Source organism: Amycolatopsis sp. NPDC004747, assembly GCF_053601335.1.
This window is the reverse complement of the sequence record NZ_JBSGBQ010000012.1, coordinates 56,064-167,583: the sequence shown is the minus strand read 5'-3', so window position 1 is coordinate 167,583 and position 111,520 is coordinate 56,064. Positions and strand designations below refer to the sequence as shown.

The following is a 111,520-nucleotide window of genomic DNA, read 5'->3' as shown; positions in this document are numbered from 1 at the left end:
CCGGTTTCCCGACGGCCAGCTGTTCGTGAACCTGCGCGGCCACGCGCCCGGCTCGCCGCTTTCGGCCTTCGGCGCCCTCGCGCAGTTCCTGCGGGCCTTGGGCGTTCCGCCCGACCGGCTGCCGCTGGACGTCGACGAAGCCGCCGCGCTGTACCGCAGCATGCTCGCCGAGAGCCGGGTGCTCATCGTGCTGGACGACGCACGGGGACCCGACCAGGTGCGTCCGCTGCTGCCCGGCAACCCCGGCTGCACCGTGGTGATCACCAGCCGCAACCGGCTCGGCGGGCTGGTCGCCAAGGACGGCGCGCGGCGGCTCGCCCTCGACGTCCTCGACCCGCGGACCGCCGTCGAACTGCTGAGCAGGCTCCTCGGCGCGCAGCGCGTGGCCCGGGAACCGGAAGCCGCGGCCGACCTCGCCCGGCTGTGCACCCACCTGCCGCTGGCGCTGCGGATCTCCGCCGCCAACCTCGCGAACCACCCGCTCCGGCCGATCGCCGAGCACGCCGGCGAACTGCGGGCCGGGAACCGGCTGGACGCGCTGCAGATCGACGGGGACCGGGAGGCAGCCGTCCGGACCGCCTTCGAACTGTCCTACGCCGCACTCGAACCCGGCGCGCGGCTGGCGTTCCGCCGGATCGGGCTGATCCCCGGGCCGGACTTCACCGCGGCGTCCGTTGCCGTGCTCCTGCCCGGCTCGGCCGAGGTGGCCACCCACGCGCTCGAGACGCTGTCGGCCGCGCACCTGGTCGAAACCGCGGGCGCCGGCCGGTACCGGTGCCACGACCTGCTCAAGCTGTTCGCCGCCGAACTGGCCCGGACCGACGAGGACCACGCGGCCGCGCTGGACCGGCTGATCGCGGCCGCGCTGGAAGCCACCGGGTCGGCGGCGGCCGTGCTCTACCCGCACATGCTCCGGCTGCCCGGCTGCGGGCCCGGGCGCGAGGTCTTCACCGGCCACGGCGACGCGCTGGCCTGGCTGGACGGCGAACGGGCGGGTCTCGTCGCCCTGATCGAGCACACCGCGAGCCACGGCCCGCGGCGCGTGGCGTGGCAGCTGGCGGACACGCTGCGCGGCTACTTCTGGCTGCGCCGGTGCGCCGGCGACTGGCTGGCCGCCGCCCGCGCCGCGCTGGCCGCCGCGCGCGCGGACGAAGACCAGCGGGCCCAGGCCGCGGCCCGGCTCAGCCTCGCCGACGTGCACTGGAGCGTCGGGCAGCACGCCGACGCGATGGCGAACTACGCGCGGGCACTCGAACACGCCCGGCGCGCCGGGTGGGCCGACGGGCAGGGGACCATCCTGGGCAACCTGGCCAGCGTCCACCTCGAACGGGGTGAACTCGCGCTGACCCGCGAGAACTACACCAGCGCGCTGGAGCTGCACCAGGAGAAGGGGCGCCGCGCGGTGACCTTGAGCAACCTGGGCAACCTCGACTGGGAGCAAGGCGCGCTGGCCGAGGCGCAGGCCCACCTCGCCGAGGCCCTCGACCTGCACGAATCACCGGTCGCCAAGGCCAACACGCTGGTCAACCTGGGCGGTGTCCGGCACGACCTGGGGCTGCCGGACCAGGCACTGGCCGACCTGACCGAAGCGCTGGCACTGGCCAGGGAGATCGGCGACGAGGCGGACGTGGCGAACGCGCTGGTCGGTATCGCGGCCGTGCTGCGTGAGGCCGGAAGACCGGCCGACGCCCGCGAGCGCGGCCGCGAGGCGGTCGAGCTGGCGCGGCGGATCGGCGGCCGCCGGATCGAGGCGAGCGCGCTGAACGTCCTCGGCTCGATCAGCCACCGGCTCGCCCGGCACACCGAAGCGGTCGAACACCACGAGCACGCGCTCGAACTGAGCGGCACGACCGGCGACCGCCGCGCCGAAGTCGAAGCGCTGACCGGACTCGCGGACGCGATGCTGGCCCTCGGCCGCCCGGAGGTCGCCGCCGGCCACGCCGCACGCGCGGTTTCCCGCGCCGAGGAGGCGGGATACCGGCTGATGGCCGGATACGCCGAAGCCGTGCTCGCCGACGTCCACCGGCTCCGCGGCGACGCGGCTTCGGCCGCCGCGCACGCCGGCCGCGCGGCCGAAGCCTTCGCCTCCACCGGCGGCCGGCTGTGGTTGTCCCGGATCCGTCAGGAAGCCCCGCGCCCGTGATGGGTCGGCGTGGGCGACCCGACCGGCACCGGCCCCGAACCCGCCGACGACGTGACCGTCCCGGACACAACGGCGTTCCCCGCGACGAAGGCGAGCACCGCGACCGCGGCGACCAGCACCCGCCTGGCCGTCGCTTTGCCGAACTTCATGACGTACCTCCCGTTGGTCGATGAACGAAGCCCAGCATCGCCGTCCGGGATTGAGGAAACATTGAACCGCAGCCGGTCCCGGTCGCCCCGGGACCGAACCGGCCGGCGGGGGTTTCCGCCGCGCGCGCCGCTACGGCCGCGGGACGCGTTCGGGGTGGTCGGTGATGATGCCGTCGACGCCGAGCCGGGTGGCGCGCTCGATCTCCCGCGGGTCGTTGACCGTCCAGGCGTAGACCCGGATCGCCGCCTCCTGCAGCGCGGTGACCTGCTCGGCGCGGATCGATTCGAACCCGAGACCCACGCAGCGGGCACGGGCCGCGCGCGCCATCCCGATCGGGTCGATCGGCGCCGCTTCGACGAGCGCGATCGTCTCCAGGCCCGGGTGCCCGGTGGCGGCTTCGCGGACGACGTCGTGGTGGAACGAGGCGATCGCGCACTGCTCGTCCGGGAGGCTCTCCGAGATGGTCTTGAGCGTGGCTTCGACGGTTCCCGGCACCAGAACCTCGGCCATCAGCCGGACTTCGGTGCCGCGCAGGAGCTCGCACACCTCGGCCAGCAGCGGGACCGGTTCGCCGCCGACCCGGACGTGCGCGCGGAGGTCCTCGTAGTCGAGGTCCCAGAGGTAACCCGTTTGGCCGGTGACGCGGTCGAGGAGCTTGTCGTGGAACACGACGAGCCGGCCGTCGCGCGTGGGCTGGACGTCGATCTCGACCATGTCGATGCCGAGCCCGATGGCCTTCTCCACCGACACCAGGGTGTTCTCGGGTGCGTGCCCGGCAGCCCCGCGATGACCGATGACCAGCATTCCCGTCCTTTCAGGATGAGCACAGCGGGGTGCCGTGCTTCCAGAGGTGTTCGAACCACGAGCGGTACACCCGGAACAGGTGGGCGGTCATGGGGTCGGTGTGCTTGCCGTCCAGGTAAAGGTAACCGAACTCGCCGCCGTGGAGCTTGCCCTGCGCGAACTCGGTGAAGCCGAGGTACAGGTGCCGGTCGTCGACCAGGAAGCCGTGGAGCACCGGAGGCAGGTCGTAGGACCTGATTTCGATGGAAATGTTGCTGCGCTGGAGGAAACCGGCGTTCTCGGCGACCTGGTTGCCGATCTTCTCCACGACCGCGGCGGCGGTTCCGGTGTGGATCGAGCTGCCGCCGTCGACGATCGGGCGGATGTGCTCGGAATTGCCGTTGATCAGCATGCCGCGGTAGTCGAGGTTCTGCAGGTTCTTCTGGAAGATCAGCCGGTAGAGCAGGAAGGTCTGCACCACTTCCAGATCCAGGCCGAGGTTGAGCACTTCCGTCCGCTCCGCCGGCGCCACGTCCGTCGCGATCAGCCGCTGGAGGTGCTCGAGGACCTCGTGCACCCCGGTGAGGACGACCGACGCCGGTCGCGACGCGGAAGCGGGTTCCGCGGTGTGGCGGCGCAGCAGTTCGCCGACGATCGCCGCACCGGGCAGGTGCTCGACGATCAGGCCGGTCAGCTGCTCGTTGCCGGCGTCGACGGCCGCCTGCAGCGGAGTGCGGCCGTTGAGACGGGCGTCGGCGCGAACGCCGGCACGCAGCAGCAACCGGACGGCTTTCCGGTCGTCGTCGGCGACGCATCGGGCCAGCGACGCGTCGGACACCTCGACGCCGAGCCGGCGGAGCGCGGACCGGGCACGGGCCCGCTTCGAAAAGATCCAGACGACGACCCCGCTGGCGGCCAGGAGGAGGGTGATCGCGGCACCGAGGACGTCGGTCCAGCTGCCCGCGTCGAGCGCCGAGACACTCGCCAGGGTGGGGAACAACACGCGAAATGTCCCTCCCTGCGCGAGTGGATCGGCCGCCGAGCTTAGCAGGAGGACCCGCCCCGGTCGCCGCATTCGCGCCGGTCACCCCTTTGTCATGCAGATGTAGCTCGTTCGGGCGTAGTGCTCCGGTGAATCGGCGAGAAAGCCGCCGGATCGATTTCGGATGCTCTGCGGGTACTCGTCGGTGCTGCGGCGGACCGGCCGAACTACTATGGAACGTAGTTGGCCGGTGTACCTTGCGGCTACCCTACCCCCCTAGGGTATAAAGGAGGCATGAGCGAACAGACCTACACCGTGGCCGGCATGACCTGCGAGCACTGCGTGCGTTCGGTCACCGAGGAGATCGGCGGGATCGACGGCGTCACCGGCGTCGTCGTGGACCTGCCCACCGGGAAGGTGACCGTGCGCAGCAGCACGGAGCTCGACGTCGCGGACGTGCGCGGCGCCGTCAAGGAAGCCGGCTACGAGCTGACCGCCTGAGCCGCGGCAGCTCCTCCCCTGCGAGGACAGGCACATGAACACAGCAGCGAAGCTTTCCGCCTACGGTGCGGCGCTCGTCCTGGTCGCCGGTGGCGCCTGGGCGAGCGGCACCGCTGTCGGTCCCCTCTCCAGCGCGGCTGGGGTGCCCGGTGGCGAGGACACCGGGCACGGGGACACCCACGGCGGCACCGTCGCGGAGGCCGCGAAGACCGATGAGCCCGGCGGGCTCGCGTCGTCCAGGGGCGGCTACACCCTCACGCCCACCAGCACGACGCTCATCCCCGGGACGCAGACGCCGTTCACCTTCCGCATCACCGGCCCGGACGGCCACCCGGTGACCCGCTTCGACGTCGAGCACGAGAAGCGGCTGCACCTGATCGTCGTCCGGCGGGACACCACCGGCTTCCGGCACGTGCACCCGGAACTCGCCGCCGACGGCACGTGGAGCGTGCCGCTGCCGGTCTCGGACGCGGGCAGCTACCGGGCTTTCGCCGACTTCAAACCGACCGGCGCGGAAGCGATGACGCTGGGCGTGGACCTGGTCGTGCCGGGCGAGTTCCGGCCGGTGGACCCCGCCCCGGCGAAGACGTCCATTGTGGACGGCTATCGGGTTCGGCTCGACGGCGATCTGCTGCCCGGCAGCATGTCGAAGGTGACCGTGACGGTCACCGAGGACGGCCGGCCGGTCACCGACCTGCAGCCCTACCTCGGCGCGTACGGCCACCTGGTGGCGTTGCGCGGCGGTGACCTCGGCTACCTGCACGTCCACCCCGACGGTGAGCCCGGCGACGGCAAGACCCCCGCGGGTCCCGCGGTGACGTTCCACGTCGAGGTCCCTTCGGCGGGCACCTACCGGCTGTTCCTGGACTTCCGGCACGCCGGGGTCGTCCGCACGGCCGAGTTCACCGTCGGCACGCGAGAGAGGGCGGGGGCATGAGCACCGAGGCGGCCACGGGCGAGGTCGAGCTGGCGATCACGGGGATGACGTGCGCGTCGTGCGCGATGCGGATCGAGCGGAAGCTGAACAAGCTGGACGGCGTCACCGCGACGGTCAACTACGCCACGGAGAAGGCGAAGGTCGTCTATTCCGGCGATGTCGAGCCGCAGCGGCTGGTCGAGCAGGTCGAGGCCGCGGGCTACGGCGCCACGCTGCCCACCCCGAAGCCCGAAACGCCCGAGACGGCGGAGGACGACCCGACCCGGGCGTTGCGGCAGCGGCTGATCGTGTCGGCGCTGCTGTCGCTGCCGGTGGTGCTGCTGGCGATGGTGCCGGCGCTGCAGTTCACGTACTGGCAGTGGATCTCGCTGACGCTCGCCGCACCGGTCCTGGTGTGGGGTGCGTGGCCGTTCCACCGCGCCGCGTGGGCGAACCTGCGCCACGGCGCGGCGACGATGGACACGCTGATCTCACTCGGCACGCTGGCGGCGTTCCTGTGGTCGCTGTACGCGCTGCTGTTCGGCACCGCGGGCGTGCCGGGGATGAAGCACCCGTTCGAGCTGACCATCGAGCGGATGGCCGGCGACGGCAACATCTACCTCGAGGTCGCCGCGGGTGTCACGACGTTCATCCTGGCCGGCCGCTACTTCGAGGCCCGCTCCAAGCGCCGTGCCGGCGCCGCGCTGCGGGCGCTGCTCGAGCTGGGTGCGAAGGACGTCGCCGTGGTGCGGAACGGCCGCGAGGAGCGGATTCCGGTCGAGGCGCTGCAGGTGGGGGACCGGTTCGTCGTGCGGCCGGGGGAAAAGATCGCCACCGACGGCGTGATCGAGGACGGCGGCTCGGCGGTCGACGCGAGCATGCTCACCGGGGAAAGCGTGCCGGTCGAGGTCGGCCCGGGTGACCCGGTGGCCGGCGCGACCGTCAACGCGGGTGGCCGGCTGGTCGTGCGGGCGACCCGGATCGGGTCGGACACGCAGCTCGCGCAGATGGCGAAGCTGGTCGAGGACGCGCAGACCGGGAAAGCGCAGGTCCAGCGGCTGGCCGACCGGGTGTCGGCGGTGTTCGTCCCGATCGTGATCGCGCTGGCGGTGGGCACGCTGGCGTTCTGGCTCGGGGCGGGTGGCACGGCGTCGGCGGCGTTCACCGCGGCGGTGGCGGTGCTGATCATCGCCTGCCCCTGCGCGCTCGGGCTGGCCACGCCGACCGCGTTGCTGGTCGGCACCGGGCGGGGCGCGCAGCTGGGCGTCCTGATCAAGGGCCCGGAGGTGCTGGAGTCGACCCGCCGGGTGGACACCGTGGTGCTGGACAAGACCGGCACGGTCACCACCGGCCGGATGGCGCTGGTCGAGGTGCACCCCGCGGACGGGGTCGAGGCGGGCGAGGTGCTGCGGCTGGCCGGGGCGCTGGAAAACGCTTCCGAGCACCCGATCGCCCAGGCGATCGCCGGCGGCGCCCGGGACGAGGTCGGCGACCTGCCCGACGTCGAGGACTTCACGAACGTCGAAGGGCTCGGTGTCCAGGGCGTCGTGGACGGCGTGGCGGTGCTCGTCGGCCGGACGGCGTTGCTGGCGGAGTGGAGCCTGTCCCTGCCCGCCGAGCTGGCCTCGGCCAAGGCCGAAGCCGAGCAGCTCGGCCGGACGGCGGTCGCGGTCGGCTGGGACGGGCGGGCCCGCGCGGTCCTGGTCGTGGCGGACACGGTGAAGCCGACGTCCGCGGAGGCGATCGCGCAGCTGCGGGCGCTCGGGCTGACCCCGGTGCTGCTGACCGGGGACAACGAGGCCGTGGCGAAGGCGGTGGCCGCCGAGGTCGGGATCGAGCGGGTGGTCGCCGAGGTGCTGCCGAAGGACAAGGTCGACGTCGTCCGGCGGCTGCAGGACGAGGGCAAGGTCGTGGCGATGGTCGGCGACGGCGTCAACGACGCGGCCGCGCTGGCTCAGGCCGACCTTGGGCTGGCGATGGGGACCGGCACGGACGTGGCGATCGAGGCCGCGGACCTGACCCTGGTGCGCGGCGACCTGCGGGCGGCGGTGGACGCGATCCGGCTGTCGCGGCGGACGTTGCGGACGATCAAGGGCAACCTGTTCTGGGCGTTCGCCTACAACGTCGCGGCGTTGCCGCTGGCCGCGGCGGGCCTGCTGAACCCGATGATCGCGGGGGCGGCGATGGCGTTCAGCTCGGTGTTCGTGGTCAGCAACAGCCTCCGCCTGCGCGGCTTCCGCGCGGCGAACTGACCGGCCCCCGTGAGGGCCGTCCGGCGGGCGGCCCTCACGGGCAGGAGACCAGGCCGGCGCCGGCCATCAGGACCACCGCGACGGCCGGCGGCGCCACGAGGGCCACCAGCCCGCCGATGACCGCTTTCGTGCCGGCGGTGAGCCGGTGCCCGGCGTCGCCGGCGGCGAGCCGCTGCAGCCGGATCGCGGTGTCGCCGCCCGCCATCGCCAGCGCCCGCCGGGGGCCGTCGCCCGCGCGGATGGCCAGCAGCGCCGAACGCAGCGGTTCGCGGCCGCACTGCGCGGCCGCCGTCCGGTCGGCCGCCAGCTCGACCAGGAGGCGGACCGCGCCGGGGAGTTCCCGCATCAGCGGGACGAACCCCAGCGTCCGGCCCAGGACCTCGGCGCAGGCGGTGAGCACGTGGTGGTGCCCGCGGACGTGCGCGCGCTCGTGCGCGAGGACGGCCTGCAGTTCGCGGTCGGACAACCGCCCGGCCAGGCCCTCGCTGGCGACGATCAGGGCCCGGCGGCCGCCGAGGCTGTAGGCGACCGGCTCGTCGTGCGGCAGCCACAGCGTCGGGATCGGCCGCCCGTCGGCCGAGCCGGACAGCCGCAGCGCGGCGAGGTGACGGCGGTGCAGGACGTTGCGCCGCCGCCGACGTCCCGCCCAGGCCAGTGCCAGCCGGCCGGCGACAGCCACCGCGACGACGGCCGCCCCGCCGCCGACGATCGGGTCGAGCTCGGGCAGCCCGTCGTGACCGACCGCCGACCAGCAGTCGTGCAGCACGGCCATGATCGCCGCGGCGGGCCCGTGCCCGGGCAGGGCCAGCAGCAGAACACCGCCGGCGGTGCCGGCGACGAGCCCGGCCGCGGTCAGCAGCCACCAGGCGAGCGCGGTGCCGGGGCTCACCAGGGCGGAGAACCTGCCCAGCGGCCGCGGTGACCACCAGCCGACCACCAGGACCCCGAGCAGGAGCGCCGCGGCGGTGATCACCGCTTGCGCGGCTTCCGGCGCAACGCCTTGCGGAGGAAGTCCGACTCCTCCTCCGACGCCGACCGCACGAAGTGCAGCAGCACCGACTCTCGGTCGCCACCGGAGTCGAGCAGCTCCCGCAGCGTCTGCGCGGTGGCCTCCTCGCGGGAGGTGACCGCGGTGTAGCGGTAGGCGCGGTTCTCCATCTCGCGGACGACCCAGCCCTTGCGGTGCAGGTTGTCCAGCACCGTCATCACCGTGGTGTAGGCCAGGTCGCGGTGCCGGTTGAGCTCGTCGAGCACCTCGCGGACCCGCATCGGTTCCGTCGCGCTCCAGAGCACGTCCATGACCGACGCCTCGAGCTCACCCAACTTCAGCATGGCACCTCCGCGCAGAAGGATACTTCGCCGCCGGGATCACCCGACGATGCGCCGGGCGCCCAGCAGGTGGCCGTCACCGCGCTGGGGACGCACGTCGACCAGCTGCCCTTCGGTGGGGGCGTCGACCATCTTGCCGTCGCCGACGTACATCGCGACGTGGTGGATCGCACCCGCGTTGCCGGTCCCGTCGTCGTAGAACAACAGGTCGCCCGGGACGAGCTGGGTGAGCGGCACGGCTTTGCCCGCGGTGAACTGCCGGCGGCTGGTGCGCGGGATGGTGATGCCGGCCTGCTGGTACGCCCAGGACGTCAACCCGGAGCAGTCGAACTCGTCCGGCCCGGTGGCGCCCCATTCGTACTCCGAGCCGCGCTTGGACAGCGCGGCCTGCAGCGCGTCGTTCGCCGCTCCGGGCGGGCCGAGGTAGGAGCCGTTGTCCTGGACCGTGCCGAGCCTCCTGCGGTCGGCCGACGGCAGTTTGCCCAGCGCCGTGCGCACTTCGGCGATCTGTCCGTGCAAGTTCTCCTGGCGCTTGCGGACCTCCTCCAGCGCCGCGGCCGCGTCGTCGGCGGCCAGCTGGGCCGTCTTCTGCGCGTTCGCCGCGGCCGTCTTCGCGTTCTCGGCCCGGTGCACGGCATCGCGCAGGCCGCCGAGCACGACGGTCTTCTGATCGGCCAGCATCGACAACGCCGACGCGCGGTCGAGGAACTCCTGGCGGTTGCCGCTGTCCAGCAGCATCGCGGCGTCGTTGAGCTGCCCGCCGTCGAGCGCGGCCAGCGCGATGGTGCCGACCTGCGGGCGGAACCGCGCGATGGCCGCCTGTGCCCGGCCGAGGTCGTCGGCGGCCCCGGTCACGTCCGCGTTCGCCCGGTCGCGGTCGGCCTGCCGAGCCTTCAGCTGGTCCTGCGCGCTCAGCAGGTCTTCGTCGGCCTTGGCGGCTTGCGCGCCCAGCTCCTGGTAGCGCTGCATCGGGTCCTGGCCGGGCGGCGGTGCCGGCTGCGCGCTCGCGGGGAGCGTTCCCCAGCCGATGAACAGCAGCGCGGTGGTGGCGACGAGCGGGTGTCGCCGGGATCGCCGGTGCGGTGTCACGGGTGCTGACTCTCCTGTCGCGGGGGATCCGGTCCACTAACGTGCTTAGTACTATCCGGATAGTTGTCAGCATGCTGTGAAGGTCCGTGAGGGACACCCCGGGTTCACCCGGGGTGTCCCTCACCTGTCCGGAATCAGCTTTGCGAGAGCAGCCCCTGCATTTCGGTGATCTCCGCCTGCTGGGCGTCGATGATCTTCTGGGCCAGTGCCTTGGCGTCGGCGTTGCCGCCCTTGGTGAGCTCGGTCTTGGCCATGTCGATCGCGCCCTGGTGGTGCTCGATCATCATGCCGAGCCACATCTTGTCGAACGCGGCGCCCTTGGCCTGCCCGAGCTTCTGCACGTCGGCGTCGGACATCATGCCGGGCATCGAACCGTGGTCCATGCCCGGCATCGACGAGGCCGCGGGAGCGCCCCAGGCGGTCAGCCAGCCCTGCATCTGCCGGATCTCCGGGTCCTGGGCCTGCTCGATCCGGCTCGCCAGGTCGACGACCTTGGGGTTGGTGCTGCGGGAGGGCACCAGCTTCGCCATGTCGAGAGCCTGGCTGTGGTGCGGAACCATCTGCTGGGCGAACGCGACGTCGTCGGCGTTGTGCCCGGCTGCCTCCCGGTTCGGGGCCGGCGCGGACGAGCTCGAGCTCATCCCCGGCATGGACGGCTGGTCGCTGCTGCTGCACGCGCTCAGGACGAGCGCGGAGACGACGGCAATGCCGCCGACGAGCAGGTTTTTGGGCATGACGAATCCTTCTCTGTGAGTTTGCTGCCGGAAAACCGTGAGGACCGAGAGAAACGCGGCCGGTCAGGTCCGCAGAACGCAGAGAGAAGTGAGGATCAGCCGCCCGCGTCTGTCGGGTGGCCGCTCGGGATACAGGGAGCCACGAGGACCCGCCGGGGCGGCGAACTCCGCCGCCCGCAACCGGCCGAGTGCCGCGAGCGCAAGGAAGAGCGCCACCACGGCCGAGACGACGGCCAAGCAGAGGTGGAGGAGGTTGTGGCCACCGCCGTCCGGCATGCCGGGGTGCTGCTCGCCGAAGCCTGCATCGACGACGGCCGTCTCGGCCATCGGCGCAGCCGCCATCACGGAGGCGCCCTCGGGATTCATCGCCATGCTGACGTGGTGCATGGCGACAACGCACAGCGCGAGCGCGCACAGCAGGAGAATCCGCTGCACCTTGCCGAGCCGGGGCGCTGCCATGCCCCTACGGTACTCAACGCTCGCCGATCGCGGGGAAGCGGGCGGCCTTGGTACTAAGCGGAGTAGTCGACGTCGTAGTGACTGCCCTGAAAAGGTTTACGGTCGGACCACGCGCCTGGCGATCTGCGCGTCCAGCGGGCTCATGTCCTCGCTCACCGGCTCCGACGGCGGCCACCAGCGGAAGTCCAGCACTTCGTCGTTGACGGTCAGCCGGGGCATGTCCTCGAGGCGAACCCGGTACACGGCCAGGAGTTCCCGACGCTGCGGCTTCGTGAGATCGAACTCGGCCATGACGGCGAACGACAGGTCCACGTCGTGGATGCCGGTCTCCTCGGTCAACTCCCGCACTGCGGTCTCGCGCGGGCTCTCGCCCGTCTCCCGGATCCCTCCCGGCAGCTCCCACTGCCTCCGCCGGCTGTCGAACACCATCAGGACGGCTTCCGTGTGGACGGCGACGACCAGCGACGCCGGCACGGCCAGACGTCCCAGCTCCGCTTCCGCCACGAAACGAAAGCCGACCAAGGCGTTGCCGGCACGGTCACGGATCGGGAGTTCAGCCATGGCTTCCCACTTGCTTGAGATCGGAACGCCCTCGGTCCAAGGGCACACGGCGTCGACGGCGGTCGAGGTAGGCGGTTCTCGGCGTCAAGGCCCCATGCCCGCGAACAGAGCCCGGAACACGCGGTCGACGTAGTCGTGGGTCACGGGCTCCTGGGTGATCAGGAACTTGAAGTACAGCGGACCCGACAGGATCGCCATGCCCAGGTCGAGGTCGAAGCCGGGGGAGAGCTGACCCTGCTCCTGGGCCTCCCTGAGCCGGGCGGTGGTCCGTTCCGTCTGCGGGCGGATGAAGCGCTCGTTGAGGGCGGCGGCGACCGCGGGATCGTGCTGCGCCTCGCCCACCAAGGCCTGGTAGAGCGGGCCCCACGGCGGGGTGCCCAGCAGGTCGACCACCGCCTGGGTCTGCCGGCGCAGGTCGGACAGGACGTCGCCGGTGCCGGGGTAGTCCAGGACGGGCTCGTTCCGCGTCAGGAGCGAATCGAGGAACAACAGGCCCTTCGAGGGCCAGCGGCGGTAGACCGTGTGCTTGCCGACGCCGGCGCGGGCCGCCACCCCCTCGATGCTCAGCTTGGCGTAGCCGATCTCCTGGGCGAGGTCCAGCGTGGCCCGCATGATCGTTTCGGTCCGCTCCTCGGCACGGCTCATGGCCACCACTCTAATGGAACGGCACGTGCCGTGTTGACTTCCGGCGCGCGCTCGGCCACGCTGACCCATAACGGCACGAACCGTGCCGTGCCGTATTGAGGGAAAGTGTGTGACTGTGAACTGGTTCACATGTGGTCACAGCCGAGCGGAAGGCGGTGTCTGGTGGGCATGACGAACACGGAACAGACCACGGTGCTGATCACCGGAGGCAACAAGGGACTCGGTCTCGAGGCGGCCCGCAGGCTCGGCGAGCTGGGCTGGACGGTCTTCCTCGGCTCGCGCGACGAAGGTCGCGGACAGGCGGCGGTCGAGAAGCTGGCCGCCGGTGGCGCGAAAGCGGTCCTCGTCCCGCTGGACGTGACCTCGGACGAGTCGGTCGCCGACGCCGTACGGCTGGTCGGAAAGCACACCGACCGGCTGGACGTGCTGATCAACAACGCCGGCGCGCCGGGCGGGGCCGTCCACCCCGCGGAGGCCACGGCCGAGGAGATCCACTCCGTCTACGACACCAACGTGTACGGGCCGGTCCGGGTCACGCACGCGTTCCTGCCCCTGCTGCAGGCGGCCGACCAGCCGCGGGTGGTGATGGTGTCCAGCGGCGTCGGTTCCTTCGCCGTCGTGACCGACCCGGACCAGACCGCTTCGAAGCTGCACGAGCTCGCCTACAGCTCGTCCAAGGCGGCACTGAACATGCTCACCGTCCGGTACGCCCAGGCGTTCCCGGACATCAAGTTCAACGCCGTCACGCCCGGCGAGGTGGCCAACCGCAAGTTCGCCGCCACGGACATGAACAACCACATGGGCCAGCTGACGGTCACCGAGGGCACCGACCCGTTCATCAAGCTCGCGACGCTCGACGCCGACGGACCGACCGGAACCTTCGTCGACCGCCTCGGCCCGGTGGCCTGGTAACCACTTCCACTGAGGAGAAGGACATGAGCAGCAAGGTTTGGTTCGTCACCGGTTCTTCCCGCGGCCTCGGCCGCGAGTTCGTCGAGGCCGCCCTGTCCCGCGGGGACAAGGTGGCCGCGACCGCCCGAACGGCCGGCAGCCTGGAGGACCTGGTCACCAAGTACGGCGACGCGGTGCTCCCGCTCGAAATGGACGTGGTCGACAAGGCCGCGGTCTTTGAGAGCGTGCAGCGGGCCAAGGAACACTTCGGCCGGTTGGACGTCGTCGTGAACAACGCCGGTTACGCCCAGGTCGGCGCGATCGAGGAGCTGACCGAGCGGGAGATGCGGGACCAGCTGGAGACCAACCTGTTCGGCGCGCTGTGGGTCATCCAGGCGGCGCTGCCCCACCTGCGCGAGCAGGGCGCGGGGCACATCGTCCAGCTGTCCTCGGCGGCCGGGCTCATCGCGGTGCCGCTGGGTGGGGCGTACCACGTCTCCAAGTGGGCGGTGGAAGCCCTGAACGAGGCCCTCGCCGGTGAGGTTGCCGGCTTCGGCATCAAGGTGACCATCATCGAGCCCGCCGGTTTCGCCACCAGGGACGGCAAGAACCCGAACCCGCTCGACAACGGTCACCTGGCCAAGCTGAACCCGGTGTACGACGACGTCCGCGAGCGCCTGGCCGGCTTCACGAACAAGCAGCCATCCGGCGACCCGGCCGCCGCGGCCCAGACGCTCCTCAGGATCGTCGACATGGCCGAGCCGCCGCTTCGAGTCCTTTTCGGACAGGGGTTCTACCCGCTGATCCAGCAGGCCTACGCCGACCGCCTCAAGACCTGGGCCGACGGGCAGGACCTTTCGGTGGCGGCGCACGGCAACCTCGACCAGGACGCTCCGGTGAGTTCCCGGCGGTAACCAGGTCGGCTCTGCCTCACCAGGCGAGTGGGGTGTGGTCTTCGAAGGCCGCACCGGCGGGGCCTTCGGCGGGGAGGGTGGCCGGGCGGAGGGCGACCGCCGCGCCGGCCGGGAACACGACGATGCCGGCGATTTCCTCGGGTACGCCCGGGCTCAGGTGGCCGGTTCGGTCTTCCCGCGGAGGCCTTTCGCGACGTGCTGCAACCAGATCACGTTCGCGGCGAGATCGGCCGTCTCCACACCGGCGGGGAGAGCCGGGGCGGTCCGCCGCCCCGGCGCGCCCGCACGGTGCCTGCGCAGTCCGGCGCGGAGCATGGCACCTTCGGCGTACGCGGCCCTGACGTCCGTGCGACGGCGCCGGTGCCGCGGGTCGGCGAGCACCCGGTCGTAGTCGGCGACGTCGCAGTGGCCGAGCAGCGCCCGGCGCGCGTCCCAGATCTGCACCACCCGCAGGTGCAGCCGCAACGGCAGGTCATGGGGGTGCGGCGACCACTTGTCGTCCCACCAGGTCTCGACCGCGGATCCGAATCGGCGCGCGAGCCGGGACGGCCCCAGCGGCATCCGGACGTGCGGGCAGGCGGCGGTGAGCTCCGACCAGAGCGGGTGGAGCCGGCGGAAGGCCCGGTGCAGGCGCCACCACCGCAGGGCCGCGGCCAGTCGCGGGCCCCAGCCGGGCACCGTGACACCGATCAGGACGAACGGCAGGGCCGCGGCGATGAGCCACCCGGTGACGGCGCCTTCCTTGACCGGGATCCGGTCGCCCGTGACCGCCATGACGATGAACGTCGTGCGCACGGCGCAGTACACGCCGGCCAGGGCGTAGCCGATCGTGCCGATGACCAGTCCCCGGCGGATCCACGGCTCGTCGACCAGCCGCGACCATCGCCAGGACATGGTGCCGGCGCCGGTCACCGCCACCGCGACGTAAGCCGTGAACAGCGTGAGGTAGCAGGCGCTGACCGGGCTGTTCGCGTAGTCCGCCACGAGACCGGCGTAGAAGTCCTCCGGCGGCGCACCGATCGCCGCCGTCAGTGCCGGCGCGAGCACGGCGAGCAGCGCCAAGCCGTGCCGCTTGACGTGCCGGATCGCCGCGTTGCGCTCGTTCGCCATGAACACGTAGGCGCTGTAGCCGAGGTAGGCGGCCGTCATCGCGGTCACGTGCTGGGCGATCGAGATCCAGCGCAGCCTGGCGGGGATCGGCACCAGCAGGTGGAGTCCGTAGACGAGCAGGCCCAGGCAGAGGCTGACGGCAAAGATCTGGCTGCCGAGCCAGGCGGCCCGCAGCGCGAGGTTTTCCGGCCGGCGGAGCACGGACCGCAGCAGGTACATCGAGCAGGCGGTGGCGATGGCCGCGGCGATGACGGTGGGATCGCCGAGGGCCGCGGGGTCGAAGCCGGTCACGATCCCGGCCGCCGGTTCATGAGCGCGGCTTCGAACCGGGCGTTCGCCTCCGCGACGGCCTTCGAGCGGTGCGGCGCCGGAACCATGCTGCGCGCGGCGCCGGCCCGCAGCCACATCAGGGCCGCGGCGATCTCGGCGACCTTCTCCTCCACGCCCGCATACCCGTCCCGGCGCGCGAACCGCTGCGCCGTCTCGACCACGCCGGGGTCGAGCTCGGTCAGCTCGTCGCCGGTGAGATCGGTCAGCGACGTGCCGTGGTGGCCGAACAGCACGTGAGCGGCTTCGTGCATGATCACGTGCTCCTGCTGCAGCGGCGGCAGCGTCTCGTCGAACACGATCACGAGGTCGCCGGCCCGCTCGATGACGAGCCCGCCCGCGCCGTCGCGGGGCAGCGCCGCCGGGTACAGCGAGATCCGCTTGCCCCGGCGCGCGGAGATCTGCTCGAGCAGCCGGTCCAGGTCGAACGGCGGGTCCCAGACGAGTTCGTCGAGCACCTCGTCGACGAGGCGGCGCAGCGTGGCCAGGTCGGTCTCGCCCGAGAGCAGCGGGTCGCTCACTCCTCCGCCTCGGCGGCGCCCAGCTGCTCGATGAGGCGGGCGACGGTGAGGAGGCTGTCCGGGGAGAGGCTGCCGAGCCGCGCGTTGATGCCCGTCACCCCATTGCGCTCCGCCGCTTCCCGGAGCCGGCGTGCCGCGGTCAGCGAGTCGAGCTCCTCGTCCGCCACCGCGGCGCGTTCGTCGTCGAGGAAGTAGCTCACCTTGACGCCGAAGAACCGCGCGAGCGCTTCCAGCGTCTCGATCTTGGGGTTCTGCTCCTGGCCGGTGCGCAGCTTCCAGACGGTGGTGCGCGACTTGCCGATGTGCTCGCCGATCACCTGGTCGGCAACGGAATCCGGGCCGTCTCGCGCTGACTTCTTCGCGATCAGGGTGGTCAAGGCGTCCGCGAGCGTGCGGTGGTGCCTCTCCGCTTCGGCCATGTGACTCCCATCGTGTTCAGTAAACTTTACTTGACAATGCCGACCGGTCGCCCGCTATTGTCGGACCTCGCCGGACGAGGTCGCACACTGGTGCCCGATCCGCCCGGCGCACGGGGGGATCCAGGGGGTGCTGTCGGTCGTCCGCGCGAGCGAACACCCGGCAGCGATCCTGGAGCCTGGGGCCCGAGGTGAGACCGGAGGCCGCCGGACACGGGGGAGCGCGTCCGGGCTATGAGGTGCACCCCTCGTTCCAGCAGGCAGTTCCTGCGATTTCCGCTCGGCGACGCTGCCGGGCGGTTCGTGCACGGGCGCGGGCCACCGCTGCCCACCGAATCCGGGGGAGTAACTTGCGAAAACCACGTACCTGGTTCACTGCGGCCGTTGCGGCGTCACTGACCGTCGCGGCCGGCCTCGCGCCCCAGCCCGCGCTGGCCGAGGACGACTGCTCGGCGGGCAAGGTCCTCAACATCGTCGCGCACCACGACGACGATCTGCTGTTCCTGAGCCCGGACCTGATCCACGACATCCAAGAGGGAAAGTGCGTCCAGACCCTCTTCCTGATCGCCTCGAACTACCCGGGGAATCCACCGAGGCCGATCAGCGACACCGAATACATGCAAGAGCGGGAGCGGGGCGTGCGCGACGCGTACGCCACGGCCGCCGGCGAGGATCCCGGCAGCTGGACGTCGCAGCACTACCAAGCCGACCAGAAGGAAGCGACCCAGTGGACGCTCAACGAGCGCGTGTCCATTGTGGAGCTGCGAATCCCCGACAACTCGACCCCGCCGGGCAACAGCCTGTGGTGGCTGTACGCGCTGGACCAGCCGGTCACCACTGTGGACAACGAAGAGAACGGACCGCAGACCTTCACCCGCAGGGAGCTCGGCGACTTCCTCCGCAGGATCGTGGCGAACTTCCGGCCGGACGAGATCCACGCAGGCGACCCGCTTGCCGATCACCGCACGACGGGCTACCACGAAGACCACATGGCGACAGCTCGCCTGGTCCGGTGGTCGCTGGAGGACTGGGCGGGCGCCCCGCCGATCCGTTACTACCGCGACTACTCGATCGTCGACGAGCCGTCGAACCTGCCGCAGCAGGACATCGACGCCAAGATCGACGTGTTCACGGCGTTCGTCCGGCACGACTGGGACATCTGCAAATCAGGCGGTGAATGTCCGCCCGAGGAGTGGGAAAACACCCTGTACCCGAACTCCATGAGCCGGCAGTACCAGGTCGACCAGAACTGGCGCGAAGGCTACATCGAGCCGTTGCCGGAGCCCTACGGCGACAACGGCCGGGAGGATCTCCCGTACATCCGCGGCCACTACAAGATCGTGAACGTGGCGACCGGCGGCGAGCTGGCGGTGTACAACGCCTCGCTGGACAACGGCGCCCGGCTGACCACGTGGAGGCCGACCGGCACGCCCAACCAAACGTTCGAACTGCGGGCCCACCAAGGCGGCTGGGAGATCTCCCCGTTGCACTCCAAGGACCCCGGCACGGACCGCTGGAAGTGCCTCGACGTGCCGGGCCACAGCACGGACTCCGGGATGGAGGTCGACCAGTTCGACTGCGGTGGCTGGGGCCGGAACCCGGACGAAGGTCCGCGGGATTACTTCCACCAGACACTGCGGATCATCAAGCAGCCTGCCGGCGACTACGAGCTCGTCTTCAGGCACTCCGACCTGCGGCTGACCGCGCCGCCGAATGACGGTGGCACGGTGATCCAGGCATCCTGGCAGGCGAACGACAACTACCAGAAATGGATCCTCGTGAAGGCCTGACGGTTGCCGCGCACCCCGCGCAGGGATTGTTCACCTGCGCGGGGTGTTCGCCAGGCCGACGAGCCGGGCTTTCGGGTTCGGTATCTCGCTGTCGTCGTGCGCGAACATTGGATCGGCGCCCCGGTGGACAGTGTTCTCGATCGTGGTCGCGGCTTGCCCGCCACTGGCTGTCGAGTTTCCTCACCTCGCCGTTTCGTCCGGCGTCATGGCCGGGCTGGAGGAACGATGGCCACCGGGCAGGTCGCGTGCTGGATCATGGCCTGGCTGGTGGAACCCAGCAGCAGGCCACGGAAGCCACCGCGGCCGCGGGTTCCGACCACCGCGAGTTGCGCGGTGCGCGCGTGCTCGAGCAAGGTGGGTGCCGGCCTGTCCATCGCGACGTCCGGTTGCACCGTCACTTCGGGATATCGTGTCCGGAACGGAGAAAGCCGCTCGTCCAGCAGCTTCAGGTGTTCCTTGCGGATCGCCTTCCAGCCCGTCGCGAGGGTGGACTGCCAGCCGATGGGGATCGCCTGATCTGTCCAGGTGTGCACGGCCACGAGCGGGACTCCGCGGGCGTCGGCGGCTTGGAAGGCGAACGGGATGGCCGCCTCGCCGGCCGGAGAGCCGTCGATACCGACCACGATCGGGCCGTCCTGCCGCGGTGGGGTCCGGGGACCATCGCTGCGGACGACGACGAGGGGACCGTGTCCGTGGGCGGCCACCTGCACCGCGACCGAGCCGGCGAGCAGGCCGGTGAACCCGCCCAGGCCCCGTGAGCCGAGCACGACGAGGTCGACGAAGGCGGATCGGCCGATCAGGTGTTCGGCGGCCCAGCCGTTGGTGAGTTCGGTGCTCACCTTCACCGCTGGTGCCGCTTCGGTCGCCGTCTCCTTGGCCGCGGCGAGCCGGCGCAACCCTTCTTCGGCCACCACCGACTTGTAGCCACCGAACGCGGCCGCGTAGGGCGCGGCGATCGGAACCAGCGCGCACACGTGCACGATCACCAGCGGCCGGTGCCGCAGCACGGCTTCCCGCGCGGCCCACCGCACGGCCTCGGTGGCCGACGCCGAGCCATCCACGCCCACCACGATCGGCCGGGTTTCGGTCGGTTCCGCCATCGCGTCACTCCTCGGCCTGCTCAGGTGGTCGTCCGCACCATGCTGGCTGCGGTGCCGCCCCGGTGGGGAGAGACGAAAGGCCCTGGGCGGAGTGCTCTGATGCCCTATCTCGCGCGGTGGCGCCGGGGTCGGATGGGAGAAACGAGTGGCCCGCCGCGGGAGGACTTCGGTGATCGAGAACGACGCGACCTCACGGATGCACTGGTTGCGAAGGAGGGCGGAACCGGCGCTGGTGGTCGTCACCGTCGGTGCGTTGCTCGCCGGTGGTGTCGGCCGGCTGGCCGGTGCCGGCGGGTTCGCCGACGTGTGCTGGGTGACCGGGACGGTGGTGGCCGTGGTGCCCGCGGTGTGGTGGGTGGTCGCGGCGCTGCGGCAGAAGCGGGCCGGGGTGGACCTGATCGCGGTCCTGGCGCTGGGCGGCACGCTGGTGGTGCACGAGTACCTGGCCGGGGCGTTGATCGCGGTCATGCTCGCGACCGGACGCGCCCTGGACGCCGCGGCCGAGCGGCGCGCGTCGCACGACCTGCGGGCCCTGCTCGAGCACGCGCCCCGGTCGGCACGACTGCGGCGCGGTGACGCGGTGTCGGTGGTGCCCTTGTCCGAAGTCGCGGTCGGTGACGTGCTGGTGGTCGGTCCCGGCGAGGTCGTCCCGGCCGACGGGCTGCTCGAGGGCGCCGCGGTGCTGGACGAGTCGGTGCTCACCGGCGAGCCGATGCAGGTGGAGCGCACCGCGGGCGACCCGGTGCGCAGCGGTGTGGTCAACGCCGGGCCGGCGTTCGAGCTGCGGGCCACCGCGACCGCCGAGGACAGCACCTACGCGGGCATCGTGCGGCTCGCGCGTGAGGCCGGTGCGGAGAGCGCGCCGGTGGTGCGGCTGGCCGACCGCTACGCCGCCTGGTTCCTGCCGCTGTCGCTGGTCCTGGCGGGGCTGGCGTGGGCGTTCAGCGGCTCCCTGGAACGCGCGGTCGCCGTGCTGGTGGTGGCCACGCCGTGCCCGTTGCTGCTGGCCGCGCCGGTCGCGATCGTTTCGGGCCTGTCGCGCTCGTCCCGGCTCGGGGTGATCATCCGTGGCGGCGGTGCGCTGGAAACGCTCGGCCGGGCGCGGACGCTGGTGCTGGACAAGACCGGGACGCTCACCGCCGGCCAACCGGCGGTCGTGGAGATCGCCGCGGCACCGGGGTGGGAAGCCGCCGAGGTGCTGCGGCTGGCCGCGTCGGCGGAGCAGCTGTCGCCGCACGTGCTGGCCGAGGCGATCGCCGCCGAAGCCCGTGCTCGTGGCCTGTCCCTGTCACTGCCTCGTGACGTCGTGGAGGAACCGGGCCGGGGTGTCACCGCCACGGTCGACGGCCGCCACGTCCAGGTCGGCAAACCGGCTCAGCCGGCGGACCGGGCGTGGGCGACCGCGGTACGCGGCCGCGCCGGTCTCGACGGGGCCGCCCTCGCGTGGCTGGCCGTCGACGGCGAGCTCACCGGGGCCGTGCTGCTGCGGGACCCGCTGCGCCGCGACGCCCCGCGTACCCTGCGGCGGCTGCGCGCGGCCGGGCTGCGGCGGCTGGTGATGCTCACCGGCGACCGCCGGGAACCGGCCGAGGAAATCGGCACTGTGCTGGGCCTGGACGCGGTGTGCGCGGACCAGACGCCCGCGGACAAGGTCGCCGCCGTCCGCGGTGAACGCGAACGGGACGTCACGGTGATGGTCGGTGACGGGGTCAACGACGCCCCGGGGCTGGCCGCCGCCGACGTCGGCGTGGCCATGGGCGCCCGGGGCTCCACCGCGTCGTCGGAGGCCGCGGACGTCGTGCTGACCACCGACCGGCTGGACCGGCTCGCCGACGCCATGGACATCGCCCGCCGCGCGCGCCGGATCGCGGTGCAGAGTGCCGCGACCGGCATGGTGCTTTCCCTGGTCGCCATGGCCGTCGCGGCCGTGGGCTGGTTGCCGCCGGCGGCCGGGGCGTTGCTGCAGGAGGGCATCGACGTCGCGGTCATCCTCAACGCGCTGCGGGCGTTGCGGGGCACACCCGCCGGCGGTATCGCGCTGGCACCGGCCACGGAGCAGCTGCTGCACCGGTTCGCCGCCGAACACGACGAGCTGCGCGGCAGCCTGCCGATGGTGCGCGACGCGGCGAACCTGCTGGCCGAAACCGGCGCGACCCCGGCCGCGCTGGCCGAACTCGAGCGCGTCCACACCTTCCTGGTCGAGCGGCTGCTGCCGCACGAGCGGGCCGAGGAAACCCAGCTCTACCCGGCACTGGCCACGCCGCTGGGCAGCGACGAAGCCACCGCCACGATGAGCCGGGCGCACGCCGAGATCGAACGGCTCACCCGCCGCCTGACCCACCACCTCCGGCTCGCCGAAGCCGGCGGCCGGATCGACCCCGCACAGGTCGACGACCTGCTGTCGGGCCTCTACGGGCTCTACTCCGTGCTCAGCCTGCACTTCGTCCAGGAAGAGGAGAACTACTTCGCGCTGGCCTCGGACACCGAACCCACCGGAGCACGATCATGACGCGGCACGAGGTGTCGTTCCCGGTCGCCGGGGCACGGTGTGCCGCGGACCTGTACTGGCCCGGAACTGCCGCGCGTCCGGTGCCGTGCGCAGCCCGCGGCAGGTGATCGACGTCCGTGAGCAGCGCGAGGAACTACCGCGCCGCCGTGGCCTACGCCCGCACCCTGCCCCGGGATCGATCCGGAGCGGATCGCGCTCTGGGGCACCTCTCTCGGCGGCGGCCATGTGCTCGCCGACGACCCGGCCATCGCCGCGGTGGTGGCCCAGACACCGGTCATCGACGGGTGGCGGCGCGGCCGCACCCTCGCCCGGCGGCTCGACCGCGACGTCCCGGCGCAGACCCTGCGGTTCACGGTGGCGGCCGGACGGGACCTCGCCCGCTGGTGGCGCGGCGAACCCCCGTCCTTCGTCCCGGTCGTCGACGAACCCGGCCGGGTCGCGGCGTTCGTCGAACCGCGCGCCCGAGAAGTGTTCATGGCGCTCGGCGGCGAGGCCACCGGCTGGCGCAACGCCATCGCGCCGCGGCGCCGCGACACCGGCCGGAACTCCGTCCGACCGATGAGTGCGCCGCTTTGGCGGGCGCGGTGCCTGCGTTGCACGCCCCGACGAGCCGGACGACGCTGCGGCGGGCAATTGACTTACTGGCCCGGTACCGGGCGCTGCCCGCCGAACTGTGCCGACGAGCGCCGGCGGGCGGCTTCCGCTGCGGGGCGGCGGAGTGTGGTGGCGGTGGAAGCAGCGGATCGCTCCGGCGGCCGTGGCGGCGGACATGACGAGGAGCTGGATTCGCTGCGGAAGTCCCGGCCACCCGAACGGGTAGGCCGCGACGCACGCCAGGCCGGCAACGGCCCAGATCGTGAACAGCACACGGACCAGCCGCCGGTCGCCCTGGCTGCCGTACCGGCCGGCGAGCCGCAAGGTCGCGAACGCGATGACGACCACCGCGAGCTGCGTCACGACACTGGACCCCAGATGCACCAGGTGCTGCCACGACACTTGCCCGGTGAACTCGAGACGTTCGCACACCGGATCCACAGTGGACACGCAGTCCGGGACGAACACCGCATCGAGCACCGTGCCGGCTCCGAACACGACGAGGCTCCGGCGCAGCGCGACCGCACAGCGAGCCGGCGGCAGCCGCCGCCGCAGCAGGTAGGCGGCCGCCACGTAGGCGGCTCCGGCGATCAGGTCTCCGGCACGGAACAGCTGCTGGTAAGGCTGGAAAACCGGATAGTGCTCACTGACGAAGCTGCGGACCGGATCCAGGCCGGTCGGCAGGACGAATTCCAGCAGCCACAGCGCGTACGCGCCGCCGGCGACCAGCAACAATCCGGCCGCCCCCGGTCGAGCCCGGTAGGACCCGCGCATGCGAACCCCTCCCTGTACCGAGCCCAGCATGCGGTGAACCGGACGTCGCGGGACAGAGGAGTCCGGCACCGCCCCGGTGCCGGAAGTCGCCATTTCGACGCCACAAGTCCTCTATCCCGTCCGGGTCCGGCCACTCATGCAACCTCGGGTACGGGACGTCGGTGGTGATCTACTACTCGTTCCTGCCGGAGATCGCCACGGCCGACGAGCGGGACGGCGTGTCCACCCGCGGCTGGGCCTTCGGCTACCTGGGCGGCGGGCTCGCACCGGCGCTGCAGCTGGCCGTGTACGTCTTCCACGACTCACTCGGGCTGAGCACAGCCAATTCGGCGCAGATCGCGTTCGCCGCGTCCGGGCGGACGCTCAACAGTTCCCGTCGGTGCGCTGGGTCAAGACCTACGACCCGGCCGGTCACACCGAACGCCCGGACGGTGCCGTGGACTCCATTCCCGAATGCCTCGAGCCCTGAGGGGGACTCGCGCGCGAACGTCCCGCCGCCGGCTCAACCGGGCCTTGGCCAAACGAGCTTGGCTCAGCCCGCTCGCGGTCACCGTGTTCGGCGGTGTCGATCCGCCGAGGCGTGGGGATCGCGTCCGCCGGGATCTGCGTGACGGCGAGGTCATCCGGCGATGGGCGGAGTCGGTGCCGGCCCGGGTGCGGGCTGACCGTCCACCGCCCGATCCCGCCTGACACCGCCCACCGGGCGCCCACGATCGGCCGGCGACGGCTCGGCCACTGGCTCCCTGAGGTCCGCGCCTGCTGAACTCGGCACGGCAGCTGCGCGTTCGACGTTCCGCTTGACTGTCGCCAGCATCCTCGCCTGCATGATCCAGACGACCAAGGGAGCGAACCAGAAGGCGACGGCTCCGAACCACCGCGGGCGGAAGACCTCGTAACCGCCGATGACCAGGCGCGTGCGCCCGCCGGGCAACTCGTTCAGCAAGAAGCCCCAGAGTCCTTCGGTGTAGGCCGCCGGCCGCGGCTGCGTCGGATCGAGCCGGCGGCCTCGCAGATCACTCGACCCGTGCAGTCCCAGGAACCGGTTCGGTTCGAGCGCCGCGACGTCCCAGGCGTCCACCGGGCCATGGCGGCGTGTCCAGTACTTCACGGTGTCGCCGAGGCCGAGGTCCTGCCACTCGGGATGGACTTCCCGGGCACTCGGGCGGCCGGCATTGTCGAGCCGGTCCCAGGAGTACCAGCCGCCGCGGTCCCCGCCCAGCTGGACGAGCCACGGCCACACCGCGTCCGGCGGGGCTTCGATCGTGACGGCCATCGTCGCTCCCCGTTTCCCGCCCGGGACCAGGCCGGCACCGGGATACGGTTCGGCGACCTCCGCATCGGTCGCACCCCAGCGCATCAGCCGAGGCCGCACCCAGGCCGCGTACACCACAGCTGCCGTGGACACCAGACCTGCCACACCCGTGAACTTGCCTGCGACTGTCATACGACAAGCTTCGGAATCAGCTCACGCACGGCGCAAGGGACCAACGTCACCGCCGGCGAGGACATCGTCGGCGGTGCCGGCTCCGGGTTCCGTGGCGCGGGTCAGTTCGGTTCGTTGGCGACCTTGACCCCGCCGAAGACGGCGGTGGCGTTGACCTTCAGCAGCGGCGCGTCCGGTGCGAGCGAGCCGTCGCCGGTGGTCTTGTCTTCGTAGCCGCCGAGGATGGGCAGGCCGCCGAGCTCGACCCGCCAGTCCTTCGGTACCAGCACGTCGACCCCGCCGAAGAGGGCGAAGGCGTCGACGGTGGCTTGGTCGTCGATGTGGGCCTGGCGCAGGTCGAGGGTGGAGCCGCCGAAGATGGCCGAGACGTCGGCGTGCTTGAGGTGCGCTGAACGGTCGACTGCCTTGGCGCCGCCGAACACGACCATCGATTCGCCGCGCGGTGACGCAGGCCGGCGCCGGAGCCCGGCGAGTACCGCGATGCCGATGACGAGCAGCATGGCGGGCCAGAACAGGTCCTTGTCGGTCCACTGCAGCTGCCCGGCCAGCAGCGCGATGCCGACGACGGTGATGACGGCCGGGACGAACGTCAGCCGCCGCTGCGACCAGAGCACGGCCAGGCCGAACCCGATGATGGCGACCGGCCACCACCGTCCGGCAGTGACCTCGAAGCCGGCGACCCCGGCGGCGTCGAGGATCCCGAACACCCCGAGTACCAGCAGAACGAGCCCGATCCAGCTCCTTACCAGTTTCATCGTGACCTCCTTGCACCCCCTGGGTCACCGTGGCGCACGGCACTGCCGGACCGTAGGGAAAAAGGCCCCTGGTTCACAGGACTTGCGGCAGGGATCGCCGGGCGGGGTGATCCACTGCGGACACGTGATCCCCGTCGGGCGTGGCGTCCTCCGAGATCATCCGCCGTCAGTGCCCGGTCCGGATAGGTCGGCCGGGTTGGCCGGCCCCCGTGGCCGGTGCGAAGTCGCTGTCACCGGGCCCTAATCGTCATCGTCGAGGACGGTCTTCGGCGGGTACACCCAGGTGATGCCCAGCGAGCCCAGGCCGCGATCGACGAGGTCCCGGCGGATCTGGTGGGCCGTGCAGCCGCCGTAGACGAGGTGGGTCAGGCGCCTCGTGCGCGGGTCCGTGATCAGGCTGAGCACGCCGTCACCGAAGGCGTGGTGGTCAACCTCTTCACCGGGGAGGGCGTATTCCGCCTCGATCGCCGCTTCGTAGCCACTGCGCCCGTTTTCGCCGAGCATCGCGTACAGCTCGTCGTCGATGGCCTTCACCTGCGGCGGGTGATCGAGGTGATGGGTGATCAACGTGCTCTGTCGCCAGCTGCCATCGCCGCGTGCTGTCACCTTCGTGCCCCCGTCCCGTTCGTCGAACTCCGGACCGCAACCTTCCCTCGCGAGGACGCCGGCGGAACAGGGACTTTCGTGGTGACCGCTGAAGGCCGAAGGCTCTTTCCCGCACGCGAGCCGAGTGCTGATGGACCGATCCTCCCGGTTTCCACGGCGTTTGTGCCCTTCGGGTGGCGGACCTCGAGACCGTCGGCGAGCCGCGAACGGGATGGTGGTGGACGGCCCGGCCGCCGGAAACGATGGTGGCGGCGGGTGGCGGGGAGGGGGCGACCCGGGCCGTCACCACCGTTCCGTGCGAGGGAGCCCGCTGCCGGGGGGAGGGGGGCCGCTGGCGGCTCCCTCGGTCTTGATGGTCCTCGCCTCGGCCGGCTTGCCGTAGGGGGTGAAGTCCCTGTCGGGGAAGCACAAAGTCAGTTCGAAAGCGCTAGATCAGCACCCGTTCGCGGTCACGGGCGATCGAGACCGGGATGCCGGGTTGCACTGTGCGGAGGCGCGATGCCAGCTCTTCGGCGCTTTCGGGTTCGCCGTGCACGAGGTGGATCGTTCCGGGCGGTTCGCCGGCGCAGGCCCAGCGGACCAGCTCGTCGGCGTCGGCGTGGGCGCTGAAGGCGTCGATCTGCGCCACCTCGGCGCGGACCGGCACGTACCGGCCGTGGATCTTGATCTCCCGAGCGCCGTTGGCGAGGTTGCGGGCGCGGGTGCCGGCCGCGGCGTAGCCGACGATGAGGACGGTGTGGCGGTCGTCGGGCAGCATGTGTTCGAGGTGGTGCAGGACCCGGCCGCCGGTGGCCATGCCGGAGGCCGAGAGGATGATCGAGGGCATCACCGGGTCGTTGACCCGCATGGAGTCTTCGGTGGTGCGCAGCTCGACGAGGTGGCCGGGGTCGAGCGGGTCGCCGGCGCCGAGGTCGGTGCGGATCTCCGGCCACCGCTCGTTCATGGCGGTGCGGTAGACGCGGAGCGCGGCGAGCGCCATCGGGCTGTCGACGAAGATCGGCAGCTCGGGGATCGCGCGGCGGTCGGTCAGCTTCTTGAGCGCGGCCAGGACGACTTCGGTGCGGTCGACGGCGAAGGCGGGGATCAGGACGCTGCCGCCGCGGGCGGTGGTCCGGCGGATCACTTCGGCGAACGTCGCGAGCGCGGAGGCGTCGTCGTGGGTCCGTCCGCCGTAGGTGGATTCCAGCACGAGGGCGTCGCACGCGGGCCGGGGCTGGGGCGGCCGGAGAACGCCGTGGGCGGGCCGGCCGAGGTCGCCGCTGAAGACGATGCCGCGCCCGTCGGCGGCGCGCAGGTGAGCCCACGCGGAGCCGAGGATGTGCCCGGCGCGGCCGAACTCGAGCCGGACGCCCGGCCCCACGGTGGTGACTTCCCCGAACCTGATCGGCTTCAGCAGCCGGATCGCCTTCGCGGCGTCGTTCTCGTCGTACAGCGGCAACGCGGGGCGGTGCTTCGACCAGCCGTAGGTGTTCGCGTGCGCGGCCTCGGCCGTCATGAGGTGGGCGCTGTCCCGGAGCACGATCGGCACCAGCCCGGCCGAGCCGTGCGTGACGTACACCGGGCCGTGCCAGCCGGACCTGACCAGGACCGGCAGGTAGCCACAGTGATCGAGGTGGGCGTGGGTGATGACGACGGCGTCGACGTTCGCGAGCTCGTGGGGCATCGGGGCCCAGTTGCGGCGGCGGAGCTTCGCCAGGCCCTGGAACAGCCCGCAGTCGACGAGCACCCGGGCGTCGCCGGCCTCGACGAGGTACTTGCTGCCGGTGACGGTCCCGGCGCCGCCGAAGAAGGTGAGTGCGGGCTGCGGCATCGAGGACCTCCGGTGGCCTCAGTGGTCGTGCGCGGCGGCCAGGCTGGCGCGGCAGGCGCGGACGAGCTGGCGGGTGGCGTGGGTGGCCGGTGTCTCACCACAGGAGGGACAGTGCACCGAGACGTCGCCGGCCAGCTGGTCGATCGCGACGTTCAGGGCGCACTCGCAGGTGCGGCACCAGCGGGTGCCGGTGATGACGACGACGTGCAGCGGAGAGGCGACGCAGTCGTGCAGCCAGCGGCGGTGGGTGCGGCAGGTGATGCGCTCCAGTGGGTTGAGGCCGTCTTCTTCGGACTGGTCTTCGCCGGTGAGCGCGATGGCGAGGCGCTGGTCGCCGATGTCGGCGTAGCGGGGGTCGACGAAGTCGGCGGGCCGCAGGGTGAGCCGGTCGCGGCGGTTGCGGAGCAGGGACGTCGGCTCGGCAGTGACTGCCGGAGCGAATCCGCGAGAGGAGTGGCTGTCCATGGCGTGCCTCACTTTCGTCAGGATCCAGGCTCCCCCGGTCAGGGCCGGGTGACGAGGGCCCGACCGCCCCGGTTCCGTGGGACCGGAGGCCCTGGTTTCGATGGGGCGAAGGCCCGGGCCGGTGAGGACTTTCGGCCGTCACGAGGGGGTGCGCACCAGGTACGCACCACGACCGAGGTGGCGTGCCGGGCGTTCGCCTCGGCAACCGCTCAGGCGTTTCGCAGGGTGATCGTCGCCAGGGAGTACTCGCGGACGACCGCCTCGAGCTCGGCAGGGTCCGGGTCCCGGTGGGCCGGCAGGGTCAGGCCGAAGCGACGCTGCGCGTCCGTGCGGCCGAGCTGCGCGATCGCCTTGCTCAGCTGGCCGGCCACTGTGGACGGTTCCTCCTCGAGTTCGGCGTGCATCTGCTGGGTGAACCCCCGGTGGGTGACTGTCACTTCGGTGGAGTCCCGCAGGTTGGCTCGCCACCCGTGCTGGGTGACGATCAGCAGGGCGTCGTCGAGGTCGGCGAAACCGACCGGGATGTCGTAGTGCCGCCCGGTGCGCCGGCCCGTGAGGTGCAGGATCAGCACGTTCGCGTCGAGCAGGCGGTGCAGGCGCGAGCCTGCGATCGCTCGCACCAGGGAATTCATGGCGGTGATCAGCCGTTGTGGTGGGATCCGCCGGGTGATGGTGTCGCTCATCGCCGTTCTCCTTGCGTTCGCCGGGTTGTCAGTCGTGGCAGCGGCCGAACGGCGTCGGTCCGGCCGTTCCGCCTGGGCCGGTGGAAGTGACGCCGAGTGGCTCAGAAGTGGTTCGTCATCGGAGCCGAGGCGGACGAGGCGGTGGCGGGGGTGGCCGTGCGGTCCAGGAGGACCGCGATCACAAGCGCCCCGGCGACCACGAGGACGCCGCCGGCGTGGCGAGCACGGCCCGCCTCCTCCGGCGGTTGCGGATCACGTCAGTGCGCCCGGCCGATCGAGAGCTTCAGGTAACGGGTGATGCCGAACCGGCACCACGCCTGGGCGTACTTCGGTGCGACCTGGGTGAACGCCGCGTCGGCGTCGACGACCCGCGGGTCGGTGACCTGGTAGGTGACACCCCGGGACCGCAAGGTGGCCGTTCCCGCGGCGAGGACGTTGCGCAGCCAGTCGACCTCGGTGCCGTAGGGCAGCGGCACGATGAAGCCGCCGTCCGGGGTACGGCCCGCGACCACCGGCGTGGTGTACCGGCGACCCGAGCGGCGCCCGACGTGCTCGAGAGCCGAGGCGTACCAGTGCTTGCGCCCGGCCGGCAGCAGCATCACCGGGTTGAGGACGTGTTTGTTGAACTGCCTGACGGTGTCTTTCGCCGAGCGGTGCCGGTTCGCCGTCCGTGCAGGCTCCGTTGTGGACACGGTGTGCTCCCTTCCCGAACCTTGGCCGGACTTCCCGATTACATCCCCGCGGGACTCGGGCGGCCAGGGGAAAAGGTCTCGCGAGCAGGGGCAGGAGGACCTCGGACCGAAGGACGGCGCCCACCGCGTGCCGGCTCCCGGTGGACTGGTCGCCTCCGCGAGTGGCCTCGGCAGTCGGCCGTGGCCCCTGCCTCAAGGCCGGGACGTTCAGGTCCCGGCCGGCTCCCGTGCCAGCAGGGCGAGGACCTCGGTGTCGTCGATCCGGTCGAAGTCGGTGTACCAGTCGCCGACGGGGCTCTTGCGTCGCAATGGGACCGGGCAGAGGGTCTGGGCGACGCCGGTGGCGAGCGAACGCAGGACATCGAGGGGCGCGACCGGCACGGCGAGGACGATCCGGCCGGCCCCTCTGGCCCGCAGCACCCGGATCGCCGCACGCGCGGTGGCGCCGGTCGTGATGCCTTCGTCGACCAGGACGACGGTCCGCCCGGCAACCTGCAGGGGTGGGCCGTCCGGGTGGTAGCGGGCGGTTCGCCGGGCGAGTTCGGCCTTCGCCGAGCGGGCGACCCGGCCGAACTCGGCCGGCGTGACCTTGAGCGCCCGGATGGTGGCCGGGTTGCTCACGACGACGTCCGGCTCGCCGATCGCGCCGATGACGAGGTGCGGGCGCCGAGGCGCGATGAGCTTGTGCACCAGCAGCGCGTCCAGCGGGGCGTGCAGCGCGTCGGCGACCTCGCGGGCGACGGCGACGCCGCCGTGGGGCAGGCCGAGGACGACCGGGTCGTGTCCGCGCAGGTGGTGCAACCGCGCCGCCAGGGTCTGGCCGGCTTCCCGCCGGTTCCGGAACCGCATCCTTCGCCTCCCGCAGTCGGCCGTCCCAGCACCTTGTCCGGTCGGCGACCGGGCCGAGCAGGGCTGGAAGTCACGGCCTCGGTGGCACAAAGTCCTCCATGCGCTTCCGGAGTCGTCAGCGGCTCGGGCAGCACATCGGAAGCCACTCCGACGTCGTCGCGCTGAACGTGATGGCAGGTTCGCGGTGGGGAACCGCGGCGGTCGGGATGGGACGGGGACTTTCGGCTCTCGCGGCGATGGGGCGCCGGGCGGATCGCGGGTGGGCGACGAAGTCGAGGGGATGGCGCCATGGCAGTCCGGAAACCGTTGGGATCCAGGGATCGCTGCTCGTCTCGATCGCCCTCGCTGGCGTGTTCGCCGGCCTCCGTGCGCTGCCGCCGGGGATCCCGGCCGATCGGCTGGTGCTGCTCGGCGCCGGCGGCGCGGTCATGCTGGCCGGGCCGGCCGGCCTGCGGCGGATCGACGCGTGAGCGAAAGGCGCCTTCAGCTCCCTGGCGGTGACTTCCGGCCCTGTCCCGTCCGGGGATCGCCGGGGTCGGCTGGGGTGGTGAACCGGATCGATGTCGACCGCGCGAGTCCCACCGACCGCGCCTTCCTCGCGATGGGCACCGGCGACGGCGGGCCGGTGCAGTTCGGTGTCCTCCTGCTGCTCGGCCGGGCGGCCGGGCTCGACCTGGCCCGGGTGCGGCAGCTCATCGGCGAACGCGTCCCGGCCGTCCCGCGCCTGCGTCGCCGGCTGGTGCCGGCACCGCGGGGCGGTGGCGGCCCGATCTGGGCCGACGACCCGGGGTTCGACGTCCGCCGGCACGTCCGGCCGGCGGTGTGCGCGCCGCCGGGGGATCGGCAAGCGGTGCTCGACACCGTGCTCTCGCTGGTTTCGGTGCCGCTGTCCCGGGATGCCCCGCCGTGGTCGGCGACTTTCCTCACCGGGCTGGCCGGCGGGGAAGCGGCGCTGGTCGTCGTGCTCGACCACGTGCTCGCGGACGGGGTCGGCGGCCTCGCCGTCCTGGCCCGGCTGGTCGACGGCGGAGCCGAGGCGGGCGCGGTCCCGTTCCCCCGCTCGTGGCCGGGTGCGGCGGCGCTGCGCCGGGACGCCCTGGCCGGCCGGCTGCGGTCGGTGCGCCGGATCGGGCCGGCCGTGCGTGCCCTCGTCGCGTCGACCGCGGCTGCCGGCGGCCTGCACCCGCCGCGCGCCGCCCCCTGTTCGCTGCTCGGGCCGGCGGGCTCCCGCCGCCGGCTCGCGGTCGTCCGGGCCGAACTCGCGCCGCTGCGGGCTGCCGCCCACCGGCACGGGGCCTCGGTGAACGACGCCGTCCTGGTCGCCGTGGCCGGGGCCCTGCACCGGCTGCTGCGGGCGCGCCACGAAGACGTCCGGACGTTCGCGATCGGCGTGCCGGTGTCCGGCCGGGCGGCGGCGGATGCCTCGCACCTCGGCAACGCGGTCAGCCCGCTGCTGGTCACCGTCCCGGGTACCGGCGACGTGGCCGGGCGGCTCGCCCTCGTCGCGGCCCGGGTCCGCGCCTCGAAAGCGGCCGCGACCGGGCCGCCGCCGATCGCCGTGCTGGGGGCGCTGTTCCGGCCGCTGGCCGCGCTCGGCTTCTACCGGTGGTACCTGGACCACCAGCGCCGGATGCACACACTCGTCAGCCACGTGCGCGGCCCGGCCGGGCCGGTGACGTTCGGCGGTGTCCCGGTCACCGAAGCCGTTCCGCTCAGCGTCGGGGCGAGCGGGAACATGACGGTGCTCTTCGAAGCGCTCTCCTACGCCGGGAGCCTGGTGATCTCGGTGCTCGCCGACGCCGCCCGGTGTCCCGACCTCGGCGTGCTCGCCGACGGCTTGGCGGCGGAGCTGGCGCTGGTGGGCCGGGAATCCCGGTGAGGCATGGTCTTTCGGCTCCGGCGCACGAGCACGACGGTGAGCTGGCCGGCGCGGCCTGGGAGGTCGACCTGACGTCTCCGGAGGCCCGGCCCGATCCCGGGACGTGGTGCACCGAAGTCGTCCAGCCGTACCGGATCCAGTGAGCCGTCCGCGCCCGGCAGCGGACGGCGGGCGCGGGGAGGCGGCTGCTCGGGGGGAAGAACGTGGAAACACCGGCACACCGCGACAGCCGGCGCCTCCCGCCGCCGGACACCGAGCTCGTCCGGCGGGCGACGGCCGGTGACCCGGCGGCGGCCAAAGCCTTGTTCCGCCTGCTGCGGCCGATCGTGCTCGGTTACTGCCGCCGGCGGCTCCGCGAAACCGTGGCGACCGAGGTGGAGGACTGTGCCAGGACGTCATGGTCGCCGTGCCGGCGGCCTTGCCGGGCTACGCGTTCGGACCCGAGAAGTTCCTCCCCTGGGTCTTCGGCATCGCGGCGCACAAGGTCGCGGACTGCTACCGCGCGCGGAACAACAGCCGGGAGCAGCTCGTGCCCTCGGCGAACACCTCGGCCCGCCGGAGTGGCGGCCCGGTGACCGTGCAGCGCCCGCAACTCGCCGGGTGGTCGGAACACCGAGGGGCGGCGGCCGGTGAACGACGTCCGGGTCCGGCGAGTTCGCTCCGCGGCCACTATTCTCGTTTTCCGGAATTCTCCGGGGGAGTTCTCCTCCGTTCGGTGGCTTCGCCTGCCGTGTGGGAACTGTCAACCTTGGCGGGTCGTTCCGGGCTCCTCCGCCCCCGGCTCGGGGTGACGCATTCAGGGAAGCGTTGGCGGCGGCCGGCCCCCCGGGTCGCCGCCGACGCCCTGGTCCGAATTGGACGGTGCAGGCGATGGACGTACCCGAGATCGTGCTCTGCGAGCAGTGCCGGCACCCGATCTCCCCGGAGGACGGCCACGTGGTGCGGCAGGTCCGCGACGAGGCGCACCCCTTGCTCGCCGTGTTGCACAGCTACTCGCACGCCGACGGCGACCCGGCCTGCCGGGCCGCCCGGCCGTCCCGGGTCAGGGTGGAGCGGGAAACGCGGGCTTTCCCGCCCGTCGTCGACGCGCCGCCGGAGGACAAGCCGCCGGACGGGTGACTCCGCTTTCCGGCCGGTGGCCACGTCGCTCAAGGAGCCGGCCTCTACGGCGCGGAACGACATCGCCTCGGGTGCCCGGGCACCTGCCGGTGCCGGGCGCATCCCGGCACCGGCAGCGCCGGCGAAGCGTGGGTTCAGTTCCGGTTTCCGTGCGGCCGGGTGAGATCGGCGAAGGAGCCGATGACGGCGGGGCGCTGCTCGACGATCGCCAGGGCGTAGGTGAGCACGAGGTGCGCGGTGCGCGCCTGCTGTGCCTCCGCCTCGTCCACCCGGCTGCGGCCCAGGACCAGGTTCGCTTCGCGGCGCAGCCAGCGGTTGCGTTCGCGGCGGAGGAGCGCGACCTCCGGCTGTGGGGCGGCGGGTTCGGGGAACAGGGTGTCCGGCATCGGTGAATCTCCTCGAAAACGACGTGCTGTGGCCAGGTTAACGGGGAAGACGTTGATTCGCTGCCCGGTGCTTCAATGGAATTTCTCCGATTCATGGTATCTCGGCGTTGATTTCGCCCGGTGGTTTACCGGAGTCGGAAAGTGTCCGGCCGGCTCCCTGCTCTTCCTGCGAGGCAACCGAAGCCGGGGCGGGGTGGTGCCATGACTCTCGGCTCTGGTCTATTTCGGGAGCGGAGAATCTCCGCGGCGTTCGGCTGCCCGGTTCCGGTTTTCTTCCGGTCGGCGTGGCGGGTACGGGGCGTGGCGGGCGCTGCCTTATCTTGGCGCGAACGATGAGGAAGATCGGCTGTGTGGCGCGGCAAGAGTGGCGCGACGACGCACGAGCATCACGAGCCTAGATGAGCTAATATCTAGTTTAACTAGATATTTCGATGGTGATCTCGTGGGCGGTGGGTTATGGAACGTCTGGCTGAGCAGTTGAGAGCCGTGATCGTGGCCACCGACGAATACCGGCGCGCCATGGCGTCCGCCTTCGGGGTCGGCGTGCACGAAGCGGCGGTGCTGGGCGAATTGCTGCACGAGGGGCCGCTGCCCCCGTCGGCGCTGGTGAAGCGGCTGGGCATCGCATCGGCGAGCGTGACCGCGCTGCTCGACCGCCTCGAAGTGGCCGGCTACACCCGGCGCGAGCGGCACCCGACCGACCGGCGCAGTGTCCTGGTCGTCCTGACCCCCGGCGGCAGGGCAGCCATCGAAGCCGGCTTTGCGCTGTTCACGGCGGACGTCTACCAGTCGGTTGCCCAGTCGGAACCCGCTCACGTCCGGGAGTTCACCGTGGTGCTCGCCAAGGTCGCCCGTGCGCTACGGGAACGCGCCTCCCAGCCTGGCGCGATCACCGAAGCGCTCACCGAGCGGACCAGGTCCGCCGGGAAGGAGGACCGGTCGGCCGAGCCGGCCGGGTAGCCGGGTTCGCCGGCCACCCGGAAAACCCGGTACTCCGCCGGCCACGCGGCCGCGAAGAGCGCCGCGACGCGACGGCCGGCGGGTGGAGTCCGAGTCCGGTGGTGAGCGCGGCCAGGTCCTACGCCACACCACTGCGGTACAACCGGCTGCGCGGCATCGGCTCGGCGGTCGCTGCGGCGGATCCGGGGGTGGTGTCCATGGGGTGTTTCACTTCCGTTGGGGTCCGGAGCCGGTTGGGTGGGGGGTGCGTACCAGGTAGACCGGGCAGGCTGCGTTGTGCAGGAGTGCTTGGCTGGTGGAGCCCAGCAGCAGGTCGGGGAAGCCGCCGCGGCCGCGGTTGCCGAGCACGATGAGCTGGGCGTTTGCGCTGCGCTCGATCAGCTCGCGGCGTGGGTGGCCGCGGACGACGATCTGCTCGACGGTGAGGTTGCCGGTGTCGTGTTCGCCGGTGAGTTCGCTGAGCAGCTGTTGGCCGGCCGCTGTGGCGGCTTGCGGGTTCAGGTGTGGTTCGGTCTCCGGGCGTGGCTCGTCTGCCGGTGCGTGCACCACGATCAGGTGGGTTTTCCGTGCCTGTGCTTCGGCTACGGCTGCCGCGAGGATGCGGGCGCTGGGCTGGCTGCCGTCGATCCCGGCGATGACCGGCTGGTGCGCGGCCTCGGGGTCGTCCCAGGAGTCGCCGCGGACCACTACCACGTCGCAGGCGGCGTGTGCGCTGACGGCTGAGGCGGTCGAGCCGGCGAGCAGGCCGGTCAGGCGGCCGCGGCCGCCGGAGCCGAGGACGATCAGTGCTGCGGTCTGTGATGCTTCGATGAGGGCGGGTGCGGCGCGGTCGGGATCCAGTCGGGTGGTCACCGTCGGCGCGCCCTGTGCTGCGGCGATTTCCTGTGCCGCCCGCAGGTACCGGTGCCCGTGGGCGCGGAGGGTGTTTTTCAGCTCTTCTGGTGGTGGGACGACTCCGCCGGCGAGCAGTGCCGGGAAGTCGAGGGCGTGCACGATTTCCAGCGGGACATCGTGCAGCCGGGCGGTGCGGGCTGCCCAGCGGACGGCGTCGAGCGCCTCGCCTGATCCGTCGGTTCCGGTGACGATCGGTTGGTGCGGCGTGTTCATCGGTGGCTCCCGGTCCGGCTGTCGTGCGCCGACGTTACGGCGGCGGCCGCGCCGTCCGCTGCGGCCGGAAGTCCTCCGGCGAGGGGACTTCCGGAGGCCGTCGCCGCAGCCTCTTTCCGCAGCACGGCGAGCACGACGGTGCCATCGACCGTCTCGCGCTCCTGCAGCTGCCCGGCGAGCGCGTCGAGGGCGGTCCGGTGCCGCTGCAGCAGGCCGGCCGCCCGGTCTTGGGCCGCGCGCACCAGCCGGGCGATCTCCTCGTCGACCGCTCGCTGGGTCTGTTCCGAATACGGCCGGCCCAGCAGCTCCGGCTGCCCCTCGGCCGCGCTGTAGCCGATCGGGCCCAGTTCCGGTGACATCCCGAACTCGGTCACCATCTTCGCCGCCAGCGCGGTCGCGCCGGCGAGGTCGTTGGCCGCTCCGGTCGAGGTCTCGCCGAACACCACCAGCTCGGCCGCGCGGCCGCCCAGGCGGACCGCGAGCAGGTCCGTGAGGTGGCTTTCGCGGTAGAGGTGCCGCTCGGCCTCGGGCAGCTGCTCGGTCGCGCCCAGCGCCATGCCGGCCGGCAGGATCGTCACCTTCGCCACCGGGTCGGCGTGCTCGCACAGCGCCGCCACCAGCGCGTGCCCGGACTCGTGCACCGCCACCGAGTGCCGCTCCTCGGGCAGCAGGGCGTTGGAGCTGTCGCGCCGGCCCAGCAGCACCCGGTCGCGGGCGGCCGCGAGGTCGGCGGCGGTCAGCACCGTGCGGTCGTCCCGGACGGCGTTGATCGCCGCCTCGTTGACGAGGTTGGCGAGGTCGGCGCCGGAGAAGCCCGGGGTGCCCCGCGCGACGATGCCGAGGTCGACGTCCGGGTCGAGGTGCTTGCCGTCGATGTGCGTGGCCAGGATGGCCGCGCGCTCGGCCTGGTTCGGCAGCGGCACGGTCACCTGCCGGTCGAACCGGCCGGGCCGCAGCAGCGCCGCGTCGAGGGTCTCGGGCCGGTTGGTGGCCGCGAGCACGACGACGCCGCCGCTCTGGTCGAAGCCGTCCATTTCGGCCAGCAGCTGGTTGAGCGTCTGTTCCCGTTCGTCGTGCCCGCCGAGACCGCCGCCGGTGCCGCGCCGGCCGCCGACGGCGTCGATCTCGTCGATGAAGATGATCGACGGTGCCCGCGTCCGGGCTTCTTCGAACAGGTCCCGCACCCGGGAGGCGCCGACCCCGACGAACATCTCGACGAACGCCGAGCCGGTGATCGACAGGAACGGCACGCTGGCCTCCCCGGCGACCGCGCGGGCGAAGAGCGTCTTCCCGGTGCCGGGCGGCCCGACCATGATGACGCCGCGGGGCCCCTTCGCTCCGGCGGCGGCGTAGCGCGCCGGGTCGCGCAGGAAGTCGATGATCTCGCCGATCTCCTGCTTGACCCCCTCGTACCCGGCGATGTCGGCGAACCGGGTGGTCGGGCGCTGCGCTTCGATGATCTTGGCCTTCGCGCGGCCGAACCCGGTCGCGCCGAGGCCGCCGCCGGCGGACTTCTGCGCCCGCATCCCGGCCCAGACGAGGAACCCGAGCAGCAGGAAGAACGGCAGGTAGCCGAGCAGCCCCGACAGCAGCGAACCACTGGCTTTGGTGGCGGTGATCGCGACGTTCTTTTCGCGCAGCTTGGCTTCCAGCTGTCCCGGTTCGAGTGCCGTGGGGATGCGGCTGGTGAACGCCGCGCCGCCACGCCGCTTCCCGTCGACCGCGCCCTGGTCGTCGACCGTCACCGACTCGACGTGCCCGGCGTCCACTTCGGACAGGAACTCGGTGTAGGTCATCGACGGTGCGGCAGGCGTCAGGAAGGCCGGCACCACGAGCGCGCCGAGGATCAGCAGGCCGAAGGCGGTGAGCAGCCAGCTGCCGGCTCGTGAGCGCTGCGGCGGCTCCGGTTTCGGTGCTGGCGTCGGCGGCGGACCGGACCGGGCCGTTCGGGACATGGGAGGCGCTCCTGGGGGTCTCGGGGTGATCCCACTTTCGCGGCCGCGCCGGTCGTGAAGAAGGGCCTAACGTCCCCGGCCCGAAGGACCAGGGCAGGTCGCGCGGTTGCGGCCGGGTGGCGCATCCTGGCCCGGGAGTCCCCGCGACCCGAGGAGGACGGATGACCCTGCCGACGACCATGGCCGCCTGGCGCGTGACCAGGCCCGGCCCGATGCCCTCCGGTCCCCTCGAGCGGTCCCGCGTTCCGGTGCCGCGGCCCGCCGCCGGCGAGCTGCTGGTGCGGGTGCGGGTGTGCGGGGTGTGCCGGACGGACCTGCACGTCGCCGAGGGTGACCTGCCGGTGCACCGGCAGGGCGTGACGCCGGGGCACGAGGTCGTCGGCGAGGTCGTGGCGCTCGGGCCGGACGCCACGGGCTTTGCGCCCGGGGACCGGGTGGGGATCGCGTGGCTGCGCGGGACGTGCGGTACCTGCCGGTACTGCCTGCGCGGCCGGGAGAACCTGTGTCCGGAGTCGCGGTACACCGGCTGGGACGCCGATGGCGGATATGCGGAGTTCGCGGTCGTTCCGGCGGCGTACGCCCTGCCGCTGCCCGGCGGCTACACAGACGACGAACTGGCGCCGCTGCTGTGTGCCGGCCTGATCGGCTACCACGCCCTCGCCCGCGCCGAGGTGCCCGAGAACGGCCGCCTCGGCATCTACGGCTTCGGCGGCAGCGCGCACCTGACCGCCCAGGTGGCGATCGCCCGCGGCGCCACCGTGCACGTCATGACGCGCAGTGCCGACGCGCGCAAGCTGGCGCTGGAGCTGGGGGCGGCGTCAGCCGGGGAAGCCGCCGACCCACCGCCGGAGCCACTCGACTCGGCGATCCTGTTCGCGCCCGCGGGCGAGCTGGTGCCGCCCGCGCTGGCCGCGCTCGACCGCGGCGGCACGCTGGCCATCGCGGGCATCCACCTGTCCGACGTGCCGCCCCTGAACTACCAGCAGCACCTGTTCCAGGAGCGGCAGGTGCGCAGTGTCACGGCGAACACGCGCGATGACGCGCGGGAGTTCCTGGACTTCGCCGGAACGCACCACCTCAGTGTCAGCACCGTGCCCTACGCGCTGGCCGACGCGGACCAGGCGCTGGCGGACCTGGCCGCGGACCGCGTCAACGGCGCGGCGGTGCTCCGGGCCCGCTGAGCCGGGCAGCAGCCGGACGGTCACGGCCGCCCGGCCGGGGTCCGGAGGTGCCGGACGGTCGAAACCACCCACAGGAGAGCGACCAAAACGACCAGCACGGCGAGCGGGCCGCCGTCGCCGGTGACGAGGGCCAGGACCGCGGCGGCCAGCGCCCCCGCGCCGAGCGGCACGCTGAACCACTTCTCCGCGCCGGTCCGGGACCAGGCACCCAGGACGAAAGCGGCCAAGCCCAGCAGCAGTGCGGTGAGCGCCATCGCGCGGACGTCGTGCACCCACATGGCCGTGCCGTCGGCCAGGTAGTCGATGTAGAGGGCGACCGTGAACAGCACCGGCACGGCCGCCACGGCGTCTCGCCATTCTTGTGCCATCGGGAGTACCTCCTCCCGCTCACGATGCGCTTCCGGCCTGGTGGGCGGGAGCGGCCGAAGGTCACCGGGCGCGGGGACGAACGACCGCAGCGATCGCGTCCGCGTGGGCCCCACCGTCGGGATCGCGAACCGCAACCCCGGAGGGAAGGTCATGAGCGCAAGCGGAAACGCGCCGGTCGTGGTGGCCGTGGACGGCTCGGAAACGGCGGCCTCGGCTGCGTTGTGGGCGGCCGGGGAAGCGGCCCGGCGGCACGCTTCGCTGCTCGTCTTCACGGCGTACGGCTACGAAGCAACCGCGTTCGGCGGCAAGGTCTTTCCGCCGTCGGACTGGCTGGCGGTCAAGGAGGCCGAGGCGATCGCGTGGGCGTTCGAGGAGGCCTCTCTCCGCAACGCGCCGCTCGCGTTCCAGGGCGAGTCCCTGCGCGACTCGGGGCAGCGGCTGCTCGCCCAGCGCCTCGCCGGGTGGCAGGAGAAGTACCCGGACGTCACGGTCGAGCGCCGCGTCGAGCGCGACAAACCCCGCCACCGCCTGCTGTCCGCCGGCCGCGGCGGCTTCACCGGGCTGGTCCTCGGCTCGACGAGCCAGGCCCTGCTGCACCACGCGGCCTGTCCCGTGATGGTCGTCCGCACCGGGAACGCCTGAACGGCGAAGGAGTACCCGGCATGACCACGGTTTCGGCGGTGACGACCGCGCAGACGCCGTTCGAGGACATCGCCGAACTGCTGACCGGTCGAGAAGCACCACGAACTCGGTGATCACAACCGGTTCCGGCCGGTGGCGCCGCATCCACGGTCAGCGGCCCGTGGGCACAACGGCGGGCGATCCGGAACCTCACCGCTGCCCGGCTGACCACGGCCCGGCGGCGCTCGGATTCCACGACCTCGAGAATCTCGTGGTCAGCGAGGGACGGCTGCCCTGGACGACCTGAAGAGAGACTCCCTACCCCGCCGGCCGGCGGGCTTTCGCGCCCAGCACCGCCAGCTCCAGCGTCCGCGCGATGTCACCCGGGCTCACCACCCCCACGAGCGCGCCGTCCGACACGACCAGGGCGAGGTCCTGCCCGGGCCGCCCGCCGATCCGGCCGAGGACCGCCGTCAGCGGAGTTTCCGGCGTTGCCACCAGGCACGTCGGCGGGTGGGCGCAGACGTCCTCGACCCGCGTCGCGGCGCGCTCCTGCTCCGGTACCCGGGCGAGCATCGCCAGGCTGATCACCCCGATCGCACGGCCGTCGAACGCCACCACCGGGTAGGTGCGAAACCGTGCGGGCGCGGCCTGGTCGACGAACCCCTGCACGGTGAACCAGCCGGGCGCTGTCACCGGGGCAGGCGTCATGATCTCGCCGAGCCGGATCCGGCTCAGCAGCTCGCGCGCCGGGCCCACGGCCAGCTCGGCCCGGGCGCTCAGGCTCAGGAACCAGCCGATGCCGGCCAGCCACAGTCCGGCAAAGCTGCCGGACCACAGCAGCCAGGCCAGTCCCAGTGCGGCCAGGGCCAGCCCGAGGGCCTGACCCGACCGGGCTGCCGCCGCCTGGGCCCGCCGCTTGTCGCCGGTGCGCCACCAGACGAGTGCCTGCAGGACCCGGCCACCGTCCAAGGGCGCTCCCGGCAGCAGGTTGAACGCCGCCAGGACCAGGTTCGTCCAGCCCAGCCAGGCGAGTGTGACGCCCACGACGCCGGACAGCAGCAGGGACGTACCCAGGAAGCCGGCCCCGGCCAGCAGGCTCGCCGCCGGGCCGGCGATCGCGACGGCGAACGCGGTACGCGGCGTCGGGGCATCGTCGGTCAGTTCCGTACTGCCGCCGAACAGCCACAGCGTGACGCGGTCCACCGCGAGCCCACGGTGCCGCGCGACGAGCGCGTGGCTGAGCTCGTGGGCCAGCAACGACGCGAGTAACACCACGGCCCCCACCGTCCCGGTCGCCCAGCAGACCAGCGGGGACAGGCCGGGCAGGGCCTCCGGCAGCAGTGAACGGGCCAGGAGCCAGGCCAGCAGGGCCATGGTCACGAGCACGGACCAGTGCGCGCCGACGCGGATACCGGCCGGACGCCCGAGCGGGAACGTGGCATGCATGCCTCGACCGTCCACCCCGTGCGCGAACCCGGGCAGGGCCGCACCGCCCCGGGGGGAGGGACCAAAGACCCCGGCTCCGCCGACGTCCGGCCGCAGTACGGACCGGCACGGGTTCGTAGCGTCGGGGTATGCCCGGAGCCGAGAAGATCCGGTGGGCGGTCGGCGAGCGCCGGCTGCTTGCGGCGGGCGACTCTGCTGTCGCATCGAACGGGAGGAGCTGACCATGGATGACAAGGAGAAGGCGGCCATCGAAGCTGAGGCGCGCCGGGATGTCGCCGAGCGTGGGCGGCACGGTCCGAAGGTGGGCCGGTACCTGCACGTGGTCGAACAGCACGCGATCAAGGAGAACGAAGAGGACGCGGTTCCGGCCACCGCGGACGATCCGCGGCAGCCGGCGGGCGAACGTCAGGGTTGATCGGTGCGCGTGTAGGCCGCGAGGGCATGTTCCCGGGCCTGCACGGCGATCGTGCGGATGAGGGCGGTGTGCACCGAACCGATGGCCGGGCGGGAGAGGCGCCAGTAGCGGCGGAACTTCAGCCAGCTCTCCGGGTCGCTGAGCCGGACCCGGGTGTGCACGGTCAGCACCGTGCGGTGCGCGCCGTAGGGCACCACGGAGACGGCCATGACGAGTTTCCCGAAGCCGGGCTCGTCGAACGCCGCGAAGTCGCCGGCCTCGACGCGGCGCCAGGTGATCACCGGTTTCCAGAACTTGCCCGCGACGCCGAGGGCGAACTCGGCGCCCGGCCGGTCGCCGAGCAGAACCCACTCGGATCCGGCGTCCAGGTCGTCGGCGGTCAGGCGGGTCGGGTGGCGGGGTGGGCCGTGGCGCCGGTTGTGCCAGCGTTCGGGCAGCGCGCGCAGCCACCCCGCGACGGACACGACGCCGCCTTGGACGTCGGTGAAGTCGAGTTCGCGGGCTGCGGCGTAGGTGTCTTTCACTGGCGCGTCCACGATCGTCGTGCGCACCAGTTCGAAGTGCGGGTGCGGCAGGAAGTGGTCGATGTAGAGATCGGGTGTGGTCATCGTTCCAGCCTCGGTGACGAGGGCCGTGAGGGCAGGCGGATTTGGTCCCCGGTGATAGGGACTTCGGGCTCTGACCGGCGAGTATCCGCGGCGTCCATGCTGGACGTCTTGGACCTGCAGGAGGAGCTGGTGACCGCATACCGGCCGGTGCTTGCGTGCGGGTCGGGCTCGCCGCCGACCTCTTGCTCGCGCACGCGGCCTGTCCGGTCGCGGTCGTGCATCGGAAGGAGCAGTCGTGAAGGCACGCGACATCATGACGAGGCCGGTGGTCCGGGTCGGGCCCGCGACGCCGGTCCGGGAAGCCATCGTGCTGCTCACCGAGCACTGCGTCGCGGCGCTGCCGGTCGTCGGTGAGGACGACGCGGTGCTCGGTGTGTTCACCGAAGCCGACGCGCTCCGCAGCGGGGTCGCCGGCACCGGCCCCGCGCCGGACGTGCTGGTGGCCACGGTCATGACCGCGCCGGCGGAGACGGCCGGCCTCGACACCGACGTCGCGGAGATCGCCCGCCGCATGCTGGGCGACCGGCTGCGCAGCATCCCGGTGGTCGACGAAGACGGCATGCTCGCCGGCATCGTCAGCCGCCGCGACCTGCTCAGCCCGCTGGTGCGCCAGGACGACTCGGTCGCCTCCCACCTCAACGCACTGCTCACCGACTACTGCGGGCACCGCGACCGGTGGGCGGTTTCGGTCACCGGCGGCATGGTGACCATCCGCGGCACGTTCACCGACGAGGCCGAGCGCCGGGTCGTGACGGCGCTGGCGAAGACGGTCTACGGCGTCGTCGGCGTGGAGCTGTGGGAAGAAGCGTCGGTGCGGACATGAAGATCCTCGTCGCGGTGGCCACCCGACACGGGGCCACCAGGGAAATCGCGGAAAGCGTGGCCACCGCGCTCGGCGTCGCGCTGACCGACGCCGGGGTGTGGTCGCAGGTCGAGGTCCGCGACGCGGGCCAGGTGCACTCGGTCGAGGGCTTCGACGCCGTGGTGATCGGCAGCGCGGTCTACATGGGACATTGGCTCGAGCAGGCCAGGAACCTCGTCGAGTCCTTTTCGGACGAATTGGGCAAGGTGCCGGTCTGGCTCTTCTCCAGCGGGCCGGTCGGCGAACAGAAGCGGCCCACCGAAGAGCCGGTCGCCGTCGACGACCTGGTACATCGGCTGAACGCCCGTGGGCACCGCCTGTTCGGCGGCAAGATCGACCGCCGCACCCTGAAGTTCCCCGAACGCGCCGTCGTGGCGGCGCTGCGGGTGGCCGACGCGGACAACCGGGACTGGCCCATGATCCGCGCCTGGGGCCGCGAGATCGGGAACAGCCTCGTCCAGCTGGAAAGGAGCGTGTCATGACCGAGCACCCGGTCCGTGTCGAGGCGGCTCTGGACGAGCCACTGTCGCGTGGGCTGTGGCTGGTGAAGTGGCTGTTGGCGGTTCCGCACTACTTTGTGCTGGCGTTCTTGTGGATCGCCTACGTGGTCGTCACGGTCGTGGCGTTCTTCGCGATCCTGGTGACCGGTCGCTATCCGCGGCCGTTGTTCGAGTTCACCACCGGTGTGCTGCGCTGGAGCTGGCGCGTGCACTACTACGCCTACGCCGCGCTGGGCACCGACCGGTATCCGCCGTTCACCCTGGCCGATGTCGCGGACTACCCGGCCCGGCTGGAAATCGCCTATCCCGAGCGGCTTTCACGCGGCCTGGTCCTCGTCAAGTGGTGGTTGCTGGCCATCCCGCACTTCATCGTCGTCGGCCTGTTCGTGGGCGGTGGCAGCTGGCTGGTGCTGCGGGCCGGCGGTGAGCATACGTTCAACTGGGCGGCCGGCGGCCTCGTCGGCATCCTGGTCGTCGTGGCGGGTGTGGTGCTGCTGTGCACCGGCCGCTACCCGCGGCCGATCTTCGATTTCGTCCTCGGCATGGACCGCTGGGTGCTGCGCGTCGCGGCGTATGTGTCGCTGATGACCGACGAGTACCCGCCGTTCCGGCTTGACATGGGCGGCGCCGAAGCCGGCCACGCACCCCCGCAGCCACCGCCGTCGCACCCGCACGCGGTGGGCTGGACTGCCGGGCGGATCGCGGCCGTGGTGTCCGGTGCCGTGCTGGTGCTCGGCTCGATGGGGTTCATCACCGGCGGCCTGGCCGTGCTGTGGGCCGACCGCACCCAGCGCGACGCGGACGGCTACCTCACCGCGTCGACGACGTTCGTCTCCGGCGGGTATGCCGTCGCCACCGATCCGGTGCGGCTGGAGGGTGTGTCGGTCCCGAAGCTCGAGAGCTTCATCGGGGACGTCCGGATCCGAGTGACCGACACCGGCGGTCGCCCGGTCTTCGTGGGTATCGGCCGCACGGACGCGGTGGAGGGCTACCTGGCTGCGACCGAGTACACGACTGCGGGCAATCGCAGTCACCTGGGTGGTGCCCCGGCCGTTCCGCCGGGTGAGGCGGGCGTGTGGGTTGCGAGCGCGTCCGGGGCGGGCACGCAGACCGTGGCCTGGCCGGTGCTGAGCGGGCAGTGGACGGCCGTGGTGATGAATGCGGATGCCTCGCGCGGGGTTGCCGTGCGTGCCGAAGCGGGGGCGAGTGCACCTGCCCTCGGCTGGGTCGCCTTGGCGCTGCTGGTGTCGGGTTTTGCGGTGCTGGCTGGTGGTGTGGTGCTGATCGGGGTGGCCGCGCACCGGGCGTCGCAGCGCCCGGCGGCTCCGACCGTGCCGGAGTCGTCCACGGTGGACAGGTGAGAGAGGAGCGATCATGCATGCACAGCCGGGCGACTGGCTCGTTGTGAAGGGACCGTGGGTCGACGCGCCGGAACAGCGTGGCCGGATCCTCGAGGTCCGCTCGGCCGACGGTACGCCGCCGTACGTCGTCCGCTGGACGGCCGATGATCATGTCTCGACGGTGTTTCCCGGTCCGGACGCGATCGTGTTGACCGCCGAGGATGAACGGGCGGCCGAACAGCGCGCCCGCATTCGCTTCGACCGGGTCCGGCGCTACATCCACGAGGAGGACGGTCATGTCCGGGTTCGTTGACGGTGTGGTCGTGGCCGGGATCGACGGTTCGAGCTCCGCGGTGCAGGCGGCGGTGTGGGCCGGTGCGGAAGCTGTCCGGCGTGGGCGGCCGCTGCGGCTGGTTCAGGTCTATACGTTGCCGCAGGTGAAGGCACCGGTCGCGGTCGGCACGCACGAGCAGGTCCGGGCCGGGCTCGCCGAGCGGGCCGAGGGCTGGCTGGCCGAGGCGAAGGCCGCGGTGCTCGCCGAGAACCCCGGTCTGGATGTGGTCACGGCGGCTCGGGAGTGGAGTCCGGTGACGGCACTGGTCCAGGAGTCGCAGCACGCCGAGCTGATCGTGCTCGGTTCGCGCGGGCTGGGTGGGTTCACCGGTCTGCTGGTCGGCTCGACCGCCGTCGCGGTGGCCGCGCACGCGCACTGCCCGATCGTGGTGGTCCGGGGCCGGACCCCGCACGATCCGCCGCCGCGCACTGGGCCGGTGCTCGTCGGGTCCGGCGGTTCGCCCGACAGCGAGGCCGCGATCGCGTTCGCCTGCGAAGAGGCGCGGCTGCGCGGCACCGCGCTGGTCGCCGTGCACACCTGGAGCGACATCCTCGCCGACGGCGTGCTCCGCCCGCACCCGTTCCAGGAAGCCCCGGCCACGGTCGCGGCCGCCGAGCGCGTCAAGCTGGCCGAGCAGGTCGCGGGCTGGCAGGCGAAGTACCCGGAGCTGGCGATCGAGCTGGAGGTCGTCCGCGGGCGGTCGGTGCGGACGCTGCTGGAGCGGGGCGAGGACGCGCAGCTGATCGTGGTCGGCTGCCGTGGCCGGGGCGGGTTCACCGGGATGTTGATGGGCTCGACCAGCCAGGCGTTGATCGCGCACTCGCCGTGCCCGGTGGCGGTGGTGCGACCCCAGCGGACCGGGAGCGGGACGTGACCACCGCCCGGGCCCGCGCCACGATGCGCGTGCTCGCGACCTTCGAAAGCCTCCTCGCCGCGAGCGCGGTGTACGGCGGCATCTCGCTGATCGCCCGGGCGCCGGGCTTCGAGATGCCAGTCGAATGGCCGGCGCCCCTCGGGCTGACCAGCTGGATGCTGCCCGGGATCGCGCTCGTGCTCACCGGCTGGCCGGCGATCCAGCTCGGCGTGATCGGCGTGCGTGCCCCGGTCCAATGGGTGACCGTGGCGCTCCTCGTGGTGCTGCTCGGGCTCGCGTGGCCGGCCCGCCACCGGCTGGGGACGTCATGAGCGCCACCGTGACCAGCCTGCACGAGACCGAGTTCTTCGACACCGACTCACTGCGCCTGCTCCGGCACAACCTCACGTTGGGCATTCAGTCCGGCCGCTGGTGTCTCGACACCCCGGACGGGCCGATCAGCATGTCCGGTTCGGATCGTGGTGTGCCGCCGACCCTGTCCCGGCTCGTGCGCGCCTACACCCGCGACGACCAGCTGGTTCCCGTTGCGCGGCTCCGGGGCGGCCGGGAGGATCTGCGAGCGCGCCTGGGTGACCGGATCGCGGTGCCGCCCCGGCCGCACGACGGTTCGGCCCGGGTGTGGTCCTGGAGTACGTGCGGGCGCAGATCGCCGCGCTGGCCGCGGCGGACCTGGCCGTCCGGCGGGGTCTGCCCGATTCGGTGCACCGGCTGCGTGTGGCCGCGCGCCGCCTGCGCGGGGTCTTCACCGCCTACGCGCCGGTGCTGGGCGGGCGAAAGCTCCTGAAGGAGTTCGGCGGAGCCCTGCGCTGGCTGGGCGGCGAGCTCGCGCTCGCCCGCGACACCGAAGTCCAGTGGGCGCGCTCCCGGGCTTGGGCGCAGGAACGGACAGACACGTACTTCGCGCAGCTCACCGAAGACGCGAACGCCCGCGTGCGGCGTGCGTTGGACAGCTACCGGTACGTGCAGCTGCTGAACGCTCTCGACGTGCTCGAAGTGGTGCTCAGCGAACAGCCGTGCCACGACTGGCCCAAAGCCGCCCGGCGCCCGGCGGCGAAAGTGCTGCCCCGGTTGGCCCGCGCGGTGGCTGGAGACGTGGACGGCCGGGTCGCCACCCTGGCCGCGGCACCCGACCGGGAGCGTGCCGTCCACGACATCCGGAAGGCCGCCAAGCGGTTGCGGTACGCCCTCGAAGCCGGGGCCGCCGTGATGCCGGTGGACGTGAAGGCACTGCGCGCCTTCCAGGAGCTGCTCGGCGAGTTCCAGGACGCCGTGGTCGCCCGCGGGCACCTGCGTGTACTCCAGGCGCGCCACGGCGGGTTCGACGCGGTCTTGGCCGCCGAGGCGGAGACGGCCGAGCAGTGTGCGGAGGAGCTGCCCGCGGCGTGGCGGCGCATCGACCTTGGTCCTTTGTGGACGTGATAGGGGAAGGGACGTAAGTCCCCGCGACCGGTTGGGTGGCGACGCGATCGCCACGCTCCTCGATCAGGACTTGGCCAACCACCCGCCGCCGTGCCGCCGGGACCGGAGCGAGCGCGCGGGGCGTGGCGCCGCTCCAGCGTCTACGACATCCTCCGCAACCCCAAGTGCACCGGCTAGCAGGTCTACAACCGCCGCGGCACGCGGTCACGCCACGGCAAGGTCAACGACCCGGTGAAGTGGGTCTGGCCGCTCGAGCCCGCCCACGAGCCACTGATCCCGAAGTAGATGTACGACGAGCTCACGGCCCGCAGGCAGGCCAAGAAGGGCTCTCGCGCCAGCGTTGATCGCAATGTCCACCCCCAGACCAAGCGGCCAAGCCGACAACTGAGGACAAGGGGCTGATCGATGCGCTCCCGTACCTGGCCCTGAACCTGGCGAAGGCGCCGGAGCGGCTGCTGAGGACGCTCTTCGAGGCAACACAGCTGACCATCCGGATTGACGCCGGCGGCGATCGTGCGACACTGGAGATCACACTTCCCGAAGATCAGCTGCCGGACATCACCGGCGCAGCGGAAAGGATCACCGAGGAGATGCTCTCGCAAGGAACGCCCAACGGGCGGCCTTGTGAGGTTGCTGTTCGTGCCCCCGGTGAGATTCGAACTCACACTGGACGGGTTTTGAATCCGTTGCCTCTGCCAGTTGGGCTACGGGGGCGTGACGCCGTCAACCCTACGGGATCACCGGACCCCGCCCGTCTCCGGGGGCGGAGTGTCGCGCCCGCCACTACGTGGTGAACGCCATCTCTGCTTCTGGATCGTTCCCGGTAGGCTTCAGGTTCGCGGAACCCGCGAAACCGACCGTCCCGCCGAGTCTTCAGGAGGACCCCGGTGACCGATCAGGCTACCGAGGCCAACGGTGCCGCCACCGTGCCGCAGCGTCGGGTGCTCGTCGCGGAAGACGAGGCTCTCATCCGGCTTGATCTTGTCGAAATGCTGCGTGAAGAGGGCTATGAGGTCGTCGGGGAGGCCGGGGATGGCGAGCAGGCCATCTCCCTCGCCACCGACCTGAAGCCCGACCTCGTGATCCTCGACGTCAAGATGCCCAAGCTCGACGGCATCGAGGCCGCGGCCAAGATCACCGGGGACCGGATCGCTCCCGTGGTCATCCTCACCGCCTTCAGCCAGCGAGACCTGGTCGAACGCGCGCGGGATGCCGGGACCATGGCCTACCTCGTCAAGCCCTTCGCCAAGCGGGACCTCGTGCCCGCCATCGAGCTCGCCGTCAGCCGGTTCTCCGAGCTGCAGGCCCTCGAGGCCGAGGTTGCCGGGCTCACCGACCGGCTCGAGACGCGGAAGGTCATCGACCGCGCCAAGGGCCTGCTCATGAGCCGGCAGGGGCTCACCGAGCCCGATGCCTTCCGGTGGATCCAGCGGACCGCCATGGACCGGCGGACCACCATGAAGGCCGTCGCCGAGGCCGTTGTCGAGAGCATCGGGAGCTAGCCGCAACCGACGGCCGGCAGGCAGAATCACCCAGGTGAAACTGCTGCCGGCCGTCGTCGTCCTCATGCTGCTGACCGGGTGCGAAGCCGCCCCGAGCACCCCCGCGCCCGCCACCTACGAGCTGCCGGCGCGGCAGGTCCGGCCCGACGAGACCGCCCTCAAGCTGCCGCCCGCCAAGAACGGCGACACCGAGTTCGACCTCCTCGGCCTCGCCTCCGGGCTGCCCAGCATCACCGGGAGCCACGCCGAGATGCTCCCCAAGGGCCAGTACGTGCGCCTGCGGCTGGTGATCACCAACACCGGCACCTCGAGCGTCCTCTTCGACACGAAACGCCAGCTCCTGGTCGACGACCAGGGCGGCACCCACCCCTCGGACGAGCAGGCCATGCTGATCAAGCGCCAGCCCGCCCAGTTCGACCTCGGCCACGGCGTGCGCGTCGAATTCGACCTCTACTGGGACATCCCCAAGGACCGGAAGCCGGTCGCGATGCGAGCCTTCGGCGGCCCCACCATTACCGACATGAAGAACGCCAACGGCACCGACATCAAGCTATGAGAAAGGGCCCGGCCGAAAGGCCGGGCCCTTTCCACAACACAACTCAAACGCCGAGGTCGCCACCGAGGTAGGCGGCCCGCACCTTCGGGTCGTTCAGCAGCTCGGCGCCGGGCGCGCTCTGCACCACACGGCCCGTCTCGAGCACGTACGCCCGGTCCGACAGCTTCAGCGCCTGCTGGGCGTTCTGCTCCACCAGCAGCACCGTCGTCCCGCGCTTGTTGATCTCCCGGATGATGTCGAAGATCTGCGCGATCAGCATCGGCGCCAGGCCCATCGACGGCTCGTCGAGCAGCAGCACCTTCGGCTTCGTCATCAGCGCCCGGCCGATGGCGATCATCTGCTGCTCGCCGCCCGACATGGTGCCGCCGAACTGCGTCTTGCGCTCGTTCAACCGGGGGAACAGCTCGTAGACCTCGTCGAGGTCGGCCTTCAGGTCGTCCTTGCGGGTGTAGGCACCCATCAGGAGGTTCTCCTGCACCGTCATGCCGGGGAACACGCCCCGGCCTTCCGGCGACTGGCCGATCCCGAGCAGCACGCGCTTGTGCCCCGGGGTCTTCGAGATGTCCTGGCCGTTGAACAGGATCCGCCCGCTGGTGAGCGGCCGCAGCCCGGAGATCGTCTTGAGCGTCGTGGTCTTGCCGGCGCCGTTGGCCCCGATGAGGGAGACGATCTCACCCTCGCCGACCTCGATGCTCATGCCCTTGAGGGCCGCGATCTTGCCGTAGTGGACGTTGATGTCCTGGACCTCAAGAAGCATCTTCGGACACCCCCAGGTACGCCTCGATCACCTTCTGGTTGTTCTGCACCTCGTGCGGCAGCCCTTCTGCGATCTTCTGCCCGAAGTCGAGCACCGCGAGCCGGTCGCTGATGTGCATGACCAGGCCCATGTCGTGCTCGATGAGCAGCACCGTGCGGCCGTCGTCCCGGATCTTGCGGATCAGCGCCTGCAGGGCGTTCTTCTCCGCCGGGTTCATGCCCGCGGCCGGCTCGTCGAGCAGCAGCAGCTTCGGGTCGGTGGCCAGCGCCCGCGCGATCTCCAGCCGGCGCTGGTCGCCGTAGGAGAGGTTCTTCGCGACGCTGTGCTCGACCCGGCCGATGCCGACGAAGTCGAGCAGCTCCCTGGCCACCTCGCGGCCGTGTTTCTCTTCCTTGCGGTGCCACGGCAGGCCGAGCGTCGCGCCGATCGCGCCCGTCTTGTGGTGCGCGTCGACGCCCACCATGACGTTCTCCAGCGCCGTCATGTTGTGGAACAGCCGGATGTTCTGGAACGTCCGGGCGATGCCGCGCTTGGTGACGCGGAACCGCTTCATCCCGTCGATGCGGTCGCCGTCGAAGCGGACCTGGCCCTCGGTCGGCTGGTAGACGCCGGTGACCACGTTGAACACCGTGGTCTTGCCGGCGCCGTTCGGGCCGATGAGGGCGAAGATCTCGCCCTGGTTGATGCTGATGTTGACCTCGCGCAGGGCGGTCACGCCGCCGAAGCGCATGGTCACGTTGTCGAATTCGAGCAGGGCGTTCACTTGGCGACCTCCGCCGATGCCTCGGAGTCCGGCCCGGCGACTTCGGCGCCCATGGCACCCATCCCGCCGGTTCCTTCCCGTAGTTCGGCCTTGCGCTGCCGGGACGGCAGCAGACCCTCCGGCCGCAGGGCCATCATCAGGACCAGCACGAAGCCGAAGATGAGGATGCGGTACTCGGAGAGGAACCGGAACCGCTCGGGCAGCCACGCGATCACGAACGCGCCGAGGATGACACCGGGCAGGTTGCCGGAGCCACCGAGCACGACCGCGGCCAGGATGGTCGCGGACAGGATGAACGGGAAGTTGTTCGGCTCGATGAACACGGCCTTGCTGGCGTAGATCGTGCCGGCGAAACCACCGATCATCGCGCCGATCGCGAAGGCGAGCAGCTTGAACTTGAACGTCGGCACGCCCATCAGCTCGGCCGCGTCCTCGTCCTCGCGGATCGCCGCCCACGCCCGGCCGACGCGGCTCTTGCTGAGCCGCACCGAGAAGGTGATGACGAGGACGATCGCGAACAGCATCAGGTAGTAGTACGGCGCCGGGTCGAGGAAGAACTCGACCCCGAAGATCGGCTCCGGGTGCGGGACGTTCGTGATGCCCCGGGCCCCGCCGATCGCGTCGGTGTTGTTCGCGGTGATCCGGACGATCTCCCCGAAGCCCAGCGTCACGATCGCGAGGTAGTCACCCCGGAGCCGCAGCGTCGGTGCGCCGAGGATGACGCCGGAGATCGACGCCAGGAAGATGCCGAGCACCACCGTCGGCCAGTACGACCAGCCGTACGACGTGCCGATGGACGCCCAGGTGTAGGCCCCGATCGCGAAGAACGCGACGAACCCGAGGTCCAGCAGGCCGGCGTGGCCGACGACGATGTTGAGGCCGACGGCGAGCAGGATGTACGTGCCGACCGGGAAGATCAGCACCGTCGTCCAGTCCGAGTCCGGCGACATGAACGACCCGATCCAGGGGGCGGGCAGGATCAGCGCGAACACGATCAGGGCGATGTAGACGCCGTAACGCTGCCACTGCGGGGCGTCTGCCCACCAGTCCCGCATCCCGTCGACGGGGTGGAACCCGCCGCGTGCGGGCTTTCCGTTGCTGGTAGCCACTTCTTCGCCCTTCATGCGCGTGCCCGCTGCAGCGATTCACCGAGGATGCCGGTGGGCCGGAACATCAGGACCAGCACCAGGACGACGAACGCGGTGACGTCCTTCCAGGCCGAGCCGAGGAAGATGGAGCTCCAGTTCTCGACCAGGCCGAGCACGATCCCGCCGAGCAGGGCGCCGCGCAGGTTGCCGATACCGCCGAGCACCGCGGCGGTGAACGCCTTGATGCCGAGCAGGAAGCCGATGCGGTAGTCGGTGTTCTCGTACTCCATGACGAACAGGGCGGCCGCGACCCCGGCCATGGCCCCGCCGAGCAGGAACGTGATGCGGACGATCCGGTCGATGCTGACACCCATCAGCACGGCGGCTTCGGGGTCCTGCGCCGTGGCGCGGATACCGCGGCCGATGCGGGTGCGGCTGACCAGCTGGTCCAGCACCACCATCACGATGACCGCGCCGATGATCACGAAGACGTGGTCGGTGCGCACGACGCCGTTGCCGATCCGGAACAGCTCCTCGTGCGGCACGAACCGCGGCGCGGACTGCTGGACGCGGCCCGGCTTGTCGAACAGCCAGGGGATGATCTTGAGGCCGAAGGCCTCCTGCAGGAACAGCGAGGCGCCGATCGCCGAGATCAGGGCCGCGAGCCGGGTCGCGCCCTTCTTGCGCAGCGGCCGGTAGGCGAGCTGTTCGAGCACGATCGCCGAACCGCCGGAGACCAGCGCGGAGGCGACGATCAGCAGGAGCAGGATGCCGATCATCGAGAAGATCGTGAACGGCGCCGTCGGCGCGATCGTGACGAGGATGAACAGGGACGTCATCGTCCCGATCATGAAGATTTCGGAGTGGGCGAAGTTGATCAGCCGCAGGACGCCGTAGACCATCGTGTAGCCCAGGGCGATGAGGGCGTAGATGGAGCCGGCTACCAGGCCGCCGATGGTGCTGCCCAGAAACTGGCTCTGCAGATCTTGGAACATGACGTAGTTGCCTTACCTGACGGGGCGAGGATGGTCGCCACATTGGCGGGGAGCGGGGGTGCTGTGGTCGTCCACAGCGCCCCCGCTCCCGTTAGGTGTTAACTAGCTCCGTCAGCCGTTGATCTTGGCTTCGGTCGAGGCGCCGAGGTTCTTGATGACCCCGCCGACGACCTGGTACACGTAGATCGCGTTCGTCTCCGGCTCGCCGTTCTCCTTGAACTTGACCTGCTTCGACGCGCCCTTGAAGTCTTCCGTCTTCAGGAAGTCGTTGATCTTCTCACCGGTGGTGTTGCCGGCCTTGACCGCGTTGATGATGGCGGTCGCGGCGTCGTAGCCCTCGGTGGCGTAGATCGCCGGGTCGACGTTGAACTTGGCCTTGTACTTGGTGGCGAACTCGTTGCTGGCACCGGCGTCCGGGATGTTGCACGGGCAGCCGATGACGGCGCCTTCGGCCGCCGCGGCACCGGCACCGGAGACCAGCTGCGGGTCGAGCGAACCGTCACCGGTGGCGAAGATGGCCTTCACGCCACCGTCGCGGAGCTGCTTGAGCAGCCGGCCACCCTGGGCGTAGTAGCCACCGAAGGTGATGACGTCCGGGTTCGCGGCCTTGACCTTCTGGACCGTCGAGGAGTAGTCGGACGCGTCCTTGGCGAACTTGTCGCGCTCGGTCGTGATGCCCTTGTCCTTGAAGGTCTTCTCGAAGGCGTCCGCCAGGCCGACGCTGTACTCCTGGTCGTCCGAGATGACGTACGCGTTCTTCGGCGACTTCGCCGTGATGAGGAAGTTCGCGATGGCCGGGCCCTGGTCGTTGTCGTTCGCGACGACGCGGTGCCAGTACTTCCAGCCGTTCTTCGCCAGGCCCGGGTTGGTCGCCGACGGCGACACGCTCGGCACCTTGCCCTGCTCGAGGACACCGCCGATGGCCTTCGACTCACCGGAGAACGCGGGGCCGATCAGGGCGGTGATCTTGTCCGTCCCGATCGCGGTCTGCACCAGCGAGGTGGCCTGCTCCGGCTTGCCCTGGCTGTCGTAGTTCTTCAGCTCGAGCTTCACCTTGGGGTTCGTGGCGTTGTACTCGTCGATGGCGAGCTTGGCGCCGTTGTTGGGCGGAATCACGATCCCGGAGTTCTCCCCGGTCAGGTCGCCCATGAACCCGATCTTCAGCGTGCTGCCGTCGCCACTGTTGCTCGACGAGCCGCCGCCACCGGCGCAGCCCGCCAGCGCGAGCGACGTCGCCGCTGCGAGGGCGAGAACCCGTCCAAAACGCACTCCTGACACCGACTACCTCCCATGACCAACCAGCCGCCGGTAGGCGTTGCCCCCGACACAGGGGCTAGGTTAGGGCAGGAAGATATCCCTCTCGCCCGTCTTGTGCACAGGCGGCCTCACTACTCTGTGTCCACATCGTGACGATCGCAACCGACACGAATTGCACGAAAAGGCGAACGACGTTTCCCTGTGACCCGCCGCTGGTCACGCAGCGATGCTAAGTATCGGCGTCTGTTCTGCGAATGGGTGACAACCGTGTTTCACCGGTATGTCATCGCCCATTTCGGCGACCCGGACGTTGCCGGTTTCCCGGTGATCCGCTGTTCACCCTGGCGGGGGCCGGCCGGGGCGGGCACCGCCGTAGGGATGCACCTTACGTCCGGTTCGGCCCGCCGAACGGACCACCCCCCGGTTCAGGTCTGCCCGAAAGTCCGCCCGGCCGGGCCCGGCCGTCACAACCGGCGGTTGTCGTGGCCGCCGGAACGGCTGTTGGACCGGCCCGGTGTCCCGGCGGTTCGCTGGAGGCAGCCGAAGGACAAGGAGAGAGACGGATGAGCGAGCTGATCGAGGGCGTCGCGGCGGGAGTGCCGTTCGTGGCGGTGCCGCCGGCGGACCCGGACGCGCCGGCCGCGCTGGTGGCGGGCTGGCACCTGATGGACGCGCCGGCGAGCGAACGCGCGATGGCGGAGGCGGTCCCGATGGCGGGCCTGCAGGCGTGGCGCGTGTACTTCGGCCTCCCGCTCTCCGGGGCACGGCTGCCCGAGGGCGGCCCCGGGGAGGTCTTCCGGCGCGCGAGCGAGGACGCCGTCCTCAACGTCTTCGAGCCGGTGACCGAGCAGGCCGCGGGGGAGTTCCCGGCCGCGCTGGCCGAGCTGCGCGGCAGGCTGCCCGGCGCGACCGGCCGGCTCGGGGTGTTCGGCGGCTCGGCCGGGGCGCTGGTGGCCCTGGAAGTGCTGGCCCGCGGCGAGGCCGGCATCGCGGCCGCGGCGGTGGCCAGCCCGGTCGTGCAGCTCGCGCCGGTGATCGCCGCCAACGAGCGGCGCTTCGGCGTGACCTACTCGTGGACCGAGCGGTCCCGCGCGGTCGCGGCGCGTTACGACTACGTGAACCGGGCCGCCGAGCTGACCGCGCCGCTGCTGCTGGTCACCGGCGCCGACGACGACGTCGCCGTGCGCGAGCCCGCGGCGGCGCTGCACGCGAAGCTGGGGGCCGAGCTGGTGACGGTCGACGGGATGGCGCACGAGTTCCCGCCCGGGACGCCGGCCGCGGCCGGCGTGGACGCCGCGTTCAGTGAGTGGTTCGCGCGGCGGTTGCGAGGCTGACGTCGGCGGACGGCAGCCAGGCGTGCTCCGGGTCGTAGGCGCACCAGTCCTCTTCGCGGCTGGTGCGCCCGGCAGCGGCCAGCAGCCGCCGCAACGCCGGGTGCGCCTTCCCGCGCCGCCAGACCAGCGACCACGGGAACAGCGGTGACGGCTCGAACGGCAGCACCTTCAGGTTCAGGTCGGGCGCGAGCTCCATGTCGGCGCCGGCCAGGGTGACGCGCCGCTTGCCGTACCGCGTCTGCTCGAGGGTGTGCCGCAGGTCGTAGCTGACGCCGGAGTCGTCGATCGGCACGGCGAACTCGTCGCACAGCTCCTTCAGGTAGGAGAGCCACTCGGGAGGCCCGCCGAGCCCCGGCAGCCAGATCCCGTCGGCGCGCAGCTCGTCGAGGCGCAGCACGTCCTGCACGGCCAGCGGGTGCTCCGGCGCGAGCAGGGCGACCAGCGGCTCGAGCCGGACCGGCCGGTGCTCCAGCTCGTCCGGCAGCGGCCGCCCGCAGCCGGTCACCCGGCCGAAGGCCGCGTCGAGCTCCCCGGACAGCAGCGGGTCGATCGCGTTCGCGAACCCGCGGCCGGCGACCCGGTCGATGCGCAGCCCCGGCTCGTGCACGGCCAGCCGGCGGAGCAGGGACATCGGCGAGAGCCGGTGGTCGACGAGGTCGAGCCGCAGCGGCCGGTCCTCGGCGCCCATCGCGGCCACCGCGGCGTCGGCCACCCGCACCAGCTCGCGCGCGTGCGGGAGGAACCGCTCGCCGTCGGCGGTCAGCTCGACCGAGCGGGGCGTGCGCAGGAACAACGGCGTGGCGAGGGCGTCTTCCAGCTTCCGGATCCGCTTCGACAGCGCCTGCTGGGTGACGAACAACGACTGGGCGGCCCGCCCGAAGTGCCGCTGCTCGGCGGTCACCACGAAGGCCCGGACCTGGGCGACGTCGAGGTCCACGGGGGTCAGGCGCCCGGCGGCCGGTCCCGGACCACGCAGGTGAGCCGCGCGGTGCAGGTGCGGCGGCCCTCGTCGTCGGTCAGCACGATCTCCGCGGTGATCGTGCCGCGGCCGACGTGCAGCGGGGTCGCCACGCCGGTGACCGTGCCCGAACGGACGGCGCGGTGGTGTGTGCAGGACAGCTCCAGCCCCATCGCCGCGCGGTCGGGGCCCGCGTTCAGCGCGGCGACCGTCGAGCCCAGCGCTTCGGCGAGCACGGCGTTCGCGCCGCCGTGGAGCAGGCCGTACGGCTGGAGGTTGCCCTCGACCGGGATCGTGCCGACCACCCGCTCGGCCGTCGCCTCCAGCAGTTTCATCCCGACCTTGTCGTTCAGCTGCTGGTCCGCCGCCGCCGGGTCGATGCCCGACAGCCGCTCCACGTCGATGGGGGCGGCACTGTCCGTCACGCAAAGCTCCTGTTCCTATGCGACACGTAAGAGTGTCGGACCCTCAGCCTAGACTCGGCCCCGTGAGCCCGAGTGAGAAGACGACCGTTGCCAACGCCACAGGAAACACCACTGTCGCCGAGCGGCCGAAGCTGCTGCTGATCGACGGCCATTCGATGGCCTACCGCGCGTTCTTCGCCCTGCCCGCGGAGAACTTCAAGACGAAGACCGGCCAGGTCACGAACGCGGTCTTCGGCTTCACCTCGATGCTCATCAACCTCCTGCGCGACGAAGCGCCGACCCACCTCGCGGTGGCGTTCGACCTCTCGCGCAAGACGTTCCGCTCGGAGACGTACGCCGATTACAAGGCGAACCGCAGCACGACACCGGACGAGTTCCGCGGCCAGGTCGACCTGGTCAAGGACGTCCTCCAGGTGCTCGGCATCCCGTCGCTGGTGAAGGAGAACTTCGAGGCCGACGACATCATCGCCACGCTCACGACGCAGGCGACGGCCGACGGCTTCGACGTCCTCATCTGTACCGGCGACCGCGACGCGCTGCAGCTGGTCACCGAGCACGTCACCGTGCTGTACCCGAAGCGCGGTGTCTCGGAGATGACCCGGTTCACCCCGGACGCCGTCGAAGAGAAGTACGGCCTCACCCCGCAGCAGTACCCGGACTTCGCCGCGCTGCGCGGCGACCCGTCGGACAACCTGCCGAGCATCCCCGGTGTCGGCGAGAAGACCGCGGCCAAGTGGATCAAGCAGTTCGGCTCGCTCGGCGACCTCGTCGACCGGGTCGACGAGGTCAAGGGCAAGGTCGGCGACGCGCTGCGGGCCCACCTGTCCTCGGTCCAGCTCAACCGGCAGCTCACCGAGCTGATCCGCGACGTCGAGCTGGAGATCGGGCCGTCCGGGCTGGAGCTGCGCCCGTGGGATCGCGAGGCCGTGCACGCGCTGTTCGACGAGCTCGAGTTCCGCGTCCTGCGCGACAGGCTGTTCGCGACGCTGCAGAGCGCCGAGCCGGAGGCCGACGAAGGCTTCGAGGTCTCGGGCGCCGCGCTGGCGCCCGGTGCGCTGGGTGCGTGGCTGGCCGCGCACGCGGGCGCGGGGGAGCCGGTGGCCCTGTCCTTCCGCACGGTGGGCACGTCGGTCCGGTCCGACCTGCGGGCGGTCGCCTTCGCGGCGGCTGACGGCGAAGGCGCGTATGTCGACGTCACGGCCATGGACCAGGCCGACGACGCGGCGCTGGCCGCGTGGCTCGCGGACCCGACGATCCGCAAGACCGGTCACGACCTCAAGGTCCCGCTGCACGCGATCCGCGCCCGGGGCTGGGTGCTCGCCGGGCTCGCCATGGACACCGCGCTGGCCGCGTACCTCGTGCGGCCCGGGCAGCGCACGTTCGAGCTCGACGACCTCGCGCTGCGCTACCTGCACCGCGAGCTGCGCTCGGAGACCGACGGCGGCGACGGCCAGCTGTCCCTGCTCGACGGCGGTGCGGAAGGCCTGGAGCAGAAGGAGATCCAGGAAGAGCTGGTCAAGGCCCGCGCGATCTTCGAGCTGGCCGGCGCGCTCGACAAGGAACTCGAGCAGATCGGCGGCGCGAAGCTGCTCGCCGAGCTGGAGCTGCCGCTGCTGGAGGTCATCACCGAGCTGGAGATCGCCGGCGTCGCCGTCGACCTCGAGCAGCTGACCTCGCTGGAGGCCCACTACCTTTCGCGGGTCACGCAGGCCGCCGAAGAGGCGTACGCGGTGATCGGCAAGCAGATCAACCTCGGCTCGCCGAAGCAGCTGCAGGTCGTGCTGTTCGACGAGCTGGGCATGCCGAAGACCAAGCGCACCAAGACCGGCTACACCACCGACGCCGAGGCGCTGCAGGGCCTGTTCGAGAAGACCGAGCACCCGTTCCTGCAGCACATGCTGGAGCACCGCGACGCGACGAAGCTGCGCACCACGGTCGAGGGCCTGATCAAGTCCGTCGCCGACGACGGCCGCATCCACACCACGCTGCTGCAGACGATCGCGGCCACCGGGCGGCTGTCCTCGACCGAGCCGAACCTGCAGAACATCCCGGTCCGCACCGAAGAAGGCCGCCGCATCCGCGATGCCTTCGTCGTCGGCGAGGGCTACTCCGAGCTGATGACCGCGGACTACAGCCAGATCGAGATGCGGATCATGGCGCACCTCTCGAAGGACGAGGGCCTCATCGAGGCGTTCAACTCGGGCGAGGACCTGCACACGTTCGTCGCGTCGCGGGCGTTCTCGATGCCGCCGGAGGAGATCACGCCGGAGCTGCGCTACCGCGTCAAGGCGATGTCGTACGGGCTCGCGTACGGGTTGTCGGCGTACGGGCTCTCGCAACAGCTGCGGATTTCCACCGAGGAAGCCAAGGAGCAGATGGAGGCGTACTTCGCCCGCTTCGGCGGCATCAGCGACTACCTCCACTCGGTGGTCGGCGAAGCGGCGAAGTGCGGGTACACGGAGACGATCTTCGGCCGCCGCCGCTACCTGCCGGACCTCAACAGTGACAACCGCCAGCGCCGCGAGATGGCCGAGCGGATGGCGCTCAACGCCCCGATCCAGGGCAGCGCGGCGGACATCATCAAGGTCGCGATGCTCAACGTCCACCGCGCGCTGGTGGCGGCGAAGCTGAAGAGCCGGATCCTGCTGCAGGTCCACGACGAACTGGTGCTGGAAGTCGCCGAGGGCGAGAAGGAGCAGCTGGAGCAGCTGGTGCGCGAGGGCATGGGCTCGGCGTACGCCCTGGCCGTGCCGCTCGAGGTCTCGGTCGGCTACGGCCGGTCCTGGAACGAAGCCGCGCACTGAAACATCCGGGGCTCCGCCCCGAGCCGGGGGCTTCGCCACCCGGACCCCCTCAAGCGGTTGTTTGCTCACTCGGCGTCACGGCCCGGATCACCGGGTCGTGACGCGGAAGTACTCGGGCGGCCGTCGTCGGGCGGCACGCGCCGCGGCGATGCTGGGCGCCATGGCCAGTGACTTCCAGCGGCGCAAGATCTCCGGCGTCTTCGGCGCCATGGACGCCGACGGCGACGGGTTCCTGACGGAGGCGGACTTCCGCGCGCTCACCGCGCGGTGGCTCGACCTCCGCGGCACCGACGCGAGCACGCCCGGCGGCCAGCGGCTCGCCGGCATCATGATGGGCTGGTGGGGCACCCTCGACGACGCCGCGGGCGGCGGCGGACGAGTCAGCCTCGACCAGGTCCTCCGGGTCGTCGACGCCTTGCCGGCGATGCCGGACGCGGTCACCGGCACCGCGGAGGCGATGTTCGAGGCCGTCGACGAAAACGGCGACGGCGTCATCTCCGCCGCCGAGTACGAGCGCCTGATCGCGGCCTGGAACGGCGTCGGCACGCCGTCCGAAGGCGTCTTCGCCCTCCTCGACACCGACGGCGACGGCCGCCTGTCGCGCGAAGAGTTCACCCGGCACTGGTTCGAGTTCTGGGCCGGCGACGACCCGGCCGCGCCCGGCAGCCGCGTGTTCGGTGCAGTGTGATCCCGCGTTGTGCCGAACGGATGACTCCGTTCGGGTGAGCTATTACCGCTGGGTAGGGAGGTCGGCGGCGGTGCGCGGCGATCACGGCGTAGGGTCCGCCGAATGGGGTTCGAGCGTGAGCGACGCCGCTGGCGGGTCCGGTTGCACGACGAACTCGGCCGGGTGTGCGGAGCGGGCACGGTACTGGACGAGTACCACGTGCTCACGAGCGCGCACGTCGTCGAGACCGCCGGTGGGCCGCGATCCGCGCTGAGCGTCGACTTCGTCGGCCTGGCCGAAGCCATGCCCGGCGCCGCGAGCGTCGTCGAAGGCTGCTGGGTGCCCTCCGACGGCGGCGGCCACGGCGATCTCGCCCTGCTGCGCTTGGAGCGCCCCGAATCCCGCGTGTTCCGCGCCCCGCTGCACCGCATGCCCCTCGGCGAGCACCAGCTCGTCCGCGCGTTCGGCTTCCCGCCGGGCTCGGTCGGCCGCTGGACGCACGCCCGGCTGGGCGGCCCGGAGCAGACCGGCGGCGAGTGGGTCCGCCTCTTCCGCACGGCCGAAGCCGAACCGCTCGGCCCCGGTTTCGGCGGCACGGCGGTGATCGACGAGGCGACCGGCCACGTGGTCGGCATGGTCGTCGGCAAGGACACCGGCACCTGGATGGTGCCGGTCGAGACCATGCTCGGGCACCTGCCGCAGCTGAGCATCTGGGCGTCCGGCAGCCCGGCGGTCGACGCGAGCTTCTCGCGCCCGGTCGGCGAGGCCGTCGACGTGTCGTTCGTGCAGCGCGTCGCCGACTGGTTCGCCAAGGCCGAGCCGGGGACGGTCTGGGTCGTCGACACCGGTGAGGCCGGCTCGCCCGTCGCGGCGGCGTTGCGGTTCGGGATCGTGCTCGCCGACCGGGAACGTTCCCTCGGCGTGCCCGGCCTGCCGCCGGCACTGGGCGAGACACCGCCGCCGGGCAGCGTGGACCTCGCGGTCGACGCGACGGGCCGCACGGCCGACGCGGTCCGCCACCGCATCGCGGACCGCCTCACCACCGGCGTCGCGGGCCGCACGCTGGTGGTCGACGGGATCGACGACTCGGCGGAGCCCGACCGGCTCGTCGGCGAGGTACTGGCCCCGCTCGCCGGCCGCGCGGCGGAGCTGGGTCTCCGCTTGCTGCTCGGCTTCCGCGAGGAGTCGTCGCCGGGGGTGGCGGCGGTCCGCGCGAGCACGGGCCAGGCTCGCCCGGCCCCGGACGACCTCGCGGGCCGCCTGGAGGTGCTCACCCAGGCCGTGGCGGAGCTGGCGGAGATCGAGGCGTACCAGCTGAGGGTGGCAACGCGCTTCACGGGCGTGGCGATGCTGCCGGCCCGGGCACAGCGGCTTCGCGGGGCGCTCAAGCAGCTCCGCTCGGCCGAGGTGGACGGCGACGCGGAGTGGGTGGAGCGCCACATCGACAGCCACGAGCACGCGGTGGCCCCGGCGGTGGAGGACGGCCGCCGCCAGCGAGCGGTCCTCGACGGCCTGGTCGCCCGCCGCGAGGAACTGCGAACCCGCCTGGCGGGTGACGTGGAGCTGGCCCGGGAGTACGGGCTGGTGGGCGACCCGGAGATCGAGCAGGCGTACATCCCGGCGAAGAGGCTGCTGATCGACGGTCCGTGCGAGCTGACGGCCGCGGCCACGGCGGTGGACAGCTATGCGGCGGCGGTGCGGGCCCGGATCGAGGACCGCGGTTGAGGCGGGTTGTGGAGAACTGCGGCTGAGCCGGGTGTGGAGAACTGCTTTCATCTGAAGGTGCGGCTGGTCCGGGTGGCCCTGGTCGGTGCCCACCACCCCGATGCCCGATTGTGACTACGGCCGGTGGTACCGCGTCAAGGCGGGAAAGCGTGCCTTGACCCGGCACCACCGGCCGTGTTGGGGCTTCGGATCGGGGTGGGGGGAGGGGTCTGGGTGGGGTGCGGGTTTGGGGGTCAGCGTGCCGTTTCCGGGCCGTGGTTAGGGACCTGAAAGCCGGCGGTCCGACTTTGCCCGAGGGGACGCGGGATCACACGGTGAGCACCACCTTCCCCTTGAGGTGACCCCGCTCGAGCACCCGATGCGCGTCGGCGATGTTCGAGAACGGGAACACCTCCGCCACGTGCACCCGCAACCTGCCCGCCTCGACCAGCGCGACGAGCCCCCGCAGCGCCACCGGGTCCGGTTCGACCGCGATTCCGCTGAACCGCCGTCCGGCCGCCTCGGCCTTCGCGATCAGCTCCGCGTCCTCCTCCGCGACCGCCGTCACGAGGTGGCCTCCTGGGCGCAGCACGTCGAGCGAACGCTGGGCCGTCGAGCCGCCGATCGTGTCGAGCACCAGATCGACGTCGGCGACCACGTCGGCGAAGTCGTCGCCCACGACCTCGTCCGCGCCCAGGTCCGTGACGAACTCGCGCTTGTCCCCGCGCGCGGTGGTGATCACGTGCGCCCCCAGCGACTTCGCGATTTGGATCGCGACGTGGCCGACCCCGCCACCGCCGCCGTGGATCAGCACGCGGTCCCCCTCCGTCACGCCGCCGAGGTCGACGAGGCCCTGCCACGCCGTCAGCCCGACGATCGGCAAGGCCGCCGCCTCGACGTGGGTCAGTGACGCCGGCTTGCGCACCAGGTGCAACGCCGGCGCGGCCACGAACTCGGCGTACCCGCCCGCCGCCCGGGGGAACAGCGGCATCCCGAACACCTCGTCGCCCGGGCGGAAGCGCCACGTCTGCGCCGCCTCGACCACGCCGCTGATGTCCCAGCCCAGCACGAACGGCGGCCGGCCCAGCATGGGGAACTCGCCCGCACGAAGGCGCGGTTCCAGCGGGTTGAGCCCGATCGCCGAGACCCGGACGAGGACTTCGGTGGGCAGCGGCTGCGGGACGGGGGAGTCCACGATGGTCAGGACCTCGGGCCCGCCGTACGTGTGCTGGGTGATCATTCGCATGCCTCCACGATGATCGCCGCCACGTGGGCGTACCACCGGTGTCCCGCCGGGATTTTCCGAAAACCCGCCTAGACTGGCCACCGTGACCTGCGAGCCACTGGCCCACGGCGAGGACATCGCCCCGCACTCCCACGACTTCGGCCAGCTCAGGTACGCCGCCACCGGCGCGCTGGTCACCACGACCCGGGCCGGCACCTGGGTGGCGCCGTCGAACCGCATCACCTGGGTGCCGCCGTTCCACGTCCACAGCAGCCGCGCGCACGGCGCGACCGTCGTCCGCCTGCTCAGCGTTCCCGCGGCCCAGGCCGGGCGCCTGCCGGCGGAGCCGTCGGTGTTCACGGCCGGCGCGCTGCTGCGTGAGGCGTACCTGGCGATGCACACCGAGCCGGACGGCAGCTCGCGCGCCCGGCTGCTGCTCGAGGTCGTCCTCACCGAGCTCACCCGCGCCGGGCAGGAACCGCTGCGCCTCCCGGAACCGGCCGAGCCGCGCCTCAAGGCGGTCACCGACCTACTGCACGCCGATCCGGCGAGCCCGGCGACCCTGGCCGAGCTGGGCCGCCGGACCGGCGCGAGCGAACGCACCCTCAGCCGGCTGTTCGGCAGCGAGCTCTCGATGTCCTTCCACCAGTGGCGCACGCTGCTGCGCGTTCAGCGGTCCGTGCTCGAACTCGCCGACGGCACGTCGGTGACCGACACGGCAACGCGGCTCGGGTGGGCGAACCCGGGCAGCTTCATCGACGCCTTCACCGATCTCGTCGGCGAAACCCCCGGCCGCTACCGGGCGAAGGCGCGGGCCGCCGGCTAGCGCCGCCCCAGGCCGCGGATCAGGACCATCACCGCGTCCCGCACCTCGGCCCGGGTCCGCTGCGGCCCGAACACCTGCCAGTCCAGCGCCACCACCAGCATCGTGCCGAACAACCCGGCCGCCGCCGTCGGGATCTGCACGCCCTCCGGCAGCCGCCCCGCCGCCTCGAGCCGCGACAACTGCTGCTTCACGATCGAGATGATCTCCTCGCGCAGCAGCGAAAGCGTCCCGTGCCACTGGCCCGGCGTCCGCCACAGCTCGCTCACCAGGATCTGCGAGAACCCCGGGTACTGCGCGATGAACTCCAGCGTCGTGTCGACCTGCGCCTCGATCACGTCCAGCGGATCCGCGTCCGAGACCGCGTCGCGCAGCCGGAGGGCCAGCATGTCCACGCCGTACCGCAGCAGCGCGTCGACCAGCCCGTCCTTCGACCCGAAGTTGTAGTACACCGTGCCCTTCGCGACGCCGGCCGCGGCCGCGATGTCGTCGACCGTCAGGCCCACCAGGCCCCGGCTCTTCGAGAGCTCCAAAGTGGCCTCGAAGAGCTTCTGCTTCGTTCCCCCGCTCACAGGCTCAGCTCGGGCTTGAGCGCGGACACCGTCCAAACGCGACGCTTGCGGGCGGCCAAAGTGGACACCAGGATCCCGCCGGCCAGGTACGCCAGCAGCACGCCGATGTCGCCGAGCAGCCGTCCCGTCGACGCCCCGCTGTAGAACAGGTGGCGGAAGCCGTCGATCGCGTACCCCATCGGCAGCACCACGTGCAGCGGGTACAGCGCGTCGGGGATCGTCTGCCACGGGAACGTGCCGCCCGCGCTCACCAGCTGCAGCACCAGCAGCACCAGGCCGAGGAACTTGCCGACCGCACCGAAGAAGGCGTTGAGCGCGTGCACCACCGACGTGAACGTCAGCGACACCAGCACGGCGAACCCGATCGCCTCCAGCGGGTGGGCGATGTGGATGCCGACCAGCCACGTCACCGCGCCGAACAGGACGACCACCTGCGCGATGCCCAGCAGCGCCGAGGACAGCCAGCCGCCGACGGCGACCCGGAACGGCGCCGCGCCCGCGGTCAGCGCGCGCGTCGAAAGCGGCCGCAGGATCAGGAACAGCACGAACGCACCGATCCAGGTGGCCAGCGAGATGAAGAACGGCGCGAGACCGGCGCCGTACGTGCCCGCCGACGCCTCGCCGTTGGCGTTCACCGCCACCGGGTCCGCGATCGTGTTGGCCGTCGCCGAGCGGGTCGGGTCGTCGGGGTTCGGGATCTGCTTGAGCCCGGACGCCAGCCCGTCGCGCAGCTTCACCGCGCCGTCGGCGAGCTGGTTGGTGCCGTTGACCGCCGTCTTCTCGCCGTCGCTGAGCTTGGCCGAGCCGTCCCGCAGCTGGTTCGCGCCGTCGGACGCCTGCGCGATGCCGCTCGCCAGCTGCGGCGACGCCGCGGCGAGCTTGGCCGCGCCGTCGGACACCTGGCGGGCGCCGTCGGCCAGCTTCGCGAGGTCGCCGTTGGCCTGCTGGATCTTGCCGTTGGCCTGGTCGACGGGGGAGCGCAGCTGGTCGGCCTTGGCCAGGATCGCCTCGACCTGGGCCTCCGGCACCCCCGCGGAGCGCAGGTCCGCCTGCAGCTGGCTGCGGTAGGAGTCGAGCTTGCCCTGGATGTCGGACGACGCCGTCGCGGCGATCGAAGCGGCGTCGGCGACCTTCTGGTCACCGGCGGCCACCTGCGAAGCGCCGTTGGCGAGCTGCTGGGTCTGCGACGGCAGGGACGCGGTGGCGCTCTTGAGCGTGCCGAGGCCGGTCGCCAGCGTCGACGAGCCGTCCGCGAGCTTCGCCGCGCCGTCGGCCAGCTGCTGCTGCCCGGACTTGAGCTGCGTGGCGCCGTCGGCGAGCTGCGCGGCGCCGGTCGAGGCCTCCTGGATCTTGGCGTAGATGGTGGAGAAGCCGACCAGGAACCGGTCCGCGGCCTCGCTGCCGACCTTCTCCGCGATCGTCTTGCGGACCTGCTCGGCGACCTGCTTCGCGATCGTGCCGGACAGGTAGTTGTTGGCGTCGTTGGTGGTCAGCGTGATCGTCGCCTGCTGCGGCTGGAAGTTGCCGACCGACAGCAGCGCGGCGGAGAAGCCGCTGGGGATCCCGATGGCGAACGAGTACTTGTCGTCGCGGACGCCGTCGCGGGCCTCCTGTTCGGACACCTCGTGCCACTGGAACGTGCCGGACTTGACCAGCTCGTCGGTCACTTCGCGGCCCACGTTGCGCTCCTGGCCGCCGGCGTCCTTCGCCCCGGTGTCGCTGGTGAAGACCGCGGCGGGCAGCTTGTCGAGGCGGCCGTACGGGTCGTAGTTCGCGTACAGGTAGAAGGAGGCGTACAGCAGCGGCACCAGCACGAGCGCGACCAGCGCGAGCTTCGGCAGGGTGCCGGTGGAGAGGCGGCGCAGCTCGTTGCGCGCGATCCGGAAGGCGTTCATTCGGGGACTCCGTCAGTGCTCTCGGTGAGCTCTTCGGTGGGTTCGGGGGCGGCGCTCCCGGGGGAGGCCTCGGGGGACGCGCAGTGCTGCGGCGCGGGCTGCTCGGCCGCGCCGATGAGCGCCGGGGCGAAGGGCAGCGCGGACAGCGGGGTCGTCGCCGTCAGGACGACGACGACCAGGCCCCGCTCGGCCTGCTCGCGCGCCAGCCCGGCCCAGCTGCCGACGTCGCTCGTGTGCCGGTCGGGGGTGACGAGCACGAGCACGCGAACGCCCTTGCGCTCGGCGGCCAGTTCGGTGAGCAGCCGCGTGCGCAGCGCCGGGGTGAGGTTCTCGAAGCGCGTGCCGGCGAACGGCGCGGCGTCGTGGCCGGCGAGCCAGCGGGCGACGTCCTCCTTGCCCGCCGGGCGGTGGGCCAGCGCCAGCTCCTCGCCGGCGACCACGCGCAGGGGCAGCGCGTCGTCCGGTTCGCTGACACCCGGGGCGTCGACGACCGCGACGAGCTCGGTCAGCGGAGCGTCGGCACCTTCGGCGTGCACCGTGCCGGTGGTCGGCTTCAGCCGTCCGGCCAGCGCGAGGCCGAACGCGGTGACGCCGACGCCGGGTTCGCCGTGCACGATCGCCAGGTCGCCCTCGCCGACGATCAGGGAGGTGGGTGGCAACAAGGTGCCGTGGTGCCCCTCGAGGGACACCCGATCGGCTCGGACCTGCACGGTTTCTCCCGCTTCGCGAACTTTTGAACTGACCGGTCAGTTCAAAAACTAGTCCCGGCGGGTGGTGGCGGCAAGATCACCGGACGCACGTCACACTTGTGAGTGGCTCACCGAACAGCTGTGGCGGGGGAACTGTCGCATCCCGGCGACACCGGCGCAGCCCGGCCGGTCGGGCTGCGGTGCCCGGCACGCTCGCTCAAGGGCAGGGGCCTGTGCGGCCCGGCCGCGCGGCAGGGGCCGGGCTCGTGCTCGCCCGCGCTCATCGCAGCGCCGCCGCCGGGCGCACCTCCCACGTCGTCCACAGGGGACGGTAGCCCTGCCGGTGCCAGAACACCGAGGACAGCGGGTTGGTCGGGTTGTAGTACAGGTACGTGTGGATCGCGCCGCCGCGGTGCAGCTCCCGGTGCACGTGGGCCATCAGCGCCCGGCCGAACCCGCCGCCGCGTTCCCCGGGGAGCGTCACGACGTTGTTCACGTACCCCCAGCGCCCCGGCGGCAGCAGCTCGCCCGCTTCGCTGCCCGGGACCGCGTCGAGCCACGCGCACTGGGCGAACCCGCGCAGCTCGCCGTCCGCCTCGGCCAGCCAGACGGCCGGTTCGTCCGCGGCAAGCGCGTCACGCAGGGACGGCGCCAGCAGCTCGGCCGTGTTGTCCCGGCGCGGCGCGGCGACGAGCCCGGTGTAGTCGAACGTCGCCGTCGCCAGCTCGAGCGCCGCGGCGAAGTCGCCGGGCCCGGCCCGCCGGACGGCGACCCCTGGCACGGCGGCCGGCGGGGGCGGGGGAGCGGTGCGCACGCCGACCGCCGACAGCGGCACGAGACCGTGGTCGAGGAAGGCGCGGATCGCCTCGGCGTCCCGGCTCGGCCAGACGACCACGCACGCCGAGTCGCCACCGGTCTCCTCGGCCTCGAGCCGGCCCTTCAACGCGCGCAGCAGGACGTCCACGCCTTCGGTGCCGGTGTCGCCGAAGTACGGGAAGAGCTGCCAGGTGTCGGCGGCCGACCACAGCATCGGGACGTCGCCGGGTGCGAGCCGCTGCCGCTGCAGCACCCCGGTGACCCGCGTGCCGTTCGTGGTGGCCGCGTCGAGGCGCTCGCCTTCGGCCGGTGGTGCGGCGGGCGGCAGCAGCGCGTCGACGGCGGCGAAGCGCGCCCGGTGCGCCGCGAGCAGCGGTTCGGCGATGTCCATGGTTTCCCCCTCGGTCGGTGCGGTCAGGACCAGGCCGGGCGCCGGAGCCACATGGTCCACAGCGGACGGTAGCCCTGCCGGTGCCAGAACACCGGCGAAAGCGGGTTCGCCGGGTGGTAGAACAGGAACGTCCCGCGCACGTCGCGGCCGAGCAGGTCCCGGTGCGCGACCGCCATCAGCGCCCGGCCGACCCCGCCGCCGCGGGCCGCGGGCCCGACCGACACCGTGTCGACGTACCCCCAGCGGCCCGGCAGCAGCCTGCCGTGGACGGAGTTGCCCGGTACGGCCTCGGCCAGCGCGCAGGAGGCCATCCCGGCCGGCACGCCGCCCTCCTCCGCGAGCCAGACCAGCCCGCCGAAGCGCAGGGCGCGGACGACTTCGGCGCGCAGCAGCTCCCGCGCCCCCGGCCGCGGCACCGCGGTGCCGACCAGCGAGGTGTACCGCCACTCGGCCAGCCGCAGCTCGGTCAGCGCCTCGACGTCGCCCTCCCCGGCGCGGCGGACGCTCACCCGCGCCGGCCCCGGGTCGCCGGGCTCGCCGGTGGTCCGCACGGCCAGGCACGTCATCGGCGCGAACCCGTGCGCCAGCAGCACCGCGGACGCCTCGGCGTCGCGGCTCGGCCAGGTCACCGAGCAGGCCGAGTCCGGGCCGGCCGGCGTCCCGCGCAGCCGGTCGCGCCACGCGCCCAGCAACGCGGCCAGCCCCGCCGCGCCGCTGTCGCCCGGCACCGCGGTCAGGTCGCGGATGTCGGACGGGCCCCACAGCGTCGGCCAGGACCCCGGGGCGTGCACGACCCGGGTCAGCAGGCCGCCCGCCTTGCGCCCGCCGACCGTCACGACCAGCGGCTCGTTCGACGGCGACGGCGGGGCCGCGATCGGCGGCAGCAGCGGGTCGAGCGCGGCGAACCGCGCGTTCTGCTGGGCTTCGAGGGTGGTCACGAGCGGTGCGTGCGGAAGATCGCGGTGCCCGGGAAGAGCTTGCCGCGCAGCGGGCTCCACTGGCCCCACACCCGCGTGTGCCCGGCCGGCCACTCGGGCTCGACCAGGTCGGTCAGGGTGAACCCGGCCCCGGCCAGCGCCCGGACGTAGTCGCCGAGGGTGTGGTGGTACTCGACGTAGGTGGCGGTGCCCTCGTCGTCGACCTCGACGTACGGCGTGCGGTCGAAGTACGGCTGGGTGACGGTGAGCCCCTGCGGGCCCGGGTCGTCGGGGAAGATCCACCGCATCGGGTGCGTCACCGAGAACACCCACGGCGCGCCCGGCCGCAGCACCCGGTGGACCTCGGCGAAGACCGCGTCCACCGACGCCACGAACGGGATCGCGCCGAAGGCCGAGCAGGCCGCGTCGAAGCTGCCGGAGGCCAGCGGCAGCTGCTCGGCGTTGGCCTGCACCAGCGGGACGTCCAGGCCGGTGCGCGCGTTCCCGTCGCGGGCGTGGCGCAGCATGCCTGCCGAAAGGTCGGTCGCGACGGCGTGCGCGCCCTCGGTGGCCAGCCAGCGCGCGCAGGCGGCCTGCCCGCAGCCGACCTCCAGCACGCGCTTGCCGCGGACGTCGCCGAGCAGCCGCGCCTCGGCCTCCCGGACACCCTCCGGGCACCAGACGAAGTCGGCGTCGCCGAGGAACCCGCCGTGCTCGGCCTGGTAGTCGTCGGCGTCGGCGTCCCACCAGGCGAGGTTCGCGGCCGCGGCTTCGGCCCCGCCGACCTCGCGGTAGGCGACGGCCGCGGTGCCCAGCCGGTGTTCGGCGGCGTCGTGGCGCCCCGGCGCGGGCGCCTCCTCCGGTGGCATGATGGGGGTCTCCGGTCCCGGTGGCGCTGCTCGCCCCACCTGCGTCCTCGTGCGTGCGGTTTGCTTCCGCGAGGACCTTAGCGAGCCAGGGGGACCCTGATTGTGCCGCCTAGCGGCTGCCGCGTAGGATAAGTGTTAGCGCAGTGGGTTCGCGCTGCCTTCCGCTCAGCTTCTGGTTGGGACTCGGGTCGCGCACCGTATGCGGGGTCATGCCGCGGTCGTTCACTGGTGGACGTTTGCTTGCAGGGTCGTCGTATGCCGCCCATCGCGCCGACAACTGCCAACCCTCGATTCCCATCCACCGGAGCAACCCGCCTAATGACCACCGACACCGCCACCGCCCCGACCGCCCCCACCGGGCCCCAGCAGGTCGCCATCAACGACATCGGGTCGGAGGAAGACTTCCTCGCGGCGATCGACAAGACGATCAAGTACTTCAACGATGGCGACATCGTCGAGGGCACCATCGTCAAGGTCGACCGCGACGAGGTCCTGCTCGACATCGGCTACAAGACCGAGGGTGTCATCCCCTCGCGTGAGCTCTCCATCAAGCACGATGTCGACCCGGCTGAGGTTGTCACCGTCGGCGATGAGGTCGAAGCCCTGGTTCTCCAAAAGGAGGACAAGGAAGGCCGTCTGATCCTGTCCAAGAAGCGCGCGCAGTACGAGCGCGCCTGGGGCACGATCGAGGAGCTCAAGGAGAAGGACGAGCCCGTCAAGGGCACCGTCATCGAGGTCGTCAAGGGCGGCCTCATCCTGGACATCGGCCTGCGCGGCTTCCTCCCCGCGTCCCTGGTCGAGATGCGCCGCGTGCGCGACCTGCAGCCGTACGTCGGCCGCGAGCTCGAGGCGAAGATCATCGAGCTGGACAAGAACCGCAACAACGTGGTCCTGTCCCGCCGCGCCTACCTGGAGCAGACCCAGTCCGAGGTGCGCAGCGAGTTCCTCAACGCGCTCGCCAAGGGCCAGGTCCGCAAGGGCGTCGTGTCGTCCATCGTCAACTTCGGTGCCTTCGTGGACCTGGGTGGCGTCGACGGCCTGGTGCACGTCTCCGAGCTGTCCTGGAAGCACATCGACCACCCGTCCGAGGTCGTCGAGGTCGGCCAGGAGGTCACGGTCGAGGTCCTGGACGTCGACATGGACCGCGAGCGCGTCTCGCTGTCGCTGAAGGCGACCCAGGAAGACCCGTGGCGCCAGTTCGCCCGCACCCACGCGATCGGCCAGATCGTGCCGGGCAAGGTCACCAAGCTGGTTCCGTTCGGTGCGTTCGTCCGCGTCGAAGAGGGCATCGAGGGCCTGGTCCACATCTCCGAGCTGGCCGAGCGCCACGTGGAGATCCCGGAGCAGGTCGTCCAGGTCAACGGCGACGTCATGGTCAAGGTCATCGACATCGACCTCGAGCGCCGTCGCATCTCGCTGTCGCTGAAGCAGGCGAACGAGGGTGTCACGCCGGACACCGAGTTCGACCCGACCCAGTACGGCATGGCCGCCGAGTACGACGCCGAGGGCAACTACATCTACCCCGAAGGCTTCGACCCGGACACCCAGGAGTGGCAGGAAGGCTTCGACAAGCAGCGTGAGGAGTGGGAGCGCCAGTACGCCGAGGCGCACACCCGTTACGAGGCCCACATGAAGCAGGTCCAGAAGGCCGTCGAGGCGGACGCCGAAGCGGCGGCCGACGCGGCGACCGGCATCGAGGGTGGCGCGGAAAGCTACACCTCGGGCTCGGCCCCGGCCGACTCCAAGAGCAGCGGTGGCACCCTCGCCTCCGACGAGCAGCTCGCGGCGCTCCGCGAGAAGCTCTCCGGCGGTGCGTGAGCACTAGCTCTCTGAGCCGAACGAAGAGCCCCCGGTCCGCTGTGGACCGGGGGCTCTTCGGTTGTCCGGGTCAGTGGTGGTTGCGGAAGCCGAGGCCGGTCATCATCGCGGTGACGCCTTGGCGGTACATCGCCTCGTGCGCCTCGTCGGTCGGCGGGATGAACCAGTCCGGCAGCGGCCGCCGCGAGGCCATCAGCAGTTCGGCGCCGACCAGGCCGTGGATGGCCGTCCACAGGTGGTAGGCCGCCGACCGGGCGTCCGCACCCGGCGGGCAGACCCGCTGGACCCGCCCGATGAGCAGGCTGAACGTCGTCCGCAGCACCGCTGACCGCAGCGCCGGATCCGGGTCGAACCCGGGCACCGGGCGCTCGAACATCAGCGCGTAGCGGGTCGGGCTCTCCCGGGCGAAGTTCCGGTACTCCAGCGCGAGGTGCAGCAGGTCCGCAACGCCGTCTTCGCTCGAGGGCGGCTGGCCTTCCAGCAGCTCGCGCAGCGAATCGAAGGTGCGTTCGTACAAGGCGTCGAGCAGGCCGGTGCGGCCGCCGAAGCGGGCGTAGACCGAGAGCGTCGACGCGCCGGCCGCCTCGGCGACACCGCGCACGGTCAGCCCCGGCACGCCCCGGTCCACGAGCACGGACAGCGCGGCGTCGAGGTAGCGCTCGCGGCCACCCTGATCGGCCGGGCGCATCGGCAAGTGCCTGGTAGCCACGGCACACCCCCTTTGCGGCAGCCGGGCGCGGGGCGGCGTCCGGATCACCCACTCGCAGCAGAAGATACGATATCCGCCGCGTCTTGGGAATGCGCCGGATGTCCGGATCGGCCACCTCCCGCAACCCGAGAGGACTTCAGGCGGATGGATCACCCCCAGCCCGGCACCGTCGTCGTCACCGCGAGCGGCGACGGCACGTACACGCAAGAGGTGACCACGGCGACCCACACGCTGCTCGTCGACGAGCCGGTCGAGGCCGGGGGCGCCGACGCCGGACCGAACCCGTACGAGCTGCTGCTCGCGTCGCTGGGTTCGTGCACCGCGATCACGCTGCGGATGTACGCCGACCGCAAGGGCATCCCGCTGACCAGGGCGACGGTCCGGCTGCGCCACGACCGCATCCACGCCGAAGACTGCGCGCGCTGCGAAACCGAGCGCGGCCTGCTCAGCCGGATCACCCGCGAGATCGAGCTCGAAGGCGACCTCGACGACGATCAGCGCGCCCGGCTCATGCTGATCGCCGACAAGTGCCCGGTGCACCGGACGCTGTCGTCGGAGATCGCGATCGAGACGCGCGAAACCGGGCGCTGACCCGGCTCAGGGAGCTCAGGCGGCGCGCACGGTCACCGCGCGCGGGACGGCCGGGCTCACCGACGGCACCCAGATCCGCTCGAGCGCGGCCGCGCGAGCCCTGCGGCGGAGGCCGGCGAAGCTGTGCCTGGCCGGGACCAGCAGGGTGTTCAGCCAGGTCCGCTGGTGGCCGGCCAGTGCCTCGGCCACCGAAAGATGGACGAGGCAGTGCACCAGCCCCGGCGTGCCGAGCCGGTGCCTCCCGACGTGCTTGCTGTCCGCCATCGTTCCTCCGCGTGGGCAACGCTCTTCGCGGGCACCGTACGCACCGGCGCGGTTGCGGGTGGGTAAGCAACACGGCGTGTCCGGATATCGGTTGAGTCACGCGTCACGATCGGCTTGCGGATCACCCGCTTTTGGGGCAGGGCGACGTGGTGAACGGCGTCCACGCGCTCTGCACGACGTACAGCCGCCGGAACGGTGTGTGCCGGAAGGTGACCTGCACCCGCATGACCCCGGACAGGCAGTGTGCCGTCGGCGCGGCGACGCTCGGTGGTGCCGGCGGTGCCGCCGCGGCTTCCGGCGCGGCCACGGCAAGCCCGCCCGCGCAGAGCACGGCGGCGGCCGGTCTCCTGATCTTCGTCATGCCCACGAGTTCCCCCTCGATGACGCATCCCTGTCGGGGATGTCGACCGGACCAGGTCTCTGTTACGAGAATTTCCCACCTGTCACACAAATGGCGCAGATCCGACCGGACGTGTCCACGGCGGGTGCGACCTCGGCGTGACTAGGGTGATCGGCATGTTGCGCGTGGGGTTGACGGGTGGGATCGGGGCCGGGAAGTCGACCGTGGCGAACCGGCTCGCCGAACACGGCGCGGTGCTGGTGGACTCCGACCGGATCGCCCGCGAGGTGGTCGAGCCGGGGACCGAGGGGCTGGCCCGGCTGGTGGCGGAGTTCGGCGAGGACATCCTGGCCGCGGACGGCTCGCTCGACCGGCCCGCGCTCGCCGCGAAGGCGTTCGCCGACGACGAGTCGCGGCACCGGCTGAACGCGATCGTGCACCCGCTGGTCGGCGCCCGGACCGGGGAGCTGATGGCGGCCGCGAAGCCGGACGCGATCATCGTCCACGACATCCCGCTGCTGGTCGAAAACGGCCTCGCGACCGTCTACCACCTGGTCGTGGTCGTCGACGCGCCGGTCGAGGTGCGGGTGCGGCGGCTGGTCTCGGCCCGCGGAATGGCCGAGGAGGACGCGCGGGCGCGGATCCGGGCGCAGGCGAGCACCGAGCAGCGCCGGGCCGTCGCGGACGTCTGGCTGGACAACGGCGGCGCCGCGGACGCGGTGCTCGCCGAGGTCGACGCGCTGTGGGCGGACCGGCTGGTGCCGTTCGAGGCCAACGTCCGGCTGCGCCGGCCGCGGCCGCCGATGTCGCCGAAGATCGCCGAGTACGACCTCACCTGGCCGGCCCAGGCCGAGCGGGTGCTGGCCCGGGTCCGCGCCGTGGCGGGGGAGCTGGGCCGCCGCGCCGACCACATCGGGTCCACGGCCGTGCCCGGCCTGCCCGCCAAGGACGTCCTCGACCTGCAGCTCACGGTGTCCACATTGGACGACGCGGACACACTGGGCGGCCTGCTGGCCGACGCCGGCTTCCCCCGGCTGGAGGGCGACTGGGTCGACGACGCCCAGGACGGCACCGGGATCTGGCCCAAGCGCCTCCACGTCGGAGCCGACCCGCGGCGCCCGGTGAACCTGCACGTCCGGTCGGAGGAGACGCCGGCGTGGCGGCTCGCGCTGCTCTTCCGCGATTTCCTGCGGGCGAACCCGGACGAGCGCGACGACTACCGCGACGTCAAGCTGCGGCTGGCCGAGGCGCACGCCGCCGACGGCACGGTCGAGGCCTACGCCGATGAGAAGCAGGAGTGGGTCAACGGCGTGTTCGCCCGCGCGGAGAAGTGGGCCGCGGCCACCGGCTGGACGCCTTAGGCACGCATGTCCTCGAGCTGCGGCCGCCAGAGCGCGCCCGCCTGCCAGTACCCCTCAAATGACGGAGCTGGGTGGTCATCCCGTCGCCTGAGGCCGTCAAATCACTTTGAGCCGGGCCCGCAACCCACAGACCAACACGACCAGACGACGCAAGCTTGCGGGCCCGGCTCAAAGTGATAGGCCTCAACCAGGCGACGGGATGACCACCCAGCGGCCCACCCCCAGATGCCGAGCAGACAGCGGTAGCCGTGGTCATCCCAGAGCCTGCCCGTCCGGCGAGGACATGCTCTTCTTCCAAGCCGCGGCAGCAATGTCCCCCGCTCTACCGCGGCAGAACGGGAACAGCCGAGCAACCGCAGCCATCACGCTGCGGAGGTGAACAGGATCGTTCACCAACCGGACTCACGCATCACCCGGCTAGGCCGCGGCGCGCTCGGCGAGCGGGCGGCGGCGCAGGCCCGGGTCGTGTACCGCCGGCGGCTGGTAGTTCTGGTCGAGCGCGCCGACGTTGGTACCGGGCGGCACGATTTCGTCGATGCGGTCGAGCACGTCGTCGGTGAGCCGGACCTCGACGCCGGCCAGCAGGTCGTCGAGCTGGGGCATGGTCCGCGGACCGAGCAGCGCGCTGGTGACGCCGGGGTGGGCGATGACGAAGGCCATCGCGAGGTGGGTCATCGGCAGGCCCGCTCCGGCGGCCAGCGGAACGAGCTGCTCGACGACGTCGAGCCGGCGTTCATCGCTGAGGTGCTTGAGCAGGTGGGCCCGGCGCAGGTCGTTGTGCCCGCCCTTGCGGACGCGCCCGGTGAGCAGGCCCTGACCGAGCGGGCCCCAGATCAGCGTGCCCATGCCGAAACGCTGGGCCAGCGGCAGCACTTCGCGTTCGACGCCGCGGTTGAGCAGGGAGTAGGCCGTCTGCTCGGCGCGGAACCGCGCCAGGCTGCGGTGTTCGGCGACCCACTGGGCCTCGACGATGTCGGACGCGAGGCTCTGGGACGTGCCGATCGCGCGGACCTTGCCGGCGCGGAGCAGGTCGGTCAGCGCGGAAAGCGTTTCCTCGACGTCCGTCGCCGGATCGGTGCGGTGCAGCTGGTAGAGGTCGATGTGGTCGACCTGCAGGCGCCGCAACGAGTTCTCGACGGCGGTTACGATCCAGCGCCGGGACGCGCCCTGGTGGTGCGGGTCGTCGCCGACCTGGCGGCCGAACTTGGTGGCGAGCACGACGTCGTCGCGGCGGCCCCGCAACGCCTTGCCGACGACCTCTTCGGAGTCGCCGTAGGCGTCGGCGGTGTCGATGAAGTTGATGCCCGCGTCCAGTGCCTTGTGGATCATGCGGGCGGAGTCGTCCGGGTCGGGATTGCCGAAGGAGGTCGCGAACATCATCGCGCCGAGCGCGTACGGGCTGACCTTGATCCCGGTCCGGCCGAGGGTGCGGTACTGCATGGGTTCTCTCCCGCCGAGGTGCCGGCCGGCGCGGATGCCGTACGCTGGCCGTAAGTGGAAACCTATTCCGGAACTATACGGAAAGGCTTTCCGGTTAGGCAACCGAGAGGGGCGATGTGACCCAGGAGACCCGGCGTCGGCGCGCCGACGCCCAGCGCAACGTCGAGGCCTTGATCGAGGCGGCGCGGACGGTCTTCGACACCTCCGGCGTGGACGCCCCGGCCAAGGAGATCACCGACCTCGCCGGCGTCGGCGTCGGCACGCTGTACCGGCACTTCCCCCAGCGCTCGGACCTGGTCAAGGCCGTCGTGCGGACCGGGATCGACGCCGTCGCCGACGCCGGCCCCGAGCTGAGCGCCGCCCACCCGCCGGAGCGGGCGCTGGCGCTCTGGATCGACCGGTTCGTCGGGCTCCTCGAGACCAAACGCGGGCTGGCCTCGGCCCTGCACTCGGGCGATCCGGCGTTCGAAGGGCTGCCCGGCTACTTCATGGAGCGGCTGGGTCCCACGCTCACGGCCCTGCTCGACGCGGCGGCCGCCGACGGTGCGATCCGCGGCGACCTCGGCGCCGAGGACCTCCTGCACGCGATCGCGTTGTTGTGCCGGCCGGTACCCGGCCGCGAGCCGGGGCAGGCCAGGCGCATGGTCGCCGTCCTCGTCGACGGCCTCCGCTACGGCGCCGGCTGAAGGTCGGCGAGGCGGGCCGATCAGGGGTGGCGCCGCCAGGTCAGCGTGATGTCGAGGGTGGCCAGCCAGGCGGCGAGGTCGTAGCCGTGCGCGGCCAGCCCTTCGACGGCGGTGTAGGTGGTCTTCAGCGCGTACTCGGCGTCCGCGGCGGTGACCAGGCCCGCTCCGAGGGCCTCCAGGAGCTCGTCGGTGTCGATGACCTTCAGGGAGAGCTTGTCCTTGAGCACGATGTCGACGTAGAGGTCCGTGGCGACCCAGTGGGGGCCGTCGCGGTGGACGCGGACGACGTCGAGGTAGAAGTCCTGGTCGCGCTCGTGGCCGGGGGAGAACCAGAAGTCGGTGAAGCGTAGGCCGAGCTCGGGCACCAGCCACGACTCGAGGTAGTGGAACTGGGCGCGGCCCGGGGTCGGGCGGGCGAGGTACAGGCCGAACGGCTCCTCGCGGAACTCCTCCACCTCCCGCAGGATGCCCTTCGGGTCGATGTTCGCGCGCGCGGCGGGGTCGAAGACCTCGACCTTCGGGGGGTGCAGTGCGGCCATGCGGGTCATCCTGCCGGGCCGGTCACGAAACGCGAACTCCCGCCACCGGCGTCACGCATTCGGGCTAAGGTGCGCCGAGGGTCGGGAACGAGGGGGAAACCGGGGATGTTCGGGATCATCAGGCCGTGCCGGCACCGGCTGGCCGAACGCCTGCACGAGGACTGGCTGGCCCACCTGTGCGGGCTGTGCCTCACGCTGCGCGACGAACACGGCCAGTTCGCCCGGGTGGTCACCAACTACGACGGGTTGATCATCTCCGTGCTGGTCGAGGCGCAGACGCCCCGCGCGGACGGCCGCCGCGAAGCGGGCCCGTGCCCCCTGCGGGGGATGCGGACGGCCTCGGTGGCCCGCGGCGAGGGCGCCCAGCTGGCGGCGGCGGTGTCGTTGGTACTGGCGGCGGCCAAGGTCGGCGACCACGTCGAGGACGGCGACGGTGCGTTCGCTCGTCGTCCGGTGGCCGCGGCGGCGCGGCGGGTCGCGGCCCACTGGACTTCGCAGGGGCGCCGCACGGGCGGCCAGGTGGGGTTCGACACGACGGTGCTGACGGAGGCGGTCGAGGGCCAGGGCGCGCTGGAGTCATCGGTGCGGCTGGGCGACTCACCGCTCCTGGCGACGGAACCGGCCGAGCGGGCCACGGCGGCGGCGTTCGCGCGCACGGCGGAGCTGGCGGGCAAGCCAGGCAACGCGCTGGCGCTCGCCGAGGCGGGCCGCCTGTTCGGGCGCGTGGCACACCTGCTGGACGCGGTCGAGGACTACCCGGCGGACGCGGCGGCCGGGGCGTGGAACCCGTTGCTGGCGACGGGAACGGGCCCGGAGGAGGCCCGCCGGCTGTGCGACGACGCGGTGCTGGGGGTGGAGCTGGCGTTGCGCGAGGCGGAGTTCGCCGAGCCGGCGCTGGTGCACGCGTTGCTGGTCCACGAGCTGAGGCAGGCGGTGCGAAGGGCTTTCGGCCACGGCTTTTCCCACGGCGGCTTGTCCCACGGCCACGGTGCTGGCCACAGCCACAGCCACAGCCACAGCCGCAGCCACAGCCGCAGCCACAGCCGCAGCCGCAGCCGCAGCCACAGCCGCAGCCGCAGCCACGGCCGCAGCCACGGCCCGGGGCCGGCTGGAAGCCCGGCTCCCGAGTCGAGCGCACCACCGGAGCGCGGCTCGTGGCCGGCCGGCCCGGTTGGACAGCAGCCGCCGCCCGGGTGGATCGGGCCGGGGCCCACTCCGCCGCAGCATCCGCACCAGCAGCCGCCGGGCTGGATCGGGCGCGGTCCGGCTCCTCAACAGCACCCGCACCAGGTACCGCCCGGCTGGAACGGGTCTCCGCAGCCGCACGGGTTCCCGCCGCCGGGTCCGGTCCCGCCGCCGGGCGCTCCCGGAGGCGGCGGCCCAGGCGGTCCGAACGGCCCCGGCGGCCGCGGTCCCGGCGGCCCGGGTGGACCCGGTGGCCCGGGTGGACCCGGTGGCCCGGGTGGACCCGGTGGCCCGGGTGGTCCCGGCGGCCCAGGAGGTCCCGGTGGTCCAGGCGGCCCCAAAGACCCCAAGGACCCCGGCGACTCCGGCAAGAGCGACAAGCCCGAGTTCCACGACGGCAAAGGCGGCGGCCTCTGGTACCCGAAGTTCGCCGTCCCGCCGAAGAAGCGCAACTTCTTCCTCGGCTGCGCCCTCACCCCCTACATGTGCTGCACCTGCCAGTTCTGCTGCCGCGATCCCTACCCTGGCCCGTGGAGCGGAAAGCCCGTGAGCACGTGCGACGGGTGCGACTGCGGCTGTGACGGTTGTTGCGACTGTTGCAGCTGTTGCGACTGCAGCTGCTGAAGAGGGAGAACCATGACCGACCCGATGGCCCACCTCAACGACCGGGGCCGCGAGAACTTCGCCGAGCTCGTCGAAGGCGGCGAAGCCCGCCTCGACGCGCTCTTCGCCACCGTCCCGGCGCTGGGCGAGCTGGCCGTCGGCACGGTCTACGGCCACCTGCACGAACGCCCGGCCCTCGACGCCCGCACGCGCGAAGCCGCGACCCTCGCCGCCATCGTCGCGGCCGGCACGGTGGGGCCGCCGCTGAGCGTCCACCTCCGTACCGGCCTCGCCTCCGGGCTGTCGCCGGCCGAGATCTGCGAAGTCGTCGTCCAAACCGCGGCCTTCGCCGGCTTCCCGCGTGCGGTTTCCGCCGCCGACCAGCTGAACCGCCTCTTCGAAGGCCACGGCCTGCCGATCCCGCCCCCGCCTTCGCCGCGCGAGGTCGTTCTCGCGCACCTCGCGGCGCCGGAAGGCGAGGTCGCCGACGTGCTGGCGGAGTTCCCGCGCACCGAGGTCCAGGCGACCGGTCCCGACCGGGTGCTGGTTTCGTGCTTCACCGACGACCCCCTCCCCGGCGCGGTCCTCCACTGCGTCGTCGAGGGCGCCGCTGTCACCTCCGTCACGGTGTTCCGCCCCCGCTGACCAGGGCCGACGGAAATTGTCGGTGGGTCGGCCTACTCTGGTCCACGTGGCTTTCGCAACCGAACACCCCGTACTCGCCCAGTCCGACTTCCGGCCCGTCTCGGAGATCCCGCGGACCGGCGGCCGGTTCGAGGTGGTCAGTGACTACCAGCCCGCCGGCGACCAGCCGGCGGCCATCGACGAGCTCGAACGCCGGATCAAGGCGGGCGAGAAGGACGTCGTGCTGCTCGGCGCCACCGGCACCGGCAAGTCGGCGACGACGGCGTGGCTGATCGAGCGCGTCCAGCGGCCGACGCTGGTCATGGCGCCGAACAAGACCCTCGCCGCCCAGCTGGCGAACGAGCTGCGCGAGCTCTTCCCGCACAACGCGGTCGAGTACTTCGTCAGCTACTACGACTACTACCAGCCCGAGGCGTACATCGCGCAGACGGACACCTACATCGAGAAGGACTCGTCGATCAACGACGACGTCGAGCGGCTGCGGCACTCGGCGACCATGAACCTGCTCTCGCGGCGGGACGTCATCGTGGTCGCCAGTGTCTCGTGCATCTACGGCCTGGGCACACCGCAGTCGTACCTGGACCGCTCCTCGAAGCTCACGGTCGGCATGCAGCTCGACCGGGACGTCTTCCTGCGGGCGCTGGTCGACGTGCAGTACACGCGCAACGACATCGCCTTCGCGCGCGGCACGTTCCGCGCCCGGGGCGACACGGTCGAGATCATCCCGGCGTACGAGGAGCTGGCGATCCGCGTCGAGTTCTTCGGCGACGAGGTCGAGAAGCTGTACTACCTGCACCCACTGACCGGCGACATCGTCAAGGAGGTCGACGAGGTCCGGATCTTCCCGGCGACGCACTACGTGGCCGGACCGGAGCGGATGGAAAAGGCGATCCAGGGCATCGAGAAGGAGCTCGAGGAGCGGCTCGCCGAACTGGAGCGGCAAGGCAAGCTCCTGGAGGCGCAGCGGCTGCGGATGCGCACGGCCTACGACATCGAGATGATGCGCCAGGTCGGCTTCTGCTCCGGCATCGAGAACTACTCGCGCCACATCGACGGCCGCGGTCCCGGCTCGGCGCCGGCGACGCTGATCGACTACTTCCCGGAAGACTTCCTGCTGGTGATCGACGAGTCGCACCAGACGGTCCCGCAGATCGGCGGCATGTACGAAGGCGACATGTCGCGCAAGCGCAACCTGGTCGAGTACGGCTTCCGGCTGCCGAGCGCGGTCGACAACCGGCCGCTGACCTGGGAGGAGTTCTCCGACCGGATCGGCCAGACGGTGTACCTGTCGGCGACACCGGGGCCGTACGAGATGGGCCAGGCGGGCGGCGAGTTCGTCGAGCAGGTGATCCGGCCGACGGGCCTGGTCGACCCGAAGGTGGTCGTGAAGCCGACCGAGGGCCAGATCGACGACCTGGTGCACGAGATCCGCGAGCGGGCGGACCGCGACGAGCGCGTCCTGGTCACCACGCTGACGAAGAAGATGGCCGAGGACCTGACGGACTACCTGCTGGAGCTGGGCATCCGGGTGCGCTACCTGCACTCGGAGGTCGACACGCTGCGCCGGGTCGAGCTGCTGCGCCAGCTGCGGGCGGGCGACTTCGACGTACTGGTCGGCATCAACCTGCTGCGCGAGGGTCTCGACCTGCCGGAGGTCTCGCTGGTGGCGATCCTCGACGCGGACAAGGAGGGCTTCCTCCGGAGCGGCACGTCGCTGATCCAGACGATCGGCCGCGCGGCGCGAAACGTCTCGGGCGAGGTCCACATGTACGCGGACAAGATCACCGATTCGATGCAGCACGCGATCGAGGAGACGGACCGCCGCCGCGAAAAGCAGGTGGCGTACAACAAGGAGCGCGGCGTCGACCCGCAGCCGCTGCGCAAGAAGATCGCGGACATCCTCGACCGGGTGTACAGCGAAGCGGAGGACACGGAGCAGGTCTCGGTGGGCGGCTCGGGCCGCAACTCCTCCCGCGGCAAGAAGCCGGAGCAGGGCGATCGCGTCCGCAGCTCGGGAATGCTGGTGGACAAGGACGTGTCGGCCATGCCGCGCGCCCAGCTGGCAGACCTGATCCAGCAGATGACCGACCAGATGATGCAGGCGGCCCGAGACCTGCAGTTCGAGCTGGCGGCGCGGCTGCGTGACGAGATCTCGGACCTGAAGAAGGAGCTGCGAGGCATGGACGCGGCCGGGATCAAGTAGCGGCCGGGGCAGGGCACGGGCAGGAGGGGAGAGGCCGCCGCCGGGGCCGGGCAGGAAGGGGAGGGCCGCCAAGGCCCGGAGGGCGGCCGAGACCGGGAGCGCGACCGGGGCCGGGAGGGCCACCGGGGCTGGGATGGCGACCGGGGCCGGAGGCCGGGAAGACCGCCGCCGGGGCCGGGCAGGAAGGGGGGCCGCCAGGGCCCGGAGGGCGGCTGAGACCGGGAGCGCGACCGGGGCCGGGAAGGCGACCGGGGCCGGAGGCCGGGAAGACCGCCGCGGACGAAGGGCGGGGAGGTGGCTGAGTGAATCCGGCCCCGCTCCGCTCACTCCGCCCGGGTCCCCGGCTCGCACTGGTGCCCAGTCGAGGCGGCGCGTTCCGCTGCCGCATTCCGCCTGCCCCGGCCCGAACCCGCTACGCATCCACCCGAAACGACCCGCGCGAACAGGAACCGGCAGCCACACCCCACCCGGCATCCCGATCCGAAGCCCCAACACGGCCGGCGGCGCCGGGTCAAGGCACGCTTTCCCGCCTTGACGCGGTGTCGCCGGCCGTAGTCACAATGGGGCATCGGGATGAAGGGGCATCCCAACGCCGGCTAACCGCGAACACCACAGCGCCGAACTTCCGAAAAGGCTGCCGCTCGGCAGCGCCACCCAACGCCAATCGCCCCAGGCTCACTCCGGCGCAGGCGCAGCCTCATCCGGCTGCAGCATCCCGAAAACATTCCCCTCGGTATCCTTGCAATAAGCCAACCACCCCACCCCCGGCACCGGGTTCTTCGGCAGCGCCAGCGTCCCGCCCGCCCGGTTCACGTCACCGAGCGACTCATCCAGATTCGCCACCTCGATCGTGTTGACGAAACCGTGGATCGGAGCCGACGCCTCGGGTGCCGGGCCTTGGCGGGGGAGCAAACCTCCGTCTATTCCGGCGCCTTCCCCGGTCGTGATCATCCAGTAGGGCACGTCGCCCCAGCGCTCGAACTTCCAGCCGAACACCGCTGTGTAGAACGCCACCGCTCGTTCGGGGTCGCCCGCGTGGATCTCGAAGTGGACGGGACGAGGCATGCGCGCCTCCTCAGGCCGGGCCGTCAGGGTGTGGTGAGAGTACGCCCGGCCTGAGAAAAGTTACAGTCGCGCTCGCGGTGTCAGGTCCGCGTCGAAGTCCGGGAAGCCCGCCGGGGCCGAGCGTGCCGCGAACGACGACACCGGTGGCAGGCCCGCCCAGCGCCGGATCGTCGCCGTGGCCGCCGCCGCTTCGGGCGGGGTCAGCTGGGCGATCTTCGACCCGTGGTTGCCGCCCTGGACGTAGTACCGGTAGGAATCGCGGCTGCCGAAGCCCAGCTCGAACGGCTCCGCGCCCCACGGGTCGTCGGACCCGTAGACGAACAGCAGGCGGGTGCCGCGGGACTTCACCCAGAAGTCGATGTCGGGCATCGCCAGGTAGTCGAAGCCCGGCAGGCGGATCGACGACGGCACGAACGTCTTCGGCTGGTCGGCGCCGGGGTAGCGCAGCAGGTCGCGGAGGTACCCGTCGTACGCCTCGGGCGCACCCAGCTGCACCGCCGCCTGGTAGTAGTACGGGATGTACGGCGCCAGGTCCTGGTCGGAGTAGGTGTTGAGGCTCTCCACCTTCTCGTACCAGGCGTAGACGTCGGCCGCGGGCGCGCCCGCCGGCGGCACCGTCGCGCAGTCCGCCTGCTTCTGGTACTGCCAGAACGCGAAGTACGAGTCGATCACCGAAATCTCGAGGGACTTGTCGGCCGACCCGACGATCGAGAACGTCAGCCCGCGCTGCGCCGCGTCCGCCGCGGCGATCGCCCCCAGCTCGTCACGCCGCTTCAACGCATCGCGCTGGATCGCCTTCAGCGCGGCGCGGCACGCCGGGTCGGTGCCCACGCGCGAGAGGAACCGGTTGTAGACGTCGACCGGGTCGATGACGTCGTTGGGGGCGACGTACGGGATCGTCGCGTCGACGTCGTCGGGGAAGAACCGCCGGAAGTACGTCGCGGTCATGCCGCCCTTGCTGCCGCCCGTGGCCAGCCACTTGCCCGGGTAGATCGCCTTGAACGCCTGCACCGCGCGGTGCTCGTCCGCGGCGGCCTGCCAGATCGTCAGCTGCTTCGCCCAGTTCTCCGGCTCCGGCCGCGAAGGCGTGAAGTAGCGGTACTCCATCGACAGCTGGTTGCCGTCGACGATCTGCGTCGGCTCCGAGCGGTTCGGCGAGCCGCTCACGTTGTAGCCGCTGGTGAAGGCGACCGTCGGGGCGGCGAAGTCGCGGTGCAGCAACGTGAACCGCTGCTGGAACGTGCCCGCGCCGGGGTGTCGGTGGTCGGCGGGCTGGGTGTAGGTCAGCTTGAAGAACCGGAACCCGGCCGGCGCCGCGTCCTCGGAGACGACCGTCAGCCCCGGGATCCGCTGCAGCTGCGCCTTGATGTCGGGGGCCGCCGTGGCCGCCGGCGCCAGGCCGGCCAGTGCGAGCAGGACCGCACCCGCGGTGAAAAGTCTGCGCATCGAGCACCCTCCCGGCACACCGAACCCCGACCCGAACTCCGACCCGAACTCTCCGTGGGACCCTCACAGAACCGGCGCCGGTCGGCAATCGGCTGTCCGGGCGCAGAATCCGTCAAGATCCGACTTTCGGCGGGTGGCGCCGCGTCCTCCGGCGTGCGCAACCGCGGGCACCGTGTGAGTTGTCCGCGTGATCCGGCCCGGGCTACGGTCCGATCCCGTAGGCACCGTCATCGAGCGAGGGGTCCGCCATGAAGGTTTCCGACTGCCCCACGACGCAGGTCGAAGTCCGCATCGAAGCCTTGCCGGCCGAGGTCTGGTCCTGGCTGCTGGACATCGACCTGCCGGCCCGGTTCTCCACCGAGTTCCAGGGCGGCGGCTGGGTCGAGGGCGCCGAACCCGGCCTCGGTGCGCGGTTCCGCGGCCGCAACTCCCACCCGGTCGCCGGGGAGTGGGAGACGGTTTCGACGGTGACCGGCTACGAACCCGGGCGGTTGTTCGCCTGGGCCGTGGAGGACGTGACGATCCCCGCTGCCTCGTGGCGCTTCGAGCTCGTTCCGGACGGCGACGGCACGATCCTGCGCCAGTGGGCCCAGATCGGCCCCGGCCCGTCCAACCTCACGACCATCATCGGCTCGATGCCCGAACACGAAGACGAGATCGTCGCGATGCGGCTCGGCGAGCTGCAGGCCAACATGCAGAAGACCGTCGAGGGCATCAAGGCGCTCGCCGAAAGCGGTGTGCACGCCGCCTAGCGGAGCACTTTGTCCACATAGGATTTGACGGCGGCGAGTGCCTCGGGGGACTGCCACAGCCGCTCCACCCCTGGGTCGTCCGAGTGGCGGTATTCGGCGATCCGCTCGTGGAAGGGCTGCCGGATCTGGGCCTTCGTGTGGGCGAACGGCTCGGCGGGCAGCTCGCCGAGCCGGGCCGCGACCGCGACGGCCCGCTCGAGCACCTCCTCCGGCAGGGCCTGCTCGTCGGCCAGCCCGCGCGCCAGCGCCTCGCCACCGCCCCAGGTTTCACCCGTGTAGGTGAGTTCGGGCAGCCGAGCAGTTCCGTACGTGCAGCGCAGGATCTCCAGCGCGGCCAACGGGAACGGCAGCCCGACGAGCAGCTCGGTCACGCCGATCCGGCCGGCACCCAGCACCCGGTGGTCGCAGGCCGCGGCGAGCACCGCCCCGCCGGCGATGGCGTGCCCGTTGAGGGCGGCGACCACCGGCCGCGGGCAGCCGAACACCGCCAGCAAGGCGTCGGACAGCAGCGGCAGGAACTCCGCCACGTACGGTGCCCCGCCCGCGTCGAGCCGCTTGAGGTCGACGCCCGCGCAGAAGATGCCGCCGGTCCCGGTGAGCACCACGGCGCGGGCCTGCTCGGCGTCCTCGATCCGCCGCACCAGCTCCCGGCACGAGTCCGTGTCGAGGGTGTTGCCCCGGCCGTGGTCGATCCGGAGCACGGCGACGTCGCGGCGGCTGTCCAGGGTGATCGGCACGCACCCGACCGTACCGCGGCGTGTCGGGCCGGTCAGGTCCTGCCGCTCAACCGGACGACGCCGAAGTGCTCCCGCCGCGCGAGTCCGGCGACCTCGTCGAGGGTCGGCAGCCGGCCGAGCGGGAACTTGAGGCCGATCATCCGGGCGGCGCGGCGCATGCCGAGCTCGGTCATCCGGTCCAGGTAGGTCCGCGCGATCTCGGCTTCGTCCTCGACGAGCACTCCGCGCATCGGCGTCGTCCGGCCGGCCAACGTGACGTCGACGTCCGCGCCGCCGCGGAAGTTGAACCGCCAGCCCGCCGGCGTCAGCGAGCACAGCCCGCCGGCGTCGCGGTGCGCGGTGACCGGCACGCGGTAGTGCCGCCCGGTCCGGCGGCCGTCGAAGGCGAGCAGCATGAACTCGCCGACACTCCGGCCGAGCGGACTGGGCAGCACCCGGCGCAACACCACGTTCATCGTCTTCACCAGCGGCGCGGGCGGCTGGTGCCATTCCACCACGGTGGTCATTCCCGCAGCGTACGCCGCCCGCGCGGCTCAGCTGGTGATGTCTTTTCCGGAGAACCGCCGCCCGGCGTAGAGGAAGAACACCGTTCCGTAGATCGCCGCCGACAGCATGCCGCTCGCCAGGTTGGTCCAGTCGACGTCGGTCGAAATCAGGTCCATCCAGGAGAACGCGTAGTGCGTCGGCAGGTAGTTCCGGAGCCCCTCCAGCGCCGTGATCTGGTCCAGGATCTGCGACAGGATCGCCACCAGCACCGCGCCGCCGACCGCGCCGAGCGGGGCGTCGGTCGACACGCTCAGCGCGAGCGCCAGGCCGGCCACCCAGGCCAGCTGCAGGATGATGTACACAGTGGACAGTGCGATGGCGAGCAGGCTGTCGCCGAAGGACACCGCGTCGCCGGTCGGGCTGATCGCGTCGCCCGCGCCGTACCAGAGCACGCCGACGCCGAGCGACACCAGCGGCAGCAGCACCAGCGCGAACGCCGACAGCAGCCCGGACACGATCGCCTTCTGCCGCAGCACCCGCTGCCGCGGCACCGGCACGGCCAGCAGGTACTTCAGGCTCGACCACGACGCCTCGCTCGCGATCGTGTCGCCGAAGAACAGCGCGACGATCATCGGCAGCAGGAACGTCCCCGACACGAACAGCGCCAGCACGACGAAGTTCGGCGCGGACGCCGTCGCCAGGTCGACGAACCCGCCGCTGCGCCGGTTCGGGTTCGACTGCCCGAGCTGGAACGCGAGCACGAGGATGAACGGCAGGATCGCGACGAACCCGAGCAGGAACTGCGTGCGCCGCCGCTTCAGCTGGCGCCGCAGCTCGACGCCGAGCCGCAGCGTCCGCCGCGCCGAGTAGCCCTCGACCGCGCCGTCCGGCCCGACGCCGGCGTGCTCGGCCGACGCGAGGTCGCTCAGCTCGTCCAGCGCGTGCGGGTCGGTGTGCACACCCTCGCTCACGACTCTTCTCCCACCAGTTGCAGGAACGCGTCTTCCAGCCGGCGCCGAGGCCCGGCCTGCTCCACCGCGACGCCCGCGCGCACCAGCGCGGCCACGCCCTCGGCCCGCGGCAGCTCACCCAGGTTCGCGTGCACGAGGTCGCCCTCGACGTCGACGTCGGTGACGCCGCTGAGCGCCTTGAGCGCCGCCGCGGCCGCGGCCGGGTCGTCGACCCGGAACGTCGCCTCGCCACCGGCCGCGGCCAGCTCGCCGACCTCGCCCGAGGCGACCAGCGAGCCGCGGTGCATGACCACGACGTGCGTGCAGGTCTGCTCGACCTCGGCCAGCAGGTGGCTGGACACCACCACCGTGCGGCCGGTCGCGGCGTACCGCTTCAGCACCTCGCGCATCTGGTGGATCTGGGGCGGGTCGAGCCCGTTGGTCGGTTCGTCGAGCACCATGAGCTCCGGCAGGCCGAGCATCGCCTGCGCGATCGCCAGCCGCTGCCGCATGCCCTGGCTGTAGGTCCGCACCCGGCGTTCGACGGCGTTGCCGAGCCCGGCGATCTCCAGCGCCTCGGCGAAGTGCGCCTTGTCGGCCGGACGTCCGGTGGAAGCCCAGTACAGCTCGAGGTTGGCCCGGCCGGACAGGTGCGGCAGGAAGCCCGAGCCCTCCACGAACGAGCCGATGCGCGAGAGCACCGGCGCGCCCGGGGTGATCTTGTGCCCGAACACGCGGATGCTGCCCGCGGTCGGCGTGATCAGGCCCATCAGCATCCGCAGGGTGGTCGTCTTGCCGGCACCGTTCGGCCCGAGCAGGCCGAGCACCTGGCCCGGTTCGACGCGGAAGGACAGGTCCTTCACCGCCACGAACCCGCCCGCGTACTGCTTGCGCAGCCCCTCGATGACCAGCGGGGTGGTGGCGAGCCCGGGGTCGACGTCGGTGGCCCGGCAGCGGCGCAGCGCCGCGAAGAGCACCGCGGCGAGACCGATCGCCAGCGTGACGCCGATGCCGGCGAGCTGCCCGACCGGCGCCGGGGAGCCGACGGACTTGCCCGGCACCACCGGCACGGCCAGCGCGGTGCCGCCGGCGAGCCCGATCCGGAACACCGCGGGCGCGGCCGGGGCGGCGTAGCCCTGGTCGGTGGTGCCGACCACGAGCCGCAGCGAGTGGCCGCCTTCGATCGGCCGGACGATGCCGGGCAGCGTCACGGTGACGTCGACCGGGGTGCCGTCGGCGGGCAGGCCGCTCACCCGGAACGGCGCGATGGCGTTGGCCGGCAGCACGCGCGAGCCGTCCTGCCCGACGTCGTAGAGCTTCGCGAACAGGACCGCGTCCGGCTGCGGGTGCGCCGGGTCCGCGGCGACCTGCAGCCGCACGGTCGACGAGCCGCTGACGACGACCTGGCCGTCGAAGGCGGCCGTGGTGAACTGCGCGGCCTGGCCGGGCGGGTCGTTGCTGAACAGCGCGCCGAGCCGCGCCGAGCTGCTCGCGACGCCGTTGAGGCCGGGAATCCCGCTGACCGCGGCCGGGTTCGCGCCGGCCGGGCGCACCACCGGCTGCGCGGGCCCGCTCAGCGCCAGCAGCCGCCGCTCGGTCGCCGGCCCGGTCAGCCCGGGGTAGGCGGCCGCGTTGACCGTGCGGACCGACGGCGCCCCGTTGGCGCGCAACGTGCCCTGGACGTCGTAGCTGAAGCCGGTGCCGGGGTCGCCGTCGTCCAGCGCCGTCTTCAGGAAGTCGGCGATCTTGGCGCGCAGCTGCGGGCCGGGCTTGCCGCCGTCGTGGCCGCCGGTGTACCAGATCGTCTTGACCTTGCCGCCCGCCGCGGTGATCTGCCGGGCGTTCGCGTCGGACTGGTCGAGGCCGAAGAGCGTGTCGCTCTCGCCCTGCACGAGCAGCGTCGGCACGGTGATCCGGTCCGTGACGGACGCGGGGGAGACGCGGCGCAGCAGGTCGACGCTCGCCTGGCTCGCCTGCCCGGTGGTGCCGAGCTCGGTGTAGGCGCGGCAGACCGCGGCGGTGAACCGGCCACACGGGTCGGCCGGGCCGCCACGCGGCCCGCCCGCGCCCGGCGGTGCCGCGGGGAGAGCGGCCGCGGCGGTCCCGGTCGCGCCGGTGGACCCGGTGTCCGTCTCCTGCCCGGCCTCCGGCGCCTCGGCGGACGGCGAGCCGCTCGCCGCGGCGCCCGAGCCGGCCGAGAAGAAGATGCCGGCCCAGCTCTTCTTGAAGACGCCGTCGGTGGCGAAGGCGCCGGCGGACGGGGTGCCCGGGGCCGTGGACGCGGGGGTCGCCGCGTTCGGGATCAGGCCCTGGGCCAGGTCGTTGTAGGTGATCACGGGCGCGATCGCGTCGACGCGCTTGTCCGTGCCGGCCAGCAGGAGTGACAGCGCACCGCCGTAGGAGGCGCCGGAGACGGCGACCTTCGGATCGCCCTTGGCGTCGAGGGTGACCTGGTGCTGCGCGACGAGCCGGTCGATCAGGCGGCTCGCGTCGGCGACCTCGCCGTCCGGGTCGTTGAGCCCGATCTTGCCGGTGCTCTTGCCGAACCCGCGCGCGGACCACGTCATCACGACGAAGCCCTTCCGCGCGAGCTCGCGGGCGTCGTCGGCGACGCTGTTCTTGTCGCCGCCGAAGCCGTGCGCGAGCAGCACCGCCGGTGCGGGCACGGTCGCGGGGAGGTAGGTGGTCGTGTCGATCTTGACCCGCTCCGCCGAACCGGGGGCTGCGGGCAGGTCGATCAACGCGTCCTGGGTGGGCACGGCGAGCGGGGCCGTGTCGCGCGTCGCCCAGAGGACGGTCGCGGCGGCGAGCACCGCCACGACGGCGCCGAGCGCGGTGAACCGGGCTCGGCGGGTGCGCGGGAGCGAAAGTCGGGGCACGACGTGACCGTAGGTGAACTTTCCTGAGAGTGTTCTCCGCGGCTCACAGTGATCACACTTTCCGGACCACCTGGTGGACCGAAGTGACCGGAATTACACGACCAACCCGGTGACGTGCGCGATCCCGGCTGGCGTTCGGTGGGAGGAACCGGCAAACTGGACGCGCTGTGAGGGGAGTATTCCTTCGCGGCGGTGTCGTCAGCACGGTGGCCTGCGCCCCCGGCACCGTCGGCCGGTGGTTTCCACCGGCGGGAGAGACCTCCGGTTAGTTGCTGCTGCGCACTATCCGGAGGTTTCGGTTCCATGACTGTCCCCCTGTGGCTGTGGATCGCCACGATCGGTGGCCTGCTCGCGCTGATCGCGCTGGACCTGGTCATCGTCGATCGCAAGCCGCACGAAGTGACCACGGGGGAAGCGGCTCGCTGGGTCATCTTCTACGTCTCGTGCGCGATCGTCTTCGGCATCGGCGTGTGGGTCTTCGCCGGGCACGACCCGGGCGTCGAGTTCTTCACCGGGTACATCACCGAGTACTCGCTGAGCGTCGACAACCTGTTCATCTTCATGATCATCATGAGCTCGTTCAAGGTGCCCGCCATCCACCAGCACCGCGTGCTGCTGGTCGGCATCCTGCTCGCGCTCGCCATGCGGAGCGTCTTCATCGCCATCGGCGCCGCGCTGATCGAGCAGTTCGTCTGGGTGTTCTTCCTCTTCGGGGCGGTGCTGATCTGGACGGCGATCAGCATGCTGCGCGGCAAGGGCGAGGAAGAGGAGTACCACGAGAACGCCGTCACCCGGCAGGTCCGCAAGATCGCCCCGGTGACCGACGACTACCACGGCCACCACTACACGGTGAAGATCAACGGCAAGCGGATGATCACTCCGATGCTGCTGGTGATCGTGGCCATCGGCTCGGCCGACCTGCTCTTCGCCGTCGACTCCATCCCGGCGATCTTCGGCATCACGCAGGAGGCGTTCCTCGTCTTCACCGCCAACGCGTTCGCGCTGATGGGCCTGCGCCAGCTGTACTTCCTGCTCGGCGGCCTGGTGACCAAGCTCGTCTACCTCAGCTACGGCCTCGCGGTCATCCTCGCCTTCATCGGGGCCAAGCTGTTCCTGCACGCCCTGCACGAGTACCACGTCGTCCCGGACTGGCTGGACATCAACAACTGGGTCTCCCTCGGCGTGATCGTCGTCGTGCTCACCGTGACCACGGTGGCCAGCCTGGCGAAGGCCCGGCGCGACGAGCGCAAGCAGGTCGTTGCTTAGCGTCCGGCAAAATCGTTCGCCTGGCTAAGGATTTCGGGTACCGTCGGTCAGGTGCGTCCTGCCGACATCGAAGTCCTCGTCGTTCCCGGCCGTCCCGCCCTGCGCGGAAACCTGCTGCTCACGGCGATCAAGAGACCGGATCTCACCACGAACGCCACCCACAGCGCGGTGCGGCGGGTGGCCCTCGACGGCGGCGAGGCCGCGTGGACCCACGGTCCACGCGACTCGGCCCCGGCCATCTCGCCGGACGGGCGCTGGGTCGCGTTCCTCCGCGCGGGGGACGGCAAGGGCGCGGACGGCAACCCGCAGCTGCACGTGATGCCGTCGGACGGCGGGGAGGCCCGTCGGCTGACGTCGCTGCCGCTCGGGGCCGGGGAGCCGGTGTGGGCGCCGGATTCGCGGCGGATCGCGTTCACCGCGCGCGTGCCCGAGGCCGGCCGCTACGGCACGCCGGACGCCGACGGCGAGACGCCGGAGCCGGCCGCCGAGGCGCCGCGCCGGATCGCGCGGATGGACTACCGGATCGACGACGTCGGCTTCCTGCTGGACCGCATGCAGCGGCTGTTCGTCGTCGACGCCCTCGAGCTCGGGGACGTCGAGCCGTTGACCGGGCCCGGGTTCGACGCGGCCCACCCGGCCTGGACACCGGACGGCACGCGCGTGGTCTTCACCGCCCCGCCGGACTGGGGCGCGGCCGAGAGCGACTTCCGCGACATCTGCGCGATCTCCGCCGAGGGCGGCGAACCCGAAGTCGTCGTGCGCTGCGAGGGGTTCTCGGAGCGGCCGGTGTTCGGCCCCGACGGCACGTTGTTCTACTTCGGACAGTCCTTCGAGGAGCACCACGAAGCCGCGCCGACCGGGCTCTACGCGGCGACGCCGGAGTTCGGCGCCGGCCCGGTGAAGGCCCGACGGCTCACCGACGCCGAGACCGTCGACTGCGAGACTGTGGCGGGCCCGCCGGCTCCGCGCGGGGACGACGTCGTGGTGGCGGTCCGCAACCGCGGCGCGGTGGAACTGCGCGCGGTCTCCGTCGACGCCGTCGAGGCCCCGCTGGCCGACCTGGCGGTGGTCTACGCCGAGCAGGCCGCCGTCCGGTCGTTCACCCTGGACGGTTCGGTGCTGGTGGCGGTAATCGCGACGCCGTCGACCGCGGGTGAGGTCGTGCTGCTCGGCGAGGGCGCCCCACGGGTGCTCACCGACTACGCGAAGCCTCTGCGGGACAAGGGCATCCGGCCGATGATCGAGCTGGAGACGACCGCGCCGGACGGCTACCCGGTGCACGGCTGGCTGGTGCTGCCCGAGGGCGAGGGCCCGCACCCGGTGCTGCGGGTGGTCCACGGCGGCCCGTTCACCCAGCAGGAGTGGGCGGTGTTCGACGAGGCGCAGGTCTACGCGACGGCGGGCTACGCGGTGGTGGTCGGCAACCCGCGCGGGTCGGCGGGCTACGGGCAGACGCACGGCCACGCGATCACCCACGGCTTCGGCACGGTCGACGTCGACGACGTCCTGGCGCTGCTGGACAAGGCGCTGGAGAGGCCGGACCTGGACGCCACCCGCGTCGGCGTCATGGGCGGTTCGTACGGCGGGTTCATGACGAGCTGGCTGGCCGCCCACCACGGCGAGCGCTTCAAGGCGGCGTGGAGCGAGCGCGCGGTCAACGCGTGGGACTCGATGCTCGGCAGCTCCGACATCGGCTACATGTTCGTCGACGCCTACATCGGCTCCTCGCCGGAGGTGCAGCGCGACCGGTCGCCGCTTTCGTACGCGGCGCAGATCAAGATCCCGTTCGCGGTGGTGCATTCGGAGCAGGACTGGCGCTGCCCGCTGGAGCAGGCGGAGCGGATGTTCGTGGCGCTGCGCCGGGCGGGCGCGCCGGCGGAGATGCTGATCTTCCCCGGCGAAGGCCACGAGCTGAGCCGCTCGGGCCGGCCGCGGCACCGCGTCCAGCGCTTCGAAGCGATCCTCGAATGGTGGGCGCGGCACCTGTAGTGCGCGGCCTGGTCTGCTTCGACGTCGACGGCACCCTCGTCCCGGGCACCAGCTCGTGCGCGTGGGTGGCCGCGGCGTTGGGGCACGAGGCCGAGCTCGTCGCGGCCGAAGCGGCTTACGTCGCGGGGACGATGACCAACCAGGAGGCGTCGGTCATCGACGCCCGCGGCTGGGCAGGGCACACGGAGGCGGAGATCCTGGCCCGGCTGGCGACGCTGCCGCTGGTCGACGGGATCGCCGAGACGGTGCGGTGGTGCCGGGAGCACGACCTGCGCCCGATCCTCACGACGCTCGCGTGGGCGCCGGTGGGCCGGATGCTCGCCGGCCGGTTCGGGTTCGCGGCGTACTGCGGCCCGGTGCCCGAAGCGGTCGGCGGCCGCTACACCGGGCGGGTCGCCGAGCACCTGGACGAGTACGGCAAGCGCGACTTCGCGCTCGCGCAGGGGTTCGCGCCGGAGTGCTGTGTCGCGGTCGGGGACAGCCGGTCGGATCTGCCGCTCTTCGCCGCGGTCGGGACGAGCATCGGGTTCAACGCCGCGCCGGGGGCCCGGGCCGTCGCGACCCACGTCGTCGACGGCGGCGACCTGCGGGCGATCATCCCGTTGCTCGCGGCTCAGTTCAGCAGCGTGTAGTTCAGCTCTTCGCAGACCCGGCCGAGCGGCACGTCCAGGCCCGGGTGGTCCAGCGGCAGCAGGACGTCCGGCGCGATCGGGAGCGCGGCGCCCGCCGGCGGGTCCCACAGGCAGATCGCGGGGTCGCCGGAGTCCATCGACGAGCGGTACCAGAGGCCGTCGAGGTCGCTGAACGCGCCGCGGATCGCGCGCGCCCACGCCTGCGTCAGCTTCTTCGGCCCGCTGGAGATCTCCTGGGAGGCGCCGACCCGCGTCGGCCAGAGACCGGTGAGGTCGAGCAGGCGCAGGGTCCGCGTCGGGCGGACGACGACCAGCCGGGGACCGCGGGTGCGGCGGTCGACCGTCGAGCTGGTCTGGAAGACCTCCGCGACGGACGTGCGCACGGTGAGGCCGAAGTAGAGGACGCCGTTCGCGGGATCGGTGACCGGCGCGCCGCCGCGGCCGGGCGTCTGCTGGTCGAACCGGCCGTGCGGGAGCGGGCCGGTGTAGCGGAACGAGTTCCACTGCTGGGGGTGGTTGCCGTGCGCGGTGAAGATCCGTACGAGCCTGGTCGCGGGCTGGACCGTCACCACGTCGTCGGCGCGGTTCAGCTGCCGGACCAGGACGGATCGGGCGGGCGGCAGCGGGAGCCGGGCCATGGGTCGGGGGTGGTCCGTCCTTGTCGGTGATCTTGCTCGGGAGGGTCCAGCCTAGAGCGGAGTGCCGAGCGTGGCGATGAGGCGGGCGACGTGCTCCGGATCACCACCGGAGAGGAGCCATTGGCGTGGCGTCGCGGCCTGGTCGTTGATGACGAGATCGGCCTGCGGGGTGCTCATGAAGGCGGCGACGACGAGGGCGGGCTGGTCTTCGGGCAGTGCTTTGAGGACGACTTCGAGCCCGGGCAGCACGCCCGAGCCGGCGAACTGCCACGCGGGGAGCCGCCACCCGCCGTCTTTCCAGCCGGTCAGCCGCCCTTCCTTGAGGCGGTGCCGGATCCGGCTGTCGTCGACGCCGAGGGCCTTGGCGGCTTCGTTGACGCTGAGCGCCCCTTCGGCGAGCACGGCGTGGGCGGCGACGGTGCGCGCCCGGAAGTCGGGTTCGTCTTCCCGCCGGGGGGAGAGATCGAGGCCGACATCGGTCAGCGCGGCGCGCTGGTCGGCCGAGAAGTAGTGCGAAGGATCCGGATTCGGTGGGGACAGTCTGCGTGCGGCGTCTTCGACGAGAGTGAGGAACTCATTCGCGTCGACCTTCAGGCCCGCCTTGGCGAGGATGTTCTCCAGCGCTACAGACATGTGGCTCAGGTTAACCCGAAACAGCGCGGATGTGCGGGTTCGTGCGCTTTCTTGCCCTGTCTGTGGGTGAATTCACCAGAGATCGACACTTACGGCACATCATCCAACACGTTGAGTAAGCAACTTCCGGTCAGTTTCCCTGGAGCGGGTCCGGTTGTCCAGTGCTGGTCCGGCTTGACACTGGGTGGGCGCGCACCTACGTTCCGGATGAGTAAACGATTTCCGCTCCGTGCTCACAGGACCCGGCGTTCCGGCGCCGGTGATGGGGGACACAGGGGGTGGGGCGTGCCTGGGGGGCCCGGCACGAGCCGGCCCCCAGGCACGTCGCTCGCCCGGCTCTGCCGCAACGCCAAGCGACCTCCAGGCACGCAGGCCGGCCCGCCAGGTGTGCCGGCCGGCCTCGGCGCGGGGCGTCCCACCCCTCTCGGGTCAGCGGCGGGAGCTCTTCCGGACGATCAACCGGGCCTCGAGCGTCGTCGTGGTTGCGTCGCGGCTGCTGTCGGAAATGCGGGCCAGCAGGAGCTGGGCCGCCACCCGGCCGACTTCGTACGCCGGTTGGGCGACCACCGTCAGGGGAGGGTCGATCAGCGTTGTCCACGGCGCGTCGTCGAACGAAACGATGCCCACGTCGCTCCCCGGGCGCAGGCCGCGGGCCGACAGCGCCTCCAGCACTCCGATCGCCATCGTGCTGTTCGCGACCAAGAGCGCGTCCGGGGGCGAGGGCTCGTCGAGCAGTTCCAGCGCCGCCAAGCGGGCGCCTTCGGCGCGGTATTCCGCCCGGCGGAACAGGACGTTCTCCTCGCCGACGACATCGGCGTACCCCGCCAGGCGGTCTTCGGCCGTGCGGACGCCCGGGGGGCCGGTCAGGCAGCCGACGCGTCCGTAGCCGCCGGCGAGCAGGTGCCGGGTGGCTTCGGCGGCCGCGTGGCGGGTGTCGACCAGCACCTGGTCGCCCTCCGCCGCCTGCAGCGGCCGGTCCACCGCCACCAGTGGCGTGCCCTGGCGGCGGAGGCCTTCGACGTTCGTCGACCGGCCGGTGGGCGACAGCACCACGCCGGCGACCCGCTCCTGCAGCGCGACCTCGATGTAGCGCCGCTCCTTGTCCTCGTTTTCGTCGGAGTTGCAGAGGACCACCGAATAGCCGGACCGCTGCGCGAGATCCTCGACGCCCCGGGCGATGGCGGTGAAGAACGGGTTCTCCACGTCGGAGATGATCAGCGCGAGCACCGCCGTCTCCTGACGGCGGAGGTTCCGGGCCAGCCCGTTCGGGTGGTACCCGAGCTCGGCGGCCGCCTCCTGGACCCGCGCGGCGAGCGTCGGGTCCACAGTGGACTTCCCGTTGAGCGCGCGCGACACGGTCGCCGTGGAGACGCCGGCTCTGGCCGCGACGTCGCTGATGGTGGCCACACGCCCTCCCTGATCACTCGTCGAGGGGAGAATAGCGCTCTTGGTAGTCGTTTACCGTCCGCTTACCTTTTTGGGTGAACACCCACTTCCGGTTGACCGCACGGGTTACGCCGAACGGAGTCGATCACGCTCGGCAACGTCCATAGTGGAGAGTGCACCGAAGTAGCGGCGCGGCGTGAGGCCGGTCAGCGCCCGGCAGTCCCGGCTGAGGTGCGCTTGATCGGCGTACCCCGCGCCGGCGGCCAGCGCGGCCAGGCCGGGCACGAGCGGAGCCAGCGCGACGGCCCGCTGGAACCGGCTGACCCGGAGGTAGGTGGCCGGCCCGTACCCGACGGCCTGGACGAACCGCCGCCGCAGCCGCCGCTCGCTCACCGCACCCGCCCCGGTGGCCGCCGCGGGCCGGACCAGCCCCGCCGCTGCTTCGCCGAACCCGGGCCGGGTCGAACCCGCCGCTGCTTCGCGGAACCCGGGTCGGGCCAACCCCGCCGCCGCTTCGCCGAGTCCGGGTCGGGCCAGCCTCGCCGCTGCTTCGCCGAGTCCGGGCCGGACCAGCCCCGCCGCCGCCTCGCCCACCCGGGCCACCCCCGCATCCAGCCGCGCGATCAACTCCGCCACCGCCGGATCCGGCGGCGGTAGGTCCACCACCCGCCCGGCCACCGCGGCAACCGGCGACAGCACCCCCTCCGCCAACCGCTCCGCCACCGACCGCCCCCACAGCTCACCCAACGGCACCCGCCTGTCCCGCAGCTCGTCCGCCGCCACGCCCAGCACCGCCGCCGCCCGGCCCGGCACGAACCGCACGCCGCTCAGCACCCCCTTCGCCTCCGAAGACCACGCCGCCGTGTCCGGGCCCGCCACGAACGCCGTGCCGTCGCCCACCACCAGGTCCACGCAGCCGTCCGGGACGATCCGCTTCGGTCCCTCCGAAGCCGATCGCCACACGCACCTCGCCACGCCCCGCAACACCGCCGGCGCCGGCGCCTCCTCGTACACAACCCCGATCATCCCCCGCGGGTCCGACAAAAACCGGCGCCGAGGCAGCCACCCGTCCGGGTGAACATCGAACTTCCCGCGAAGAGCTGCTAACGCCCTGTCAGGTCACGGCGAGATATAGGTCGACGCACTCGACGGGAGTGCGCGGGACGAGAGAAGACCTCGCCATGGGCGTTCCCACCGCGACCCGGCACCGGCGCGACTGCGCCGTGCGGGCTCGGTCGGCCGGCAGCTTCGTCGTCGTCCTCGGCGTGCTCGCCGCGGCCTTCGCGGTGACCGCCTACGTCGTACCCCGGTCCGCGCGCGGCCCGGCCAAGGACGAGGCCGCCACCGCGCCGGTCGCCCCGGCCGCGGTCCGCACCGTCACCCACAGCGTCGTCTACGAACTGCTCGGCGCGCACGGCGCCCGCAACGTCACCTACGCCGCCGCGGGCTCGGCGCTGACCCAGCAGGCCGAGGTCGCGACGCCGTGGTCCACGCAGTTCACCCGGGTCGGCCCCGCCGGGCGCACCGAGTTCTACAGCATCGCCGCCCGCAACCCCGGCCCCGGCGCGCTGCGCTGCCGGATCGTCGTCGACGGCGCCGTCGTCGCCGAGAAGACCGAGACCGAGCCGGGGCGCCTCTTCAGCTGCGCCGTCTGAGCGGCAGGATCGGCGGCGTGAACGCCGCCATCACCTTCGGGCCCGCCCTGGCGGCCGTCCTGCTCCTGCTCGCCGTCGCCGGTGCGGCCGTCGTCCGGGCGGGCGGTCTCGGCCGGGGACGCGCGGTGCTGATCGCCGCCGCCCGCGCGGTCGCCCAGCTCGCCGCCGTGTCGCTGGTGATCACCGCCGTCCTCCGCTCGGCGCCGCTGACCGGCCTCTTCGTGCTGCTGATGTTCGGGATCGCCGCGGTGACGTCGGCGCGCCGCGTCGGTACCCGCAGGAACCTCCCGTGGACGGCGCTGGCCATCGCCGCCGGCGTCGCCCCGGTGCTCGCGCTGGTCCTCGGCGCCGGCGTCGTCCCGCTGGAGCCCGATCGCGGTCGTGCCGATCGCGGGCATCGTGATCGGCGGTGCCATGACCGCGACGTCGCAGGCCGCCCGCCGCGCCCTCGACGAGCTCGAGTCCCGGCACGGCGAGTACGAAGCCGCGCTGGCACTGGGGTTCCTGCCGCGCCCGGCCGCGCTGGAGATCTGCCGGCCCTCCGCCGGGCACGCGCTGATCCCGGCGCTCGACCAGACCCGCACGGTCGGGCTGGTGACGCTCCCCGGTGCCTACGTCGGCGTCCTGCTCGGCGGCGCGGGGCCGCTCCAGGCCGGGATGACGCAGGTCCTCGTGCTGATCGGGCTGCTGGCCGCGGAAGCCTGCTCGATCCTGGTGACCGTGCAGTTCGTCGCGGCCGGGAAGCTCAGCCGAGCGGCGTAGCCAGGTGGGCGGTGTCGTTGAAGCGCCGCACGATCCAGTTTTCGCCGTGCAGCACCAGGTGCGAGATCGACCCGTTGTCGGCGCCGAGGAACGCGAACCGCTCCACCGCGCGGCTCGCCTGGGCGAACACCTCGCCGATCACGCCGCCGTGGGTGAACACCGCGACGCGCTGGTCCGGGTGCGCGGCCGCGATGCGGGTCAGCGCGCCGCGCAGCCGGGCCCCGAACCGCTCGTCGGACTCCGCGCCCGGGATCACGTCCCAGCGCTGCTCGGCCCACAGCCGGTCGACGATCGGGTGGCCGTCGGCCGTGTACTTCCGGAACAGGCCGTTCTCCCAGTCGCCCAGGTGGATCTCGCGCAGGTCCGGCTCGACGACCGGGGTCAGCCCCAGCTTCTCCGCCAGCGGCGCGGCGGTCTGCACCGTGCGGCGCAGCGTCGTCACGTAGATCGCGTCGATCCGCTCCCCGGCGAGCCGGACGCCGATGCGCTGGGCGTGGTCACGGCCCTCCGGCGCGAGGTCCGGGTCGGCCTGGCCGTCGACCAGCTCGAAGGGGTTGTCGCCGCGGGCCGGGGCCGATTCGCCGTGCCGGACCAGGAAGATCTCCGTCGCGCCCGGGGGCGGGCTGAAACGGTGCTGGCGGTACTCGATCTCCTGCTCCGGGGTGCTCATGACCCCGACATTAGCCCAGCTGCTTGTCCACGAAACACCATCGCCACGTCTCGCCCGGCTCGAAGCTGCGCATGACCGGATGGCGGGATTCGTGGAAGTGCTGGGTGGCGTGCCGGCGCGGCGAGGAGTCGCAGCAGGCGACGTTGCCGCACTTCAGGCACATCCGCAGGTGCACCCACGTGGTGCCCTCGGCGAGGCAGGCGGCGCAGCTGTCGGCCGAGCTGGGGTCCTTCTCCACCCACTCGTGGGCCAGGTGCTTGCACGACCCCGCCGTCGCGGCCGGGGTGCGCAGTTCGCGGCCCTCGGTGTCGGGCTCCGCTTCGTCGCGGTCGAGCATGGACTCCTCGATGTCGAGCCGCTCCAGGACCTTGCGCAGGACGTCGTCGTCGGCGCTGCCGCTGTCGCGGGCCTTGAGGAACTGGTCGCGCTCGACCTCCAGCAGCTCCAGCCGCAGCCGCCGGTAGGCGTCGCTCGGTGTCTCGGCCAGCGCGCTCTGCCGCCCGAGCTGCTCCCACGCCGAGTCGGCGCGGTGCTGCAGGCGGTCGCGCAGGCGCTGGATGATCTCCGGCGGGTCGTCGGGCGTCCGGATCTCCTCCAGCTTGGCCAGCGCCGCCCGGGTCATGTCGTGCAGGACGGCCGCCTCCTGCAGGGCGTCCTCCGCCGGGTCCGGGCGCGGCAGGCGCAGCTTCCGGATCAGCGGGGGCAGCGTCATGCCCTGCACGGCCAGGGTGCCCGCCACGACGACGAACGCCGCGAGCACCAGCACGGCTCGCTGCGGCGTGTCCGCGGGCAGCACGAACGCGGCCGCGAGCGTCACCACCCCGCGCATGCCCGCCCACGCGATGACGGCCGAATAGCGCCACGGCCAGATCTTGGCCTTGACCTTCCCGGGCAGGAGGCGCCGTTTCACGCGCTTCACGGTGCCGATCCCGGCCATCCACAGCACCCGGGTGAGGATGGTCGCGGCGAGCACCGCAACGCAGATCCAGGTCAGCGTCATCAGCGACAGGCCGCTCTCGCCGACCTCGGCGAGGATCCGCCGAAGCTGCAGGCCGATCAGCAGGAAGACCATGTTCTCCAGCAGGAACTGGATGGTCTGCCAGTTCAGCCGGGACGCCAGCCGGGTGGAGCCGGACAGGATCTGCGGCGCCTTGTGCCCGAGGATGAGCCCGGCGATCACCACCGCGAGCACACCGGAGCCGTGGATCGCTTCGGCCGGGATGTAGGCGATGAACGGCACGGCGAACGACAGCGCGGTGTCGAGCACCGGCTCGTCCATCCGGGCGCGGATGAACGCGGCCGCGAACCCGACGACCAGCCCGACCACCGCCCCGCCGATGGCCGCCCGGAAGAAGTCCGCGCCGACCTGCCAGAGGCTGACCGACCCGGCCAGCGCGGCGATGGCCGTGCGGAGGGCGACCAGCGCGGCGGCGTCGTTGAAGAGGCTCTCGCCCTCCAGGAGCCGGATCAGCTTGCGGGGCATCCCGACCCGCCGGGCCACGACGCTGGCGGCGACCGCGTCCGGCGGCGCAACGACCGCGCCGAGCGCGATGCCGCCGGCCAGCGGGAGCCCGGGGATCACCGCCCAGGCGACCACGCCGACGCCGAGCGCGGTGAACACGACGAGCCCGACCGACATCAGCCCGATCGCCCCGCGGTTCTTCCGGAAGTCGACCAGCGACGTCTGGATGGCCGCCGAGTACAGCAGCGGGGGCAGCAGGCCCAGCAGCACGACCTCGGGGTCGAGGTGGACCTCGGGCACGCCGGGGACGTAGGAGGCGGCGACGCCGACGACGATCAGGCACAGCGGGGCGGACCAGTCCAGCCGCCGCGCCACCGCGCTGACGACCAGGACGGTCACGACCAGCGCCACTATCTCTGCCGCTATGTGCACGGGGTAATCATTACCCGCCCACCGCGGCGGGTGTCACCTGGCCAGCCTCGCCGCCGCTTGGACGACACGCGTACCCCGATGGACGACACGCGTACCCGGGCGGACGACACGGTCTGCGCTGTGCCGGGTGCCGCGGCGTCCCTAGGCTGGCGGCGTGACGACGGTGGAGATCGCGGCCGGCGCGGTGCGCGGGTCCGAGCGGGGTGGGGTCAGGACGTTCCTCGGCGTGCCGTACGCCGCGCCGCCGGTGGGGGAGCTGCGGTTCCGCGTGCCCCGGCCGGTGCCGCCGTGGCCCGGTGTCCGCGACGCGACGAACTGGGCGCCCCGCGCGCCGCAGCCCGAACTGACCGGGCGGGGCTTCACCGGCGACGAGGACTGCCTGTACCTGAACGTCTACGCGCCGGCCGCGCCCGGCTCGTACCCGGTGCTGGTGTGGATCCACGGTGGCGGCGGCGTGATGGGCGCGCCGCACCAGTTCGACGCCTCCGCCTACGCGCGGCGAGGGGTCGTCGTCGTGACCGTCGCCTACCGGCTCGGCGTGCTCGGGATGCTGCACCTGCCCGGGGTCGCCGACTCGAACCTGTCCCTGCGCGACCAGGTCGCCGCCCTCGAGTGGGTGCGGGACAACGCCGGCGCGTTCGGCGGCGACCCGGGGCGCGTCACGCTCGCCGGGCAGTCCAACGGCGGCCGGACCGTCGGGACGCTGCTGGCGGTACCCGCCACCCGCGGGCTGGTCCACCAGGCGATCGTGCAGAGCGGCACGGGCGTCGGCTCGGTCGTCCACACCCCGGCCGAGGGCGCGGCTGTCGCCGACGCCGTCCTGCGGGAACTGGAAGCCCGGCCCGAGGACCTCGCCACGCTGCCGGTCACGCAGATCCTCCAAGCGCAGCAACGGGTTTCGGCGGTTTCGGGCACCAAGGTGACCTACCGCGTGGTCGTCGGCGACGAGCTGCTCCCGCGCCGGCCACTGGACGGCGTCCGCGAGGTCCCGCTGCTCATCGGCACGACGGCGGACGAGGAGGACCTGTTCAGCTGGCTGCAGTCGGGCGGCGCGAAGCTGCTCGGCGTCGGCTCGACGATGCTGGACGCGGCCGAGATCGACAAGGCCGTCGCGGTGTATGACGACCTACTCGATTGGCCGGAAGACCAGGTCCGCAACCGCGTGCTGACCGCGGGGGACTGGTGGCTCCCGGCGATCCGGTTCGCCGAGAAGCAGCCGAAGGCCTGGATGTACCGCCTGGACTGGCGGATCGCCCCGCGCGGCAAGGGGCTCGGCGCGGCGCACGGGCTCGACCTGCCGCTGGTGTTCGACGACATCCGGAACCGCAACTGGCGGTTCCTCTTCGCCGGCCGTCCGTTCCCGGCGGAGCGGATGCAGGCGGTGGCGACGGAGATGTCCGACGCGTGGGTCCGGTTCATCGCGAGCGGCGACCCGGGCTGGCCGCGCTACACGACCGAGGACCGCGTCACGCGCCTCTTCGACGACGTGAGCACCACGGTGTCCGACCCGGACCGCGAGCAGCGCCTGCTGTGGGACTGAGCCGGGGCGGCGCGGAACCGCCCCGGCCCAGGGCTAGACGGTGATCTTGTCGAGGTTCGGGCCGCCGTTGGCGGTCGTCGCCGTCGCCTTGATCCTGTTCGTCCCGGCGGTCAGGGAGACCGGCAGCGTGACCGTCTGCCACGTGTCCCAGTTGCCCGTGCCGCCGAACGCCACGGCCGAGGCCACCTTCGTGCCGTTGACCGTGATGTCCATCGGGCGGTTCGCCGTGGTGCCGTTGGCGAACCGCAGGACGACGTTCGCGCTGCCCGCCGCGGCCGCGTTCACGGTGAACTCCACCGCGCTGCCGGCCGCGTTGTCGTAGTTGACGAACCCGGTTCCGGTGAACCCGGCGTGGTTGGCCTCCGCGACGCCGTTCGTGATCGTCGCGTCCTCGGCCTGGTAGTCCGCCGGATCGCCCGGGCCGGGGCCGGTCGAGCCGTCCGCCGGGATCGTCTTCGTCCCGGTGTTCCAGCCGGAGACCCGCACCGACGGCGCCGCCCCGTGCAGGTCCGCGGTCCGGTACGTCGCCGTCAGCGTCGCCGACTCGCCCGGCCAGAGGGTGACCTGGTTGTCGGTCCACCGCACCGGGAGCACCGGCGCACCCGCCGCGCCGACCACGTGCGCGTCGACGAAGAACGCCGGCACCTTGCCGGACGCCGGGTTCGTCAGCGTCACCTTGGTGGTCGTGGTGCCGTCGGCGTTGGCCACCGAGGTCGCGGACGACCCGAGCGTGACCGAACCCAGCGAGTTCAGCCCCGAAAGGTCCGCGTACGCCGACTGCGGCGTGTAGTACCAGTCGCTGTTGCCCCAGTCCAGGGTGTCGGCCTTGGTGGACAGCCAGTACACGTTCCGACTGACCTCCTTGCCCGACGAATCCGTCAGGACCAGCTTCGCCAGGTACGTCGTCGACAGCCCGCTCACCGAACCGATGGTCAGCGCCGTCGTCTTGGCACCGTCACCGCCCACCGAAACGGCCTTGGTCTGGTCGAACTTCGCCGTCCCGTCCAGGTTGAACAGCTGCACGCGGGCGGTCAGGCCGGACGCCGCGTCGTGGTTGTGGTTCACGACCACGACCGACTTCGTGTCGTACGAGTACTGGATGTGCAGCGGCTCGTTCGCCTTCTTGGCCCCGAAGTACGAGCCGTTCTGGTCGAGGTAGGCGTCGAACAGCTGCCAGTGCAGCGACGTCCAGCCGCTGTTGAGCATCCAGTAGATGATCCCGGTGGCCGGGTTCGAGCCGTCGCTGAAGTTGCGCGAGTGGGACTCGAACTCGGCGCGGACGTTCTCGTACTGCGCCAGCTGCGCCTTCCGGACGAAGTCGTCCAGGCTCGACGGCTTGCCGTACCGGGCGGTCAGCGCGTTGCCGAAGAGCTTCAGGTTGGCGAAGGTCGAGGACGACGACCGGTGGTACTGCGCGGCCGACGGGTTCTTCCACATCGTGTCCAGCTCGCCGGCCGACATCATCCGCTTGAGCGTGTCCATCGTCGGGATGTCCGGCCCGGCGCTGGTCTCGGAGTTGAAGCTCCACGCGCCGCCGAGGTCGCTGTGCGCCTTGTCGTACCAGTAGTTCGGCGGGACGTAGTCGTACGGCCCGTTCATCTTCATCCCGGACGACCCCAGCTGCGGCGACGACTTCGCCGACGCGGCCGGGACCACCGGCGTCGCCCAGTCCGCGGCGGACAGCGCGTCGAGGTAGTTCTTCTCGATCGTCGCGTCGGGGGCGAAGTCGCTGCCGATCAGGAACGAGATGACGCTCGGGTGGTCGCGCAGCCGCTCGGCCTCGGCGGTCATCGACGCCTTGGCGACCGGGTAGTCCGCCGACGTCCAGGGGTCGCCCTTCTCGTCCCCGTTGACCTGGCCCTCCCACTTGTCGCAGCACTCCCAGCCGGGCAGGGTCAGCACGCCCATCCGGTCGGCGAGGTCGAAGAACTCGTCCGGCTCGATGTGCCCTTCCAGGCGCACGGTGTTGAGCCCGAGGTCCTTGACGTAGGCCAGCTTGTCGGCCGCGTACTGCGCGTTCCAGCGCAGGAACAGGTCCGGCGAGTAGCCGCCGCCCTTGATCAGCAGCGGGCGCCCGTTGATCGTGTAGGACCGGCCGCCGCTGGAGTTCTTGGCCGCGGTCACCGTGCGCACGCCGAAGCTGGAGTGCGAGGTGTCCGACGCCGTGCCGCCGACGCTCGCGGTCAGGTCGAGGTCGTAGAGCGGCTGCCCGCCCATCCCGGCCGGCCACCACACCTGCGGGTTGTCGATCCCGACCACCGGGAACGTCACGGTCTTCTTTTCTTTGGCCGCCAGTGAGACCGTCTGGCTGATCGCGCGGCCGGCGACCGTGCCCGAGACCGTCGTGCTCACCGCGCTCGCGGAGTCGTTGCGGACGTCGGCCTTCACGGTCAGGTCGGCGTGCGAGGTCCCGGTCAGCTTCGTGACGACGTGGCCGCCGCGCAGCGCCACCGGGCCGCTGCGCCGCACGAGGACGTCCCGCACGATGCCCATGTTCTGGTCCGGCGGGGTCTGCGCCCAGTCGATCCAGCCCATCGACAGGTCCTTGTTCGGGTCGTTCGGGTAGACCTTGAACGCGACGCTGTTCGTGCCGGCCTTCACCAGCGCGGTGATGTCCAGGTCGTGGCGGGTGTAGGCGCCGTTGACCTGCGTCTTGTCGGCGACGCGCGTGCCGTTGACCCAGACGTCGGCCTTCGACAGCACCCCGCTGAAGTCCAGGTAGGTGCGCTGGGTGGGGTCGGCGACGGTGAGGTCCGTGCGGTACCACCACGGGACGCCGAAGTCCGCGGTGGGCACGTTCTTCATGTTCGTCGAGTAGAACGGGTCGGCGTACTTGCCGTTGGCCAGCAGCCCCGCGTAGACGGTCGAGCGCGGGCCGACCGGGTACCAGCCGGAGGTGTTGTAACCGGGCTTGGAGACCGCGGAGTCGTCGCTGACCTGCGCGGACGTCTGGATCAGGAAGCCGGGGACGGCGGTGGCCGGTGCCGCGGCCGCCACGACCGCTCGCACCGGTTCCTGCCCGGTCGCGGCCGGGACGGTCGCCCCGGTCACGGCGACGGCCAGCACGGCCGCCGCGAGGAGAGTCCGGGTTCTTCTCTGCCGATAGCTCACTAGCGCGCCTCCTAGGCACCCACGGCGGCGGGGGACAGCGGACCATCGTTAGGGAACTTTCCTAACAATTGCGACGATCGTAGCGGCCCGGTCACGCCGGGAACAGAGGCCGTTTCGTCAGACCCGGGCCGCCTGCCACGCCGCGGCGGCCCGCAGGGCCAGCAGGAGCGGCAGGGAACCGTCTTCCCAGAGCCGCGGAGGAAGTGCCTCGCTGAGCGGGACACCGCCGGCCAGCGCGGCGCCGATCGCGGGGAGGTCGACGTCGAAGAGCGTCAGGCCGGCGCTGTAGAGCCGCTCGCCGCTGACCGGACGGCGCCGGGCGACCTCGGCGCTGTCCACCGACAGCGCGGTGAGCCCGAAGAACTCCGGCTTGGCGCCCCGCTCCATCCAGCGCGCGAAGCCGACGACCTTCGTCTCGCGGACGTCTCCGGGGGTGAGGCCGCTCTCCTCGCACAGTTCGCGTTCCATCCCGGCGCGGACCACGGTGTGCAGGAACCGGCGCGGGCCGCCATCCGGCGTGCGCAGGTCACGGGGTTCGAGCGAGCCGCTGCCCGAGGGCGCGAGCAGCAGCCCGCTGACGGAGTTGAGCGGCGACTGCCGCACGGTGACCAGCTTGCCGTCGGTGGTGAACGCGACCGTCGAGACGCCGACGAGGTCGGCCAGCGCGCTGCCGCTCAGCTCCCGGAGGGCGCCGGCGGTGTCGGTGAGCTCGGCCTTGCGCAGGTCGTACTCTTCGCCGGTGTCGGTGCGGGTGATCCGGAGCGCGGCGAGCTCGTTCGAGCAGACGGCGTCGAAGAACCGGGCCCGGTGCAGCCGGATCGGCGCGGGCCGCGCGCCGGCGGCGGGCAGCGGATCGCCGCGCATGCCGACGATCGGGCCGTTGAACAGCAGCCGGCCGCGCGCCCGCAGCGGCAGCACGTGCGGCGCGGTGGCCTTGAGCGAAGGCGGCAGCCGGTAGGGCTCCTCGGCGACGTCGACGGTGTGCCGCTCCTGCCACAGGTGCCGGTCGATGGCGGCGCTGACCAGCGCCGTCCCGCGAGCGGGCACGGCGAGGTACTCCGCTTCCGGGTAGGCGGACGGCGGTGGCAGCTCCGCGGTGGGGAAGGGGGCGGCGATGGTGGTGAACTCGAACCCGGCCCACCGGCGGCGCAGCAGCCGCAGGTCCCGGGTGAAGGTGGCGACGCCGAGCGCGAGCGCGACGACGGAGAGCACGACGCCGACGGCGCTCGGCAGGATGGTGACGACGCCGAGCGCAACACCCGCCCCGGATGCCGCGAGCGGCCACTCCCGGGCGCCGACGAAGCCGAGGTAGTCCGCCTTGGCCCGGGCGCGGCGCGTCAGTTTTCCCATCGCCGCCTTGTTTAGCACGAAGCGGGCGGGTTCAGGCCTCGGCGTCGAGATAGACCCAGTGGCCGTCCTCACGCCGGAAGCGGCTGTTCTCTTCGAGGAAGCCGTCCCGGCCACGGTGGCGGTAGTGCGCCCGGAACTCGACGGTGCCTTCCCGGTGCAGCAGGCCGCCGCCGGTGCGGCCGAGGATCTCCAGCCGCGTCCACTCCTGGCCGGGGTCGAGCCGGAGCTGCCGCGGGCGGGTGTCCGGGTGCCAGGTGCGCAGCAGGTAACCGGTGTCGCCGACGGCGAAGGCGCTGAACCGCGACCGCATCAGCAGCTCGGCGGTGGGGGCGGTGAGCCCGCCGTCGTGGAACCGCCCGCAACAGGCGGCGTAGGACTCGGCGAGGCCACACGGGCACGAGGCGGGAGGCACCGGGGAATTCTGCCAGGCCGGGCCCGGTCCGCGGGAGGCCGGGCGACCGTCCACACCGGACTAACCGGCGTTGACCGGTTTCCCGCTCTCCCGGGCCTCCTGCGCACCCCGCACCGCGAGCCGGTCGGCTCGCTCGTTCTCCGGGTGGCCCGCGTGCCCCTTCACCCACAGCCACTCGACCGTGTGGCCGCCGATCGCCGCGTCGAGGCGCTGCCAGAGGTCCGCGTTCTTCACCGGTGCGCGCGCCGCCGTCTGCCAGCCGTTGCTCTTCCAGCGGGGCAGCCACTGCGTGATGCCGTTGCGCACGTACGTGCTGTCCGTGTACACCCGCACCTGCGACGGCCGGGTCAGGCTCTCCAGCGCGCGGATCGGCGCCGTCAGCTCCATGCGGTTGTTCGTCGTCGGCGTGGCTTCGCCGCCGTACAGCTCGCGCTCGTGCCTGCCGTAGCGCAGCACCGCGCCCCAGCCGCCCGGTCCGGGGTTCCCGCTGCACGCGCCGTCGGTGTAGATCTCCACGTCCACGCGGCGACCCTACCGGTCGTGCCCCTCGCCGAACGCTGCCACGCCGGGTTACGGTGAACCTCCGGAGGGGAGCCATGGGCGGGCACGACGACAATGCGGACGGGGCGCTCTTGGCGTACCTCGCCGACGCGGACCGCGAGTACCTGCTGGCTCGCGGCACCCGCCGCCGGTTCCGCGCGAACGCCTACGTGCTGATGGAGGGCGACCCGTCCGACCACGTGCACGTGCTGGTCTCCGGCTGGGTGCGCGTCTCCGCGATCGTCGAGGACGGCCGGGAGCTGCTCTTCGGCCTGCGCGGCCCGGGCGAGGTGCTGGGCGACCTCGCCGCGGTCACCGGGCGGCCGCGGTCGGCGTCGGTGCGCGCGATCGAGCCGTGCACGGCCTTCCAGCTGACCGGCGCGCAGTTCGTCGAGGTCCTGCACGCCCGGCCCGCGATCGCCGTCGCGACGATCAAGACGGTCGCGGCCCGGCTCCGCAACGCCGAGTCCGCGCGGCTCGACGCGGCCGGATTCGACGTCAGCCGCCGGGTCGCGGCGGTACTGGTCCGGCTGGCCGAGGAGCGCGGCCGGACCGTGCCGGAGGGGGTCGTCGTCGACGCGCTCTCGCAGGAGGACATCGCCACGCAGATCGGCGCGGCCCGGCGTACCGTCGCACGGGCACTGCGCGTGCTGCGGGAGCGCGGGATCGTCGAGACCGGCCGTCGCCGCTTCCTCATCCGCGAGCTGCGCGTCCTGCGCGCCTTCGCCCACTCTGAGCCAAATGGCACACAAGACGCGTGACAGCAGGCCTCTGACGGACGCCGCCGCCCGGTGATCCTGGAATCCGGCCGGAAAAGAATGCGATGCCACCGGCCGGATTTCATTTCGAGCGAGGTCGGGGAGCCCGTGCCGTGAACGTCTACTGCAAGATTCTGACCCTGGTGAAATCGGTCTTCGCCGCGTTCCTGGTCGGCGCCGTCGCGGGTTTTGCGGTGGCCGCCGGAAGTGCGGCGGAACCGGCAGCTCCGGCGTTGCACGGCTCCGCGCCGCTTTCCGCCTCGGCCTGGGTACAGCGATGAGGAGGTGTGTCTGATGGAGAGCCACTCGATCTGGGCCCTGATCTTCGGGGTGAACTGACCCGCGGTGCGACCCGGCCGGCCGGCTCGTGGGGGGTCGGCCGGCCGGGTATTGCCGAATGCCGGCG

General features: G+C 72.0%; 108 protein-coding genes, 1 tRNA gene and 2 pseudogenes (1 of these 111 running past the window's edge). 46 read left to right on the top strand and 65 right to left on the bottom strand.

Translation table 11 applies throughout. The features are described 5' to 3' along the window. A protein-coding gene (locus ACWEGE_RS21295; RefSeq protein ID WP_449662171.1) for a BTAD domain-containing putative transcriptional regulator crosses the window boundary here: on the top strand, positions 1-2,143 show its 3' portion. 929 nt of this gene lie to the left of the window's left edge; the window shows 2,143 of its 3,072 coding nt (coding positions 930-3,072); the start codon falls outside the window, past its left edge; the stop codon is at positions 2,141-2,143. Here ACWEGE_RS21295 and ACWEGE_RS21290 read toward each other — a convergent pair. From ACWEGE_RS21290 to ACWEGE_RS21280, 3 genes are all read right to left on the bottom strand, one after another. Next, positions 2,122-2,292, bottom strand: a complete 171-nt coding sequence (locus ACWEGE_RS21290; RefSeq protein ID WP_449662170.1) for a hypothetical protein — start codon at positions 2,290-2,292, stop codon at positions 2,122-2,124. The two genes, ACWEGE_RS21295 and ACWEGE_RS21290, sit on opposite strands and share 22 nt — an antisense overlap. A gap of 130 nt (positions 2,293-2,422) precedes the next feature. After that, on the bottom strand, positions 2,423-3,097 hold the full coding sequence (locus ACWEGE_RS21285; protein WP_449662169.1) for a glycerophosphodiester phosphodiesterase: 675 nt from the start codon (positions 3,095-3,097) through the stop codon (positions 2,423-2,425). A gap of 10 nt (positions 3,098-3,107) precedes the next feature. Next, positions 3,108-4,079, bottom strand: a complete 972-nt coding sequence (locus ACWEGE_RS21280) for a hypothetical protein (protein WP_449662168.1) — start codon at positions 4,077-4,079, stop codon at positions 3,108-3,110. Positions 4,080-4,352: 273 nt separating this feature from the next. Between ACWEGE_RS21280 and ACWEGE_RS21275 the strand changes: the two genes are divergently transcribed. The 3 genes from ACWEGE_RS21275 to ACWEGE_RS21265 are packed head-to-tail and all read left to right on the top strand — an operon-like array spanning position 4,353 to position 7,727. Next, positions 4,353-4,559: a heavy-metal-associated domain-containing protein gene (locus tag ACWEGE_RS21275; RefSeq protein ID WP_449662167.1), complete on the top strand. Its 207-nt coding sequence runs from the start codon at positions 4,353-4,355 to the stop codon at positions 4,557-4,559. 34 nt (positions 4,560-4,593) lie between these two features. Further along, positions 4,594-5,496, top strand: a complete 903-nt coding sequence (locus ACWEGE_RS21270; protein WP_449662166.1) for a hypothetical protein — start codon at positions 4,594-4,596, stop codon at positions 5,494-5,496. After that, complete coding sequence (locus ACWEGE_RS21265; protein ID WP_449662165.1) at positions 5,493-7,727, top strand: heavy metal translocating P-type ATPase; 2,235 nt, start codon at positions 5,493-5,495, stop codon at positions 7,725-7,727. Before ACWEGE_RS21270 ends, ACWEGE_RS21265 begins: the two co-directional genes overlap by 4 nt. Before the next feature lie 34 nt (positions 7,728-7,761). Here the strand turns inward: ACWEGE_RS21265 and ACWEGE_RS21260 are convergent, their stop codons facing one another. The 7 genes from ACWEGE_RS21260 to ACWEGE_RS21230 form a co-directional block, all read right to left on the bottom strand. Continuing rightward, the gene (locus tag ACWEGE_RS21260) at positions 7,762-8,700 is read right to left on the bottom strand and encodes a M56 family metallopeptidase (RefSeq protein ID WP_449662164.1); all 939 of its coding nucleotides are present in this window, start codon (positions 8,698-8,700) and stop codon (positions 7,762-7,764) included. Continuing rightward, on the bottom strand, positions 8,697-9,059 hold the full coding sequence (locus tag ACWEGE_RS21255) for a BlaI/MecI/CopY family transcriptional regulator (RefSeq protein WP_449662163.1): 363 nt from the start codon (positions 9,057-9,059) through the stop codon (positions 8,697-8,699). The genes ACWEGE_RS21260 and ACWEGE_RS21255 overlap by 4 nt, the downstream gene beginning before the upstream one ends. A gap of 36 nt (positions 9,060-9,095) precedes the next feature. Next, the gene (locus ACWEGE_RS21250; RefSeq protein ID WP_449662162.1) at positions 9,096-10,145 is read right to left on the bottom strand and encodes an NlpC/P60 family protein; all 1,050 of its coding nucleotides are present in this window, start codon (positions 10,143-10,145) and stop codon (positions 9,096-9,098) included. 134 nt (positions 10,146-10,279) lie between these two features. Then, complete coding sequence (locus ACWEGE_RS21245; protein ID WP_449662161.1) at positions 10,280-10,879, bottom strand: DUF305 domain-containing protein; 600 nt, start codon at positions 10,877-10,879, stop codon at positions 10,280-10,282. 63 nt (positions 10,880-10,942) lie between these two features. After that, positions 10,943-11,338 (bottom strand): DUF6153 family protein, encoded by a 396-nt coding sequence (locus ACWEGE_RS21240; protein ID WP_449662160.1) that lies wholly within the window; start codon positions 11,336-11,338, stop codon positions 10,943-10,945. A 96-nt stretch (positions 11,339-11,434) separates the two neighbouring features. Further along, positions 11,435-11,899 carry an NUDIX hydrolase gene (locus ACWEGE_RS21235; protein WP_449662159.1) on the bottom strand — a complete coding sequence of 155 codons (465 nt, stop codon included), beginning with the start codon at positions 11,897-11,899 and terminating at the stop codon, positions 11,435-11,437. Between the two features lie 84 nt (positions 11,900-11,983). Beyond that, on the bottom strand, positions 11,984-12,544 hold the full coding sequence (locus ACWEGE_RS21230) for a TetR/AcrR family transcriptional regulator (RefSeq protein ID WP_449662158.1): 561 nt from the start codon (positions 12,542-12,544) through the stop codon (positions 11,984-11,986). Between the two features lie 168 nt (positions 12,545-12,712). Here ACWEGE_RS21230 and ACWEGE_RS21225 point away from each other — a divergent pair, with 168 nt between their 5' ends. Together ACWEGE_RS21225 and ACWEGE_RS21220 are read left to right on the top strand one after the other, a co-directional pair. Then, the gene (locus tag ACWEGE_RS21225; RefSeq protein WP_449662157.1) at positions 12,713-13,456 is read left to right on the top strand and encodes an SDR family oxidoreductase; all 744 of its coding nucleotides are present in this window, start codon (positions 12,713-12,715) and stop codon (positions 13,454-13,456) included. A gap of 23 nt (positions 13,457-13,479) precedes the next feature. After that, positions 13,480-14,349: an SDR family NAD(P)-dependent oxidoreductase gene (locus ACWEGE_RS21220; protein ID WP_449662156.1), complete on the top strand. Its 870-nt coding sequence runs from the start codon at positions 13,480-13,482 to the stop codon at positions 14,347-14,349. A 153-nt stretch (positions 14,350-14,502) separates the two neighbouring features. On the opposite strand, the gene ACWEGE_RS21215 is transcribed toward ACWEGE_RS21220, so the two are convergent. Genes ACWEGE_RS21215 through ACWEGE_RS21205 form a run of 3 tightly spaced genes read right to left on the bottom strand, consistent with a single transcriptional unit; the run spans position 14,503 to position 16,726 of the window. Next, complete coding sequence (locus tag ACWEGE_RS21215) at positions 14,503-15,750, bottom strand: MAB_1171c family putative transporter (RefSeq protein ID WP_449662155.1); 1,248 nt, start codon at positions 15,748-15,750, stop codon at positions 14,503-14,505. Then, positions 15,747-16,307, bottom strand: a complete 561-nt coding sequence (locus ACWEGE_RS21210) for a hypothetical protein (RefSeq protein WP_449662154.1) — start codon at positions 16,305-16,307, stop codon at positions 15,747-15,749. The genes ACWEGE_RS21215 and ACWEGE_RS21210 overlap by 4 nt, the downstream gene beginning before the upstream one ends. Next, positions 16,304-16,726 (bottom strand): helix-turn-helix domain-containing protein, encoded by a 423-nt coding sequence (locus ACWEGE_RS21205; RefSeq protein ID WP_449662153.1) that lies wholly within the window; start codon positions 16,724-16,726, stop codon positions 16,304-16,306. The genes ACWEGE_RS21210 and ACWEGE_RS21205 overlap by 4 nt, the downstream gene beginning before the upstream one ends. Positions 16,727-17,073: 347 nt before the next feature. Here ACWEGE_RS21205 and ACWEGE_RS21200 point away from each other — a divergent pair, with 347 nt between their 5' ends. Continuing rightward, entirely contained in the window at positions 17,074-18,513 is a 1,440-nt protein-coding gene (locus tag ACWEGE_RS21200) for an RICIN domain-containing protein (RefSeq protein ID WP_449662152.1), read from the top strand. Positions 18,514-18,716: 203 nt separating this feature from the next. On the opposite strand, the gene ACWEGE_RS21195 is transcribed toward ACWEGE_RS21200, so the two are convergent. After that, positions 18,717-19,613 (bottom strand): universal stress protein, encoded by an 897-nt coding sequence (locus ACWEGE_RS21195; RefSeq protein ID WP_449662151.1) that lies wholly within the window; start codon positions 19,611-19,613, stop codon positions 18,717-18,719. Between the two features lie 196 nt (positions 19,614-19,809). Between ACWEGE_RS21195 and ACWEGE_RS21190 the strand changes: the two genes are divergently transcribed. Then, entirely contained in the window at positions 19,810-22,122 is a 2,313-nt protein-coding gene (locus tag ACWEGE_RS21190) for a heavy metal translocating P-type ATPase (protein ID WP_449662283.1), read from the top strand. Here the strand turns inward: ACWEGE_RS21190 and ACWEGE_RS21185 are convergent. Beyond that, positions 22,117-23,490 carry a DUF998 domain-containing protein gene (locus ACWEGE_RS21185; protein ID WP_449662150.1) on the bottom strand — a complete coding sequence of 458 codons (1,374 nt, stop codon included), beginning with the start codon at positions 23,488-23,490 and terminating at the stop codon, positions 22,117-22,119. The genes ACWEGE_RS21190 and ACWEGE_RS21185 overlap by 6 nt on opposite strands. A 140-nt stretch (positions 23,491-23,630) precedes the next feature. Here ACWEGE_RS21185 and ACWEGE_RS21180 point away from each other — a divergent pair. Next, positions 23,631-23,846 (top strand): annotated as a pseudogene (locus tag ACWEGE_RS21180) (MFS transporter); the annotation flags it as partial. A 263-nt stretch (positions 23,847-24,109) separates the two neighbouring features. Here the strand turns inward: ACWEGE_RS21180 and ACWEGE_RS21175 are convergent. From ACWEGE_RS21175 to ACWEGE_RS21140, 8 genes are all read right to left on the bottom strand, one after another. Further along, complete coding sequence (locus tag ACWEGE_RS21175) at positions 24,110-24,763, bottom strand: hypothetical protein (RefSeq protein ID WP_449662149.1); 654 nt, start codon at positions 24,761-24,763, stop codon at positions 24,110-24,112. A gap of 272 nt (positions 24,764-25,035) precedes the next feature. Next, positions 25,036-25,689, bottom strand: coding sequence for a LiaF transmembrane domain-containing protein (locus ACWEGE_RS21170; RefSeq protein WP_449662148.1), 654 nt, complete (start codon positions 25,687-25,689; stop codon positions 25,036-25,038). A 240-nt stretch (positions 25,690-25,929) separates the two neighbouring features. Further along, positions 25,930-26,295, bottom strand: coding sequence for a hypothetical protein (locus ACWEGE_RS21165; protein ID WP_449662147.1), 366 nt, complete (start codon positions 26,293-26,295; stop codon positions 25,930-25,932). A 427-nt stretch (positions 26,296-26,722) separates the two neighbouring features. Next, positions 26,723-28,105: an MBL fold metallo-hydrolase RNA specificity domain-containing protein gene (locus tag ACWEGE_RS21160; RefSeq protein WP_449662146.1), complete on the bottom strand. Its 1,383-nt coding sequence runs from the start codon at positions 28,103-28,105 to the stop codon at positions 26,723-26,725. An 18-nt stretch (positions 28,106-28,123) separates the two neighbouring features. Further along, positions 28,124-28,582, bottom strand: a complete 459-nt coding sequence (locus ACWEGE_RS21155; RefSeq protein ID WP_449662145.1) for a hypothetical protein — start codon at positions 28,580-28,582, stop codon at positions 28,124-28,126. A 197-nt stretch (positions 28,583-28,779) separates the two neighbouring features. Next, positions 28,780-29,253, bottom strand: coding sequence for a nitroreductase/quinone reductase family protein (locus ACWEGE_RS21150; protein WP_449662144.1), 474 nt, complete (start codon positions 29,251-29,253; stop codon positions 28,780-28,782). Between the two features lie 257 nt (positions 29,254-29,510). Then, positions 29,511-29,945, bottom strand: a complete 435-nt coding sequence (locus ACWEGE_RS21145; RefSeq protein ID WP_449662143.1) for a nitroreductase family deazaflavin-dependent oxidoreductase — start codon at positions 29,943-29,945, stop codon at positions 29,511-29,513. Between the two features lie 207 nt (positions 29,946-30,152). Beyond that, a complete protein-coding gene (locus ACWEGE_RS21140; protein WP_449662142.1) occupies positions 30,153-30,794 on the bottom strand; it encodes a phosphoribosyltransferase in 642 nt (213 codons plus the stop codon). Positions 30,795-31,341: 547 nt separating this feature from the next. Between ACWEGE_RS21140 and ACWEGE_RS21135 the strand changes: the two genes are divergently transcribed. From ACWEGE_RS21135 to ACWEGE_RS21125, 3 genes are all read left to right on the top strand, one after another. After that, on the top strand, positions 31,342-32,673 hold the full coding sequence (locus ACWEGE_RS21135; protein WP_449662141.1) for a wax ester/triacylglycerol synthase domain-containing protein: 1,332 nt from the start codon (positions 31,342-31,344) through the stop codon (positions 32,671-32,673). Then, positions 32,670-32,816, top strand: coding sequence for a hypothetical protein (locus ACWEGE_RS21130; protein WP_449662140.1), 147 nt, complete (start codon positions 32,670-32,672; stop codon positions 32,814-32,816). The genes ACWEGE_RS21135 and ACWEGE_RS21130 overlap by 4 nt, the downstream gene beginning before the upstream one ends. A 727-nt stretch (positions 32,817-33,543) precedes the next feature. Further along, positions 33,544-33,792, top strand: coding sequence for a hypothetical protein (locus ACWEGE_RS21125; RefSeq protein WP_449662139.1), 249 nt, complete (start codon positions 33,544-33,546; stop codon positions 33,790-33,792). A gap of 134 nt (positions 33,793-33,926) precedes the next feature. On the opposite strand, the gene ACWEGE_RS21120 is transcribed toward ACWEGE_RS21125, so the two are convergent. Then, positions 33,927-34,178: a hypothetical protein gene (locus ACWEGE_RS21120; RefSeq protein ID WP_449662138.1), complete on the bottom strand. Its 252-nt coding sequence runs from the start codon at positions 34,176-34,178 to the stop codon at positions 33,927-33,929. A gap of 456 nt (positions 34,179-34,634) precedes the next feature. Between ACWEGE_RS21120 and ACWEGE_RS21115 the strand changes: the two genes are divergently transcribed. Then, complete coding sequence (locus ACWEGE_RS21115) at positions 34,635-35,138, top strand: MarR family winged helix-turn-helix transcriptional regulator (RefSeq protein ID WP_449662137.1); 504 nt, start codon at positions 34,635-34,637, stop codon at positions 35,136-35,138. A 207-nt stretch (positions 35,139-35,345) separates the two neighbouring features. Here ACWEGE_RS21115 and ACWEGE_RS21110 read toward each other — a convergent pair whose 3' ends face one another. Both ACWEGE_RS21110 and ftsH read right to left on the bottom strand, forming a co-directional pair. Continuing rightward, positions 35,346-36,245 carry a universal stress protein gene (locus ACWEGE_RS21110; RefSeq protein ID WP_449662136.1) on the bottom strand — a complete coding sequence of 300 codons (900 nt, stop codon included), beginning with the start codon at positions 36,243-36,245 and terminating at the stop codon, positions 35,346-35,348. Then, entirely contained in the window at positions 36,242-38,200 is a 1,959-nt protein-coding gene (ftsH, locus tag ACWEGE_RS21105; RefSeq protein WP_449662135.1) for an ATP-dependent zinc metalloprotease FtsH, read from the bottom strand. The genes ACWEGE_RS21110 and ftsH overlap by 4 nt, the downstream gene beginning before the upstream one ends. Before the next feature lie 179 nt (positions 38,201-38,379). On the opposite strand from ftsH, the gene ACWEGE_RS21100 reads away from it, so the two are divergent. Continuing rightward, on the top strand, positions 38,380-39,381 hold the full coding sequence (locus tag ACWEGE_RS21100) for a zinc-binding alcohol dehydrogenase family protein (RefSeq protein WP_449662282.1): 1,002 nt from the start codon (positions 38,380-38,382) through the stop codon (positions 39,379-39,381). Between the two features lie 20 nt (positions 39,382-39,401). On the opposite strand, the gene ACWEGE_RS21095 is transcribed toward ACWEGE_RS21100, so the two are convergent. Then, entirely contained in the window at positions 39,402-39,749 is a 348-nt protein-coding gene (locus ACWEGE_RS21095) for a hypothetical protein (protein WP_449662134.1), read from the bottom strand. Positions 39,750-39,900: 151 nt separating this feature from the next. Between ACWEGE_RS21095 and ACWEGE_RS21090 the strand changes: the two genes are divergently transcribed. Continuing rightward, the gene (locus tag ACWEGE_RS21090) at positions 39,901-40,392 is read left to right on the top strand and encodes a universal stress protein (protein ID WP_449662133.1); all 492 of its coding nucleotides are present in this window, start codon (positions 39,901-39,903) and stop codon (positions 40,390-40,392) included. Between the two features lie 297 nt (positions 40,393-40,689). Here the strand turns inward: ACWEGE_RS21090 and ACWEGE_RS21085 are convergent, their stop codons facing one another. Beyond that, positions 40,690-41,820 carry a site-2 protease family protein gene (locus ACWEGE_RS21085; protein ID WP_449662132.1) on the bottom strand — a complete coding sequence of 377 codons (1,131 nt, stop codon included), beginning with the start codon at positions 41,818-41,820 and terminating at the stop codon, positions 40,690-40,692. A 223-nt stretch (positions 41,821-42,043) separates the two neighbouring features. Here ACWEGE_RS21085 and ACWEGE_RS21080 point away from each other — a divergent pair, with 223 nt between their 5' ends. Further along, positions 42,044-42,235, top strand: a complete 192-nt coding sequence (locus tag ACWEGE_RS21080; RefSeq protein WP_449662131.1) for a hypothetical protein — start codon at positions 42,044-42,046, stop codon at positions 42,233-42,235. On the opposite strand, the gene ACWEGE_RS21075 is transcribed toward ACWEGE_RS21080, so the two are convergent. Continuing rightward, a complete protein-coding gene (locus tag ACWEGE_RS21075) occupies positions 42,226-42,843 on the bottom strand; it encodes a hypothetical protein (RefSeq protein WP_449662130.1) in 618 nt (205 codons plus the stop codon). The two genes, ACWEGE_RS21080 and ACWEGE_RS21075, sit on opposite strands and share 10 nt — an antisense overlap. 235 nt (positions 42,844-43,078) lie before the next feature. On the opposite strand from ACWEGE_RS21075, the gene ACWEGE_RS21070 reads away from it, so the two are divergent. The 7 genes from ACWEGE_RS21070 to ACWEGE_RS21040 all read left to right on the top strand — a co-directional run bounded on the left by ACWEGE_RS21070 (position 43,079) and on the right by ACWEGE_RS21040 (position 48,172). Then, entirely contained in the window at positions 43,079-43,666 is a 588-nt protein-coding gene (locus tag ACWEGE_RS21070) for a CBS domain-containing protein (protein WP_449662129.1), read from the top strand. Continuing rightward, complete coding sequence (locus ACWEGE_RS21065) at positions 43,663-44,187, top strand: flavodoxin domain-containing protein (RefSeq protein WP_449662128.1); 525 nt, start codon at positions 43,663-43,665, stop codon at positions 44,185-44,187. Before ACWEGE_RS21070 ends, ACWEGE_RS21065 begins: the two co-directional genes overlap by 4 nt. Next, the gene (locus ACWEGE_RS21060) at positions 44,184-45,566 is read left to right on the top strand and encodes a DUF4389 domain-containing protein (protein ID WP_449662127.1); all 1,383 of its coding nucleotides are present in this window, start codon (positions 44,184-44,186) and stop codon (positions 45,564-45,566) included. Before ACWEGE_RS21065 ends, ACWEGE_RS21060 begins: the two co-directional genes overlap by 4 nt. Positions 45,567-45,579: 13 nt before the next feature. Further along, on the top strand, positions 45,580-45,858 hold the full coding sequence (locus ACWEGE_RS21055; RefSeq protein ID WP_449662126.1) for a DUF1918 domain-containing protein: 279 nt from the start codon (positions 45,580-45,582) through the stop codon (positions 45,856-45,858). After that, positions 45,842-46,753, top strand: a complete 912-nt coding sequence (locus tag ACWEGE_RS21050; protein ID WP_449662125.1) for a universal stress protein — start codon at positions 45,842-45,844, stop codon at positions 46,751-46,753. The genes ACWEGE_RS21055 and ACWEGE_RS21050 overlap by 17 nt, the downstream gene beginning before the upstream one ends. Next, the gene (locus tag ACWEGE_RS21045; RefSeq protein WP_449662124.1) at positions 46,750-47,064 is read left to right on the top strand and encodes a hypothetical protein; all 315 of its coding nucleotides are present in this window, start codon (positions 46,750-46,752) and stop codon (positions 47,062-47,064) included. The genes ACWEGE_RS21050 and ACWEGE_RS21045 overlap by 4 nt, the downstream gene beginning before the upstream one ends. 307 nt (positions 47,065-47,371) lie before the next feature. Continuing rightward, positions 47,372-48,172: a CHAD domain-containing protein gene (locus ACWEGE_RS21040; protein WP_449662123.1), complete on the top strand. Its 801-nt coding sequence runs from the start codon at positions 47,372-47,374 to the stop codon at positions 48,170-48,172. A gap of 640 nt (positions 48,173-48,812) precedes the next feature. On the opposite strand, the gene ACWEGE_RS21035 is transcribed toward ACWEGE_RS21040, so the two are convergent. Beyond that, positions 48,813-48,886: transfer RNA gene (locus ACWEGE_RS21035), tRNA-Leu, on the bottom strand. A gap of 173 nt (positions 48,887-49,059) precedes the next feature. On the opposite strand from ACWEGE_RS21035, the gene ACWEGE_RS21030 reads away from it, so the two are divergent. Continuing rightward, positions 49,060-49,674: an ANTAR domain-containing response regulator gene (locus ACWEGE_RS21030; protein WP_013227937.1), complete on the top strand. Its 615-nt coding sequence runs from the start codon at positions 49,060-49,062 to the stop codon at positions 49,672-49,674. A 34-nt stretch (positions 49,675-49,708) separates the two neighbouring features. Continuing rightward, entirely contained in the window at positions 49,709-50,230 is a 522-nt protein-coding gene (locus ACWEGE_RS21025; protein WP_449662122.1) for a hypothetical protein, read from the top strand. Positions 50,231-50,273: 43 nt separating this feature from the next. Here the strand turns inward: ACWEGE_RS21025 and ACWEGE_RS21020 are convergent, their stop codons facing one another. The 5 genes from ACWEGE_RS21020 to ACWEGE_RS21000 all read right to left on the bottom strand — a co-directional run bounded on the left by ACWEGE_RS21020 (position 50,274) and on the right by ACWEGE_RS21000 (position 55,102). After that, positions 50,274-50,987, bottom strand: a complete 714-nt coding sequence (locus ACWEGE_RS21020) for an ABC transporter ATP-binding protein (RefSeq protein ID WP_176171424.1) — start codon at positions 50,985-50,987, stop codon at positions 50,274-50,276. Further along, positions 50,977-51,750 carry an ABC transporter ATP-binding protein gene (locus ACWEGE_RS21015; RefSeq protein ID WP_176171423.1) on the bottom strand — a complete coding sequence of 258 codons (774 nt, stop codon included), beginning with the start codon at positions 51,748-51,750 and terminating at the stop codon, positions 50,977-50,979. The genes ACWEGE_RS21020 and ACWEGE_RS21015 overlap by 11 nt, the downstream gene beginning before the upstream one ends. Beyond that, complete coding sequence (locus tag ACWEGE_RS21010) at positions 51,747-52,874, bottom strand: branched-chain amino acid ABC transporter permease (protein WP_449662121.1); 1,128 nt, start codon at positions 52,872-52,874, stop codon at positions 51,747-51,749. The genes ACWEGE_RS21015 and ACWEGE_RS21010 overlap by 4 nt, the downstream gene beginning before the upstream one ends. After that, positions 52,871-53,833 carry a branched-chain amino acid ABC transporter permease gene (locus ACWEGE_RS21005; RefSeq protein WP_176171421.1) on the bottom strand — a complete coding sequence of 321 codons (963 nt, stop codon included), beginning with the start codon at positions 53,831-53,833 and terminating at the stop codon, positions 52,871-52,873. The genes ACWEGE_RS21010 and ACWEGE_RS21005 overlap by 4 nt, the downstream gene beginning before the upstream one ends. 111 nt (positions 53,834-53,944) lie before the next feature. Then, positions 53,945-55,102: a branched-chain amino acid ABC transporter substrate-binding protein gene (locus tag ACWEGE_RS21000; protein WP_449662120.1), complete on the bottom strand. Its 1,158-nt coding sequence runs from the start codon at positions 55,100-55,102 to the stop codon at positions 53,945-53,947. Positions 55,103-55,653: 551 nt separating this feature from the next. Here ACWEGE_RS21000 and ACWEGE_RS20995 point away from each other — a divergent pair. Continuing rightward, positions 55,654-56,424 carry an alpha/beta hydrolase family protein gene (locus ACWEGE_RS20995; RefSeq protein ID WP_449662119.1) on the top strand — a complete coding sequence of 257 codons (771 nt, stop codon included), beginning with the start codon at positions 55,654-55,656 and terminating at the stop codon, positions 56,422-56,424. On the opposite strand, the gene ACWEGE_RS20990 is transcribed toward ACWEGE_RS20995, so the two are convergent. Together ACWEGE_RS20990 and ACWEGE_RS20985 are read right to left on the bottom strand one after the other, a co-directional pair. Next, the gene (locus tag ACWEGE_RS20990) at positions 56,390-57,361 is read right to left on the bottom strand and encodes a LysR family transcriptional regulator (protein ID WP_449662118.1); all 972 of its coding nucleotides are present in this window, start codon (positions 57,359-57,361) and stop codon (positions 56,390-56,392) included. The two genes, ACWEGE_RS20995 and ACWEGE_RS20990, sit on opposite strands and share 35 nt — an antisense overlap. A 5-nt stretch (positions 57,362-57,366) precedes the next feature. Further along, positions 57,367-57,807, bottom strand: coding sequence for a PaaI family thioesterase (locus ACWEGE_RS20985; RefSeq protein ID WP_072480163.1), 441 nt, complete (start codon positions 57,805-57,807; stop codon positions 57,367-57,369). A gap of 62 nt (positions 57,808-57,869) precedes the next feature. Between ACWEGE_RS20985 and polA the strand changes: the two genes are divergently transcribed. The 3 genes from polA to ACWEGE_RS20970 all read left to right on the top strand — a co-directional run bounded on the left by polA (position 57,870) and on the right by ACWEGE_RS20970 (position 63,003). After that, on the top strand, positions 57,870-60,611 hold the full coding sequence (gene polA / locus ACWEGE_RS20980; protein ID WP_449662117.1) for a DNA polymerase I: 2,742 nt from the start codon (positions 57,870-57,872) through the stop codon (positions 60,609-60,611). Between the two features lie 148 nt (positions 60,612-60,759). After that, entirely contained in the window at positions 60,760-61,299 is a 540-nt protein-coding gene (locus tag ACWEGE_RS20975; RefSeq protein WP_449662281.1) for an EF-hand domain-containing protein, read from the top strand. 102 nt (positions 61,300-61,401) lie between these two features. Continuing rightward, on the top strand, positions 61,402-63,003 hold the full coding sequence (locus tag ACWEGE_RS20970; RefSeq protein ID WP_449662116.1) for a trypsin-like peptidase domain-containing protein: 1,602 nt from the start codon (positions 61,402-61,404) through the stop codon (positions 63,001-63,003). A 307-nt stretch (positions 63,004-63,310) separates the two neighbouring features. Here ACWEGE_RS20970 and ACWEGE_RS20965 read toward each other — a convergent pair whose 3' ends face one another. Further along, complete coding sequence (locus ACWEGE_RS20965) at positions 63,311-64,228, bottom strand: NADP-dependent oxidoreductase (RefSeq protein WP_449662115.1); 918 nt, start codon at positions 64,226-64,228, stop codon at positions 63,311-63,313. 82 nt (positions 64,229-64,310) lie between these two features. Between ACWEGE_RS20965 and ACWEGE_RS20960 the strand changes: the two genes are divergently transcribed. Continuing rightward, on the top strand, positions 64,311-65,033 hold the full coding sequence (locus tag ACWEGE_RS20960; protein WP_449662114.1) for an AraC family transcriptional regulator: 723 nt from the start codon (positions 64,311-64,313) through the stop codon (positions 65,031-65,033). Here ACWEGE_RS20960 and ACWEGE_RS20955 read toward each other — a convergent pair. The 6 genes from ACWEGE_RS20955 to ACWEGE_RS20930 all read right to left on the bottom strand — a co-directional run bounded on the left by ACWEGE_RS20955 (position 65,030) and on the right by ACWEGE_RS20930 (position 71,179). Further along, positions 65,030-65,602: a TetR/AcrR family transcriptional regulator gene (locus ACWEGE_RS20955; RefSeq protein ID WP_449662113.1), complete on the bottom strand. Its 573-nt coding sequence runs from the start codon at positions 65,600-65,602 to the stop codon at positions 65,030-65,032. The two genes, ACWEGE_RS20960 and ACWEGE_RS20955, sit on opposite strands and share 4 nt — an antisense overlap. After that, entirely contained in the window at positions 65,599-67,497 is a 1,899-nt protein-coding gene (locus ACWEGE_RS20950; protein WP_449662112.1) for a YhgE/Pip family protein, read from the bottom strand. Before ACWEGE_RS20950 ends, ACWEGE_RS20955 begins: the two co-directional genes overlap by 4 nt. Beyond that, positions 67,494-68,207 (bottom strand): ABC transporter ATP-binding protein, encoded by a 714-nt coding sequence (locus ACWEGE_RS20945; protein ID WP_449662111.1) that lies wholly within the window; start codon positions 68,205-68,207, stop codon positions 67,494-67,496. The genes ACWEGE_RS20950 and ACWEGE_RS20945 overlap by 4 nt, the downstream gene beginning before the upstream one ends. Before the next feature lie 259 nt (positions 68,208-68,466). Then, positions 68,467-69,393, bottom strand: coding sequence for a GNAT family N-acetyltransferase (locus ACWEGE_RS20940; RefSeq protein WP_449662110.1), 927 nt, complete (start codon positions 69,391-69,393; stop codon positions 68,467-68,469). A gap of 23 nt (positions 69,394-69,416) precedes the next feature. Next, positions 69,417-70,331, bottom strand: a complete 915-nt coding sequence (locus ACWEGE_RS20935; RefSeq protein ID WP_449662109.1) for a GNAT family N-acetyltransferase — start codon at positions 70,329-70,331, stop codon at positions 69,417-69,419. Next, a complete protein-coding gene (locus ACWEGE_RS20930) occupies positions 70,328-71,179 on the bottom strand; it encodes a class I SAM-dependent methyltransferase (RefSeq protein ID WP_449662108.1) in 852 nt (283 codons plus the stop codon). The genes ACWEGE_RS20935 and ACWEGE_RS20930 overlap by 4 nt, the downstream gene beginning before the upstream one ends. A gap of 318 nt (positions 71,180-71,497) precedes the next feature. Here ACWEGE_RS20930 and rpsA point away from each other — a divergent pair, with 318 nt between their 5' ends. After that, positions 71,498-72,997 carry a 30S ribosomal protein S1 gene (gene rpsA, locus ACWEGE_RS20925; protein WP_003098851.1) on the top strand — a complete coding sequence of 500 codons (1,500 nt, stop codon included), beginning with the start codon at positions 71,498-71,500 and terminating at the stop codon, positions 72,995-72,997. A gap of 70 nt (positions 72,998-73,067) precedes the next feature. Here the strand turns inward: rpsA and ACWEGE_RS20920 are convergent, their stop codons facing one another. Then, positions 73,068-73,685 (bottom strand): TetR/AcrR family transcriptional regulator, encoded by a 618-nt coding sequence (locus tag ACWEGE_RS20920; RefSeq protein ID WP_449662280.1) that lies wholly within the window; start codon positions 73,683-73,685, stop codon positions 73,068-73,070. Positions 73,686-73,850: 165 nt separating this feature from the next. Here ACWEGE_RS20920 and ACWEGE_RS20915 point away from each other — a divergent pair, with 165 nt between their 5' ends. After that, the gene (locus ACWEGE_RS20915) at positions 73,851-74,297 is read left to right on the top strand and encodes an OsmC family protein (RefSeq protein WP_449662107.1); all 447 of its coding nucleotides are present in this window, start codon (positions 73,851-73,853) and stop codon (positions 74,295-74,297) included. A 15-nt stretch (positions 74,298-74,312) separates the two neighbouring features. On the opposite strand, the gene ACWEGE_RS20910 is transcribed toward ACWEGE_RS20915, so the two are convergent. Next, positions 74,313-74,561, bottom strand: a complete 249-nt coding sequence (locus ACWEGE_RS20910; protein ID WP_449662106.1) for a hypothetical protein — start codon at positions 74,559-74,561, stop codon at positions 74,313-74,315. A 121-nt stretch (positions 74,562-74,682) separates the two neighbouring features. Next, positions 74,683-74,922: a hypothetical protein gene (locus ACWEGE_RS20905; RefSeq protein WP_449662105.1), complete on the bottom strand. Its 240-nt coding sequence runs from the start codon at positions 74,920-74,922 to the stop codon at positions 74,683-74,685. 155 nt (positions 74,923-75,077) lie between these two features. Here ACWEGE_RS20905 and coaE point away from each other — a divergent pair, with 155 nt between their 5' ends. Further along, entirely contained in the window at positions 75,078-76,262 is a 1,185-nt protein-coding gene (gene coaE / locus ACWEGE_RS20900; protein ID WP_449662104.1) for a dephospho-CoA kinase, read from the top strand. Between the two features lie 417 nt (positions 76,263-76,679). Here the strand turns inward: coaE and ACWEGE_RS20895 are convergent, their stop codons facing one another. Continuing rightward, entirely contained in the window at positions 76,680-77,702 is a 1,023-nt protein-coding gene (locus ACWEGE_RS20895) for an aldo/keto reductase (protein ID WP_449662103.1), read from the bottom strand. Positions 77,703-77,818: 116 nt separating this feature from the next. On the opposite strand from ACWEGE_RS20895, the gene ACWEGE_RS20890 reads away from it, so the two are divergent. Then, positions 77,819-78,388, top strand: coding sequence for a TetR/AcrR family transcriptional regulator (locus ACWEGE_RS20890; protein WP_449662102.1), 570 nt, complete (start codon positions 77,819-77,821; stop codon positions 78,386-78,388). Positions 78,389-78,408: 20 nt separating this feature from the next. Here ACWEGE_RS20890 and ACWEGE_RS20885 read toward each other — a convergent pair whose 3' ends face one another. Further along, positions 78,409-78,927: a DUF402 domain-containing protein gene (locus ACWEGE_RS20885; protein ID WP_449662101.1), complete on the bottom strand. Its 519-nt coding sequence runs from the start codon at positions 78,925-78,927 to the stop codon at positions 78,409-78,411. 105 nt (positions 78,928-79,032) lie between these two features. Between ACWEGE_RS20885 and ACWEGE_RS20880 the strand changes: the two genes are divergently transcribed. From ACWEGE_RS20880 to uvrB, 3 genes are read left to right on the top strand one after another with little or no spacing between them, the layout of a single operon-like run. Continuing rightward, complete coding sequence (locus ACWEGE_RS20880; RefSeq protein WP_449662100.1) at positions 79,033-80,736, top strand: DUF5685 family protein; 1,704 nt, start codon at positions 79,033-79,035, stop codon at positions 80,734-80,736. Between the two features lie 12 nt (positions 80,737-80,748). After that, positions 80,749-81,360: a carboxymuconolactone decarboxylase family protein gene (locus tag ACWEGE_RS20875; RefSeq protein WP_449662099.1), complete on the top strand. Its 612-nt coding sequence runs from the start codon at positions 80,749-80,751 to the stop codon at positions 81,358-81,360. 46 nt (positions 81,361-81,406) lie between these two features. Further along, positions 81,407-83,563, top strand: a complete 2,157-nt coding sequence (gene uvrB, locus ACWEGE_RS20870) for an excinuclease ABC subunit UvrB (protein WP_449662098.1) — start codon at positions 81,407-81,409, stop codon at positions 83,561-83,563. Between the two features lie 675 nt (positions 83,564-84,238). Here the strand turns inward: uvrB and ACWEGE_RS20865 are convergent. Then, entirely contained in the window at positions 84,239-84,628 is a 390-nt protein-coding gene (locus ACWEGE_RS20865) for a VOC family protein (RefSeq protein ID WP_449662097.1), read from the bottom strand. Positions 84,629-84,688: 60 nt separating this feature from the next. Then, positions 84,689-86,074: a S28 family serine protease gene (locus ACWEGE_RS20860; protein ID WP_449662096.1), complete on the bottom strand. Its 1,386-nt coding sequence runs from the start codon at positions 86,072-86,074 to the stop codon at positions 84,689-84,691. 248 nt (positions 86,075-86,322) lie between these two features. Between ACWEGE_RS20860 and ACWEGE_RS20855 the strand changes: the two genes are divergently transcribed. After that, entirely contained in the window at positions 86,323-86,826 is a 504-nt protein-coding gene (locus ACWEGE_RS20855; RefSeq protein ID WP_449662095.1) for an SRPBCC family protein, read from the top strand. Here ACWEGE_RS20855 and ACWEGE_RS20850 read toward each other — a convergent pair. From ACWEGE_RS20850 to ACWEGE_RS20835, 4 genes are read right to left on the bottom strand one after another with little or no spacing between them, the layout of a single operon-like run. After that, the gene (locus ACWEGE_RS20850; RefSeq protein ID WP_449662094.1) at positions 86,823-87,563 is read right to left on the bottom strand and encodes an enoyl-CoA hydratase/isomerase family protein; all 741 of its coding nucleotides are present in this window, start codon (positions 87,561-87,563) and stop codon (positions 86,823-86,825) included. The two genes, ACWEGE_RS20855 and ACWEGE_RS20850, sit on opposite strands and share 4 nt — an antisense overlap. Before the next feature lie 32 nt (positions 87,564-87,595). Beyond that, positions 87,596-88,069 (bottom strand): hypothetical protein, encoded by a 474-nt coding sequence (locus tag ACWEGE_RS20845; RefSeq protein ID WP_449662093.1) that lies wholly within the window; start codon positions 88,067-88,069, stop codon positions 87,596-87,598. A 27-nt stretch (positions 88,070-88,096) separates the two neighbouring features. Then, complete coding sequence (locus tag ACWEGE_RS20840) at positions 88,097-89,020, bottom strand: ABC transporter permease (protein WP_449662092.1); 924 nt, start codon at positions 89,018-89,020, stop codon at positions 88,097-88,099. Next, complete coding sequence (locus ACWEGE_RS20835) at positions 89,017-91,878, bottom strand: alpha/beta fold hydrolase (RefSeq protein ID WP_449662091.1); 2,862 nt, start codon at positions 91,876-91,878, stop codon at positions 89,017-89,019. The genes ACWEGE_RS20840 and ACWEGE_RS20835 overlap by 4 nt, the downstream gene beginning before the upstream one ends. Before the next feature lie 303 nt (positions 91,879-92,181). Here ACWEGE_RS20835 and ACWEGE_RS20830 point away from each other — a divergent pair, with 303 nt between their 5' ends. Genes ACWEGE_RS20830 through ACWEGE_RS20820 form a run of 3 tightly spaced genes read left to right on the top strand, consistent with a single transcriptional unit; the run spans position 92,182 to position 95,765 of the window. Next, positions 92,182-93,144, top strand: a complete 963-nt coding sequence (locus tag ACWEGE_RS20830) for a TerC family protein (RefSeq protein WP_449662090.1) — start codon at positions 92,182-92,184, stop codon at positions 93,142-93,144. Between the two features lie 51 nt (positions 93,145-93,195). Then, entirely contained in the window at positions 93,196-95,133 is a 1,938-nt protein-coding gene (locus tag ACWEGE_RS20825; protein WP_449662089.1) for an alpha/beta fold hydrolase, read from the top strand. After that, positions 95,115-95,765, top strand: coding sequence for an HAD family hydrolase (locus ACWEGE_RS20820; protein WP_449662088.1), 651 nt, complete (start codon positions 95,115-95,117; stop codon positions 95,763-95,765). Before ACWEGE_RS20825 ends, ACWEGE_RS20820 begins: the two co-directional genes overlap by 19 nt. On the opposite strand, the gene ACWEGE_RS20815 is transcribed toward ACWEGE_RS20820, so the two are convergent. The 4 genes from ACWEGE_RS20815 to ACWEGE_RS20800 all read right to left on the bottom strand — a co-directional run bounded on the left by ACWEGE_RS20815 (position 95,747) and on the right by ACWEGE_RS20800 (position 99,385). Continuing rightward, entirely contained in the window at positions 95,747-96,403 is a 657-nt protein-coding gene (locus ACWEGE_RS20815) for an RES family NAD+ phosphorylase (RefSeq protein WP_176171350.1), read from the bottom strand. The two genes, ACWEGE_RS20820 and ACWEGE_RS20815, sit on opposite strands and share 19 nt — an antisense overlap. 51 nt (positions 96,404-96,454) lie before the next feature. After that, on the bottom strand, positions 96,455-97,036 hold the full coding sequence (locus ACWEGE_RS20810; protein WP_449662087.1) for a DNA-binding protein: 582 nt from the start codon (positions 97,034-97,036) through the stop codon (positions 96,455-96,457). 429 nt (positions 97,037-97,465) lie between these two features. Further along, a complete protein-coding gene (locus tag ACWEGE_RS20805) occupies positions 97,466-98,443 on the bottom strand; it encodes a LacI family DNA-binding transcriptional regulator (protein ID WP_449662086.1) in 978 nt (325 codons plus the stop codon). A gap of 105 nt (positions 98,444-98,548) precedes the next feature. Further along, positions 98,549-99,385 carry a helix-turn-helix domain-containing protein gene (locus ACWEGE_RS20800; protein ID WP_449662279.1) on the bottom strand — a complete coding sequence of 279 codons (837 nt, stop codon included), beginning with the start codon at positions 99,383-99,385 and terminating at the stop codon, positions 98,549-98,551. A 218-nt stretch (positions 99,386-99,603) separates the two neighbouring features. Here ACWEGE_RS20800 and ACWEGE_RS20795 point away from each other — a divergent pair, with 218 nt between their 5' ends. Both ACWEGE_RS20795 and ACWEGE_RS20790 read left to right on the top strand, forming a co-directional pair. Next, the gene (locus tag ACWEGE_RS20795; protein ID WP_449662085.1) at positions 99,604-100,077 is read left to right on the top strand and encodes an MmpS family transport accessory protein; all 474 of its coding nucleotides are present in this window, start codon (positions 99,604-99,606) and stop codon (positions 100,075-100,077) included. A gap of 17 nt (positions 100,078-100,094) precedes the next feature. Next, positions 100,095-100,839: pseudogene (locus ACWEGE_RS20790) on the top strand (ABC transporter permease). On the opposite strand, the gene ACWEGE_RS20785 reads toward ACWEGE_RS20790, so the two are convergent. Both ACWEGE_RS20785 and ACWEGE_RS20780 read right to left on the bottom strand, forming a co-directional pair. Continuing rightward, complete coding sequence (locus tag ACWEGE_RS20785) at positions 100,823-101,509, bottom strand: histidine phosphatase family protein (protein ID WP_449662084.1); 687 nt, start codon at positions 101,507-101,509, stop codon at positions 100,823-100,825. The pseudogene ACWEGE_RS20790 and the gene ACWEGE_RS20785 sit on opposite strands and share 17 nt — an antisense overlap. A gap of 10 nt (positions 101,510-101,519) precedes the next feature. Further along, complete coding sequence (locus tag ACWEGE_RS20780) at positions 101,520-103,403, bottom strand: Na+/H+ antiporter (protein WP_449662083.1); 1,884 nt, start codon at positions 103,401-103,403, stop codon at positions 101,520-101,522. 154 nt (positions 103,404-103,557) lie between these two features. Between ACWEGE_RS20780 and ACWEGE_RS20775 the strand changes: the two genes are divergently transcribed. Then, positions 103,558-104,943, top strand: a complete 1,386-nt coding sequence (locus tag ACWEGE_RS20775) for a carboxylesterase/lipase family protein (RefSeq protein WP_449662082.1) — start codon at positions 103,558-103,560, stop codon at positions 104,941-104,943. A 33-nt stretch (positions 104,944-104,976) separates the two neighbouring features. On the opposite strand, the gene ACWEGE_RS20770 is transcribed toward ACWEGE_RS20775, so the two are convergent. The 4 genes from ACWEGE_RS20770 to rnhA all read right to left on the bottom strand — a co-directional run bounded on the left by ACWEGE_RS20770 (position 104,977) and on the right by rnhA (position 110,338). After that, a complete protein-coding gene (locus tag ACWEGE_RS20770; RefSeq protein WP_449662081.1) occupies positions 104,977-108,054 on the bottom strand; it encodes a glycosyl hydrolase 2 galactose-binding domain-containing protein in 3,078 nt (1,025 codons plus the stop codon). Between the two features lie 117 nt (positions 108,055-108,171). Next, positions 108,172-109,404, bottom strand: coding sequence for a hypothetical protein (locus tag ACWEGE_RS20765; protein ID WP_449662080.1), 1,233 nt, complete (start codon positions 109,402-109,404; stop codon positions 108,172-108,174). Positions 109,405-109,435: 31 nt separating this feature from the next. Beyond that, on the bottom strand, positions 109,436-109,816 hold the full coding sequence (locus tag ACWEGE_RS20760; RefSeq protein WP_449662079.1) for a YchJ family protein: 381 nt from the start codon (positions 109,814-109,816) through the stop codon (positions 109,436-109,438). A 60-nt stretch (positions 109,817-109,876) separates the two neighbouring features. Next, entirely contained in the window at positions 109,877-110,338 is a 462-nt protein-coding gene (rnhA, locus tag ACWEGE_RS20755) for a ribonuclease HI (RefSeq protein WP_310976647.1), read from the bottom strand. 74 nt (positions 110,339-110,412) lie between these two features. On the opposite strand from rnhA, the gene ACWEGE_RS20750 reads away from it, so the two are divergent. Together ACWEGE_RS20750 and ACWEGE_RS20745 are read left to right on the top strand one after the other, a co-directional pair. Then, entirely contained in the window at positions 110,413-111,117 is a 705-nt protein-coding gene (locus ACWEGE_RS20750; RefSeq protein ID WP_449662078.1) for a Crp/Fnr family transcriptional regulator, read from the top strand. Between the two features lie 110 nt (positions 111,118-111,227). Then, positions 111,228-111,395: a hypothetical protein gene (locus tag ACWEGE_RS20745; protein ID WP_449662077.1), complete on the top strand. Its 168-nt coding sequence runs from the start codon at positions 111,228-111,230 to the stop codon at positions 111,393-111,395. The last annotated feature ends 125 nt before the right edge of the window (positions 111,396-111,520 follow it).

Coding starts and splice junctions, on each gene's coding strand:
- ACWEGE_RS20950 (WP_449662112.1), bottom strand. CDS start 67,497: ATGAACGCCTTCCGGATCGCGCGCAACGAGCTGCGCCGCCTCTCCACC.
- ACWEGE_RS21275 (WP_449662167.1), top strand. CDS start 4,353: ATGAGCGAACAGACCTACACCGTGGCCGGCATGACCTGCGAGCACTGC.
- ACWEGE_RS20940 (WP_449662110.1), bottom strand. CDS start 69,393: ATGGACATCGCCGAACCGCTGCTCGCGGCGCACCGGGCGCGCTTCGCC.
- ACWEGE_RS20880 (WP_449662100.1), top strand. CDS start 79,033: ATGTTCGGGATCATCAGGCCGTGCCGGCACCGGCTGGCCGAACGCCTG.
- ACWEGE_RS20860 (WP_449662096.1), bottom strand. CDS start 86,074: ATGCGCAGACTTTTCACCGCGGGTGCGGTCCTGCTCGCACTGGCCGGC.
- ACWEGE_RS21290 (WP_449662170.1), bottom strand. CDS start 2,292: ATGAAGTTCGGCAAAGCGACGGCCAGGCGGGTGCTGGTCGCCGCGGTC.
- ACWEGE_RS20765 (WP_449662080.1), bottom strand. CDS start 109,404: ATGGGAAAACTGACGCGCCGCGCCCGGGCCAAGGCGGACTACCTCGGC.
- ACWEGE_RS20915 (WP_449662107.1), top strand. CDS start 73,851: ATGGATCACCCCCAGCCCGGCACCGTCGTCGTCACCGCGAGCGGCGAC.
- ACWEGE_RS20865 (WP_449662097.1), bottom strand. CDS start 84,628: ATGCCTCGTCCCGTCCACTTCGAGATCCACGCGGGCGACCCCGAACGA.
- ACWEGE_RS21160 (WP_449662146.1), bottom strand. CDS start 28,105: ATGCCGCAGCCCGCACTCACCTTCTTCGGCGGCGCCGGGACCGTCACC.
- ACWEGE_RS20855 (WP_449662095.1), top strand. CDS start 86,323: ATGAAGGTTTCCGACTGCCCCACGACGCAGGTCGAAGTCCGCATCGAA.
- ACWEGE_RS21095 (WP_449662134.1), bottom strand. CDS start 39,749: ATGGCACAAGAATGGCGAGACGCCGTGGCGGCCGTGCCGGTGCTGTTC.
- ACWEGE_RS21195 (WP_449662151.1), bottom strand. CDS start 19,613: ATGGCGGAACCGACCGAAACCCGGCCGATCGTGGTGGGCGTGGATGGC.
- ACWEGE_RS20750 (WP_449662078.1), top strand. CDS start 110,413: ATGGGCGGGCACGACGACAATGCGGACGGGGCGCTCTTGGCGTACCTC.
- ACWEGE_RS21125 (WP_449662139.1), top strand. CDS start 33,544: ATGGACGTACCCGAGATCGTGCTCTGCGAGCAGTGCCGGCACCCGATC.
- ACWEGE_RS20930 (WP_449662108.1), bottom strand. CDS start 71,179: ATGCCACCGGAGGAGGCGCCCGCGCCGGGGCGCCACGACGCCGCCGAA.
- ACWEGE_RS21270 (WP_449662166.1), top strand. CDS start 4,594: ATGAACACAGCAGCGAAGCTTTCCGCCTACGGTGCGGCGCTCGTCCTG.
- ACWEGE_RS21230 (WP_449662158.1), bottom strand. CDS start 12,544: ATGAGCCGTGCCGAGGAGCGGACCGAAACGATCATGCGGGCCACGCTG.
- ACWEGE_RS21075 (WP_449662130.1), bottom strand. CDS start 42,843: ATGACCACACCCGATCTCTACATCGACCACTTCCTGCCGCACCCGCAC.
- ACWEGE_RS20795 (WP_449662085.1), top strand. CDS start 99,604: ATGGGCGTTCCCACCGCGACCCGGCACCGGCGCGACTGCGCCGTGCGG.
- ACWEGE_RS21005 (WP_176171421.1), bottom strand. CDS start 53,833: ATGTTCCAAGATCTGCAGAGCCAGTTTCTGGGCAGCACCATCGGCGGC.
- ftsH (WP_449662135.1), bottom strand. CDS start 38,200: ATGTCCCGAACGGCCCGGTCCGGTCCGCCGCCGACGCCAGCACCGAAA.
- ACWEGE_RS20970 (WP_449662116.1), top strand. CDS start 61,402: ATGGGGTTCGAGCGTGAGCGACGCCGCTGGCGGGTCCGGTTGCACGAC.
- ACWEGE_RS20875 (WP_449662099.1), top strand. CDS start 80,749: ATGACCGACCCGATGGCCCACCTCAACGACCGGGGCCGCGAGAACTTC.
- ACWEGE_RS21190 (WP_449662283.1), top strand. CDS start 19,810: ATGCACTGGTTGCGAAGGAGGGCGGAACCGGCGCTGGTGGTCGTCACC.
- ACWEGE_RS21175 (WP_449662149.1), bottom strand. CDS start 24,763: ATGGCCGTCACGATCGAAGCCCCGCCGGACGCGGTGTGGCCGTGGCTC.
- ACWEGE_RS21170 (WP_449662148.1), bottom strand. CDS start 25,689: ATGAAACTGGTAAGGAGCTGGATCGGGCTCGTTCTGCTGGTACTCGGG.
- ACWEGE_RS21115 (WP_449662137.1), top strand. CDS start 34,635: ATGGAACGTCTGGCTGAGCAGTTGAGAGCCGTGATCGTGGCCACCGAC.
- ACWEGE_RS20920 (WP_449662280.1), bottom strand. CDS start 73,685: ATGCGCCCGGCCGATCAGGGTGGCCGCGAGCGCTACCTCGACGCCGCG.
- ACWEGE_RS21050 (WP_449662125.1), top strand. CDS start 45,842: ATGTCCGGGTTCGTTGACGGTGTGGTCGTGGCCGGGATCGACGGTTCG.
- ACWEGE_RS21085 (WP_449662132.1), bottom strand. CDS start 41,820: ATGCATGCCACGTTCCCGCTCGGGCGTCCGGCCGGTATCCGCGTCGGC.
- ACWEGE_RS20815 (WP_176171350.1), bottom strand. CDS start 96,403: ATGGCCCGGCTCCCGCTGCCGCCCGCCCGATCCGTCCTGGTCCGGCAG.
- ACWEGE_RS20785 (WP_449662084.1), bottom strand. CDS start 101,509: ATGAGCACCCCGGAGCAGGAGATCGAGTACCGCCAGCACCGTTTCAGC.
- ACWEGE_RS21235 (WP_449662159.1), bottom strand. CDS start 11,899: ATGGCTGAACTCCCGATCCGTGACCGTGCCGGCAACGCCTTGGTCGGC.
- ACWEGE_RS21020 (WP_176171424.1), bottom strand. CDS start 50,987: ATGCTTCTTGAGGTCCAGGACATCAACGTCCACTACGGCAAGATCGCG.
- ACWEGE_RS21010 (WP_449662121.1), bottom strand. CDS start 52,874: ATGAAGGGCGAAGAAGTGGCTACCAGCAACGGAAAGCCCGCACGCGGC.
- ACWEGE_RS21150 (WP_449662144.1), bottom strand. CDS start 29,253: ATGAGCGACACCATCACCCGGCGGATCCCACCACAACGGCTGATCACC.
- ACWEGE_RS21245 (WP_449662161.1), bottom strand. CDS start 10,879: ATGCCCAAAAACCTGCTCGTCGGCGGCATTGCCGTCGTCTCCGCGCTC.
- ACWEGE_RS21080 (WP_449662131.1), top strand. CDS start 42,044: ATGGATGACAAGGAGAAGGCGGCCATCGAAGCTGAGGCGCGCCGGGAT.
- coaE (WP_449662104.1), top strand. CDS start 75,078: ATGTTGCGCGTGGGGTTGACGGGTGGGATCGGGGCCGGGAAGTCGACC.
- ACWEGE_RS21140 (WP_449662142.1), bottom strand. CDS start 30,794: ATGCGGTTCCGGAACCGGCGGGAAGCCGGCCAGACCCTGGCGGCGCGG.
- ACWEGE_RS20830 (WP_449662090.1), top strand. CDS start 92,182: ATGACTGTCCCCCTGTGGCTGTGGATCGCCACGATCGGTGGCCTGCTC.
- ACWEGE_RS21225 (WP_449662157.1), top strand. CDS start 12,713: ATGACGAACACGGAACAGACCACGGTGCTGATCACCGGAGGCAACAAG.
- ACWEGE_RS21205 (WP_449662153.1), bottom strand. CDS start 16,726: ATGGCCGAAGCGGAGAGGCACCACCGCACGCTCGCGGACGCCTTGACC.
- ACWEGE_RS21240 (WP_449662160.1), bottom strand. CDS start 11,338: ATGGCAGCGCCCCGGCTCGGCAAGGTGCAGCGGATTCTCCTGCTGTGC.
- ACWEGE_RS20905 (WP_449662105.1), bottom strand. CDS start 74,922: ATGACGAAGATCAGGAGACCGGCCGCCGCCGTGCTCTGCGCGGGCGGG.
- ACWEGE_RS21120 (WP_449662138.1), bottom strand. CDS start 34,178: ATGCCGGACACCCTGTTCCCCGAACCCGCCGCCCCACAGCCGGAGGTC.
- ACWEGE_RS21220 (WP_449662156.1), top strand. CDS start 13,480: ATGAGCAGCAAGGTTTGGTTCGTCACCGGTTCTTCCCGCGGCCTCGGC.
- ACWEGE_RS20845 (WP_449662093.1), bottom strand. CDS start 88,069: ATGACCACCGTGGTGGAATGGCACCAGCCGCCCGCGCCGCTGGTGAAG.
- ACWEGE_RS20995 (WP_449662119.1), top strand. CDS start 55,654: ATGAGCGAGCTGATCGAGGGCGTCGCGGCGGGAGTGCCGTTCGTGGCG.
- rpsA (WP_003098851.1), top strand. CDS start 71,498: ATGACCACCGACACCGCCACCGCCCCGACCGCCCCCACCGGGCCCCAG.
- ACWEGE_RS21285 (WP_449662169.1), bottom strand. CDS start 3,097: ATGCTGGTCATCGGTCATCGCGGGGCTGCCGGGCACGCACCCGAGAAC.
- ACWEGE_RS20895 (WP_449662103.1), bottom strand. CDS start 77,702: ATGCAGTACCGCACCCTCGGCCGGACCGGGATCAAGGTCAGCCCGTAC.
- ACWEGE_RS21090 (WP_449662133.1), top strand. CDS start 39,901: ATGAGCGCAAGCGGAAACGCGCCGGTCGTGGTGGCCGTGGACGGCTCG.
- ACWEGE_RS21060 (WP_449662127.1), top strand. CDS start 44,184: ATGACCGAGCACCCGGTCCGTGTCGAGGCGGCTCTGGACGAGCCACTG.
- ACWEGE_RS21185 (WP_449662150.1), bottom strand. CDS start 23,490: ATGCGCGGGTCCTACCGGGCTCGACCGGGGGCGGCCGGATTGTTGCTG.
- ACWEGE_RS21065 (WP_449662128.1), top strand. CDS start 43,663: ATGAAGATCCTCGTCGCGGTGGCCACCCGACACGGGGCCACCAGGGAA.
- ACWEGE_RS20885 (WP_449662101.1), bottom strand. CDS start 78,927: ATGGCCGCACTGCACCCCCCGAAGGTCGAGGTCTTCGACCCCGCCGCG.
- ACWEGE_RS21100 (WP_449662282.1), top strand. CDS start 38,380: ATGGCCGCCTGGCGCGTGACCAGGCCCGGCCCGATGCCCTCCGGTCCC.
- ACWEGE_RS20810 (WP_449662087.1), bottom strand. CDS start 97,036: ATGTCTGTAGCGCTGGAGAACATCCTCGCCAAGGCGGGCCTGAAGGTC.
- ACWEGE_RS20910 (WP_449662106.1), bottom strand. CDS start 74,561: ATGGCGGACAGCAAGCACGTCGGGAGGCACCGGCTCGGCACGCCGGGG.
- ACWEGE_RS21265 (WP_449662165.1), top strand. CDS start 5,493: ATGAGCACCGAGGCGGCCACGGGCGAGGTCGAGCTGGCGATCACGGGG.
- ACWEGE_RS20975 (WP_449662281.1), top strand. CDS start 60,760: ATGCTGGGCGCCATGGCCAGTGACTTCCAGCGGCGCAAGATCTCCGGC.
- ACWEGE_RS21055 (WP_449662126.1), top strand. CDS start 45,580: ATGCATGCACAGCCGGGCGACTGGCTCGTTGTGAAGGGACCGTGGGTC.
- ACWEGE_RS21110 (WP_449662136.1), bottom strand. CDS start 36,245: ATGAACACGCCGCACCAACCGATCGTCACCGGAACCGACGGATCAGGC.
- ACWEGE_RS20965 (WP_449662115.1), bottom strand. CDS start 64,228: ATGCGAATGATCACCCAGCACACGTACGGCGGGCCCGAGGTCCTGACC.
- ACWEGE_RS21255 (WP_449662163.1), bottom strand. CDS start 9,059: ATGCTGAAGTTGGGTGAGCTCGAGGCGTCGGTCATGGACGTGCTCTGG.